Source organism: Methylobacter sp., assembly GCF_030680395.1.
Classification (GTDB): Bacteria; Pseudomonadota; Gammaproteobacteria; order Methylococcales; family Methylomonadaceae; genus Methylobacter_A.
This window is the reverse complement of record NZ_JAUXVR010000005.1, coordinates 1-114410: the sequence shown is the minus strand read 5'-3', so window position 1 is coordinate 114410 and position 114410 is coordinate 1. Positions and strand designations below refer to the sequence as shown.

Genomic DNA, 114410 nt, shown 5'->3' with positions numbered 1-114410 from the left:
ATCACATCATAGTAGTGTAAAGACGTTGCACTGCAACGTCTTTACCGCTGATTTATTTCAACGATAGCGTTTCAGCCCGGCCTATCATCTCAATGGACAGCTTGTCTTCCTTGCACAGCCAGCCTATGGCGCGCTGAACATCATTCCTGTTGATACCTGTTTCAGTGGTAACTTTATTGACACTGGACGGTCCGTTTTTATCCAGATAGTTCCAGATTACTCCCGCTGTATCGCCGATTGTATTAGACATGGTGGTCACCTTTAGCTTGGATTGTTGTGTTAAGAAATCTTGGTTTGATGCTCAGGCAGAACGATATTTAATTCCAGCGTCTCCTGAGTATCGTTTTGTTCAAAATTAACGGATATAGCATCTTGCTCTACGTTAACGTATTTTCGAATAACTTCCAGCAATTCTTTTTGTAATTGAGGAAGGTAAGAAGGCTGGTTTCTGGAGCTGCGCTCGTGAGCTACCAGAATTTGCAGTCTTTCCTTGGCCAGTGACGCCGAGCTGGCTTTAGATTTCTTAAAATAATCCAGTAAACTCATTATTTGCCTCCGAAAAGCTTCCCAAATAGGCCTTTCTTCTCATCAATGAATCGATGTGGTCTATCTTCGCCCAAATAGCGGGCAACAATATCCGCATAAGCTTGGCCCGCGTCACTTTTTTCGTCAAGAATAACAGGCGTGCCGGAATTCGACGCATTCAGTACTGATTTTGATTCCGGGATAACGCCCAGCAAATGCAGCGATAAAATTTCCTGTACATCGTCCACGCTTAACATTTCGCCTAATTTCACTCTGTCCGGCGAGTAGCGTGACAGCAGCAGGTATTCCCTGATAGGTTCTTCGTTTTGTTCGGCCCGACGTGATTTGCTTGATAAAATACCTAGCATACGATCAGAGTCCCTCACTGAAGAAACTTCCGGGTTGGTTACAATAAACGCATCATCAGCAAAATACATGGCTAGATGAGCGCCTTTTTCGATACCGGCAGGGGAATCGCAGACGATGTATTTAAAATCTTTTTTAAGCTCATCTAAAATTTTTCCTACACCTTCCTGACTTAGGGCATCTTTATCCCGGGTTTGCGAGGCAGGCAGAATATAAAGCAGATTGCAATTTTTATCGCGTATCAATGCCTGATTAAGAGTCGCCTCGCCGTTGATGACGTTGACAAAATCATAAACAACGCGGCGTTCGCAACCCATGATTAAATCCAGGTTACGCAACCCCACATCAAAATCAATGACTGCTGTTTTGTGACCTTTTTTTGCAAGCCCCATGGCTATAGCGGCGCTTGTGGTTGTTTTACCAACGCCGCCTTTACCCGATGTTACGACTATGATTCGTGCCACAAATTTTTCCTCCAAAGAGCAATATAAATTAAATATCTTTAATAACTAAAGTATGGTTTTGTAAATAGATCTGAACGGGCTGGTTGAGAACAGCGCCATTCAAATCTTCACTGATCTTGTAATTTCCGGCAATCGAAATAAGCTCGGCCTGTAAATCGGAACAGAAAATACGCGCTTCCGTGTTGCCTTGTACGCCTGCCAGAGCCCGGCCTCTCAGCGAGCCGTAGACATGAATATTGCCTTCGGCCAGGATTTCAGCCCCGGCACTGACCTGAGCTAAAATGATCAAATCGCCTGCAGCATAAATGCGTTGACCGGAACGGACAGGGTGGGTGATCAGTGTGTTGGTGGCTGCTATGACTTGTAGCTCGGTTGTTGCTTCAGGTTCAGGAGTTTGTTGTTTTTGTGTTCCGGAAGATACCGCAGTGCTATAACCGGAATGTATGGGGATTCCAAGTTCCAACGCCTGTTGATTCTGTTGGGCAGCGCCGCCGCGTATTCCTATCGGTAACAAGCCCAGCTTGCGGATGATGTTGATGAGTTCAGTAACATCAATGTCGAGATCGAGACTATTCAGTTCCTGTAAGTCAAACACCAGCGGCGAGTTTTTGAAAAACTCAGGTGCCAGATGGATTTTTTCTTGTAATTGTTGTTCGATAGTAATGACATCATTACTGGCTAAAACTAAAACAGGCACAGAAAAAGTGCTGCTTTTGAATTCCAGTGTCGGTGAGTGATGAGCGTTCTGTTGAGAGTCTGTTGACATCCGTTAAATCTGGTTAGTCAGGGATTGTATTGATTCTAACATTGCTGGTAAAAAAAATCATTTTTACAGTGTTGATAGACAATTTCTTCTATAGGTCGGAGCGCTTCTGAGATAAGCGTTCGACTAAAAATCTTCCGAGTAATTCTATCCCCAGGACATTTCAAGAAACCGAGATTTTATCTTAACGGCAGTAGATGGACTGATGGTGATTGTAAAGAATGCCTTGTAAATAGCCTTGGTTATCAAAACCATTTGTTTTATATGGTGTTTGTTGTTCCAGCGAAGCGGTCTTAGCTTGCAATCTTGGGCATTATCCTTTAACGTAGGAATACATCCGTAAAGGCTAGGGGTGCTTTCTTGTTTCCGTGTGTTATACACGGGGATGGGTAGGCTGAGAAAAACCCTTTGAACCTGACCCCGGTTAATACCGGCGTAGGAAAGCCATGACTTCCCTGCGCCTTATTGTTTTATTGTTGGAGATAAACATGAGCGCTGTCCTTAAAGAAGTTACGTCTACCGAATCCAGTAGCGTAAAGATTGATTCCTACCCTGCATCGGAAAAAATATATGTTCAAGGCAGCCGCCCCGACATACAGGTTCCCATGCGCAAAATTACTTTATCCGATACCCCTGTGAGTTTCGGCTCGGAAAAAGGTGCTGAAAAAAATCCGCCGCTTTATGTTTACGATACTTCAGGTGTTTATACCGATCCCAATGTCGAAGTCGACTTGAAGAAAGGTCTGAGGGCGATCCGTTCAGCCTGGATTACAGAGAGAAACGACACCGAAGAATTGTCCGGTCCCAGCTCGGAATTCGGTCGTCAACGCCTTGAAGATCCGGCTACCGCTGAGCTGCGCTTTGAGCATATCCGCAAGCCGCGTAGAGCCAAAGCGGGAAAAAACGTATCGCAAATGCATTATGCAAGACAGGGCATCATCACGCCGGAGATGGAGTACATCGCCATTCGTGAGAATCAGAAAATGGAAGAAATGCGCCATTTGTGGAAAGATCAGCATCCCGGCGATTCTTTCGGGGCATCGATTCCCGATACCATTACCCCTGAGTTCGTTCGCGATGAAGTAGCAAGAGGTCGGGCGATTATTCCGTGCAACATCAACCATCCTGAGCTGGAACCGATGATTATCGGCCGCAATTTCCTGGTTAAAATTAACGGCAATTTGGGCAACTCGGCGGTGACCTCATCTATCGATGAAGAAGTCGAGAAAATGCTTTGGGGTATTCGTTGGGGCGGCGACACCATCATGGATTTATCCACCGGTAAAAACATCCACGAAACCCGCGAGTGGATTTTACGCAACTCCCCCGTGCCTATCGGTACAGTGCCTATCTACCAAGCCTTGGAAAAAGTCAACGGCAAGGCCGAAGACCTGACTTGGGAAATCTTTCGCGACACTTTGATCGAGCAAGCCGAGCAGGGCGTGGATTACTTTACCATTCATGCCGGGGTGCGGTTGCACCATGTGCCGTTAACCGCAAAACGCATGACCGGGATCGTTTCGCGCGGCGGCTCCATCATGGCTAAATGGTGTCTGGCGCATCATACCGAAAGCTTTTTGTATACGCATTTTGAAGAAATCTGCGAAATCATGAAAGCCTATGATGTATCTTTCTCATTAGGTGACGGCCTGCGTCCGGGTTCAATCTATGACGCTAATGATGCCGCGCAATTCGGCGAACTGGAAACGCTGGGCGAACTGACTAAAATAGCTTGGAAACACGATATTCAAACCATGATAGAAGGTCCCGGTCATGTGCCGTTGCATATGATTAAAATCAATATGGACAAACAACTGGAAGAATGCGGGGAAGCGCCTTTCTATACCTTGGGTCCGCTGACGACCGACATCGCCCCCGGTTACGACCATATTACCTCGGCGATAGGCGCGGCCAATATCGGCTGGTACGGTTGCGCGATGCTTTGTTACGTGACCCAAAAAGAGCATTTGGGCTTGCCGAACAAGCAGGATGTCCGTGAAGGTATCGTGACTTACAAAATCGCCGCCCATGCCGCCGATCTGGCTAAAGGTCATCCCGGCGCACAGGCGCGCGATAACGCGATGTCCAAAGCGCGTTTTGAATTCCGCTGGGAAGATCAGTTCAATATCGGCCTTGATCCTGAAAAAGCCCGTGAATTTCATGATGAAACCTTGCCCAAAGATTCAGCCAAAGTCGCGCATTTTTGTTCCATGTGCGGCCCGCATTTCTGCTCGATGAAAATCAGCCAGGATGTGCGCGACTATGCGACAGCAAAAGGTATTGCCGAGGAAGAAGCTTTAAAACTGGGCATGGATGAAAAATCCAAGCAGTTTCTTGAAGAAGGCGCGGATATTTATCATAAGGTGTAGACGCAAAATTTAACAGCTATCACTACGAGGACACGAAGTTTTTATCTTCGTGCTCTTCGTGTCTCGGCAACTGCTCCTGCATAACTCACATGGAAGTGGGAAATGCGGATTTTGCACGACTGTATGGATACAGGAGGTAGAGTAATGCAGGAGCAATTACCGAGGAGCAAATATCTGTCCTTGCAGTCGTAAAGCGCCTACTGTTGGTGCTCTCTACCTCCTCCATCCGCGCAGTCATTCGTGGTAAATTAATCACTGGCATTAGTATGAGGGACGCATTGCGCGGCCTGCTTATAAAACAAGGAAAAACAATGAGCGCTTATCAACATATTTTACTGGCCGTAGATTATTCGGGGCATGGCGACGTGGTTGCGCGAAGGGCAAAAGATTTGGCCGAAAAATATCAAGCTAAATTGAGCATAATTCATGTGCTGGATAATATTCCCATGCCGGATACCGGTTATGGAGCAGTGGTTCCACTAGCTGAAGATTCAGGCTATGAGCTACTGGAAGCGGAGAAAGTCCGGTTAATGCAGATTGGCGATCAGCTAGGTGTTGCTCAGGCTGATCGTTGGATGATTTGGGGTACGCCCAAGCAGGAGATTGTCCAGTTTGCCGAGCGGGAGAATATTGATTTAATCGTTGTCGGCTCTCATGGACGACACGGCTTGTCGTTATTGTTGGGTTCAACGGCAAATAGTATCCTGCATTACGCCGGATGTGATGTGATGGCGATTCGATTGCTGAATGATTAGCTTTTTAAATGTTATAATTTTTAGTATGAGTTAGATTATTTAGGATGCAGTTGAGTGAGCCGGGGACTCGCCCTAAAGGGTACAAAAGCTTAACCTGACGTCTATTAAACACCGCAAAATACTTCAAGAAATATCATTCAAGGAATGTAGCATGTCAAACAATATCGCCTTCACGTCGAGCCTAAGGTCAAAATTAATCCTGATGGTAACCATTCCGGCTCTCGCCCTGCTTTATTTTGCCGGGTCGGGAGTTTCTGAGAGACTATCGCTTTCGAAAGAAATGGTTAAGCTGGAATCTCTGGTTGATGTTTCGGTTAAAATCGGCGCTTTGGTGCATGAAATGCAGAAAGAGCGCGGCATGAGCGCCTCTTTCATCGGCAGCAAGGGCGTTAAGTTTGCCGCCGAATTACCAGTGCAACGCGCAAAAACCGATAAAACGGTTGAGACGCTCCAAACGACACTTAAAAGCTTTGATGCCGGCAGCTACAGTGACCAATTAAACGCCCTGCTGAGTGCTGCTATGAACAATCTGGGCGAGCTTGGCACCCAGCGCAGCATCATTAATGCTCTTGGCATGGATGGAATACAATCGAGCGCTTATTACAGTAAAACCATCGGTTCCCTACTCGATTTTCCTGCCCAGGTTTCCACTCTTAGCAGTCACAGCGAAATTTCCCGTCTGGCCTCTTCGTATTCAAGTTTGCTCAAAGCTAAGGAGCGTGCCGGCATGGAGCGGGCTTTATTGGCGACGGTATTTGCCGTAGATCATTTTACGCCTGACACCTTGAACCGATTTCTAAAAATTTTTTCCGCTCAGGATGTTTATACCGATATGTTCTTTGCTTATGCTCTGGACAGCCAAAAGGAGTTTTACAAGGCTAAGGTATCGGGTTCTGCGGTCGACGAAGTTGCCAAAATAAAAAAAATCGCCATGGACAAAGGCATTGAACCTGGGTTAGGCATTGATCCTCTCTACTGGTTCAAAACGGTGACTGAAAAAATTGATCTGATCAAAGACGTCGAAAATAAACTCTCCGGCGATCTTCTCGATGCTTCGAGCAAATTCAAGAACAATGCCGAGCGGATGGCGATATTCTTTATCGTGCTGACTATCTTGTCTGTACTCATCACTGTTGTATTGACTGTTTTTATTAGCAAGGGGATTTTACGTTCGCTTAACTCGCTTCATCAGACCGCTAGCGCTATTGCAAATGGCGATTTGAGCTCCAGTATCGATCTTTCGCAAAAGGATGAGTTGGGGGAATTATTCCGCTCCATGAATATCATGCAGCAGCAATTGCTGGCACGTGCAACGAAAGATCACAAAGAGCATGACGAAGCCCTGCGTCTTAAAACTGCTCTGGACAGTATTACCGCTAACGTGATGGTGACTGATAATGAGCGTAACATTATTTATATAAATCCGGCGGTCATCGCTATGATGCAACACGCTGAGGCTGACCTGCGCAAGGTTTTGCCCAGGTTCGATTCCAGCAAATTATTAGGGGCAAATGTAGATACTTTTCACAAGAATCCTGAGTACCAGAAACAATTGCTTGCTAATTTAACCTCGACTTTTCGCAGTGAGCTTGTGATTGGAATGCGTACTTTTTATGTGATAGCCAATGCTATCAATAACGGGCAAGGGCAGAGAATCGGCTCGGTGGTGGAATGGAGGGATAGAACGGCTGAAGTGAGCATCGAACAGGAAGTCGCCAGAGTGGTCAGTGGTGCGGTGTTAGGCGATTTCAATCAACGCATTAGCGAAAGTGATAAAGAAGGCTTCTTTCTGCAATTGGCGGAGAGTGTTAATGAGCTGATGGAAACCAGTTCTACCAGCCTGAATGAAGTGGTACGAGTACTTGACGCACTGTCCCGTGGCGACCTGACTGAAACCATCACTAACGATTATTCGGGGACTTTCGGCCAGCTTAAAGATGACTCCAATTCTACAGTGGAAAAACTGAAAGAGATTGTTGGTCAAATTAAGGAGGCTTCCGAGATGATTAATACTGCGGCAAAAGAAATTGCCGCAGGTAACAATGACCTGTCGCACCGTACTGAAGAGCAGGCCGCCAGCCTGGAAGAAACCGCCGCCAGCATGGAAGAGTTGACCTCTACCGTACAGGCCAATAGCCAAAATGCCAAACATGCCAATCGGCTTGCCGTCGGCGCAACGGACATCGCCGGTAAGGGCGTTAAAGTGGTTGGTCAGGTTGTATCGACAATGGAAGGCATTAATGAATCTTCACGCAAGGTTGTAGATATCATCTCCGTGATCGACGGCATCGCTTTTCAAACCAATATCCTCGCGCTCAACGCTGCGGTGGAAGCTGCCCGTGCCGGTGAGCAAGGCCGGGGTTTTGCCGTGGTGGCGGTCGAGGTGCGCAATCTCGCGCAACGCGCTGCCGCCGCAGCAGCGGAAATTAAAGGTTTGATTGGCGATTCGGTGGAAAAAGTTGAAGACGGCACCAAGCTGGTTGCTCAAGCCGGCAAAACCATGGAAGAAATCGTTGGCGCCATCCGTGGTGTGACGGTCATCATGTCCGAGATCAGCGCTGCTTCTATGGAACAAACATCCGGCATTGAGCAGGTTAATCAGGCGATCGGTCAAATGGACGACGTGACCCAGCAGAATGCCGCGTTGGTGGAGCAAGCGGCAGCGGCAGCGGAATCGCTGGAAGAGCAAACGCAAAGCCTGGCGGTTACGGTGGCGCATTTTAAATTGGATGGCAGCTCAAGCAGTTTTACCGGATTTGTTAATGCTGAACCGGCAAACACGCGCAGTCAAACCGGCAGAAAAACCGCTCCTGCCAAGAAACAGTCTTATCAAAATACGCCCCTACCCAATAACGTCGGTATAGACCTGGATAAGGCGCTTGAGAAACATTCCGAGTGGAAGGTGAAGCTTCGTACTGCCATATCAAAACGCGAAGAAATGGATGCGGCAACGATTTCAAGAGATGATTGTTGTGATTTCGGTAAATGGCTGCACCAGGACGTTAAGTCTCACCTTGCTCATGAGCCGAGTTATGCAGATTGTGTGACCAAGCATGCGGCCTTTCATATCGAGGCCGGCAGAATAGCAAATATGATCAACGCAAAAAAATTCAACGAGGCGGAAACACTGCTGGGTAACGGATCCGCGTTCATTGCCGCGTCAACGGCAGTCGGGGTTGCAATTATGCGCTTGAAAAAAGATTTCAATGCTTTGGCAAGCGCTCCTGTTGCCAAGTCAAAACCTCAAACAATGACAGCAAGTGCTGATGAGTGGGAAGAGTTTTAATACATATGAGGGGGCGGCCAGTTGGCCGCCCCTTTTGCAGGATCTATTTTTTGTTTAAAGCTTGTTTTGCCTGATCCCATAAAACATCCAATTCGGCCAATTCGCAGTCTTTCAGATTCAGGCCGGACGCTTTAACCTGTTGTTCTATGTATTGAAAACGTCTGGAGAATTTTTTTGTACTTTCCTTGAGCGCGACTTCAGCATTGACGTTTAAATGACGGGCCAAATTAACCGCAACCAGCAATAAATCGCCGATTTCTTCCTGAATATGCGCCTGATCCCCGGATTGCCAGGCTTCTTTCACCTCGTCCAGTTCTTCCAGCACTTTATCGAAAACCGGCAATGCATCCGGCCAATCAAAGCCGTAATTTGCGGCGCGATCCTGTATTTTTTCGCACTCGATCAATGCCGGAAGATTGCGGGCTACGCCTGATAACACGCTGCCTTGCTCTTCTGTTTTGTTTTTTTTCTGGCGCTCGATTGCTTTTTCCTGTTCCCAGGCCTGATGACGTTCTTCATCGGTATTGAAGACGGCATCGGAGAAAACATGCGGATGCCTGCGGATCAATTTGTCGCAGATGCCTGCTGAAACCTGTTCAAAGTTAAACAGCCCTTGCTCCTCGGCGATCTGGGAATGAAATACTACCTGCAACAGCAAGTCGCCTAACTCCAAGCGCAAATCATCCAGGTCATTGCGTTCAATCGCATCGACGACTTCGTAGGCTTCTTCAATCAGGTAAGGAATCAAGCTGGTGAAGTCCTGTTTAACATCCCACGCACAGCCCTGTTCCGGGTGGCGCAGGCGCGACATGATGTCTAAAAGGTTTTGGGTGTGTTTTAGCATGAATAGATTGTTGTAATTGTTTCACCACGAAGACACGAAGATCACGAAGAAAAATATAAAACTTCGTGTCCTTCGTGTCTTCGTGTGAATAAAAAAGAATTAAAACGAAGAGCCGAAATTCTCGCGGTAGCGTTGCTTGAAGCTATCCATATCAAATGAATGATTCTGGGTGCCGTTATTTTCGATTTTAATGGCGCCCATTAATGAGGCAACTCTGCCGGTCACTTCCCAGTCCAATTCATTTATCAGGCCGTATAAAAGCCCTGCACGATAGGCGTCGCCGCAACCCGTTGGGTCAAGTATCGCTTTGGGTTTTGCAGCAGGAATGGTAATGCACTCGCCGTGGGTGTAAATTTGAGAACCCTGGCCGCCCAAAGTAATGATCAGCGCCTCAACCCGCTCAGCCATTTGTTCCAGTGACAGGCCGGTGCGTTCCTGCATTAACTCGGACTCATAGTCATTCAATGTCACCCAGGTGGCCTGATCGATAAACTTGAGCAGTTCTTCGCCATTAAACATCGGCATGCCCTGACCCGGATCGAAAATAAAAGGGATATCCAGTTCTGCGAACTGCTCGGCATGCAATTGCATACCTTCCTTGCCATCCGGTGATACGATGCCGATGCTGATTTTCCGGTCAGTCGGCACCGAATTTAAATGCGAAGAATTCATTGCGCCGGGATGGAATGCGGTAATTTGATTGGCCTCTTCATCGGTAGTGATATAGGCTTGGCCGGTATAGCTGTTGTCCAGAATCTGAATAAATTCGCTGGATAATTGGTTTTGAGCCATCCATTGGGCATACGGTTCAAAATCATGGCCGACTGTAGCCATAATTAACGGCTCTTCGCCTAATAATTTGAGATTGTAGGCGATGTTACCCGCACAACCGCCGTATTCACGGCGCATTACCGGCACCAGGAATGATACATTCAGTATATGGATTTTTTCCGGCAAAATGTGATGCTTAAATTTATCATGAAAAACCATGATGGTATCGTAAGCCATAGACCCGCATATTAATGCACTCATTGTGTTGTGTTCCTCTTTATTGCCAGGGATGGTGTGTGGATATGCCGCAAGACTGCCGGGAGCAGTTGCGGCTAAAGTAAAATTAATGCCCAGGTTACCGCAGCCCAAGCCAGTGACATCATAACAGCAGCGGAGCCAATATCTTTGGCGCGACCCGATAATTCATGATGCTCAAGCCCCACTCTATCGACTACAGCCTCAACCGCTGAATTTAATAATTCGACCAGCATGACTAAAACGATACTGCCGATCAACAGTAGTTTTTCGATATTGCTTTGCCCCAGCCAGATTGCCAGAGGGGTCGTTACCACAAACAGGATGACTTCCTGTCTGAATGCTTCTTCATGTGTCCAGGTTGCTTTAAAACCGGCAACAGAGAAGATGCAGGCATTCATCAGACGTTTAAAGCCTTTTGCATTTTGATTGGCCATTATTTGTTTACGATTATCTGTTATTGAAAAAGTAAATATTACACAGATATGTGTCAGTTTCGTTACAAGCAGGATAAATCCGGATTATTGCTCGATCATTTGCTGATAAGCATCCGCACTCATTAATGCATCCAGTTCAGACAGGTCATCCGCTTTTATACAAAACAGCCAAGCTCCATAAGCGTCATCATTGACCTGCTCGGGTTCATCTGCCAAGGCTTCGTTGACGGCGACTATTTCTCCGGAAACCGGGCTGAACAAATCGGATGCGGTTTTAACCGATTCGACTACGGCGCATTGCTCTTGCGCTGTTACTTTGCGGCCCAGCTCAGGAAGCTCAATATAAACCAAATCGCCTAATTCTTCCTGCGCAAAATCAGTTATACCGACACGAATGATATTATCGTCTTCCATTTGCACCCATTCGTGGGTTTTTGCGTACTTTAAGTTATCCGGTACATCGCTCATGATAATCTCCAAATATTATAGTTAGTTACTTTATTTTATCGGCAACTGCTCCATGCATTGCTCTACTTCCTGTATTCATACAGTCGAAGGATAACGTGCAATTTTTTAAAAACAACAAAAAAATGCATTTAAGAATGGAAATCTTATAACATGAACAAACCTATATACTCACTTTCCTGTCCACATGAATGCTCTTTTAATAGCCTGCTTTTTTATGCTCAGTGTCGCTCCCGTTATCGCGGATGATGACGATAAGCCGGTCGCCAACGCAGGGCAGGGAACTATTTTCCTGGCCGCTAAAGCCCAGTCGATATCGGGCTTGCAGACAATAACGCTTACCTCTATCAGCGATCATCCTGAATTCACGGCTTATGGAAAAGCGGTCAATATACAGCCGCTGATCGAGTTACGACACCGGTATTCGGTCGCGCTCACTGAGCGCAGCAGCGCTACGGCAAGGTTCAGGCAGGCTGAGCAGAACATCAAGCGCCAGCAAGACTTGTATAGTGACGGCGCGACATCAAAACGTAACTTGCAAGTTCAGCAAGCGCAATGGCAAACCGATAAAGCCCTGGTTGATGCCAGTGGCTTTCAAGGCAAGGCTATCATTGATGAAGCCCGGCTCAACTGGGGTAAAAAGCTGACTGAATGGGCGTTATCTACCGACTCCGAGCAGTTGAACGGTTTCTTATCCGGACAGAAAACGCTGTTGCAAATTACCTTACCGGTTAATAAACAGCTGGCCAACGAGATTCAGAGTATTTATGTCGAAGCATCGGGCAACCGCAGTGCGGCTACTAAAGCCGAGCTGATTTCAGCGGCTCCGCAAACAGATAACACCGCACAAGGCGAAAGCTATTTTTTCCAAACCGACGGTCGCCGCAACTGCTCCCGGCAGTCTTGCGGCGTACACACCATTCCTGGTGATAACCCTATCAGAACCGGCATGCGCGTTGCGGCGTGGATACCTGAACAAAGTGAAAACCGGTCCGGCGTAATTATCCCGAAGTCTGCTTTAGTTTGGTACATGGATCAGGCTTTTGTTTACATTAAAACCGATGCCGAACAATTTACTCGCCGCACTATAGATCAGTATTCGGCAACGAACGGCGGTTACTTTGTCGGCAGCGGCATCAATGCCGGTGAACAGCTGGTTGTCACCGGAGGGCAAATGCTGCTGTCGGAAGAATTCAGGGGGCAAATCCCGAATGAGGATGATTAACTGAAGCAAACGTTAATGCCATGGCGGTGTATCGCCGTTATAGGCAATAAAATCTTTAACCGTTGCATGGGTTTTGACACCGGCGGCGGTCTTCCTGGATGAAGAACTGACTTTGGCGGGTGAAGTTTTCGATCCAGGCGATTCCACAGTACCGGATTCAGCTTGCCATCGGGCAAAAAGGATAATGTCCTTATCTGCCGGGACAAACCATTTCTTTTGGATTGCATCCCACCTTGCTCCAAGCGCTTTTGCCTCATCCTTCTGGGCAAAAGGTACATTCAGATAAATTTTCGAGTCTGCCATTTTGTAATATAGGGGTGCGGGCTTGATGGGGTCAATTGCTGTATTATAAATCATTGTCAACGCAACAAGTCGCATTAAGTGCGGAGCATTAGCGCCGATTTTGCCGGTCATAAATGCGGCATTACAAACCAAGTCAAATTTTTTAAGTAAAAACGCAATGATCGAAGGCATCAAGAAAACACTCTGGGCCACAGCAGAACGAGGCGAGGTAGCAATAGGTGGTTGCTGTTTAGAAATAGGTGGTGCACAGCGGCAATGCTTAAAGTGTGACCACACTTGGAGAATTAAACATCGTCGCCAATTTGAAGGTACTGGCCCATGAGCTAACAACCGCCTTACACCATCACGCCACTGATATTGCAGCGGGCCGCAGAAATTGTCGAACTGTTAACCCGTTGGGAGGTGGCCGGTGATAACGCTCTGTCGCCGTAGTTGCGCCGTAACAATCGCATCCGTACCATTCAGGCCTCGCTGGCTATCGAAAATAACACCCTGAGCATCGAGCAAGTGACCGCCGTACTGGAAGGCAAGCAGGTTTTAGGCTTGCCGCGTGAAATCCAGGAGGTGCGCAACGCCTTTGCCGCTTATGAACAACTGCCGAATTGGCAAGCGTATTCCTGTGCCGATTTATTAACAGCACAAGGTTTATTGATGGCTGGACTGGTCGATGACGCGGGGTGCTTTCGCACCGGTGGCGTAGGTATCTACAATGCTCAGGACTTGATACACGTGGCCCCGCCCGCCAGTCGGGTTGCTGCGCTGATGGCTGATTTGTTATCCTGGCTGGCATCGGCTCCGGTACACCCGTTGATAGCCAGCTGCGTGTTCCATTACGAATTTGAGTTTATCCACCCGTTCGCCGATGGTAATGGCCGCATGGGTCGCTTATGGCAAACGCTGATATTGAGCCAGTGGCAACCGCTGTTGGCTTATTTGCCAGTTGAATCGGTCATCAGGGTTAGGCAAACGGCTTATTACCAAGCCTTGGCAGATGCAGACAGTCTGGCGGATTCAACGCCTTTCATCGAGTTTATGCTGCAAGCCTTGCTTGATGCGATGACAGACGTGCTGGTAAAAACGTCGGGGAAAAGGTCGGTAAAAACGTCGGGGAAAATTCTTGCGTTGATTCGAGAAAATACTTCAGTAACGATCCCGGAACTAGCGGTTTCGATTGGTGTAAGTGAGCGATCTATTGAACGTAACCTCAAAAAACTGCAAGTCGAACACCGTCTGTCACGTATCGGGCCAGCCAACGGTGGGCATTGGGAAGTAAACGGATAACCGAAGATCAACTGGAACAAGAAACCCTGAGCTGGCTGGCCGATGTCGGTTATACCTCTATCTATGGCCCGGACATTGCCGTAGACGGTAACACGCCCGAGCGCAGCAATTACATTCAGGTGGTTTTGGTCAAACGCTTGCGCAACGCCATTAATCAGCTTAATTCGCTTGTTCCTCTGATCGCTCGTGAAGATGCCTTACAGCAGGTTCTGAATCCGGATACGCCGGTGCTACTGGCGGCTGATCGACTTTGCAGATGCCGCTGCCAATGAATGGCTGGCGGTCAATCAGTTCTCGATCAAGGGCCCCAAACATACCCGCCGCCCCGACATTATCCTATTCGTCAACGGCCTGCCTGGTGCTGCTGGAGCTGAAGAACCCTGTCGACCTCACTGCTGATGTTTGGAAAGCCTACGACCAGATCGATACTTACAAAGAGCAAATCCCGGACGTATTCCAGTACAACAAAGTGTTGGTGATTTCGGACGACCGAAGCGCTGATGGGCTCGCTTTCTACCGACAAAGAGCGTTTTATGGCGTGGCGTACTATTGACGGTGTGGCACTTGATCCGCTCGGCCAGTTCAATGAGCTGGAAACGCTGGTGCGTGGTGTGTTGGCTCCGGCTTATCTGCTGGATTTTCTGCGCTTTTTTGTGCTGTTTGAAGATGACGGCACAATGGTCAAGAAAATCGCCCATGAACTGGCGGAAAAATTACGCAAAAGCGCCAGCAGCGTGGATTGGGCTGTGCGTGAAGGTGTCCGTTTCAACCTAAGATTGATGGTGAAGGGGATATTGCGCAAATACAAATACCCGCCCACCAAACGGGAAGAGGCCATTCAACTGGGGTGCTGGAGCAGGCGGAGAGTGTGGGCTTAGCTTTAAGTTTATAGGCTGATGAGGGTGTATCTACCTCCCTGGAACCCATGAGCGTCATGCTCTGTCATCCCGGTGTACCGAATGAATATGACTAAGTCAGGATGAGCGTGAGCAAGCAGGTTGGTGTATCTCTTGCTCACGCGATTGCAATTAACTTTTTCCAGGCAACATGCCGACCGAGCCGGGCTTGATGCGTTTGCAGGTAACGACTACATCTTCCAGATGGCACTGGCTTTTACCTTGATTAGCGCCAGTGCAGGGGGTGCAGGCAGCCTTGCCTTCATCCTTCACTTTTTCGACATGCCAGCCGTAACCTTGCGACTGACAAAATGTTTTGCTGTATCGGGTGATGTTGTAGGGTTTTGACGCGGTCGCCATGGCTTCTGATTCTACTTCACACCCCGCCGAGGGCAGCGTGTTAGCCATGAGGTCCCGGTATATATATTCTGCCGCGAACGTTGTTCCGGAAAACAAAGTTAACGCCGCCCAAAGGCATATCAAATTAAGTTTCATATTTTCTCCTGATGATTATTTTAAGTGGTGCATGATCACGCTAAGGTTGACAAAGCGGCGGCTTACCCATAGGCAAGTGCGCGAACCCATCAAAGCCCGATGTGGCATAACGCCTTGGCATGAGCATAATGGCCGTTCAGTTCAATACACGGATATTCATGAGGGCCGTCTCCTCTTCCAACTGCTGTTTGATGGGTGCAAATTTTTCATTCTCGCTTTGTTTGACCATTGCAATGACGATCAATAAAGTAATTATTGTGCCGCTAACGTACAGCCAGAATTTGTCTTTTATTTGTACTTCTTCTATTTGGGCTTCTTTGCTCATTTTTTTATACCTCTTGTTGGTTTAAATCATCAATGGATGCGCCAAGGTTGATATGAAAATTATGGCTTCATCAATGTTGGGGTTGCTTTCTCCTGATAAACTACTTCACCTTGACATTTTTGAGCGATCGGCAATTTCGACCGCCAGGTTGTGATGCATGTCGGCAGTCGTGCGACGCTTAAAATATTCTCTTTTTGTGATAGTAGCGGATCAATACTATAAAAGAAGCTTGAGAAAGCTGTCAACTAAATATCGATTCGATACGATATATGCATATCAAACTGTTTAGCCTTCTTTAAACCTAAAGTAACAGGCTCAGCGCTAAGGCTGTATCCAGAACTGCATCCTGAAGCAAATTCTGCGATAATAAGCCTAAGTTTTCCGCCTATAAAGTGCCGGACTGATGTCGGCATAACTATTTATTCAACAACGCATCTATGAACGAAAAAACAACATTTAAACCTTGTGACCTGGTTATCTTTGGCGCTTTGGGTGATTTATCCCGCCGCAAGTTGCTTATTTCCCTGTATCGACTTGAAAAAGCCAATTTGATCGAAGTCGATACCCGCATCATCGGCATAGATCAACACGAGAGCGATAGTTCAGGATTTGTCGGGACTATTCATAACAGTTTGCAAGAGTTTTTAAATGAGACCCTTGATGAACAAATATGGGCGCGGTTTTCGGCACGGTTTTCCTACCTGAAAATAGATTTAACTCAACTGGATCAATACCAGCTGTTGAATACCGCCATTAACGGGCAATCCAGGGTTATGGTGAATTATTTTGCCGTCGCTCCTTTCTTGTTTACCAATATTTGTCAGGGACTGGCCAAGTGCGGGGTTTTGAATGAAGAATCGCGCATGGTGATGGAAAAGCCGATAGGCCACGATCTTAAATCGTCAAAAGAAATTAACGATGCCGTTGCCGAGGTGTTCAGCGAAAAACAGGTCTATCGTATCGATCATTATCTGGGCAAGGAAACAGTACTTAATTTATTGGCGTTGCGTTTTGCCAATTCCATTTTTACTACCAACTGGAATCACAACACCATCGATCATATTCAGATTACCGTCGCTGAAGAAGTTGGTATTGAAGGGCGCTGGGATTATTTCGATAAAACCGGCCAGCTGCGTGACATGCTGCAAAATCACCTGTTGCAGATTCTGACCTTTGTGGCGATGGAACCGCCGGTCAATCTGGAGGCACACAGTATACACAATGAGAAAATAAAGGTTCTTTCTTCGCTACGGCCCATTACTAGAGAAAATGTCGCACAAAAAACCGTTCGTGGGTTGTACACGGCGGGAGAGCTCAAGGGTAAGCAGGTGCCGGGCTATCTTGAAGAAGAAGGCGCTAATACTGAGAGCACTACGGAAAGCTTTGTCGCCGTGAAAGTGGCTATTGATAACTGGCGCTGGGCCGGCGTGCCGTTTTACTTACGCACCGGAAAACGCATGAAATATAAACGTACTGAAATCGTCGTTAATTTCAAGCAACTGCCGCACAATATCTTTAAGGAAAGCTTCGAGGATCTGCCGTCGAATAAGCTCATCATTCATTTGCAGCCGAATGAAGGCGTGGAAATTCAGGTGCTCAACAAAATACCGGGCATTGACGAAAACATTAAGCTGCAAAAAACCAAGTTGGATTTGAGTTTTTCCGACACCTTTAAAAACAGCAAGATTTTCGGCGGGTATGAGAAATTGGTGCTTGAAGCGATGCGCGGCAATCCCACGCTGTTTCTGAGCCGCGAGGAAATCGAACAAGCCTGGACCTGGATCGATTCGATACAGGATGCCTGGGCGCATACCAATGCCGCGCCAAAACCGTACCCGGCCGGTACCTGGGGGCCTGCTGAGGCGGACGAATTAATTGCCAGGGACGAAAGAGCTTGGGAAGAATAATGTAGAGGCAATCCCTTGTGGTTGCCGCTGATAGGGTATAGGCCAAAAGGGCAGGCACAAGGCCGGCCCCTACGATGCGCATCAATTAACTGAAAAGGAACAACTATGCATACTGTATTAGAAAAAGTGACTAACGAAATTATTGAACGCAGCCGCGAAACCCGCTCAGCCTATCTGGCGCGAGTTGATGCGGCAGCGAAGAAAGAGCCGCACCGCGGCGAGCTGGCTTGCGGCAATTTGGCCCATGCGTTTGCCGCTTGCGGAGCCGGTGAAAAAAGCGATTTAACCGGACATAAAAAAGCCAACATCGCCATTATCTCTTCTTATAACGATATGTTGTCGGCGCATGAACCGTACAAAGATGCGCCGTCGTTGATCAAGGCCGCCATTAAGGAAGCCGGCGGCGTTGCCCAATTCGCCGGCGGCGTACCGGCTATGTGCGATGGGGTCACGCAAGGCCGCCCCGGCATGGAGCTGTCGTTGTTCAGTCGCGATGTGATTGCGATGGCGACGGCCGTGGGCTTAAGTCACAACATGTTTGACGGCGCGCTGTACTTGGGCGTCTGCGACAAGATTGTGCCGGGATTGTTGATCGGCGCGTTGAGTTTCGGTCATTTGCCCGCCGTGTTCGTACCGGCCGGACCGATGCCCAGCGGTTTGCCCAATAAGGAAAAAGTGCGTATCCGCCAGCTTTACGCCGAGGGTAAAATCGGCCGTAAAGAACTGCTGGAGTCCGAGTCTGCGTCCTATCACAGTGCCGGTACCTGTACGTTCTACGGCACCGCCAACAGTAACCAGATGATGGTTGAGATTATGGGGCTGCATCTGCCGGGCAGTTCATTTATCAATCCTTACACGCCATTGCGCGATGAACTGACTAAAGCCGCAGCCAGACAGGTTTTAAAGTTTACTGCGCTGGGCAATGATTTCCGTCCGATTGGACATGCGATCGATGAAAAAGCGATTGTGAACGCCATTGTCGGCTTATTGGCAACGGGCGGATCCACCAATCACACGATTCATCTGGTCGCCATTGCGCGTGCAGCGGGTATCATTATCAATTGGGATGATTTTGATAAGCTGTCCAGAGCGGTACCGTTGTTAACTCGTATTTATCCGAACGGTCAAGCGGACATCAATCACTTCCAGGCCGCCGGCGGCATGGGCGTATTGATTGCCGAACTGTTAAAAAACGGTCTTTTGCATGAGGATATTCTGACAATAGCAGACGAGCGCGGCATGAGTCATTATCATCAGGAGCCCAAGCTGGTTGACGGTAAGTTAATCTGGGAACCTTGCCCTGAAGCTTCTTTGGACGCGGACGTTATCAGTACTGTCGCCAAGCCTTTTGCAGCCGGTGGCGGCTTGCATGTGATGCACGGCAATTTGGGACGCGGCGTATCCAAAGTTTCTGCGGTAGCGGAAAAACACCAGATCGTTGAGGCGCCTGCGATGGTCTTTGACGATCAGGACGATGTGGTTGCGGCCTTCAGACGCGGCGAAATGGAGAAAGATGTTATTGTGGTGCTCCGCTTCCAGGGGCCGAAATCCAACGGTATGCCTGAATTGCACAAATTGACGCCGCCTCTGGGTGTATTGCAGGATAAAGGCTTTAAGGTCGCGCTGGTGACGGATGGACGGATGTCCGGCGCTTCGGGTAAAGTACCCTCAGCTATCCACATGTGTCCTGAATGTGAAGAGGGCGGGCCGTTGGCGAAAGTGCGCACCGGTGACATTATTCACTTGAACACCCAAACCGGCGAGGTCAATGTGCAGGTAGATACGGATGAATTTAATGCCCGCATTCCGGCAGCAAATAGCGCCAAGGGCCATCATTTCGGCATGGGCCGCGAATTGTTCGGCGCTTTCCGTCTGGGTGCGTCTTCTGCTGAAACTGGCGCTACCAACCTGTTTGTCGCCGACTAATAACTATAAAAAAATTGGTAAAAACTAATGATTAAAAATAATTGGAAAATTCAACCTGATGAAGTTTTAAACGCCGGTCCGGTAATGCCTGTAATGGTCATCCAGAACTTGGAAGACGCCGTTCCATTGGCGCAGGCCTTGGTCGCAGGCGGCATTAAAGTGTTGGAAATTACACTGCGTACTCCCATCGCACTTGATGCGATCAGACTTATCAGCCAGGAAGTTAAAGACGCCATTGTCGGTGCAGGCACTATTACTACGCCCGAGCAATTAAAAGCGGCGGAAGATGCCGGCGCTGTTTTCGCCATTAGTCCCGGATTAACACCGAAGCTTTTAGCGGCTGCCAAGACTGGAAATATAGCATTGATTCCAGGTATATCAACGCTGTCGGAGCTGATGTTGGGCATGGAGTATGGGTTGGATCATTTCAAGTTCTTTCCGGCCGAAGCGGCAGGCGGCATACCGATGCTGAAATCTATTGCAGGGCCTATTCCCAATGTGACTTTTTGCCCGACCGGCGGCATTTCTCCGGAAAACTACAACAGTTATTTACAGTTAAGCAATGTTGCCTGCGTTGGCGGATCATGGTTGGTGCCTGCGGATGTGATAAAATCAAAAAACTGGGCTAGAGTGACTGAACTGGCAAAACAAACTATAGATAGAGTGATTTCGGTTTAATAGCGCATTTATGTTGTCACTGATATGACTGCGTGGATGCAGGAGCAATTGCCGAGAATGAAAGATTTTTCGGAATTTGTTATTGTATAAGCAAATATCACACTCAATTGGCCGGCTAAACTGTGAACTTCGCAATTTAGCCGGCCTTCTGATGACGCTACAGCCCCTGTTTCAAAACTGAGAAAAACCATGACTAAATTGCGCAGTGTTACCTTAAATGAGAAAACTCAGTCTTTATGTGAGTTGCCTATTTTATCTGGAACTACGGGCCCCGATGTAATAGATATCCAATCACTGTATCAACAGACCGGCATGTTTACCTATGATCCCGGATTTACTTCCACGGCTAGTTGCAGTTCATCGATAACGTATATCGATGGTGAAAAAGGGATATTGCTTTATCGCGGTTATCCTATTGAACAACTTGCAGAACATTGTACTTTTTTGGAGGTTTGCTATCTGTTGCTGAATGGCGAATTGCCTAACACTGATGAAATGCAGCAGTTCGAAAGCACCATAACCATGCACACGATGGTGCATGATCAACTGACCAATTTTTTTAAAGGATTTCGTCGAGATGCTCACCCGATGGCCATTATGGTCGCTGTCGTTGGTGCGTTGTCAGCGTTCTATCATGATGCGCTGGACATTAAATCTAAAAAGGATCGTGATCTGAGCGCTATCCGCCTGATTGCCAAAGTACCGACCATTGTGGCAATGTGTCATAAATACAGTACCGGCTTGCCGTTTATGTATCCGCAAAACAAGCTGAGTTACGTTGAAAATTTTATGCGGATGATGCTTGGTACGCCGTGTGACGACTTCGAGCCTAATCCGGTATTGGTCAAAGCACTGGACAGAATCTTGATCCTGCATGCCGATCATGAACAAAATGCATCGACATCGACAGTGCGTTTAGCGGGCTCCAGCGGCGCTAACCCTTATGCCTGCATTACTGCCGGGATCGCCTGCCTTTGGGGGGCTGCTCATGGCGGCGCCAATGAAGCTGTTCTCAACATGCTTGAGGAGATTGGCGATGTCTCGAATATCAATAAGTTTATCAACAAGGCCAAGGATAAAAGCGATCCGTTCAGGCTGATGGGCTTCGGCCATCGGGTTTATAAAAATTACGATCCGCGCGCCAAATTAATGCGCGAAACCTGTCATGAAGTGCTCACCGAGCTTGGCCTGCATGACGACAAGATATTTAAACTGGCGCTGGAGCTGGAGCGCATTGCTCTTGAGGACGAGTATTTCATCGAGAAAAGACTTTACCCGAACGTCGATTATTATTCGGGCATCGTGTTGCACGCATTAGGCATTCCCAGCAACATGTTTACCGCCATGTTCGCAATGGGTCGAACCGTGGGCTGGATTGCCAATTGGGATGAAATGATAGCGGATCCGGATCAAAAGATAGGGCGGCCAAGGCAGCTTTATACCGGCACAACAAGACGCGATGTACCGCAGCATATTAAAAAGGGTTAGATCGTCCGCAAGATCAGAGCTGATTAGGGCTCAAGTCCCGGTAAAGGCAGTCTTTGCCGGGCGGTTGCAAAGAATGAATTTATCAAGCATGACTGTTCGTCATATAAAAATTGCATTCATAAACGCCGAAATATGTTCGATTTCTTCAACGCAAAGTCTATGTTCCATCAGGTAATCATGCCATTCAATATTGTAGTCCAGTGACTTTAGTTTATCGAATGCGGCCTTACCGGATTCAACCGCTACGATAGGGTCAATGATGCCGTGGGCCATAAATATCGGCGTATTGTTGTTGGCGGCTGAACGCTCGGTTTTTAATTGATTGATGGTTGGTAAATAAGTCGACAATGCGACAATTCCGGCCAGTTTGTGTGGGTGCCTTAGTCCTGCATGAAGTGCGATTACCCCCCCTTGAGAAAACCCTGCCAATAAAATATTTGTCGATGGAATACCCTTGTCAAGTTCCTGTAAAATCAGAGGTTCAATCAAGCCGGCTGATTGATAGATGCCGTCAATATCGACTTTGCGTTCCAGCGACATATCTAAAATATCGTACCAAGAGCGCATGGACATTCCACCATTGATGGTAACAGCCTGAACAGGGGCATTGGGAAAGATAAAATGGATATTCGCTTCTGCGGTTAAATGCAGTTCGGGAATAAGACTTTCAAAATCATGACCATCCGCGCCTAATCCATGCAGCCATATCACAGAATATTTATGCGCTGCTTCAGGTTGTATTTCGATAGTGCTAAGTTGTCCGGAATTCATAAATTCTCCAAGATAAATAAAAATTGCAGGTAGCTTAACTTAATGCCAGGGATTACCGTCAAATTTTGGTAAATTAGGGTTCATATAGTCCCATGGTTGGGCATCCGTCACCCAGATGTCTTTTTGCGGATGAAAAATACCGGGATCATCAAGCGTTGCGGCGGCGACCGGCCTTATGTCGATAAAGGCGCTGTTCCTGCCAAACAGGGAGGTTCCGCATTCGGGGCAAAAAGCGCGGTAAACCGTGTGGCCGCTTGCCGCAATGGTTGGGTATTCTTTATAGTTTCCGGTTATGGCGAGGGCTGAGGTTGGAACGAACATGCCTGCAAAATAGGGTGCTCCAATAGCTTTTTGACAGGTTCGGCAATGGCAGTTGAAGCCGCCGATGGGTTGGGCTGAGATTTCATATCTGACTGCGCCGCAAAGGCAACCGCCGGTAATGGGAAGTTTCATTTTTTCTCCTTTGACTACATGGGCAGTAATTACTCCTGTATTCCTTATCTCCTGCACCTTCCACGGGAATGTGGCGAGTGCAGTAGCAATTACCGAGCATGTTTGTCGGTAAATCTTAGTACAATAGCGCAGACATGCCTAAACTCTGTTTAACACCACTAAAACATAAACAATGTTGGATGATCTTATTTTAATAGCTTTATTGCTGAGCGCATACCTATACTGGTTTAACGGGCAGCAGGCGAAAGAAGTTGCGCTTAGGGCTGTCAGGGCGAATTGCCTGGATCTGGACGTCCAGATGCTGGATGAGTATGTCGCTTTAAACAGCATCCGGTTGAAAAGAGATCACGCCGGAAAAGTACGGGTGCGACGGGTATTTTTATTTGAATTTTCTTCAACCGGAAATGAACGTTATAACGGCGTTTGCATTATGTTGGGACGAGGAGTCGAATCCATTCAGATGGAGCCGTACCGGTTTGATGGTTGAATGGACAGATGTGTTGCATAACGCCATCAGTAGTATGCGCTTTAGGCGATGCAGGAGCAGCGTAGCGGTGTGCCGAAAAATGCTGAAGAAATGATTTTTGTGGAGGATTAAATGAATAAATGTTCAGTATGTGGTCATGAACGTAATGACCGCGATATGAAATGTCCTGAATGCGGCAGTTATTATTCAAAAATTGCCGAGATTATTGCCGAGCAGGAAGCGCAGGAGGAAATGCAAACATTTCGTGGGCAATGCAAAAGAATCCTTAACTCGGATGATATTAAGCATGAACTGCTGGCCGAATTGAGGCTGATAAGGTCGAGGTTGACTAAGAGAGGAATGTTCGCGCTTTTTGTAATTTTTGTCTTTGTGTTTGCTTTAGTCGTTTCTGTCTTGTAGTCCTGTGGGATGGGCATGCTGTTTATGTTCGACATTCCCATTTTTCATGGGGGGGGTTTGATTCGTCCATAACCAGTTCGTCATCCGATGCCGGGCAACGAAAAGCAGTTGCCCGGTGACTCGGAGTCTTTATCTTGTGATGTATCAGACGAAAGCGGTTTTTGTGTGCGTGTCCTTCAATTTTTGCTGTCGCGCTGTATCTATCCGCCTGGTCGTTCTTATCAGAGTTCCAGGCATAAAGGATAAATGGCTGGAACAAATTTTACTTATTTTTCCAATAGATCGAGTTTACCTTCTTTACCATTCCACTCATCAGCATCAGGTAAGGGTGGTTTTACATCCGTAATAACAGGCCATTGTTTAGCTAGTTCTGCATTTAATGCGATAAAATTTTCTTGTCCTTCCGGCAATTCATCTTCTGCAAAAATTGCGTTGGCAGGGCATTCAGGTTCGCATAGCGTGCAATCTATACACTCATCTGGATCAATAACCAGAAAGTTAGGGCCTTCACGAAAGCAATCTACAGGGCATACATCTACACAATCAGTAAATTTGCATTTAATACAGTTTTCGGTGACTACAAAAGTCATAATTATTACCACGAAAGTTAGTTTTTTAATTTAGGGCGTTATTCTAGCAGAAAGCATTACATGATTGAATCTTGAGTTTGTTAAAGGTGTCATTTAGCAGGATCGGATACGATTGCGGATATAAAGCTTACCTTGCGCTTGCCGAATTAAATACAGACAAAAATATGCTTTTTTCGCCGTTGATTTTCCGTTTTTGAGTATTTTGTAAGGCGAGTCTTGCTTCCGCTTTTAGCTGATTATCAGCATAAAGCTGTTCAGCACGGACTGGAGCAGCGGCTGCTTTTTCCAAATAAATGGCCGCATCGTTAAATTTATTATGTAACAACAGAAATTCGCCGTAAAAATAATTGGCATCAATGCCGTCAGGATTGATTTTAAGTGCGGTTTCCAGCATTTGCTTGGCGGCATCGTCATCGCCAAATGAGATAGGCCATTTGGGTGCCCTGTAATAAAGCGTGCCTAAAGTCACATAGGCTGCCCCGCCCATGGTTTTCGGGTTGATTTTAATGACTTTGATCAGTAAATCACGCGCCTCATGAATGGCGCCAAGCGCAGAAAAAGCATCTTGTTGATCGGCATAAGTCGCTTTCAACACGGCCTGCCAGAAAACGGGTTCGGCGGCGTTCGGGTATTGTCGGGCTAAGTTGGTGATTCTATCGAGCAGTTGAGCATAAGCAGGCCCTTGCTTGCTTTTGGGCGTGCTGTAGTAAATAGAAGCCCATTCAGCTTCAATGTTTTTTAAAGAGTCTTCAAGGTTCTCTGCAAAACATTGAATCGATAGTAGCAATAAAACAACAAAAACTAATTTTTTCATGTGGAAAATATAAAACAAAACTCATTATATTTCAATATATCTATGAAATATATAGTCTTAATGCCATTCTGAATACGGATGGATTGCGAGATTGTTGTTGTAATAACGCAAATCGTCGGTAACTTCCAAGCCTAACCAGAGCGGTTTTGAAAAAGATTGTCCTGTTTCGTTTAATTCAATTTCAGCAACTATCAATCCCTGATTGTCACCTTCAAACTCATCTATTTCCCAAAGATTGGCGTCATCAGTAACGAAATGACGGATTTTTTCGATTAATGGCTTTCTGCAAAGATTATCCAATATCTCGTTTGCATCAGTCATCGGAATTTCATATTCGTATTCATGCCGGTGAGTACCGATAGTCGCAGTTTTTATATTCAACCACGCATGGTCATTACTGATTCGCACTCTGATTGAGCTGGTTGCCTGAGAGCTTAAATAGCCTTGCCGATATTTTACCGAACGGCTAACGTGTTTGCGCCAGTCATCGTTGGCGAGCAAAAATTTATGTTCTATTTCTATAGCCATGATTAGATTTCCTTATAGTGGCTGCCGATAGGGCAGGTTTAGTCTTTTTTGGTATACGTGTATGAAAAATTGCCCAGCGGTAACGATAGCCGCAAGAGGAGCGTTAGTTTTGTGTGCTAAGTCAATTGAAGGAAAGAGAACTATAAAATTACTTTGTAATGCAAGAATATTCAAGAGGCGGGTGTGACCGCACTGCAAAACCGAACTTAAGTATTTTTTAGATGAGCTCGATAGACGCCGGTCCTGTTTTGACCGGTAACCTGGGCTATTTGAAGTATAAATATATAGTTTCGTACGATTTGTAGCCGGGCGTATCTTGTCGTCCCGGGCAATGTTTCTACAGGTCCAGGTAGGCGATCACCCGGTTAATGAAAGAAAGTATCGTCCTCACTATCGCTTTCCAGCGACACTGATTGTCCGGGAATCCTCTTTTCTTCCATTGCCCATTCTCCCAGGTCAGTCAATTTACAACGTTCGGAGCAGAATGGTTTGGATTGCTGTTCAGGAACCCAAGGCACAGAACATCCGCAGTTGGGACATTTTACAATGAGCGGTTTGTTGGATGACGACATTAGAAAAGGCAGCAGGTTAAGGAAAAAGGAATGTCATCAGGGCTTTGTGTCGGACGTTTGTTGTCGGAAGATGGCGCCATGAACCGGATGGTGCAACGGTGTTTGCCGCCGCTGATTTCTGCAAAGCAGTGTATGGATTTGTCCAGGCTTATTTTAAGCAGTTGGTGAGGTTGGTTGGTGTCCAGCAAAAATTGAAAGAAGCCTGCTTCAGCAACCTCTTGAGTAGGCGAGCTGCAATTACGAATAAAATTAAGAATCAGGTCAATTGCAATACGAATGTCGGCAAAGGGCTTGCTCCAGTGTTCCAGGTCTTTTAGCCGGGTGGCTTCATCCTGTTCCAGCCAATAATGAAATTCAGGCAAATCGAAGGAGCAGGTACCACCAGGGATGGAACTGCGTTGAGCTATGCTCTGGAATAGGTCGCTTTCCATGACACGGGTACCGATCTTGCCGTTAGTGGCATAGAGTTTTTTACTGGTTTCATTTAATTGGTTAAGTAGTTCTTCCAGTTTTTGGGTATCGACGCTCTGATTATGGGCAATTTTATTTAGCACCTTGGCATGGCGATCCAGCTCTTTCAGTATTTCTGATTTCAGATCATTGCGTCTGAAAATTGTCATGATATCGAGCAGCACATTAATAGCGGCGCGTTTATCGGCAACGGTCTCTCCCGTTAAAAAATGACTGAATTGTTGGAAAAGCTGTTCTAACCGTATGAAAACCCGGATGCGTTCATTGAGTGGAAATTCATAGGTAATAGTGGTGTTCACAGACAAGTTAATCCCGGCAAGCGCTTAATGAAAGATATAAATTGTGCAGTTTTTTTACCTGTTCTGCAAGTCTATAATCAGCCGTTGAGTTATCAATGAAGTCATCGGCTTTTGCTTTTCTGTATGCACGCGATACTTGATTGTCAATTATGGATTGTATTCGTTCAGTGGTCAGGTTATCCCGGATTTTAACCCGTTCAATCTGTGTTTCAACAGGACAGTCGATAACCAGTATCCGGTCGACAAGATGAGTCATGCCAGTTTCGAATAATAATGGAATACTTATGATGCAGTAAGGAGCGTTCAGCTGTTCAAGTTCTGCTTGTATCGCTTTATAGATTAAGGGATGAAGTATCGATTCAAGTTTCTGTTTCTGCTTGGGGTCGGAAAAAACTATTTCTCTGAGAGTTTGTCTATTTAACGAGCCGTCCGGGTTAAGAATGGCCGTGCCAAACTCCTGTTGTATTTGAGCCAGTGCAGGTTGTCCTTTTTCGACCAGCCGATGGGCTATTTCATCAGCATCAAGCACCGGGATATTTAAGTCAGCGAAAATCCTGGCAACAGTCGATTTGCCGCAGCCTATGCCGCCGGTTAATCCGACTTTCAACATGCCTTATAGGCCTACGGAGGTTAAATAGAGTTGGTTGAGGTCATTGCCCCATAATAATGCGATCCATCCCGCGGCAGCTAGATAGGGACCGAAAGGGATAGGGACGTTATGATCGTGTTTGACAAAAATGATCATGCTTACGCCAATAACCGCACCAACCAGCGATGATAATAAAATAATAATCGGTAGGTATTGCCAGCCGAGCCAGGCACCGAATAAAGCCAGCAATTTGAAGTCGCCATAGCCCATGCCTTCTTTGCCTGTTGCCAGTTTAAACAGATGAAAGATAGCCCAAAGAGCAATATAGCCGGCGACTGCGCCGATGATGCTGGCGTGAGCATCGGCAAATACATTAAACAGGCTTAGACACATCCCCAGCCAAAGTAAGGGAAGGGTGATGGAGTCAGGTAGTAACTGATGGTCAATATCAATAAAAATTAACGCAATCAGCGACCAGGTCAGTATCAGAGCAAAAACAGCTTGAGGTGTGTAGCCAAAATGCCAAGCCACTATGATTGAGGCCAGTGCGGTGAAAGCTTCTACTATCGGATAACGCATTGAAATGCGACAGTTGCATTTTGCACATTTACCTCTTAAAAAAAGGTAGCTGATGACTGGAATGTTCTGGTAAGGCTTGATGGGCGTATTGCAGCCGGGACAGCGGGATAAAGGGAAAACTAGGTTGAAGGGTTCCTCGGCAACCGCTGCTGTATTCATGTCGTTGCCGGACTGCACAGGTTCCGGCTCGATTTGCAGATACTCCAGGCATTCCCTACGCCATCCTCGTTGCATCATGATCGGTAATCTGTAGATAACAACATTGAGAAAACTGCCGACAAGCAAGCCGATAACACCGGCCAGAGCCGAAAATAGGACAGGTATATTTAAAATCATACTAAGCTGTTGCATCTGTTTTTTGATGAAGTGAGCGCTCCATGGCGGGAGCGTTGATGAATACGGTATTTGAGAGTAATTATTCCTGCATAAGCAGTCGTGTCTAACCAGTAGCGTACAACGTTACTTAATAGCTGCACCCATTTTAAATATCGGTAAATACATTGCGACAATCAGGCCGCCGACCAAAATGCCTAAAACAACCATGATGAAGGGTTCCATTAAACTGCTCAAATTATCGACAAGATTATCGACTTCCTCATCAAAAAAATCGGCAACTTTTAACAGCATAGAGTCCATAGAGCCTGATTCCTCTCCGATAGCCACCATCTGTATCACCATATTGGGCCAAAGATTTGCCTGCTGCATGGCAAATTGAAGCCGTTGGCCGGTTGCCACCTCATCGCGCATTTTTAAAACGGCTTCGGCGTAGACAATATTGCCGCAGGCTCCGGAAACTGACTCCAGTGCCTCTACCAAAGGTACCCCGGCTGCCGACATGGTTGCCAAGGTTCTGGCAAATCGTGCGATTGCAGACTTATGTAAAATCAGGCCGACTACCGGTATTTTTAGCAGGGTTTTATCAAGGAAGTGATTGAATTTCTTTGAGCGTTTTTTAAAATAGCCAAATGTGTAAACGATGCCGACAACAATGCCGACAACAATATACCACCATGCCTGCATCCACTCAGACATGGCGACAACCATTTTAGTGAAAGCCGGCAGGTCGGCGCCGAAGCTTTTGAACATGTCGGAAAATACCGGTACCACAAATATCAAGAGGATGGTGGTGACGATGAAGGCGACGACTATTACCGCGATCGGATAGGTCAGAGCCTTTTTGATCTTTTTCTTCATCGACTCGGTTTTTTCTTTATAGGTGGCGATTTTATCCAGCAGTGTTTCTAATACCCCTGCCTGTTCACCGGCTTCAACCAAGTTACAAGTTAATTCATCAAAATACAGCGGTCTTTTGTTAAGCGCTTGGGCTAAGGTGTCGCCGCCTTCAATATCAGTTTTGATGCCCATGAGCAGAGCCTCCATGCTTGGATTATCGTGGCCTTTGCCGACAATATCGAATGACTGAACCAACGGTACGCCCGCTTTAAGCATGGTGGCTAATTGCCTGGAAAAAACGGCTATGTCGCCCGGCGTGATAGCCTGGATTTTTTGAGTGAATAGCGGCTTGGGTTTTTTCTTGAATTTAATAACGCGATATCCCTGCCGCCGCAGTTCAGTTTTTGCAATGATTTCGCTTTTTGCAGAGATGATTCCTCCGGCTTTCTTTTTATTTTTATCGGTTCCCGCCCAGACGAAATCTATTTGTTCAGTTTGCTCTGCCATATTTATTCCTTGGTGATGCGATCAATTTCTTCCAAGCTGGTCATGCCCATCCGCACTTTGTTTAACCCTGACCTGCGTAAATCATTAAAACCTTCGGCCAGAGCGCACTCTGCCAGCTGATCGGTATTCCCCCCGTTTAGTATCAGTGAGCGCATTTTGTCAGTGAGCGTCAGGACTTGATAAACACCGACTCGACCCTTGTAACCATTGGTACAGTACTCGCAGCCTACCGCACTGAATATTTTAAGGTCGTGCAACTCTTCTTGTTTAAAACCGGCAGCAAGGAGGACTTTATCGGGAAAGTCGGCGGGGACTTTGCAATGTTCACATAGCCGTCGGCCTAAACGTTGCGCCATAATTAAATTGACCGCTGCAACGATATTGAAGGCGGGGATGCCCATTTGCAGGAGGCGGTTTAAGGTTTGCGGCGCATCGTTAGTATGTAAGGTCGATAGCACCAAATGGCCTGTTTGTGCGGCTTTGACGGCGATTTCGGCGGTTTCCAAATCACGAATCTCACCCACCATGATAATGTCAGGATCTTGCCGCAAAAAGGCGCGTAAAGCACTGGCGAAGGTCAGGCCGGCTTTGGGATTCATGTTGACCTGATTGATGCCCTCTACGGTAATTTCCACAGGGTCTTCGGCCGTGGAAATGTTGCGCTCCATGGTGTTGAGGATGTTTAGCCCCGTGTAGAGCGTAACCGTTTTACCGCTACCTGTTGGTCCCGTTACCAGCACTAAGCCGTAGGGTTTGTTAATAGCCTCAAGAAATATTCGTTGCTGTTCAGGCTCAAAACCCAGTTTTTCGATACCCAGCTGAGCACTGGTAGGGTCCAAAATACGCATTACGACCTTTTCACCGAACAAGGTAGGGCAGGTGTTTACCCGAAAATCAATCGCACGGTTTTTGGATAAGGTCATTTTGATACGGCCGTCTTGCGGAACCCTGCGTTCAGCAATATCCATTTTAGACATGACCTTGATGCGGGAGACAAGTCTGCCAGCGATGCTGGCGGGTGGCGTGGCAACCTGACGGAGTATGCCATCCGATCTATAGCGGATACGGAAGATTTTTTCGTAGGGCTCCATGTGTATATCGGAGACCCCTTGCTTTATGGAGTCCAGCAGTATTTTGTTGACGTAACGAACAATGGGGGCGTCATCAATATCCGAGTTAATATCGGCTTTAGTGGTATCTTCTTCGCCGCCGGTGATTTCCAGGTTGTCCAGATCCTCATCAAGCATATCAGTCATTGATGTATCGGCGGCCTCTAAGGAGGCTTCAATGGCTTTGATAAGTTTGTCTTCTTCAACCAGAATGGCTTCGGGGTTAAGGCGGCTGTGAAACTTGATGTCATCCAGAGCGCGAAAGTCGGTCGGGTCTGATACCGCGACAAACAGTGTTTTGCCTCTGGCGAACAGGGGCAGCGCATGGCATTTTCGGATGAGCTTTTCACTGACCAGATTGATAGGGAGTCTACGGAAGTCAATTGCATCCAGGTCAAAAAAAGGCATGCCAAATTCTTGTGAGGCTTGAGATGCCAAGACTTTGCTGCTAATCAGTTTATTGGTAACAAGATAGTGGATTAACGGGACTTGTTTTTTTTGTGCTTCCTGGCTATGAATTTGCGCATCACTCTCAGTTAGCAAGCCTTTTTCAATCAAGCACCGTGTAAGGCCACTAAATTGTAAATTCGTTGATGCGGTATTCATAGGATGATTACTTTGTCAGTTGTTTAAATAAATATAGATTAAAAAGGTACAAGGTACAAGGCTAAAGGGGCCGCTTACCTTTACCTTGCGCCTTTTGTCGGTCTTTCTTACAGTGCCCGTATTTTACGTTGCTGTTCTTCGAGCTTGTTAAGCATTGAACGTAAATCAGCCAGTTTGGCTTTTTCTTTATCAATAACTTCGTGAGGCGCTTTATCGACAAATGCCGGGTTATTTAATTTGCCTTCGACTCTGGGCAGGTCGTTATTGACTTTTTGTATCTCTTTTTCCAGTCGTATCAGTTCCGCTTCCTTGTCGATTAAGCCCGCCATTGGAATCAGGATTTGCATCTCGCCAACCAGCGCCATTGCTGATTCCGGTGCAACTTCAGTACTGTTTAACCAGATTATCGATTCCAGCTTAGCCATTTTTCGTAAATAAATCAGGTTGTTGTCCAGGCTTTGTTGGTCAGTATACGAGCCGTTTTGCAGTAACACCGGCAGCGGTTTGCCCGGAGAAATATTCATTTCGCCGCGAATACGGCGTACACCCAGGATAAAGTTCATTACCCAGTTGGTTTCGGCGATGGCTTTACTATCGATTCGCGCTTCATCTGCTACCGGATAAGGCTGCAACATGATGGTATTTGCCTGCGCCGCGCCAGCTCCCGGCTGGCCTGCGGCATACACACCATCCCCAGCGATAATACCGGCTAGAGGTGCAACGCGTTGCCAGATCTCTTCGGTAATAACCGGCATGATCGGATGCGCCAAACGTAAAATCGACTCCAGAACTGTCAGCAGGGTTTTGCGCGTACCGCGTTGCAATGCCTTATCACTCGATTGCAGGGATATTTTTGCCAGCTCCAGATACCAATCGCAGTATTCATTCCAGGTGAATTCGTAAATGGCTTGCGCCGCCAGGTCAAAACGGTAATTATCAATGGCGGTCGAGGTCACAGCCGTTACCTGATGCAGACGGGACGTAATCCAGCGATCCACTTGGCTGTATTTACAAGGTGCGTCGGATAAACCGTTATCCTGTTCCTCTGTATTCATCAGCACGAAACGCGCCGCGTTCCATAGTTTGTTGCAGAAATTGCGGTAACCTTCGGTGCGGGCAAGGTCAAAGCGGATATCGCGACCGGTGGACGCTAATGAAGCAAAGGTAAAACGCAAGGCATCGGTGCCGTAAGACTGAATGCCGTCCGGGAAATGTTTGCGCGTATCCTGCTCGATTTTCTTTGCCAAATGCGGCTGCATCATGCCGGAAATACGTTTTGCAACCAAAGCTTCCAGTTCTATGCCGTCGATGATATCAATCGGGTCGAGCACATTGCCTTTGGATTTGGACATCTTTTGTCCTTCCGCATCGCGGACCAAGCCGTGGATGTAGACTTCCTTAAACGGCACGGCGCCCTGGAATTTCAGTCCCATCATAATCATCCTCGCCACCCAGAAGAAAATGATGTCAAAGCCGGTCACCAGTACGCTGGTCGGATAATGCTTGGCCAGTTCGTCAGTGTTTTCCGGCCAACCCAGTGTGGAAAAAGGCCATAAGGCGGAAGAAAACCAGGTATCCAGCACATCTTCATCCTGCTTAAGCGCATAGCCGGCGGGCAGGTTGTGTTTTTCCCGGATGTCCTGCTCAGAGCTCCCGACGTAAATATTGCCCAGCTCGTCATACCAGGCCGGGATGCGGTGACCCCACCAGATTTGCCGTGAGATACACCAGTCCTGAATATTGCGCATCCAGTCGAAATAAGTGTTTTTCCAGTTGTCGGGGACAAACTTGATGTCGCCGTTTTCAACAGCGGCAATCGCAGGTTCCGCCAACGGCGCGACCTTGACATACCACTGGTCGGTCAACAGCGGTTCGATAACGCTGTTGGTGCGGTCGCCGCGCGGCACCATCAACTTGTGATCGGCGATTTTTTCCAATAAACCTTGCGCATCGAGATCGGCGACAATCTGTTTGCGCGCTTCAAAGCGGTCAAGGCCTTGATATTGAACGGGGACTAACTCATCGGTACAGATGCTCGCGTCGACGGTTAAAATATTAATCAAGCCGCCATGCGGCAAATCCTGAATAACCGAAGTATGGCGGTGGCGCGTCCAGACTTCGTAATCGTTAAAATCATGGGCTGGCGTGATTTTGACGCAGCCCGTACCGAATTCAGGATCGACATACTCATCGGCAATAATCGGAATGCGGCGGCCCGTTAGCGGCAGTTCCACAAATTCACCGAGCAAATGTTTATAGCGCTCATCGTTGGGATGAATCGCGACTGCGGCATCGCCCAGCATGGTTTCAGGACGGGTAGTTGCAACAATCAAATGCCCATGGCCGTTCGACAGCGGATAACGCAAATGCCACATGGAACCGTTTTCTTCTTCCGACAATACTTCCAGATCGGAAACAGCGGTATGCAGCACAGGATCCCAATTGACCAAGCGCTTGCCGCGATAAATCAGGCCCTCTTCATATAAGCGTATGAACACTTCCTGCACCGCATCGGACATGCCGTCATCCATCGTGAAGCGCTCCTTTTTCCAGTCCAGCGAAGAGCCCATGCGCCGCAACTGGCGGGTAATCGTGCCGCCGGATTCTTCCTTCCATTCCCAGATTTTTTCGATAAATTTTTCCCGGCCATAATCATGACGGGTTTTTCCTTCCGCATTGCACAAACGTTCTACCACCATTTGCGTGGCAATACCCGCATGATCGGTGCCCGGCTGCCACAAGGTGCTGTAGCCTTTCATCCTGTGGTAGCGGGTAAGCGCATCCATGATGGTGTCCTGAAACGCATGGCCCATGTGCAAGCTGCCGGTAACATTGGGCGGCGGAATCATGATGCAATAGGATTCACCCTCCGACTTGGCCGCAAAATAGCCTTTTTCTTCCCAGGTTTGATACCAGCGTTGTTCAATTGAATGCGGGGCGTATGTTTTTTCCATGGATGGGCTCTATTTTTGTAAAAGATTATCGTTTGTTGGTAGGGGAGGCTAAAAGGCGTACATTAACAATCGCATAAATGATGCGTCGATTCCTAAAATAACTCGCTATGCGAACCTGTCCTGACTAAAATCAATTTATCGTCTGGCAGATGATAAATAAGTAACCAGTCTGGTTTTATGTGGCATTCCTTATAAGTTTGCCAATGACCCGTTAAATCATGCGCTTGATTTTTCACGGGAAGCGGTTTATTAGAAGCCAAGGACTCAACAACCGCTAACAAATCATCGATTTTATAGCGACCGGAATGCTTTATTTTCTTTAAGTCCTGTTTGAACTGGGAAGTTTGTACAACTTCTCTCACGCATCGCTCCATTGCTTTTTCAGGTCATCCAAACTGACCGCTTCATATTCACCACGTTCTGCGGCTTGCATTGCTTTTATGGTGGTTTCGTTGGGTGTTTTTTCCAAGTTGAGTTGCTTGAATTTTAAAAACTCTACGAATTGCAAAACCTCTTGAGCTAAAGGTTCTGGAAGCGCTTTTACATCTTGATAAACTTTTTCTGCTGTGTTCATTTTGTATACCTCAAGGTGTTCTAGTGGTGTTTGCCGGAAACGCCGGTTCTCGCAGCCGCTCGAACCGGCTTATTCCGGCCTACAAAGCTTATAAATATATTGTATCGTTTCCACGGCAACCGTGGGAGTGATAACTTCGATAATTAAAAAGCAATAAACAGTTCTTGCCGAGCTGGGGCTCGGCGTTCCCAAGTTGGGTGAATTATAACTTTATATCGCCATAATCTTTAACCGGCGCTCGAAAAGTGGCATTGGTTTGTTGATAATCTCCCGGCGTTTCCTTGACTTCGTAGCGTATGTCACCGCCAATTTCGGCGTGTATGCCCAAGGCCGCAAAATGTTTAACCGCACATAGGATTTTACTGCGCTCGTGTTCGGTGAGTGCTTTATCGTCGTTGATGTCATTGGTGCTTTTGGTCTCGATGACAAAATACAGTTCTTTATCGCCAGGGATGGTGTGTATGCCGCTAGCTCGTAAGGAACGAGCGCGGCCATCGGCATCGCTGTTTTTAAGGCTGCGCTGTTTTACCACTAATCCAAAATCCGGTCGGTAGTATTCGCCAATGGGCGTGGGTATTTTGTAGAACTCAGGCAGTTTCAGCAGGCAGACGACTTTCGGGTCGTTGTCGGCATTATGGGCAAATTCATGTTCCGGCCGGGAATCCGCATCGCAAATGGCATAATCGTAAATGCCTTTGTTGGGCGTTGGTTCAACCGGCGAGTAGGTATGAATTACCTCTTTGAACAGTTCCAATGGAAAGCTGTCGCCAGTTTCATGATAACTGAGGGTGCGCAGCATTTCCGCCAGTTCAATGCGTTTGAGCGCTTTACTGGCTTGTTGGATAAATAGCGGCGGATTGCGCAGTATTTGGGCTTTGTTGTCCAACGCCTTGATGATCCTGAATACCATGCTGTAGCTGAGCGAGGTGTTTTCGCTGATTTGTTCGACAATATCCGCCGCCGAGTAACTGGCTTTAAGCTGGGCGATTTCCCGACCGATTTCCTCGCCTTTGCCTTGGATGTCTTGCAGCTCCTTGATGCGGGTCAGGCGTATTTCGGCTTCGTAAGAGGCTATTTTTATTTTGCCCAGTTCCTGTATGCCGCGGTTGATGATTTCCGCTTCATCAAAGCTAACCGTGTATTGGGTTTTTCTTGCCAAGGTCTTCCAGAAGTTGCGGAAACTGTCGCTGTTAAACCGCGTTTCATGCCGGGTCAGTTTGTTTTGCTTCTTGTTGCCTTTGCTGTTTTTACGCAGGGGCGGTTTTTTGCCGTCTATGCCGAATTCGTCCGCCAATTGCGCCTGATATTGCAAGGCGAAGGTTTCGTAAGTTTCATTGGGGATCAGGGTTAGCACATTGATCTCATCGTCGGCGTCGTCGCTGGCCGGATCGTAAATGCGCTGGCCTTGCTGGTTAACGCAGATACGCAGGCCCCGGCCTATTTCCTGGCGTTTTTTGATTTCGCTGTAGGTCTGGTTAAGCGTGGCAATGTTGAAAATGTTGGGGTTGTCCCAGCCGACGCCCAGCGCGGAATGCGAGAAGATGAATTCGACCGGATTGTCCAGCGACAACAGTTGTTGCTTGTCTTTGAGGATCAAATCGTAGATTTCCCGGTTCTTGAGCATGGCGCTTTCGTTGTCGGTAAATTCGCCCTTGCCGGTACGCGCAAAATAATAGCCTTGTACGGCTGTAATTTGTTCGGGACTGGCTTGCTTGCCGGTGCGCTCCTGGTGGACGCGCTGATATTCTTCGGCAAACAGTTGTTTTATCAGCGGCTCGGCACCGATGTAATTATCGACTTTGTCGATAAAAATAAGCGCCAGGCATTTGATGCCGCGCGGGCTGAGTTTTTGCTGTTTGTTAAAATGGCTGTCAATTAGCCAGTACAGTTGTTGACGGAATATGCCGCTTATGTCGCCCTGGCGCTGGTTTTGTTCTATTTCTACGCCGTTGCTGAAATGGATTTTCCAGTTTTTATCCCGCAAGCCCTTGTAGATGCGCTCTACGGTAAAGTCCTGGTAGCTGATGTTGTTGGTTATCGCGCCCAAATTATCGCCGACTTTAAGCCATTTGCTGGGTTTAAGCGTAAAGCCCGTTTTGAGGTTATGCCAGAGGCTGAGTTTGGCTTTTGGGTCTTGCCCTGCTTGCGCCTGAATCTCCTGCAACTCTATTTTCAGCAGGGCTTCGTCGTTGATTTCCGCAACCGAGAGCACTTCTATTTTCTTCACCAGACCTTCGGCGTAAGCATCGTAAGGCGTCAGCCGATAAAGCCGGTTGATGATGCGTTTGTGGGTGGCCGAATAGCGAAACACAAAAAGAGGCGTCAAAGTGTTCAGGCGTTTTTGCGCCAAGTCGGTGTCCATGCCTTCTTGCGGTTCGTCCATGATAATGATGGGGCGGGTTTGTCCCAGGGCTTCAAGATAGCTAAAACCGCCGATGCTGTCATCCCGGCCCGGTTGATTGAGTATGCGGTCTTCTGCGGTGAAGGCCTGAACGGTGGTCAGCATGATTTACGGCTGATCGTCGTTGATAAAGTGTTTGAGTTGATTCAGGCGCTTGCTGTCGTATTCGAACCAGTGGATGTTATGCTGATAATGGTCTTTAAGTTGCCCGGCAAAACTTTCCAGCGTGTTGATGATGCCTTCTTTTACCGCGATGGATGGCACGAGGATGATGAACTTGGTGTAACCGTATTCTTTATAAAGTTCGTACAAGGTGCGGATATAAACCAGTGTTTTTCCGGTACCGGTTTCCATTTCGATGCAGATTTGTGGCTCTTCGCTTAAGGTGGCCTCGTTTTCTGCAAGGGCGTTTTGTTGCAGGATGCTAATTTTATTTTTGTGCAGCAGCTCCGGGCTGAGCAGACACTGGTTCGGGGCGATGTCGATGACATTGGATTGGGATAGCAGCGTACGCTCAGAGACATTCCTGCTTTGGCCTTTGAAAAGCTGAACCGCGCTTTGTATGGCATTGTTTTGATAAAGCAGGTCTTCAAGCTGAAGTTGCATTGTATTCCTTGTTTTGCGCTAAATGTTGAAAAGGCGGGCTTTACTGCCAATCTTTATGCGTAGTAACCGTCATGCCTGACTGTTGGTATTGGCGATAACGGTTTCTACCTGCTTCTTTGGTAGTCTCGCTATTATCCAGTATTTCGAGAATACGCTCGGTTTGCGATCCTACGGCAGGATAGCGTGAAGACAGATTGAACAGGACTTTTTGCCAGTGTTCAGGCGCATTCAGGGAGCCGATTAAAATGACTTTTTCAAGCTCGGGCAGTTCGCCCGTGTATATCTGGTGCGGAATAAAACTGCCTGGCCTGAAGGTCCAGAGCAGGTCGTCTATAATCTGGCTTTGTTCGGCAGAATCGGTCAGCACATAACAAAAACTGCCGCTACGATAGGCTTTCTCGATCAGTTTGCAGGCGAAAAAATACCTGTCCTGTAACGATTCCGACGGCAGTATGTAAAAGCTGACTTCAGCCACTTATATTCTGTGAAGGTTGCGCCCGGTTAATTAGATATTGGCTTAATAGCGGCACGGGGCGGCCGGTCGCGCCTTTGGTTGGGCCGGTGCGCCAAGCCGTGGCGGCAATGTCCAGATGCGCCCAGCGGAATTTTTCGGCAAATCGTGCCAAGAAGCAGGCTGCGGTAATGGTGCCGCCATCTTTGCCCCCGACATTGGCCATGTCGGCGAAATTGGATTTAAGTTGTTCCTGGTATTCTTCCCAGAGCGGTAAACGCCAGATGCTGTCGTTGGCGGTCTCGCCAGCCGCTGTCAGTTCATTGCACAAAGTATCGTCGTTGCCGAGCAGGCCGCTGGCTACACGGCCTAAAGCGACTCCGCACGCACCGGTCAGCGTGGCAATATCTATCACTACCTCGGGGTTGTAGTGTTCCGCATAGGTTAAGGTGTCGCAGAGCAGCAGGCGGCCTTCGGCGTCGGTATTTAAGATTTCAATGGTTTTGCCTGACATGCTGGTCACAATATCGCCCGGCTTATTGGCGTCACCATCGGGCAGGTTTTCCGACGAAGGAATCAGGCCGATAATATTCAGCGGCAGCTGCATTTGCGCTACGGCAAGCAATGTTCCCAGAACAGTCGCGCCGCCGCACATGTCGTATTTCATTTCATCCATGCCGGGCGCCTGTTTTAATGAAATGCCGCCCGCGTCAAAGGTGAGCCCCTTGCCGATCAGCACGATAGGCCTGGCGTTTTTCTCGCCACCTTGATAATCCAGAGTGATTAATTTTGCGGGTTGACGGCTGCCGCGCGAGACGGACAGAAAGGCGCCCATGCCCAGTGCCGTCATGTCGGATTCTTCCAGTATTTTAACGGTTAGGCCTGCGTATTTTTTGCCCAGTTCAATTGCCTGTTCGGCAAGATAGGCCGGTGTGCAGATATTACCGGGTAAATCGCCAAGATATTTGGTCAAATTCATGCCTTCGGCAACAGCCTTGCCTTGCAATAAGCCGGAGTGCGCTAAAGCACGTTCGTTTTCCGTAGCAGCAATGGAAATTTTTTCAATCTTGCTTTCTGTTTCTTTATCGGACTTTGTGTGGGTAAATTGATACGCGGCATCGTTAAAAACTTCGATAATTTGTTGAGATTTCCATTGCCGGTCGCGGTCTGTAACATCGCATTCCGCCAGGCAGCAGACGACCGATTTTATTTGCGGCTTTTTCAGGCTATTGATGGCAGCCAGCAAGGCTTTTTTATAGTCCTTGCCGGATAAAGGCTTGTTCTCACCCAATCCAACCAGCAAAATACGCTCAATCTTGCTGTCTGGAATGGCGTTTATTAACACGGTTTCGCCATTTTTTCCGCTCAGGTCGCCGCGGTTGACGATGTTGCTTATAAGTCCATGGGTACTGTTGTTAAGCGCAATTGCCGACGGACTGAGTTGGCGGTCTTGATAAACGCCGACAATAATACAATCACATTGCAGTTCTTCTAATGGCGCGGTTTCTATTGAATAGTCCATAACTTAACTCGGTTATTTGTTGAATAGAGCATTATCTTGAACCTGTTGTAGGGATCGGCTCAAGATGGGCCGTTTAATTGCGATTATACAACACAAATATTGATTTTTGATTGAGGATAGACGACTGGCGGTAAATTGGCTTAAAGCCTCTTGGTGTATCAAGCCTTTTTTGGGAGGGCGTAATACATCTTCTGTTTGTGTGTTATGGTCTATTGAATTTGGTTTACACTTAATCCAAACAAGTCAAGTGCACGATGAGCTTATGAGGAATATACGGCGGGTCAGGCTTTATAAGACCATTTATGTCGCATTAGATTTCATCAGGAGAACTAATGCGCGCCTCGATTATTTTAATTTTGCTATTTGTTGCAATATCGAATACCTGCATTGCAAGCGATGCTGACAATCAAGCTGAATCGTTCGCAAATATCTATGTGTCACTCTGCATGAAGAACCTTTCTGACTTAGAAGGACTTCGGGTGAAGTTGAAAAACATGCCAAAGCTTCCGCCAGAGAAAACTGTTCAGTTCTTGTCGGGGAGTCCGGGTGATGCATGGCCGGTCCATGACAAATATGGGGCTTTCGTTCTTGCTCTACCTAACAACAAGAATATTTGTATGGTTTACGCGCGGAGAGCCGATACAGGAAAAGCCGAAAAAATGTTTATTGGGCTCGTTGGCAGTCCCCTCGCTCCGTTTGTCTCGAGGCTAGCAAAAGACGAGCGCGCACAAACAGGGGGCAACGGTCCAACTCATACCATTTCTTACGAATGGTCAGTTCCAAACGCAGCAAGAAAGATGCTGTTTACGCTCACGACTGCTAATTCCGATAATGCACAACTTCAAGCACTGGGCTCGGCTGCAATCATTGGCAATTAAAATCTATCCTATCCTTTCACTGAACCCGTGCAAGAAGCTATGCAGCCCAGTAGCAATATGCGCCGGAGACCCCCCGTTTTCTCTGCCGCTCAAACAGGTTTATTCCAGGCTACAGCCGATCCTCAAGCCTTACCGGTTCTCCACTTCGCCCAGACCAACTCATGCCTAGGCAGTGCCGCGGTATCAAGGTCGGCGACATAATTTTCCGGCATACCAATCAATATGTTGTTATTTGATTTTTGATGGGAGCTGTAATTTTTTAAGATATGTGAAATGCTTGGCTCAATCACAATGAGCTACTTCCAATAGCGCTGTTTCTATAAAATAGTTCATAATTTACAGGCTCAAGGTAGAAGTCGATACGCTTTCGGCTTTTCACCTTTTACTTTCGTTGTATAACAATACTCGTTTTTTGATGGGGGAGACACGCTTGGAAGCGAATTGGACTAAAGGCTATAAAATGGGGCGGCGTAAGTTAATTACGGTCCTGGACAAAATGGTTGCTTTGGATTTGTTAAGGACATTGTTGGCGGTTTGGTCGGTGATTGTCGTTATTATCGTCAGCCGACAGTTTATCAGGATTCTTGACAAGGCTGTTGAAGGACAGGTGTCCAATCAAACCTTGCTAACTGTTCTGGGTTTGAAAACGATCATTGCCAGCGCCGCGTTTTTGCCGGCCGCCTTGTTTATGGCGGTGTTGATGGTCTTGGGCAGAATGTACAGGGATCAGGAAATGTCGGCAGTGGCTTCAGCAGGAGGTGGGGCCGGGACAGTTTATCGAGCTATATTTCTGCTGGTTTTTTCTGTAAGCATTTTGGCTGCCGGCTTGTCATTTTACGTCTCACCCTGGGCGGAAGCCATGATGGAGGAACTGATGCATCAGGATAAGGAATCGGCTGATCTTAGAGGTATTGCCGCCGGAAAATTTAGTGAATACAGTCAAGGGGATTTGGTTTTTTATGTGGAAAAGATTGATGACGATAAAACCATGCACCAGGTTTTTGTACAGCACAGGCAGGGAGACCGCTTGGCGATTATTAATGCCGAAGTAGGCAGGATGAGGGATTTGCCTGACGGGCGCTATATTGTTTTGGAGAATGGTGAGCGTATACAGGGGCAACCTGGAACCGTAACTTATGTACTTGAACGGTTCGCCGAATACGCAGTGAGAATGGAGACCAAAGAATCAGCCGCAAATTTCGGAAAGGAGTCGATCGCCAGCGATGCTTTGGCGAGTTCCGGTGAAATAACCGATATTGCCGAATTGCAGCGTCGGTTTTCTATACCCATGGGGATCGTGTTACTTAGTTTTATTGCCGTGCCTTTGGCGCAAATGTCGCCTCGAGGGGGTGTTTACGGGAATATGCTGGTCGGCTTTTTAATTTATTTTAGCTATGGAAATTTTATCCGTGTCAGCCAGAGCTGGGTAATGAACCAAACTATTCCGGCGTGGCTGGGCGTGTTTGGGGTCAATACACTCTTGTTGTTGATAGGCGGGATTTTATTGGCAAGATTATACGGATGGCAATGGCTGGTTATGAAAGTCAGGGAAAAGGTGGGCAAGTGAATGTATTAACAGGCTACATAGTCAGGGAAATATTAAAGGGGTCTTTGGTTGCCGCTTTATTATTACTGACCTTATTTAATTTGTTTACCTTCAGCGATCAGCTAAAGGATCTCGGCAAAGGGCACTACGGCTTAACAGAGATCTTTTATTATCTTGCGCTGACGTCGCCTTCCGTTTTTTATGAATTGATGCCGGCATCCGCCTTATTAGGCAGTCTGTTTATATTGGGTGCGATGGGTAATAACCGCGAACTTATTGCCATGCGAGCTGCAGGCTTATCCATTTTGGGGATCATCAGGGCGGTTATGCTGGCAGGTATGATTTTAGTCATGATCTCAATATTGGTCGGTGAATTTGTCGCGCCGGTAGCCGAACGGGCGGCGCAGATGGTTAAGGTCAACGCCGTGGACGAAGGCCGGGTTGTCATGAACGTCAAATACGGACTCTGGCTGCGTGAAGGCAAAAAATTCATCAATGTACGAAAAATTCAGGATGACGGAAATCTGGGGGACATCAGTATTTATGAACTGGATGACCAGCGTCGTTTGCGTTATTCAACCCATGCAGAGAAAGCTGTTTTTCAAGGCAACCAGCAGTGGAAATTAGAGGGCATCAAGCAATCAAGTATTTCAACAGAGCAGATGACCGCAAGTGCCCAAAATGAGCAGGTATGGCAATCAACCGTTGCGCCCGATTTATTGGAGATTGTTGTGGTCAACTCGCATGATTTATCCATGTATGATCTGGCGATGTATGTCGACTTTTTAAAAGATAATCATCAAAAATCGCACGAGTTTGAACTGGCTTTTTGGGGGCGCGTGGTAAATCCTTTGGTTGTTTTGGTTATGTTGCTGGTGTCTGCGCCCTTTGTTATTGGTGTTAAACGCGGTATTAACGTCGGCGCAAGGATGATGATAGGCGTCGTCATCGGCATGGGATTTAATATTATCGATAAAATTGTCGGCCATATCGGGTTGATTTACGATCTTAATCCGCCGCTGATGGCAGTTACGCCCAGTTTGACTGTATTAGCCCTGGCGCTATTTGCGTTGAGTCGGGTGCAGGCATAACGCTATGTAAATAATCTTTAAAATCAGTAAGTAAATGTACAGGCGGGAGTTAAAGTGGCAATTAGAAAGTTTAATGATAAATACCCGGCAATCGGCAAGTCGGTGTTTATAGATGACAGCGCTGTGGTGATCGGCGACGTTACTTTGGGCGATGATGTTTCCATATGGCCTACGACGGTGCTCAGAGGCGATGTTGAAAGTATTACTGTTGGCGGCGGCACCAATATACAAGATGGTTCCGTGTTGCATGTAACTCATGCCGGCAAGTACACGGCTCAAGGCCATCCGTTAATTATAGGCAAAGGCGTTACTATAGGGCATAGAGCGGTGGTGCATGCCTGCACAGTGGGCGACTATTGTCTGATAGGGATAGGCGCGATTATTATGGATGGGGCTGTTCTTGAAGATTATGTGATGCTGGGTGCCGGGGCGCTGGTTCCGCCGGGGAAAAAGCTGGAAAGCGGTTATCTTTATGTGGGGGCACCTGCCAAACAGGTCCGGCCTTTAACGGAATCCGACAAGGAGTTTCTGGAATATTCGTCCAAGCAGTATATTCAGTTGAAAAATAAGTATTTGAAGGTGAAGGAGTAAAGGCTAAAGGCGAAAAATTTGACGGCTCCTTAAATCTCAATACAAGCTATTTTTGCCCTTTGCCCTTTGCCCTTTGCCCTTTGCCTTTCAAGCTTGCCGCTCTGAATTCAACAGTTCAATAACAGGCCGGGTTTTGGGCCGAACGCCACGCCAGGTAAAAAAAGCTTCCGCTGCCTGCTCAACCAACATACCCAGTCCATCCAGGCTCTTTGCCGCATGATTTTCCAGTCCCCAGCGCACAAAAGCCGTCGGTTCGTTACCGTAGGCGAGGTCGTAACAGTTGCCGCCTGCCGCCAGTAAACCGGGCGGTAGCGGCGGTAACTGACCGCTCAAACTGGCTGATGTCGCGTTTAAAATCAAATCGAATTGCCGGTTTTCCAAGCCATCAAAGCCGCAGCCGGTGATAGCTCCTTTGTCGTGAAATTCAGCGGCCAGCTTGACGGCCTTATCAACGGTGCGGTTGGCGATAACAAGGGTTTGCGGGGCTTGCTCAAGAATAGGCGCTATGATGCCCCGACTGGCGCCACCGGCGCCCAGAATCAGTATGCGGATGCCTGTTAAGGTGATGGCATGGTTGGTGACCAAGTCTGTTACCAGACCTATGCCGTCGGTGTTATCGCCTAATATAGAGCCGTCCGCCTGAAATGCGAGCGTGTTGACTGCCTTGCTCAGTTGGGCGCGTTCGGTTCTACAGTCAGCGTAGTTCCAGGCGAGCTCTTTCAGAGGTACGGTGCAATTTAAGCCTTTGCCGCCTCCAGCAAAAAACATCGCAACGGTTGTTTGGAACTGTTCGGCAGGTACTTCCACCGCAGTATATTCAAGCGTTTGTCCGGTTTGTTCGGCAAAAAGCCGATGAATGCGCGGCGATTTGCTGTGCTTGATAGGATGGCCAAATACGGCATAGCGGTCGATTAAGGTCATAATTGTGCTTTTCTCTCCGTCCATAATTCCCATGCAATGGTCACTGCAACAATCAAAAGGGCAATGCCCAGTTCTATCCAGAGAAAATGCGGTGTATAGACCGACACCACAGCGGCAACCCCCAGGAATAGACCAACCAGGCTAAAGCGCCAGCCTACGCGCAGGCCGTCAAGTATGGTTGAAAGCGATAGAATCAGCAGGATAATAAGGCCGGCATCTTCTTCGGGTATCCGTCCGGACTGGTGGATTAAAAACACCCCGCCAACCACCAGTAACGATGTGGCCCAGTGTATCGATTGCTCACGAAAGATAATCTTGAAATCATCACTGCGGTGCTTCGATTGCAGCCAGCCGATAACCATTGCAAACAGGCAAAATACAAAAACCAAAATGAGCCAATAACCATAGCCGTCGGCAGGGGAAAAATCCATGATGCCGATACCGACTAGCGACAGGATCAGCAGTAAAACCAAAATGGCTTCCTCAATGTGAAATCTTCTTTTTTCGGCGATTAGAATATCTTCTGACATAAAACAGGCCTCACTTTAGGTTGTTAGATTAAGGATTATTTAAAATGTTCGCATTAATCCTGCAACCACTGGGCTACAGATTTGGCGTAATAGGTCAGGATAGCATCGCTACCGGCACGTTTGAAAGCCAGCAGAGATTCCAGCACGACTTGTTTTTCATCCAGCCAGCCGTTCATGGCGGCGGCTTTGAGCATCGCGTATTCGCCGCTGACCTGATAGGCGAACGTTGGTACGCCGTATTGGTCTTTTACCCGGCGGATAATGTCCAGGTAGGGCATGCCGGGCTTGACCATGACCATATCCGCGCCTTCTTGTAAATCCAGCTGTATTTCGCGCATGGCTTCGTCGGAATTGGCAGGATCCATTTGATAACTGTATTTGTTGCCTTTGCCCAGCATTCCGGCGGAACCCACGGCATCCCTGAACGGGCCGTAAAAGCTGGAGGCATATTTGGCGGAATAAGCCAATATCAGCGTGTTGGTATGGTTTTGAGCTTCCAGCGCCTGCCTTATCGCGCCGATACGACCGTCCATCATGTCCGACGGCGCCACAATATCGGCTCCGGCTTCGGCATGAGACAGCGCCTGCCGGGTCAATACCTTGATGGTTTCGTCATTCATCACGTAGCCGTCCGGATTGACCAGTCCATCCTGTCCGTGAGTAGTAAAGGGGTCCAGTGCGACATCGGTAATAATACCTAATTCGGGAATGGCTTTTTTTAAAGCTCTTACGCTACGTTGAATCAGCCCTTCAGGATTATAGGCCTCGGCCGCATGTTCCGATTTTTTATCGGCGGAAGTCACCGGAAACAGTGCAATGGCTGGGATGCCGAGATTATAAAGTTGATGCGCTTCTTCAAGCAGCAAATCCAGTGAGAGTCTTTCTATGCCGGGCATGGATGAGATGGATTCTCGTTGATTTGAGCCTTCAGTGACAAACATCGGATAAATCAGATCATCAACAGATAAGCGGTTTTCGCGCATTAAACGACGCGAAAAGTCGTTATAACGCATTCTTCTCATGCGTGTTTGAGGAAAATTGATGTTATTATGTGTCATCTTATCCTTAGCTCTAAGGGTTTGTAAAAATCTTAAATCTTTGTAGGGACATTGCAGTGCAACATCTCTGTTCTAAATACAGATTTAAGTACAGAGGATTTATTGTATCAGTGAATACAATTCTGATATTTGAAGAGTGAATGCATCCGTCAGTTTGATTTTAGAGGGTTTTATGAAAGCTAAGCAAGTTACAATGTTCGGTTTATTTGCTGTATTACTCAGTTTGATGCCTGTCGCTAAGGGTGTCGCGGCTGATTTGTTGCCTCCACAACAGGCGATACAAGTCGCTTCTGCAAAATTACAGGAAAAGCTGCAGGATAAATCTTTTACCAAAGATTTTGCCAAGATCACACAATTCGTTAATGAAGTCATTTATCCGCATACTGATTTCGACAGAATTTCAGAACTGGTTTTGGGAAAAATCTGGAAAACAGCAACTATTGATGAACGTGAGCGTTTTAAACATGAATTCCAAACGCTGTTAGTAAGAACCTATTCCCGCGCTTTTGTGGAATTTAACGACTGGTCGGTCCGTTTTCTGCCTCTTGAAATGGGCAGCGATGAGAAAAAAGTTATTGTAAAAACCGAAGTTTTGCAACCCGGCATACAGCCTATCGGCGTTAACTACCGGATGCTGCTAAGTGGCGGCGAATGGAAAGCCTACGACATTATGATTGAAGGCGTAAGTTTAGTGACCAACTATCGCAGCACTTTCACCAGTGAAGTTCAAACCAAAGGTTCATTAAACGCGGTTATTGAAGGACTGGTTAAGCGTAATGCTGAAGCGCTAGCGGCAAAGTCTGCAGCGAATTCCTGAAACATTGCGAAAAACGCTACGCCAAGCTTATCCCTGTAGGGGCGACTTTAGTCGCCCAGAGCGAATAAAACTCCCCCTACAGCTACGGCCCGTTCCACCCCGCTCAATTTTTATTTCCTAATCCATGAATTCCCCGAAAGACTCCATTTATGCCAGCCCCATTGGCGAAGTCGGTGCTTTTAAATTTGACGAAACAGTAGCCAGCGTCTTTCCGGACATGATTCAACGGTCTGTTCCCGGTTATAGCGCAATTATTTCTGCGATAGGTCTTTTGGCCGGGCGTTTTGCCCGTGAGCATAGCGTCTGTTACGATCTGGGTTGCTCTCTGGGAGCTGCGACCTTATCGATGCGTCACCAGATTGCAGCTGAAAATTGCCGCATTGTTGCCGTTGATAATTCCGAGGCAATGGTGGCGCGCTTTCAGGAAACGTTAAAAAAAGATCAGGCACCGGTTGCAGTCGATGTGCTGTGCGCTGACATTCGTGAGGTTGCGATTGAAAATGCCTCTGTGGTAGTTTTAAATTTTACCCTTCAGTTTATCCCGCTTGAAGACCGATCCGATTTTTTGCAAAAAATCTATCAGGGACTTTTGCCCGGCGGCATTTTAATCCTGTCGGAAAAACTCAAATTCGATGACGAACGGCAACAGGAACTGCAAATAGAAATGCATCATGCCTTTAAAAAAGCGCAAGGCTACAGCGACCTGGAAATCAGCCAAAAACGCACAGCGTTGGAAAATGTGCTGATTCCTGAAACCTTTGTCCAGCATCAAAACCGTTTGCGGCAAGTTGGTTTCAGCAGCGCGGAAGTCTGGTTCCAATACTTCAACTTTGCCTCCATCATTGCCTTGAAATGATTGATTATCAACCCTTATATGATGCGCTGATTGAAGCAAAAGCCGATGCCTGGGCAAAGATATTGCCGCAACAGCTTGAACGGGGCTTTGATCAAGCCAAACATGGCGATTTAGCGCAGTGGCAGGCGCTGGTCGATAGCGTGCCGGAACTGCCCGTCGCATACCGAGCGCTTGATGCCGATGCGGTGCAAATAGGCTGTTCCGATGATTTGATCGACGACAGCATGGATACAATAGAGCATTGTCAGGGCGAATTGATTCGCCCTGGGCGACTAAAGTCGGCTCTACACAGCCAATTAAAAGCACTCCATCCCTGGCGTAAAGGCCCCTACAACTTGTTCGGCATCAACATAGATACCGAATGGCGTTCAGACTGGAAGTGGAACCGCCTAAAAGACCATATCGCGCCGTTAGAGTATCGCCTGGTATTGGATGTAGGTTGCGGCAACGGTTATCATTGCTGGCGTATGCTGGGCGCAGGTGCAAAAACAGTGGTCGGCATCGACCCCATGCTGCTCAATGTAATGCAGTTTCAGCTGGTCAGGAAATTGTACGGCGAAGCTCCGGTTTACGTCTTGCCAATGGGCATTGAAGACATGCCCATTGGCCTCAAGGCATTCGACACGGTATTTTCGATGGGCGTACTGTATCATCGCCGTTCGCCTATCGATCACCTGATGGAGTTAAGAGACTGCCTGAAACCCGGCGGCGAACTGGTGCTGGAAACCCTGGTTATCGACGGCGGCCTGGGTCAGGTTTTGTTGCCCGAAGACCGTTACGCCAGAATGCGCAACGTCTGGTTTCTGCCCAGCTGCGACACCTTGATCAGCTGGTTAAAGCGGTGCGGCTTTAAAAATATCCGGCTGGTCGATGTCACCGTAACCAGTATTGAAGAACAGCGCACTACGGAATGGATGACTTTTAATTCGCTGAAAGATTTTTTGGATGCGGAAAATCCGCAACTGACCTGCGAAGGCTTGCCGGCTCCGAAACGGGCTGTTGTTATTGCGAATGTGGTTTAGGCCGAAATAAAACCATCCAAGCCTGTCCTGAGCTGGTCGAAAGACGTTAGAGTGAGGTGGTAATTCCGGCGAGTCCGGGTGGTGCTACAGAGTTGGAGTACTGCCTTGCAAGCACCAAAAGTAGGCGCTTTAGGCGAAGCTTGCACTCTTGTTAAATCTCGATGAACATGCCCTCTTAGCCCAGCTAAAAAACTTCCAAGACCTCCGGCAAGAAAAACTCACTCACCAGCATTTGCCGGTGCGCAATTGCATAAACGGTTCTTCTGCCCCAGATCGGCTGGTCGATATGGCCTTCAGCAATCGCAGGCTGGGTCCAGATCGGCGGATCAATAAAAGTAACATCCATTTCTATGCGTTCCAGTTTTGGATAGGAAAAAATCACTTCTCCGAGTGGACGACTGCCGAGATGAGCCAAGTTGCTTTTAGCCGCTTTGATGGTTCTTGTCGGGATGATGGTTCTCGCTAAAATCAGCGGCTTGCCGTCGGCATGCAGCAAAACCTCACGAATCAGGCTGTATTTGTTTTCGTGTAATTTAAGCAGTCTGCGCTCGGTTAAAAACGGCGTATTCCATTGCTGTAGCAGGATTTTAACGCCAATCGCATCACCGTAATAATCACGCAGACGCTGGGTCAGCGATCCTGGTTCATAGGTCCATGACTGGACATTTTTCGGCAGGGTATGACGGATGCCGGACCGGTTTTCCAGCCATAAGGGTTCCCGCTTGAATAAAAAGCTTTTGCTTGCCAACTTAAATTAAACCTCGGAATATTCGGTCGATGCGCCCAGCCAACGGTCACACAAGGGTTGTATGGCTTGGGGCGAGTGGGTGAAAAAGGTGTCGCCAATCTGTTGAACGACAGCCAGCAAATCGGAATCCCTGGCCAAATCGGCAATTTTAAAATGCATTTGTCCGGTCTGCCGGGTACCCATGACTTCGCCGGGGCCGCGCAACTCAAGATCTTTTTCGGCAATGACAAAACCGTCGTTGCTGTCCCGTAAAACTCCCAGACGATGACGGGCGGTATCGGACAAAGGTGCTTGATACATCAGCAGGCAATAACTGTCGTCATTGCCGCGACCGACCCGTCCGCGCAATTGATGCAGTTGGGATAGTCCGAGACGCTCCGGGTTTTCGATGATCATTAATCCGGCATTGGGCACATCGACACCGACTTCAATGACGGTTGTGGCGACCAGCAAATCAATTTGGTGATTTTTAAAGGCCTGCATAACGGCGTCTTTTTCGGCTGACTTCATGCGCCCGTGTATTAGCGCAACGCGTACGTTCGGCAAGGCTTGGGTTAATGTTTCTGCGGTTTTTTCCGCCGCTTCGCATTGCAAAACTTCCGATTCTTCAATCAGCGTACAGACCCAATAGACCTGTTTTTTTTTGTCGACCCAGCCGTTAATCCGGTCGATCACATCGGCGCGTCGCTCGGCGGGAATCACGCTGGTGACGACCGGTTTTCTACCCGGCGGCAGTTCGTCGATGATGGATATATCCAGGTCGGAATATTGCAGCATAGCCAGGGTACGCGGAATCGGCGTGGCGGTCATTACTAACTGGTGCGGCCTGATGCCGCCCTGTTGGCCTTTTTCCCTGAGCGCCAGTCGCTGATGTACGCCGAAGCGGTGTTGCTCATCAATAATAATCAGGCCGAGTCGATGGAAGTTCACAGCGTCCTGAAATAATGCATGGGTGCCGATGATAATACCCGCGCTGCCGTCCTCCAGCGCTTGTAAAACGGCTTTCCTGGCATTGCCTTTGAGTTGTCCGGTTAAGTATGTTACTTGGGTTTCAAAGCCGTCAAACCAGACGTCGAAGTTGCGCTTATGTTGTTCGGCCAGCAACTCGGTCGGAGCCATCACCGCAACCTGATAACCTGCCGTTAAGGCTAGTAACGCCGCGTAGGCGGAGACGATGGTTTTACCTGAGCCGACATCGCCTTGAACCAGTCGCATCATCGGATGTTGCAAGCGGCAATCGGCTTCGATTTCCGCAATCACTCGTTGCTGCGCGCCGGTCAGTTTAAACGGCAGGGAGCGGATGAAATGTTCTGCGGCAACTTTGCCGGTCGCAGTTTCTAAGAACGAGGGTGCCTGCCATGCTTTGGTTTTATTGCGGGTTATTCTCAGGCTTAAATAATGCGTAAGCAGTTCTTCAAAGGCCAGCCGTTTTAATGCGGGTACGCTGCCGTTTTGCAAAGCTTCAATCGACACCGATTCGTCCGGCGCATGAAGGGTCCGGATTGCATCTGCCAGGGCAGGGTAACGGTATTGCTTTAAGATCGATTCGGGTATCCAGTCGGTCAGCAACTCGGGTTCATGGCTGCAAAGCTCTAAAGCCTGTTTGACCGCTTTGCGTACGACATTCTGGCTAAGCCCTTCGGTCAGTGGATAAACGGGGGTCAAGCGCGTTTCCGTTATGCAGTCGTCGGGATTGGCGATGACCTTGTATTCAGGATGAACCATTTCCAGTCCGGCAAAACCGTAGCGAACTTCGGCAAAACAACTGATTGATGTGCCGGGTTTCAGCGCATTGTGCTGGCTGGCGGAAAAGTGGAAGAACTTCAGGCTGATAAAGCCGGTGCCGTCGCTGATTCGGCAGATCAAACTTTTTCGGCCTCGGGGTAAAATATCGATAAACTCAACCTTGCCGCTGATCAGTACCGTCATGCCGGGCTTTAACGAGCATATCGGATAAACACGGGTGCGGTCTTCGTAACGCAGAGGCAGGTGAAAAATCAAGTCCTGAAGTGTGCAAAGGCCGAGTTTTTGCAGGCGGTTTGCGGTTTGAGCGCCTATCCCTGTCAAAATGCCGACCGGTTGGTTCAGGGTATTCATTAGCGGAGGTACGTTAGTGCGTAATCAACAAGCCGGATATTCCTGAGGCTTTAAAATCATAATCGCATCCATTTCTACATCGGCGGCTTTAGGCAAAGCGGCAACGCCGATAGCGGCGCGTGCGGGGTAGGGTTCCTGAAAATAATACCCCATGATTTCGTTAACTAACGGGAAGTGCGCCAGATCGGTCAAAAAAACATTCAACTTGACGATGTCCGAAAAATCACCGCCCGCCGCTTCTGCAACCGCTTGCAAGTTGTCGAATACCTGGGTGATTTGTGCGCCTATATCGCCTTCAATTATGGTCATGGTTTCAGGCACCAAAGGAATTTGTCCTGAAAGATAAACCGTGCGATCCACCCTGACCGCTTGCGAGTAGGTGCCGATGGCTTGCGGCGCTTTATCGGACTGGATAATTTGTTTGGTCATTTTTGATCCTTTATGCTTTAACGCGAGTAATTTTTAACACTATCGATAACTCTTTCAAGCGACGCATGATTTTGGCTAAATGCACCCGGTCTTTGACGGTTAAGGTGATTAAATCGACGCTAATACGGTCATCCTGATCGACGACGGTGACATTTTCAATGTTGGAATTCAGTTCGGAAATAGTCGAGGCGATGGTCGCCAGCGAGCCGCGTTGATTGAGTATTTCTATGCGGATTTCAACCGGAAAATCGCCGGCTGCATCCGCACTCCATTCTACATCCAGCCAGTTGGTCTGTTTTTTTCTGACCACACTGCTGTTGCGGCATTCGTGATGATGCACGACGATGCCTTTGCCGGGGTTGAAATAGCCGATAATCGAATCGCCGGGAATCGGCCTGCAACATTTTGCCAAGGTGATAACCATGCCTTCCGTGCCTTTTATGACCAGCGGCTTCTTTTGCGATTGGTCGCCGTCATCCAGTTTGATAGTGGCATTAATATCGTCCTGAGCGATGCGCTTGGCGACCAAAAACGGCATTTTATTGCCCAGTCCGATGTCTTCAAGCAATTCATCCAGCGATTGTTTGGACATAACCTGAAGCAAGGCTTGTATTTTTTCCTTGTCGATATTTTCCAGATGCAGATGCATGGACAGCAGTTCTTTTTCCAGTAAACGGCGACCCAGATTAATCGCTTCCTGCTGTTTAAAATGTTTTAGATAGTTGCGAATGCCGGAGCGGGCTTTGGCGGTAATGACATAATTGAGCCAAAGCGGGTTGGGCCGGGCCCATGATGCGGTAATGACTTCAACGGTGACGCCGTTTTCCAGCTTGGTTTGCAGCGGTACCAGTTGTTTGTCGATTCTGGCGGAGACACAGGCATTACCGACGTCGGTATGTACGGCGTAGGCAAAATCGATAATGGTTGCGCCGCGAGGCAGTTTAATAATGGCGCCCTGTGGAGTAAATACGAATACTTCCTGCGGAAACAGATCCACTTTCAGGTTATCGATGAATTCCAGCGAATCACCGGCAGATTTTTGGATTTCCAGCAAATCCCTCAGCCACTCGTTAGCGCGATCCTGGAATTTTTCGATTTTATCGTCATCGGATTTATACAGCCAGTGCGCGGCAATGCCCGATTCCGACATGCGGTGCATTTCATGCGTTCTGATCTGAACCTCAATAGGCACGCCGTAGGGCCCCATTAAGATGGAGTGCAGGGATTGGTAGCCATTGGCTTTGGGTAAGGCGATGTAATCTTTGAAACGTCCGGGAATCGGCTTATACAGGTTATGCATAACGCCTAAAACGCGGTAACAGGTATCAACATCATCGCAAAAAATCCTGAATGCATAGACATCAAAAACGTCGGCCAGGGAAATCTTTTTATTGAGCATTTTTTTATAAATGCTGTAAAGATTTTTCTCCCGTCCAGCCACGTCGCAGTCTATACCGGCCTGTTCCAAACGGTTTTTTATCGTATTTTCTATGATGTCGACAATTTTACGGCGGTTGCCCCGCGCTTTTTTTACGGCATTATTTAACACCGCATGGCGCATTGGGTACATTGCTTCAAAACTCAGCGCTTCGAGTTTTTGCCGGATATTATTCATGCCTAAACGATTGGCGATCGGGGCGTAAATATCCAGGGTTTCACGGGCGATGCGCCGCTTTTTTGCAGCCGGCATAACGCCGAGAGTCTGCATGTTGTGCAGTCGGTCGGCCAGTTTGACGATGATGACGCGTAAATCCTTGGCCATGGCCAGAAACATTTTGCGGACATTTTCCGCTTGCGTTTCTGCATGTGATTTACTGTCGATTTTGCTTAATTTGGTAACCCCGTCAACCAGTTCTGCGACTTCCGTGCCGAACTGTTCGGCCAGCTCTTTTTTACTGACCGGGGTATCTTCTATAACATCATGCAGTATTGCGGCCATGATGCCGTTGGCGTCCATGCGCATTTCAGCAAGACTGATGGCGACAGAGACAGGGTGGCAAATATAGGCTTCGCCGCTTTTACGAAATTGACCTTCATGAGCATCCGCACCGACTTCATAAGCACGGACACATTGGTCGATTTGGGCTTGATCCAGATAGCCGGACAAGGTCGTGCATAAACGCCGGATCAGTTTGTCCTGAGGGCGTTCCAGTTCGATCGTGTCGGCTATTTCCAGCATAGGCTCTACGGATTAAAACATCGGGTTATGGTGATCATGCGCTTCACCGACACGATGCAGGAGATTGACGTTTTCAGGCGTAACATGACCTGCCGCAATTTCGCGTAACGCAACAACCGTATCCTTGTCTTTACCGCGCGGCACAAATTCAGTTGCACCGTGGCTGAGTTGGCGCGCTCTGGTGCTGGCTAACAAAACCAGTTTGAAGCGATTTTCAACATTTTCTAAACAATCTTCGATAGTGACTCTGGCCATTTTTAATCCTGATGTAGTGGGTTAAAGGCGAAAAGCTCAGGACAAAAGGTTTTTTTGCCTTTCGCCCTGAGCCTTGTGCCTATTGTTTTGATTTTAACACAGAAACGGCAGGAAGTTCTTTACCTTCAAGAAATTCAAGGAAGGCGCCGCCGCCGGTTGATGTGTAAGACACCTCATCGTTAATGCCGTATTTGTCGATAGCCGCCAAGGTATCGCCGCCGCCTGCAATCGAGAAAGCGTGGCTTTCGGCAATTGCCATGGCAAGAGATTTTGTACCATTGCCGAACTGGTCGAATTCAAATACACCGACCGGGCCGTTCCAGACGATAGTGCCGGCGGTTTTTAACATCTCGGCGTACTGTTTTGCGGTATCCGGGCCTATATCCATAATCATGTCATCGGCTTCGACATCGGCCACTTTTTTAACGGTAGCGACGGCGGTTTCTGAAAATTCCTTGGCGCAAACCACGTCAACAGGGATGGGAATGTCGGAACCGTTGCTTTTAGCTGCGGCAATCAGTCGTCTGGCCTCATCAAGCAGATCGGCTTCATAGAGCGATTTGCCGACTGGGAACCCTGCGGCTGCAATAAAGGTGTTGGCAATGCCGCCGCCGACGATTAACTGGTCGACTTTTTCCGATAGGGATTTTAATACTGTTAATTTGGTGGATACTTTGGAACCGCCGACAATGGCAACCAGAGGTTTGGCTGGTGTTTCCAGAGCTTTGCCGAGCGCGTCCAGTTCGCTGGACAATAACGGACCCGCGCAAGCAATCGGTGCAAATTTAGCCACGCTATGGGTTGAGGACTGCGCTCTGTGTGCGGTGCCGAAAGCATCCATCACAAATACGTCGCAAAGAGCCGCCATTTTCTTGCCCAGCGTATCGTCGTTTTTGCCTTCACCAGCATTAAAACGCACGTTTTCGCAAAGCACGACTTCGCCCGGTTCTATAGTGATGCCGTCGATCCAGTCTTTTTCCAGTCTGACCGGCTTGCCCAGCAAGCTGGATAAGCGTTCGGCGACCGGTTTCAGTGAAGATTCTTCATCATATTGGCCTTCAACAGGACGACCCAGATGCGACATCAACATGACCGCAGCACCTGCTGCCAAGGCTTTTTCAATAGTCGGCACGCTGGCCTGGATGCGAATGTCGCTGGTCACTTTGCCGTCTTTTACCGGTACATTCAGATCCTGACGGATTAACACCCGTTTGCCCGACAAATCCAGATCTACCATTCTCTTAATTGACATATTACGCTCTCACTGTGTTGGTTGTTTTTTCAACGTTTAATAAAACGTTGGGTTTGGTTAATCTTGTTTCCATTTGATGGAGCAACCGATACTGTTGGTTTGCTCCTTGGGGCCGTGACCGGTTTCTGCAACCAGTTTCATCGCCTCGAATAATTCCCGTTTAGTACCTTCCGGTGCGGTTTCCTTGCGACTGGCATCCAGACGTCCCCGATATTGCAGTTCATAGTCGGCATTATAGCCAAAAAAGTCCGGTGTACAGATAGCGCCGTAAGCCTTGGCGACCTGCTGGGTTTCATCAAGCAAATAAGGAAAGCTGAAACCCAATTGATCGGATAGCTTTTTCATGTTGTCGAATGAATCGGCGGGGTATTCAACGGTATCGTTGGACATGATCGCTACCGATTCGATGCCCAACGCTTTAAGTTCCTGCGTATCTCTGACAATGCGGTCTTGCACGGCTTTGACGTACGGACAATGATTGCAGATAAACATCACCAACAGGCCTTTCTTACCCATGCACTGTTGTAGAGACCACGTGCGCCCGTCAATGCCGGGTAATTCAAAATCGATCGCTTTCTTGCCTAAATCACAGATCGGCGTTTCCAGTGTTACCATTTTTGCACCTCAACTTTGTATGAAAAAACGCAGGAAGTATTCACCACGATAGGCGTGGGCCGGAATAAGACCATCCAAGCGCGTAGCGCGAGGTGGCGTTTCCGGCTTGCCGGATGGTGATTGCCGGAAAAGCTTCCGCTCCTGCTCACGCCCCTTACCTACATCCATGTAGGCAACGCTGATTCTCGCTCCCGCTCGAACCGGCTTATTCCGGCCTACAGAATTTAATTATTGAAACAACACCGCCGCACTGATGACCATCGCACTGATCAACATAGCCCAGACCGTTCTGCGGTGATTGTTGTCCATTTGTTGGCGCAGCAGCATTAATTCCCTGTTCTGCATTTCTGCATGCTGCTTTGCGTGAGCGGCATTGTCCAGCGCTTTATAAATCAAAGAAGGGATTTCGGGAAATTGTTCGGCAAAGTCAGGAAACTGTTTGATGAGTTTGTCGATTTTGGCTTTAGGGCCGATGCGCTCATGAAACCATTTTTCAAGAAAAGGCTTGGCGGTTTGCCATAAATCCAGGTCAGGGTAAAGCTGTCGCCCCAAGCCTTCGATGTTAAGCAGGGTTTTTTGCAGTAAGACCAGTTGCGGTTGGACGTGCATATCGAAACGACGCGCCGTCTGGAATAAACGCAGCAACAATTGGCCGAATGAAATGTCCTTAAGCGGTTTTTCAAAAATCGGCTCGCAAACGCTACGTATCGCGGATTCAAACTCTTCTATCCGGGTCGATTCGGAAACCCAGCCCGATTCAACATGCATTTCGGCTACTTTACGATAGTCGCGATTGAAAAAAGCCAGAAAGTTTTCCGCCAGGTAATGCTGGTCGGACAATGACAGGGTGCCGACGATACCAAAATCGACAGCGATATACTTGGCCGGCAGATCGACGAAAATATTGCCGGGATGCATGTCGGCATGGAAAAAATTATCCCTGAACACTTGGGTGAAAAAGATTTCCACGCCGCGCTCGGCGAGTAATTTAAAATCCGCGCCGCCTTCTCTAAGCTGGTCGATGTTACCTACCGGTATGCCGTGAATCCTTTCCATGACCAGAACTTTCCGGCGCGTTAGCGACCAGTGAATCTCCGGAATGTAGATGACGTCGGAGTTTTTGAAGTTGTGGCGCAATTTGGCGGCATTGGCGGCTTCCCTGACCAAATCGAGTTCATCCAGCGTGGTTCTTTCAAATTCGGCAACAACATCCATAGGGCGCAGTCTTCTTGCGTCAGCCCAGAAGCGCTCGGCAAAACGGGCCAGTTCATAGAGCAGTCCTATGTCTGAGCGTATGCGGCTTTCTATATCGGGACGCAGTACTTTAACGACAACGCTTTCGCCGCTGTGCAAGACGGCGGTATGAACTTGTGCGACTGACGCCGAGGCCAGCGGTTCGGCATCAAACTCGGCAAACGCGTCGCTGATAGACATGCCCAGTTCTTTTTCGATAATGCTGCGCGCAAGTTCGTTGGCAAAAGGCGGAACCCGGTCCTGTAGTTTGATCAGTTCATCGGCGATGTCATCGGGCAACAGATCTCTTCGGGTAGACAAGGCCTGGCCGAACTTGACATAAATCGGCCCCAAATCTTCAAGTGCGCGCCGGATTCTGACGCCGCGGGAGTCTGATGAGTTTCTAAGCCAGAAGTTGGGAGAGAAAACCGCTAAATAGCGGACAGGTCGGAATAAATGGGTTTTTAAAACGATTTCGTCCAGGCCGTGAAAGACCAGAACCCAGTTAATATGGATTAGACGCAATAATAATTTAGGGCGGATCACGAGTTACCTTTGTTTGTAGAGTGGGTACTGCTTTTTTGCGTCCAACAGCTGGTCTCACCACGAAGACACGAAGTTCACGAAGAAAAAACTAAGGTAAAAACTTCGTGTTCTTCGTGGTGAATAATTAAGATTTATTTTGCAACGTACTTTTCAGGCGATCAATCCGGCTTTGCAATCGGTCAAAATCGGTGCGCAATTCATCAACCTGGGCATAATGAATATCCACTTCAGGCGCTGACGGCAAGTCGCGGGTTTCTTCCTGCAAAAACTCTGCGGCATTCAGCCTGAAGGTTTCAAGCGAATCTTTACCCCAGCTTTGGCCGGCGCGGAAAAAACCGGCCACCTTATGCGCGATTATATCGCCGGTGAACTGCGACAGTTTTTCTTCCAGATCAATGTCCAGCTTGGCGAACAGTTCCTGGAACTTGCGGCCGGTTTGCATATCGCCTTCAATCTTTACCTCGCCCGAGAAAACAGAACGCATCGGCGTTGAACTGAGTCCCATTAAGCCCAGCGCCCAAATCGAGCCGGTCAGGCGGGTGTCGGGCGGGTTGGGGAACTGATCCAGGCACTGAATGGAATCGGTCGTCGGGCACAGGTAAATGGTTTCATCAAACGGCTGAACGGTAACGGCAATGACTTTACCGGCCAGCGGCGTTAAAAAATAGCCGCTGTCCTGATCCAAGGCAAGATATTGATTGAGCGTAGCTTCCAGTGCGCCAATCAGCAAGGGTTTGATGGACATGCTAGATTTTATAACCTCTATGGACGGCAACGATGCCTTGCGTCATGTTGAAGTATTCACAGCGCTCGAGACCTGCGTTTTCCATCATTTTTTTCAGCTCATCCTGTTTGGGATGCATGCGGATTGATTCGGCAAGATAACGATAGCTGTCTTCATCTTTGGCGACAATTTTGCCTATCTTGGGCAGCAGCTTGAATGAATAAAAATCGTAGACTTTTTCGGTGATTTTATCGACTGGATGCGAAAATTCCAGCACGATAACGCGACCGCCTGGTTTGAGAACGCGGTGCATGGAGCGCAACGCGGCACCTTTGTCGGTGACGTTACGCAGACCGAAAGCAATACAAACGCAATCGAAAGTATTGTCTTCAAAGGGCAGGCATTCGGCATTGACTTGCGCATAGCGGATATTGCCGACCAAGCCTCTGTCGATCAGCCGATCGCGTCCGGTACGCAGCATCTCGGAATTAATGTCGGCCAGGACGATTTGGCCTTCCGCGCCGACGCGCTTTTCGAACAGTGTGGTTAAATCGCCGGTGCCGCCGGCCAGATCGAGCACTTGCTCGCCTTTGCGCACATTGCTAAGTTGCACGGCAACGCGTTTCCAGATACGGTGAATGCCCAGCGACATCAGGTCATTCATGACGTCGTATTGTCCGGCGACGGAATCAAATACGCCGCGTACCAGATTGACCTTGTCTTCTGTGGCTACTTGTTTGAATCCGAAATGGGTAGTGTTAGTGGTCATTGTTGTACCTGTATGTCATTAAATACCGTTACCCTGCCGGAGCATGGCAACGATGAAGTTAGTTTTGCAGCGGTTCTTTGCGTTTATGTCCGGCCGCTTCCAGATTATGGAGATAATTAGCCCATAAAGCCTGATATTCGGCGCCCAATTTATATAACAAATCCCAGGTATAAATGCCGCTGTCATGGCCGTCGCTGAATACCAGGGCTATTGCATAATTACCTATCGGCTTGATTTCTTTAATGGTGACATCTTCCTTGCCGACCTGTAGAACTTCCTGTCCGGGCGCGTGACCTACCGCTTCTGCCGAAGGCGTGTAGACGCGCAAATATTCACTCGGCAACTGAAAAACGCTACCGTCATCAAAGCTGATTTCAACAATGTTGGAAACCTGATGCAGCTTGATTTCAGTCGGGTGGGTATTGGCAGGTTTTGCAGTTATGCGCATGTAGGTTCGTAGCTCTAAATGTTATGGAAAAAATCGATAAATTTCTTTTCTGTGCAAGAATCGAACAAGCACAATGGTATTTTCTTCTAATACAAAACCTAATCGATAAGCCCCAACTTGAATGCGATAAAAATTTTGATAACCTTTCAGTTTTTTGATGCCTGTTAAGTTCGAAAGATTAGAAGCCTGTTCCATTGTGCAAATAACGGTAGCAATTTTTCCCCTGCAATCTTTATGTACGGTTTTTAAATCCTTAACAAAGCTGGCCTTTATCTCAATCCGCATATAAAACTTTATCAAGCTCTTCTCTAGAGGCGGATTCGCTTAAAAGCCCTTTTTCTATCGCCTTACCAAATGCAAAATCTTCATCGTTTTCTGTATCGGCAATTGAAATAATAATATCCTTATCTTTAAACATGAGTTTGACCGATTCCAAAAAATTGGCATCAAGGTCATTGGTGTTTAACTTATAATTAACGTGCATAGTGATACCCTCTTTGTAATGCTCGGCTTTCATATAGTAAGCACAGCGTATCCTACACAATTCTGTGCTTACAACACACCTTCTTCCAACTGTTCCAAATAAATAAATTCGGGCGCTTTAACGGCTGCTTGTTTTCTTATTTCAACCAATTTTTCCGATTCAAAGAATGCTTTGGCGTTGGAAATTGATGACCATTTGGAAAAGTGGACGATTTTATTAGGATTGTTATCCAATTTTAAAACCTGAAAGCTCAGTTCACCTGCGCTTTTTCTAATTAGCGCAGCATCGTCAAATATTTTTTTCCACGCGTCATAGTCCTCGACTTCGTGAATGATTAGTACGTATTCCATTTTTGTATCAAAAAGCCTTAATTACAAAATATAACGACTCAAATCCTCGTCTTCAACAAACTCGACTAAGTGATCATTGACATAAGCGGCATCGATAACAATGTTGTTGCCAATCAGGTCAGGGGCGTTATAAGAAATATCCTCTAGCAAACGTTCCAGAACCGTATGCAACCTTCTGGCGCCAATATTTTCGGTGGTTTCGTTCACCTGCCAGCCGAGCTCGGCAATACGCTTGATGCCATCTTCAGAAAACGACAGGGATACGCCCTCGGTACCCAGTAACGCGGTATATTGCTCGGTTAACGAAGCATCCGGCTCGGTCAGGATACGCACAAAATCATCGGCTGAAAGCGCATCCAGCTCAACACGAATAGGAAATCGGCCTTGCAGTTCGGGGATCAGATCCGACGGCTTGGTCAAATGGAACGCACCCGATGCGATAAACAAGATATGGTCGGTTTTGATCGATCCGTATTTAGTGCTGACGGTAGTGCCTTCAACCAACGGCAACAAATCCCGTTGTACGCCCTCGCGGGAGACCTCACCGCCGCCTCCGCCCAGTTCGGAACGTTTGCAGATTTTGTCGATTTCGTCCAGAAACACGATACCGTTCTGCTCTACAGATTCGACCGCGCGTAACCGGATGTCATCTTCATTAACCAGTTTGGACGCTTCTTCATCCTGTAAAACTTTCAAGGCTTTGTCGATTTTCATTTTTCTGGAGCGGGTTTTGCCCGAACCCAGGTTTTGAAACATACCTTGCAATTGGCTGGTCATTTCTTCCATACCGGGAGGCGCCATAATTTCAACGCCCACCGGTGAAAGATGCACGTCGATTTCTATTTCTTTGTCATTCAAATCACCCTCGCGTAATTTCTTGCGCATTTTTTGGCGGGTCGATTCTTCCGTGTCGGAAAGCATGCCGCCATTCGCTCTGGGCAGTAGAATATCCAGAATCCGGTCTTCGGCAGCATCGAAAGCCTTGTTTTCGACTTTGTCCATTTCGATCGTGCGCGTCATTTTGACCGCAGTATCGACTAAGTCGCGAATAATGGAATCGACATCACGGCCGACGTAACCGACTTCGGTGAATTTAGTGGCTTCAATTTTAATAAAAGGCGCATTAGCCAGACGCGCAAGACGGCGGGCAATTTCAGTCTTACCAACGCCGGTAGGGCCGATCATTAAAATATTTTTAGGGGTGATTTCTTCGCGCAGGACAGGGTCGACCTGTTGGCGGCGCCAGCGGTCACGTAGCGCGATGGCGACAGAACGCTTGGCATTGGCTTGGCCGACAATATGTTTGTCGAGCTCGCTTACGATTTCTTTGGGGGTCATTTGAGTCATCTGTTTACTCGTTAGGTTCGGCGTCGAGTTCTTCAATACGCAAATTGTGATTGGTATAAATACAAATATCGGCAGCTATATTTAAAGACCGTTCGACAATTTCGCGGGCGCTAAGATCGGTGTTTTCCAGTAATGCACGCGCGGCAGCTTGGGCAAAAGCGCCGCCGGAGCCTATCGCCATCAAGTCGAATTCAGGTTCGATCACATCGCCGGTGCCGGAAATAATCAGCGATGTTCTCGCATCGGCAATAGTCAGCAATGCTTCCAGTTTGCGTAAAGCGCGGTCGGTTCGCCAGTCTTTAGCCATTTCCACGGCGGCACGGGTTAAATTGCCGCGGTGTTTTTCCAGCTTGCCTTCAAAATGCTCAAATAAAGTGAACGCATCCGCCGTTGCACCGGCAAAACCGGCGATGACTTTATCGTGGTATAAACGGCGCACCTTGCGGGCATTGCCTTTCATTACCGTGTTGCCTAAAGTGACCTGACCATCACCGCCGATCACAACTTTGTCGCCCCGGCGAACAGAAAGTATCGTTGTTCCTCTAAAACTCACTTTAAATATCCCAAAATTACCAAATAGATAAGTTTAATTTTACATGGTCTGAATTTAAATGTGCGAAAAAATGAGCGCAGAGTCGCATTAGTGTGCTGGATACGGTTTAGCGAAGATTCAGAAAAATATGCTACGCTGAGCAAAATAGTCAGAAAAGGGCACTCTAATGGACGCACTGGATCAAATATCAACAACCCTGGCATTAACAATGGGCCTGGCGTGGGCCAGCGGCATTAATCTGTATGCGACGTTGTTTACTTTGGGTTACCTTGCCAATACCGGCAACATCGATTTACCGCCGGATTTGCAAATAGTCGCCAACCCGATGGTCATGAGCGCGGCCGGCCTCATGTATTTTATTGAATTTTTTGCCGATAAGATGCCGGGCGTAGATACCGGCTGGGATGCGATACATACCTTTATCCGTATTCCGGCAGGAGCCATGCTCGCGGCCGGGGCGATCGGCGACTTAAATCCTGCCGTTGAATTGGCCGCAGCTATCATGGGCGGCGGTCTGGCGGCAGGGTCGCATGCGACCAAAGCCGGAACGCGGGTGTTGATCAACACCTCGCCGGAACCGTTTAGCAACTGGATTGCATCAATCAGCGAGGATGTCGTCGTGATAACCGGCGTCTGGGCATGCATCAATCATCCGATACTGTTTTTAATAGCATTGGCGGGTTTTATCCTGCTGATGATCTGGCTGTTGCCGCGGATATGGATGGGCGTGAAAAAGGTTTTCGGTTTTATTATTAACCTGTTTCAGAACGAAAACACCCCGACCGGCCAAAATCCGCCCCAATAAAAAACATTATTTATTGACTGTCGGCACATAATCGAGTCTAATGGCGCTCTTTTGTAGTTCCGCCCAGGTAGCTCAGTCGGTAGAGCAGAGGACTGAAAATCCTCGTGTCGACGGTTCGATTCCGCCCCTGGGCACCACTGCAAAAATCAGTAACATCTCAAAATGCCCAGGTAGCTCAGTCGGTAGAGCAGAGGACTGAAAATCCTCGTGTCGACGGTTCGATTCCGCCCCTGGGCACCATGAATTCCAAAGGCTCCGATCTGATCGGGGTCTTTTTTATTTGTGCTTCCGGTTCTCCGCTAAACGCCCATTCTTTCCGTAAAACGGCAATGTAGCTCTCATCCACTATTGGAAGTGATTCGGCGAGACTTAATTGTTCATTTTTCATCAAGTTAGATTTTACGGTCACCAACATCGCAACTTTTCGGTTCATTTCTGATCTGTAATAAATATTTTTGGCAGGGCTATGTTGACCGGCTATTTTCGGCCATTCTGCGACACCCAAGCGATCGAGAAATCCTAGATGGGAAAGGCAGGTTTCGATAGGGCAAACACATATAAATATTTAGCATTTAAAATCAAAGGGATAAACATACAAAAAGCCATAATTATTTGCTATTTCAGCGTAGCTAATTGATTTTACGACGGTTTAAAAAGTCAAATGCGTTTACCTTGGACAACATCCCGTCATCAAGTTCGTCCAGTTGTTTTTCGGTCAGTTCGAGGGTAATCATGGGCATTCAGTACGTTAATCGCCCGCTCTTTTTACAATATTTTCGCCAAATGTAGAACCGAAAAATCCACCGTTTAAAGAAATAGGGTAATATCGATGACTAAGAAGAAAAATAACTTGGGAGTAAACATGACGGCAGCAGAACAACCGCTTAAGTCGTCCCACCGGCAATACCTTGCCACTTTGCAACGTCAACTTTATGACGCCAATTAAACCAAAATATAATATATTCGACAATATACTGATTGTTATTGATATTTTGAAAAATGGCACATCCTTCGCTTTAGTTATTGCAACGTAATAGTTCCAATCACGAGGAAGCGTCCATGAACCATAAATCAGCAAACCTAGCGATTATCAGCAATAACACTTTTGAAGCGACAAAAGCGGTTAATCTTCATCATTATGACATCAGCAGCGCCTTACAAACGACTTTGGAATTTAATGAACTGATCATGATTTTCAGCAGCAAAATCGCAAATAAGATTCCTCATAGCGCCTTTGTTTATACAAATGCAGAATTTGGACTGGAAGTAAAAAGCGGGGTTTTTACACGGCATTCCTGCAACTACGCACTTAAAGTTGAGCAGCAACAGTTGGGTGAATTGAAACTGATGCGCAACCATAGATTCAGCGATACGGATCTCCAGTTACTGGAAACTCTACTTTGCTGTTTAATTTATCCCTTGAAAAATGCGACTTTATTTCATCAAGCTTTAAAGATGGCTTACACCGATCCGTTGACCCAAACCCATAACAGAGCTGCGTTTAATGATTCCATTAAACGGGAAATGAGCCTGGCTACACGGAATACCAAAAAATTATCACTGATTTTCTTTGACATCGACCATTTCAAAACCATCAATGATACATACGGCCACGAGTGCGGCGACACCACTCTGGCTTTTGGTGCCAAATGGATTAAAGAAAACCTAAGAGATAGCGATATTATTTTCCGTTACGGAGGGGAAGAATTCGTGATTTTATTAAGCGACACGGACACCAACGGCGCAGAATTGCTGGCAGAACGAATTCGCGCCTCGATTGAGAACCATACAATAGCTTATGGCATGGAAACCATCAAGATCACTGCGAGCATGGGCGTCAGCACCTTACGTGACAATGATACGATCGAGTCGTTCATTCTGCGCGCGGATAAAGCCATGTATGTAGCCAAAAACAAAGGCAGAAACCAAGTTGTCGTGGCCAAATAAATTAACGGCAGATGTCGGATTACACCAAGCTCTTGCGCCTTCAGAGCAATCCGACCCGCGCCGTTAACGTTTCCCGGACTTATGCGCCTTGAATTCAGGCTTGGCGGCAATGGCCGGCTTTTCACCTGCCATACCGGCAAATTCAAACAGCAAGTCCAGTTCTTTATCGGTCAATTCATAAAACGTGCGGGCTTTCAACCGTTCCGGCAATACCACAGGCCCATAGCGCACCCGCATTAAACGGCTGACGATAACTTCCTGCGATTCCCATAAACGCCTTACCAGCCTGTTGCGGCCTTCGGCAACGATAACGTTGTACCATTTATTAGCACCTTCACCACCGAAAAACTTAATGTCGTCAAACTTGGCTTTACCGTCCTCAAGCTCTACACCCTGTTTGAGTTTTGCGATGGTGGCTTCTGAAACCTCTCCCAAAATACGCACCGCATATTCACGCTCCACTTGCGTTGACGGATGCATTAATCGATTAGCCAGCTCACCATTATTGGTAACCAATAATAATCCTGAGGTATTGATGTCCAGGCGGCCAACAGCTATCCAGCGGCTGATAGCCAACTTCGGCAATTGCGTAAACACCACCGGACGACCTTCCGGATCGCGACGCGTAACGACTTCGCCGACAGGTTTGTGATAAAGCAGCACTCGGGTAGGCTGTTCGACAAATTTTTCCCAATGAACAATCCGATCATTAATCAGCAGATGATCGCCGTTTTTCAATCGGTCGCCCAAGTCAACAGGCTTACCGTTAATCTTCAACCGCCCTTCATTGATCCAGCGTTCAATTTCCCGCCTGGAACCAACGCCGCCGCGCGCCAGCACTTTTTGGATACGTTCTCCGTCAACCGACGAATTAGCATCCTCCCCTCGTTGCCTCCCCTTTTGCAAAGGGGAGGATTGCTGCGGAGGATTATTCGGTTGTTGTGCTGAGCCTTGCGACGGTTTTAGCGGTCTGCCCGATAGTTTCGGTGATCTGCTCGGCTGTTTCGCTGAACTGCTCGACGGTTGTTTTGGCGATCTGTTCGGTTGTTTCTTGCTCTTCACTCTTTACCTGCATGGGTTGTTGCGTAGTATCTAACGACAAGTCAAGCTCTTGAATCTCTTGCAATGTCGGCAGTTCATTTAATGACGTAATATTAAAATAATCCAGAAATTGTTTGGTCGTACCGTATAAAGCCGGTCTGCCCGGCACCTCTTTGTGCGCCACCACCCGAATCCACTCACGCTCAAGCAGTGTATGAATAATGCTGGAACTGACGCCGACGCCGCGAATATCCTCAATATCTCCGCGTGTTGCCGGTTGACGGTAGGCAATAATGGCCAGCGTCTCCAATAATGCACGCGAATATTTTGGCGGCTTTTCTTCAAACAATCGTGATACCCAGCGCGACAACTCCTTCCTGACCTGAAACCGATAACCGCTGGCCACCTGTTTTAATTCAACAGGCCTGAGTCTGTAATCCTCCTTGATCGCCTCACAAGCTGCCTGTATTTCCTGTAGGTCCGGCTGTTCAATTTCAGGAAAAACCTGTTGTACCTGCTTACAGGTCATGGGACGATTTGCAGCAAATAAAATTGCTTCAACTACACGTTTAATTTCCACATTAATTTCACGTTGTTCAGTTACGGGAGGTGACGGCTCAGCTATCGGTGGCGGCGGTTCTGACGCGTATTTCGGCAAAGGGTTCTGACTGGATAATGTCGATGAGTCGTTCTTTGCTGAGTTCGAGGATTGCCAGAAACGAGACAACGACTCCGTGTCGACCTTCTTTTCGGATAAATAACTGCGAGAAAAGGAGACTATCCGCTCCTTTAAGGTTTTCCAAAATGGTTGACATGCGTTCACGGACAGATAAGGGCTCTTTGGTAATTTGATGATGGCTGAGCTGCTCAACTCTTTTAAGTACATCCTGAAATGCCAACAGCATTTCTTTTAGCTGGATATCAGGCAAGTTTTGTTCGGAATTCTTTAGCGTCGAAACATCAACGCCGACTTCAAATATATCACGTTCAATTCTAGGCAACTGATCAATTTCTTCAGCCGCATTTTTAATCAGCTCATATTCTTGCAGTCTGCGAATCAAGGTTGCTCTCGGATCTTCCTCATCGTCTTCAACATCAGACTGTCTGGGCAACAGCATTCTCGACTTGATTTCCGCCAACAATGCGGCCATTACCAGGTACTCCGCTGCCAACTCCAGATTCAACACCCCCATTATCTGGATATAGGCGATATATTGATGGGTAATCTGCGCTATCGGTATGTTAACAATATCCAGATTCTGCCTGCGTATCAAATACAGCAATAAATCCAGCGGTCCTTCAAAGGTGTCCAGCAGCACTTCCAGGGCATCCGGCGGGATATAAAGATCGTCCGGCAATTTGTCAAACGGTGCGCCGTTAACCATCGCGAACGACTGCATGGCCGCACCTGCTCCCGGCAGTCTTGCGGCATTTCCTCCATCCATGGAGGTCAGATCAGGAGGTAGAGCAACGCATGGAGCAGTTGCCGACGACTGCATAGCCACGACCGGCGACTGCTCTAGAGCTTCAGCCGTGTTTTGATTCATATTTTCGTTCATGCCCTAGCTTCACGAATACGGAAAGGAAGCTGGAATTTGAAAACCCGTGCAAAAATCAACCTATAGCCCGGCAATTGAAAAAAACACTTTCTGCGCAACAAACATCGGATAAGCCAAAATCGAACCCAAAGTATTAGTGTATAACAGCACCAATAAAATAATAAATCCGAAGCGTTCCAGACGGTTATATTGCCACGCCCAATAACTAGGCAGAATGCCTGTCAAAATGCGGCTGCCGTCCAACGGCGGAATAGGCAATAAATTAATCAATGCCAATACCAGATTAATTGAAATACCGGCAATCCCGGTATAAATCAACGGCAATGAGATGGCTTCGGTTTGCGCGCCTATCGTCACCCCTAACCGGACTATTAACGCCCAACCGATAGCCATCAAGAAGTTAGCAACAGGACCGGCCAAAGCGACCATTGCCATATCACGCCTTGGATTTTTAAAATTCCGTGCATCGACAGGAACGGGCTTTGCCCAGCCAAAAATAAAACCCGTGCCCGTCATTAGCAATATTCCCGGAAGAATAATGGTTCCAATCAAATCAATATGTTTAATCGGATTTAAGGTTAACCGGCCCAATGCCGAGGCGGTATTATCACCATATTTTTTCGCCATCCAGCCATGGGCCACTTCATGCACGGTAATCGCAAAAACTACCGGCAATATCCAGACCACTATACGCTGCAAAAGTGTCAATTCATCCATCATGCCTGCATCCTCACCCAACCAACATCGGAGCAAGACCCTTGCCCTGCCTGACGATCTCCACACCGCTACTGGAAAATTCGATAATAGTCGTTTGCTCAAACTCAATAATACCGGCGTCAATTATCAGATCCAGCTCATATTCAAGTTTATTCCTGATCTCATAAGGATCGGTCAATGCCTCATCCTCTCCCGGCAGCATCAAGGTAGAACTGAACAAGGGTTCACCCAATTCCTGAACCAACAATTGTGCGACAGGATGGTTGGGAACCCGTATTCCTACCGTTTTTTTCTTGGGATGCTGTAACCGGCGAGGCACTTCGCGCGTAGCTTCCAAAATAAAGGTAAAGGCTCCCGGCGTTAAAGCCTTAATCAGTCGATAAGCATCATTGCTGATTTTGGTGAACATTGACACCTGGGTTAAATCTTTGCACACCAAGGTAAAATTGTGTTTATCGTCCAATTGCCTGATACGACGGATTTTATCCAGCGCTTGCTTATCGCCTATCTGGCAGGCAATCGCATAAGATGAATCGGTCGGATAAACGATAACGCCACCTTTACGGATTATTTCCACCGCACGATGTATCAAGCGCAGCTGCGGACTCTCCGGGTGTATTTCAAAAAATTGAGCCATTTATGAGTGCTTAAGTAAATTAGTATATAAAACAATTATACCGTACATCCACATCAGCTTGCAGTTGAAAACCGTGTAGATGTCAAACAGCATCAAAATCTTGCTCTAAAAAAGAGCACGCATTATTTCGTTGAGCAAAGATGATGCGCTTACCAAATCCAGCGAGGCATTCAACCGTATTGCCCTGTACAAACTCGATCGATAAGGCTTTTTTAAAAACATGTTCTAGACATTCAAAGTGACTGTAAAAAGTCATATTGACGAATAGATGATATGCCTAAACACTACCCATTGCAGAACAAGCATGTCGATTGATGAGGGCGGCATCGGAGCTGCAACGATTTCATTATCGAGACTGCGACCGGTATTTCAACAGCTTGCGCGGTTGCGGTATAAAGACCTTTGGATCGATATATTGGTCCGCGCAGCTGCCGGAACCAAATCAAGGCACTTGATAACAAGCTATACTGAGCCTGAAGTTGTATATTAAATGCAGATCGTAAACCGGTTTTCTCGCCGTACTATTCAATTTTTTGTTGTGAAGAAAAGTGATTTTGTAGGCGACATCACAGCCTGTGAGGCTTTCATATTAATAAGTAAAGTATTCCGCCAAAAGGACTTCCATGCCTGAACAAACTAATCCTTATGATCCAATTCTTCCTGTTTCGGAAGATCCTTCTTCTGTGGCGGTTTGGCTGACCAGTGCCGATCAAACCTTTTTGTTTCAACGGCAGACGGATGATCTTCGCTTTGCCGACAACGCCAATGATTTCCCTGCGCTAACCGTTGATACCGAGCGGAAGTATCAGGTCATCGAAGGCTTCGGGTTTTCCTTGACCGGCGGCAGCGCCATGTTGATCAGCCGCTTGCCTGCCCCTGACAGGAGCGCATTGTTGCGGGAATTGTTCTTGCCGGATGGGGACGGCATCGGCATCAGTTTTTTGCGTCTGAGCATCGGTGCGTCGGACCTGAGCGAGCGCTGTTTTTCCTATGACGACAGGCCGGACGGACAACCGGATCCCGAGCTGATCCATTTCGACATCGAGGCCGGGGACCTTGAAGTCACTCCCCTGTTACGGGAAATTTTGGCTATCAACCCCGGGATCAAGATCATGGCCACGGCGTGGTCGGCGCCGACTTGGATGAAAACCAACCAAAGTTTCTGCGGCGGCAAACTCAGACCGGATTGCTACGCTGTTTACGCTGCTTACTTGATCAAATACCTGCAAGCCATGCGGGGGAGAGGCATCACCGTTCACGCCATCACCCCGCAGAACGAACCCTTGAATCAAAAAAACGAACCCAGCATGATCATGGAAGCGAGCGAGCAGGCCGAGTTCATCAAAAATCATCTGGGACCGGCTTTGCAGTCAGCCGGATTGGCCGATGTGGAACTGTTTTGTTGGGACCATAATTGCGATGTCCCGGAGTATCCTTTGGAAATCTTCGCCGATGCCGACGCGCGTCGTTATCTGACCGGATCGGCCTGGCATCTGTACGGGGGCGACATTTCGGCCCTTTCCGAAGTGCATCAGCTTTACCCGGAAATGAAACTGTATTTTACCGAGCAGTGGGTAGGTTCGGATGGTCAGTTCGGAGGGGATTTAATGTGGCACGTGAAAAATGTCCTGATTGGTTCCCTACGCAACTGGAGCAGGGTAGTGCTTGAATGGAACCTGGCCTCCGACCCGTTTTGCTGTCCCCATACGCCCGGCGGTGAGGCCAGTTGCGTCGGCGCTTTGACCCTAGGCGAAGAGGTTACCCGTAACGTCGCCTATTATGTGATCGCCCATGCCTCGAAATTCGTACGCCCCGGTTCGGTAAGGATTTATTCCGATCAACAAGCATCCTTGCCGAATGTGGCTTTTTTGACGCCCGCGGGCGACATCGTGCTGATTGTGCTTAATGATGGAGCTGAACCCCGATCCTTTACTATCCAATTTCAAGGAAAAAATGCAGCAGCCACACTGCCGCCAAACGCAGTGGCTACTTATGTTTGGAGGACAGCGTAAAAGTTTCTATGGGCCTAAAAACCTCAATTTACCCACGCTGTTATTAAGTTAAGCGATGTAGGAGCGGGCCATGCCCGCGATGAGGGGCTTAATACTAGTCACTCCAGCGTGGGAACAATAAAATAAATATCAACTTCCCGGAGGCACGATGCGCACATTAACACTCACAATTGCATTATCTTTTTCGCTGTCCATTCCCATTGCACATGCCGAAGAGATGGCATTCCTGCTCAACTCCACGCCGACAGAAAGAGCGGCATCACAAACTCGCTTCATGAAAACAAAACTCAACCTCTCTCAGGATGAGATTACCAAGGTTCAGGAAATCAATCAGGAATATGCTGAAAAAGTAGAACCCGTATTAAAAAGCTCAAGCATCGGTTTCCTTAAAATGCGTGACATCAAAGCCATTTTGGAACAGAAAGATGATACCTTGCGTAGCGTACTGACACCGGAACAGTTTGAGACATACACAAATGCCAAAGATGAATTGAAGCAAGCCTTGCAACAGGACCTGAAGCATTGATAACCGCTATTACTGTAGGGCGCTCTGTGCATGCCATTGAGTCGCTAGATATACGCATATCAGAAGTCTTATAGGCTACGCTACATGGTTTCGTTGACAGTGGCAGCCCATTCAGCCGACAGCAAGCCAAGGCGGACGTAAGTATGGAACGAAGAATACGGCCAGTCGGCAACGCATTGACTCAATCCGTGTTTTACCGGATTCCAGTGGATATAATAGACATGCCTTTGAAGATCAGTGTCATCGCGGATCGTATGTTCCCAAACCTGTCCTGAGCCTGTCGAAGGAAGCCTGTCGAAGGAATCGCCGCTGCCAAAGCCGATATTCACCACGTTTGTCGCGAGTTAACGGCATTCCCGATAGTCACAGTTCGTGTGTAAAGTTGGATTTTATCGCCCGCCAGCGTCCCGAGTATAATCGGCATCGCCATCAGGCAACGTCCAAACAGCATGCAAGTGATCCGGCAGAATAACAATGGCGTCGATGGTGAAAGGCCGTTCCGCCAGCACCGTGCGGAATGCGTTTCGCAGCAGCCCGACGTGTCGTACCAGCGCATCGGAAGAACGATCCCGCAACGTCACCGTAAAGAAATACGTCCCTCCAGCAACCCGGTTCCGCCGATATAACACCATGTCGCACTATCAAAAGTTTGAAAAATTACGTAGGGCGGTTTCGCTTTAGCAAACCGCCAATCAACGCACAATATCCAATACAATCGAACATAAAAAATCCCCGCTTGGAAAATCCGAGCAAGGATCAACTTAGATCATCCCGATCATGGCGGATTGCTGGCGCGAATCCGCCTTACAGCGTTTGGGGTAACGACGAGCGCTCCAGCGTGGGAACGATAAATGTTTTTATACATCACCTTTAAATGCATCTAACAATTTTTTCGGATCTAACTTTAGTGGCCCCAGTTTAATTTCACCTAGGCTTATTGCGCCTCCAAATATTTCAATGTCTTTAGCATTCTTCATGCTTTGAATCAAAAGTATCTTTTCCTCTTTTTCATGAAGGTTTTCTTTTAAAGAGGCAATAGATAATTCCTTCATTTCTATAACAGCGTCTTTCATTTGAATCTGGTTCTTAAAGTTTTCAACTTGGCTAAAAAGCATTTGAAGAAGATATTTATCTTCAACTGAGGCTGACACCGCTTGTGCAGGTGAGTACTCGATATATGGCAACGATAGGTACTGATAGAATAATTGTTCTATTTTAATTAAAAGTTCTGGAGCTTCCTTTGGCGAAACAATTAACGATGTTTGATGTCTATTATTTTCAGCCGATACATCAGCATCTATCCCCAAATTAAGAAGAAACTCTCCAAACCAGACCAAATATTGAGTACAAATAGACTCGTATTCTTTGGGAAAATTAAATACTTTCACGAATATATTTTCTGAACCGGCTCTTGCAAGTTTCACTACCAATGATTGATATTCTTTCTTTGCCGCATGAATTACTTCATCAATTCTATGCAAGACTATCCCATCAAGTACAAAGAAAATAATATCAAAATATGCCCAACCGTCGTCCTTATTTATTTCGGTTTTAAACCCAATATCAGACATTTCATTCTTGTAGCTCTCCAAAAACTCCTGAATAGTAAATGGGTGATTCCATTCTTCCCAAGAAAACGTAATAGAAAGTTTGACTTGTACAGATCCATTTTCTTTTTTAAAGTCAATCCAATTCGCATTAGGAAATATTTCCGATTCAAATTCAGAAAAATAGCCTAATCCTTTTGGAATATCGCTTGCTAGTGAACTACATATTTTTAAGGAAAGCTCCTTATCTATATCCTCAGAGTAATACTTCAAATCTGAGTCACCCAAGCTTTGGCTGGGTATAGAAAGTAACTCTTTGCCATCCTGCTCAATCTTTAGGTGCTCGTTTTTCTCAATGAATTTAATGGTCACGCTTTTTCCTCAAGCTAATATTGGGCAACATCTTTTCGTTGCCCAACATTTAAGCATACATAAGCCGACGCCCCTTAGGTTCAGGAATCGGGTCGCCGAATTCTTTTGCCGTATCCAGCCAAAGCCCAATAGCCTCATTTACATTCGCCAGCGCTTCTTCTTGGGAGTTGCTATGCGCCATGCAGCCGGGAAGTTCCGGGACTTCGGCGATAAAAGCGTTATCTTCCTGGCTCCAATATAAAATGGTCTCGTATTTGTATGTCATATTTCATCCGCTAAATGGTACTTAATGATTATGAATCTGACTTGCCGAACCTGATATGGCTTCCGCGTATCCGCTCATCAAAGCCTAGACGAATCAATAAGCCCCGAAGATCATCGAATGGAATATCCGCATCTGAGAAGTCCCACGAAGAATTTTGTCGATTAATTTGGCGTATTTTTCCGTCGGAAAATACTAACTTAAAAAGCTAGGGTACACAAACAGCAGCCCTCTTAACATCTATCATTTTGTAATAGCGCGTCATACCGGCAGGGACTGCCGGTATCCAGAATACATGGATGTGTTCGGAACTTTGCCATCCCTGGCTTCTGGATTCCGGCAATCCCTGCCGGAATGACGTTTGATTACAACTGTTGGGTATTAAGTAACACATCCACCCGGCGGAATTGGCCTTGGCGTAGCGCTTCAGCGGTTTGGCCCTCCCAATGCTCACCTTCCACGGTTTGCATAACACCATCCCGCCCATGTAACAGATAGCGGCAGGGCTTTACGGCGGCGTCGCCGAAGGTGTCTTGGCGCTCGGGGTTGATATAGACCAACAAGGTTGCCCCCAATAAAGCGCAGGCTGCGCTGCCTTCTGGCAATGTTTCTTCAAAACCGAAGGGATTGGCGCATTGCTCGTCCGTTGAGAAGAATGTCTTCGACAAGACGGGCGCGGGTCTGAATAGCAACCTCCCTTCCTCGAACACAAAGGGACTAGCCCCCAGGAAAAGATGAGTCCAAAGATGCAAAAATTCTACCGTGGAACCCGAAAGACGAGCTACGCAGCCCCGTCCGTGTTGCCGCGGATCGATAGCGAAACCGCTGCTGACCAGGAAGCTGGAGTTTTCAACCGGGTTGCGTCCGTATTCCATCGGATCGCGAAAAGCCACCATCAGCTGTTCAATTTGGCCGTAAAACTCCTCGATTAACCCGGCCCGAACCATTTCCAGCACGAACTTGTAATGCATGTGCAGGAAGATGGAACCGTTTTCCAGCCAGCCGTAGTTGAAAACCCCGATCCGCCCCAAGTCCAGCGCATTTTCCCCCAATGGTTCATTGACGCGGTACATGCCCAACTTTTGGTCGAAGAGTTCGGAGTTGCGCGCCGCGTCGTAAAGCCGCCGGACTTCCGCCGGTTCGGCGATGCGCAGGGCATGGACGAAGCCTTCTAGAAACAGCGGTATCGGTTTTTGCTTGAAGCGGGTAACAGCGGCCTTGCCGTCCGCGATTTCCTGGTACTGCTCGGCTTCATAGGAAAAATAGGTGACGATACCTTCCGGCGTCCGGGCTTTGTCGATCGCAGCATCCAGATAGTTTGAAACCGTCGCCAGGAAGTTTTGCACTGTTGCAACAGGAAGGACTTGTTCGGCACCGTCAAAGCCCATGAACACCTTTTTCCGATAGGTTTCCTTTTGGGCTCCGCTTTCCTGCCAGAATAAATCGGGTGTCAGGTTGGGACGATTTAACAGCGCTTTCAATCCGGCTATAAAATCCGCCAGTTCAGCCGGCAGGGGAATGTTTCCATCGACATCGGCGAGTATTTTCAAGGTAAAGTCCACCAGCCGCTTGAGTTCGATGGTTTCATTGACCGAGGACCCGAAAATGCCGGGCAGGCCGTTCAAGGCATCGCACCAGCCTGGGCGGTCCGCCTCCATTTCTATGCCGACGCCGAACGGGTCCAGGGTGGACAGCTTGTTGGCGACCAGGGTGAGGATTTTTCCGAGCAGCGTGGTGTAGACGATCTCGCCGTGACCACCTTGCGAACGGGCTTGGTGACGGCGACGGGTACGGGAGTTTATCAGGGATTCCTTCTCGGGGCTGCCTTGCACCGCGCCGTATTGGCGAACGCCGTTGGGCGTCACCACGTATTTTTGGCGGCGCGGAACGACAAAATGGGTGGAATCAAAGAAGGTGTAGGTCTTTTCCCGGAACAAGCCGGGCAATCGATCCGGGAAAATCGCCGCGTAACTGATCAGCAAGTCCACCAAATAAGTCCAGTGATCCGACCAATAGCCCCGGTCGAATTCGGCATCTTCCACTTCCTGCGCTTGCGCCAAAATTTCCTTGATGATCGGTTCCGGGTTTTCGGCGCTTTGTAGCACTTGCCATAATTCCGCATATTTAAACTCACGGGACAGCAGTTGTTCCAGACCTGCAAACCGGGCGAAATGATGCGAAAGGGTTAGTGGAGCGTCCACGACAAAACGCGAGTTCCGCAACGAACAGGGATTGTAGCCGTCAGGCTGAACCAGATTGAAGAAATAGCGGATGTTTTTGGCATCCAGCGCAGGATCGAAGAACACGTCCATCCGGCGGTTTTGCAGCACGTCGCGAAAATCGCCGTTGCCTTCGGAAAACGGCGTATCCTGCAACAGAAAATCGTTGTAATCCCGTTCCAGATCGCCGTGTTTGCGGCCGAACAAATATAATTGCGCACCGCCCGGCACTTCTCTGGGAAAGCCGCCGCGCAAACCGTTGTCCAGATAACATTGCCGGGCATGGGCATCGAACAGCGGCTTGGCCGTCGCGGTAAATATTCGTTGCGTGATGCCTTCAACCAGTTGGCGATTCACCTCTCGCTTGGTTTCAAAGTAATCTTTTTTGTCCGCTTCCGCTATGAATTGCTCAAACACCGACTGAGATTCGGCGTGGCCGTAAAAGCCGTAAAAGATTTGGCTTTGTCCCGGCTGGAGTTCGACGGCCAACGCCTGGAAAGCCGCCGGCGTTTGGTTGCCCGCCACTTGATTAGCGAAATCCAGACTATCACTGGCAAAAAACCGTTCCGGTCTGGAAAAATCTCCCGCCAAGCCGAAAATCCTCTCCGCGTCCACCAGTACGCGGGTGCGTCCGCCATTCAAAAAACCGGCGAAAAAATTGCATGCAATAACCGGCTCCACTTGTGGGCTATCGCTGGGCCATACTTTCAGCCGGTAAAAAGGCAAGTTTTCCGTCACCCCCTCGACCCGCATGAAAGCTTCCGAGGTTCGGCTCATGAATTTCACAACCCATTGATTGAGAGCATAAGGAAGCACTTGCGGCAAGCCGTCGACGATCTCTATTTTTTTAGTCTGCCCGGAGGTATTGACGATCTCGACACGCCGCAGCAAACCGGCCACCGGAGCTTCGGGCAACGTGAACATATCGGCGCGAATGCTGAATCCCAGGTGCGGATTAATCTCTTCCACACCGACTTCATGAGGCGTGACGTAAAGGCGTTGCTTGACCTCCGGCCCCGCCCCCCGCTGGAAAGGCTCGTGTGTCAGGGATTGATCGCCATCGGCAATCTTCAGGAAAGTCCTAAAACCCCGGGATGGCGTCAGTTGATAAGCTTTGTCGGCAGGAAAAAACTCTAAAAAAGCTCCGTCTTTGTTGCGTACCCCAAAACTGGCTACGGCCTGGCCCCGGTTGACATAAAATACCCAAGTCGGGCGACCCAGGGTACCGGCGATACCGGGCAAAAAACTGGCGAAAGGAGCAAGGTCGTTGTACTGATCAATGACGAAGCGATTATCACCATTTAGGGAATAGTAATTTTGATTCACGGGGTTGCACCACTTGAGTTGGATATTGAGTCGGCAGTTTTAAGCGTAAAGCAACGCCTAAATTTAGGTTAAAATTTAAGATGATTTATTTGCTTGGGCTAAACGTGATCAACCCGTTTCAAAGCGAATATGCAAACTTTGACGGTCTTGAAATTCCAACTGTTTTCTGAAAAAACCGAAAATCTGACTGTTTAAAGTATATCTATTGAAAGCTTTATCCGCTGCAAAGTACACTCGTTTTATTTTATGCGAAAAAAGTGCATATTGGTCCTTTCCACCTTATTTTTAATAAACGCTTGCCGGCAAATCCAACTGGAAAAGCCGAGGCTTACTTATAGTGATCGACGATTTACTTACAGTCTATTAACGTTCTGGGACTATTGGCCGCGCGCCCATGGTTTTCAGCTTACACGCTTGCCGGATTTGGACTTGGCGTATGCTCCATAATATCGGACGTAGCGGAAAATAGAGCATGTGCAGCCAGGAGGGGAGTTTGAGCAGCCGATAATCACTGGCGTTCGGGTAAAAAATCGTTGCAAAATACCATAATAGGATATTTATTTTACGTGTTCCTAATATATGGTTTACCCACGCATCCGTATGAGTTTGCTGCTCCATCCACAAATCAGGATCCTGTTGAAATGTACAAATTGCCCTCCAGCTGGATGGACTAATGCTGAATCCGAATCCGCTTTTAATTGCCGGGCTCAAGTCTAAGCCACAATATTGCTGAGCCATCAACAGTCCCTGCTGTACTGCCAACCCGGCACCTAACTGGTCAGCGCGTTGCCAGAGCTGTGACCAGTCCAAGTCATGCGTATCCAATAAATTAGGCAGGTCGAAAAGCCATTTCAAGCGTCCCCATTTATGTTTGGCGCCGTGTAAGCACAGGTAAATAAGCAAGTCTTCATTATTCAAACCAAGTATACCGAGATTTGACTTTTTCGATAATGTCGAGGATCGCCAGTCGTCAATCGGAAATTCAAATGGGCTATGCATGGCTCTCCAGTGTAACTCCATATGCGGGAACCTTTTTCTGATCAAAGTCCAATCATGGTGACTTCGCAGCAAAATCTTTCTATTTAATGCAGAAAAAATTTCAGGTTGATCAAGGCTCCATCCCTGTGCTTTTAATATTGTTATCGCTTCTCCAAGTTGCTCCGGATCGACCAGAATATCGATATCGCCGACATGCCGGACGGCCAGATCGCCATAAGCGCGGGCGGCAACATCGAGCCCTTTCATTACAATTAAGCGAAGGCCTTGACCGGCACGCAGCAATTCGTGCGTCGCTTGCAATGCTTGCAATGCGCGATACCTATTGCGTTTATGCTGCTCAGCCAGTTTGTCCAGCAACTCGGCCGAAAACGTGCCGACCGGATGGCAGCGTAAATTGCAGTGCAGCAATGGCGAAATCTTGTGCCTGATACCAAGCTCCAGCACCTTGGCCGTATCCAGCCCGACGGCAGCCAATTCCTGCTGACGCAGAAAATGTGCCTCGCTCGGTTTGGGGCGGCAGCAGGTGAGCACCAGCTCAAATTCAGGCCCTTGCTCAGCAGGATCCAACGGGCATTCAAAGATACGATGGTAATGGGAAATCATGAACAGAATTCAGGTAAATTGGACATTCCAATAGCAGTATAACATCCCGGGATGCCCGACAGCTCGGCTATGTCCGGGCAGCGCATGTTGCAAGTTGCTATTTATTAAGCTTATGATGTGACGCCCCAAAGCACAGTTGAATGATTTCATGTCTTATTGTAACCCACCGTATCAGATCGATGTTGCCTGTCTATTTGCAACGCCTGCCCCTATGTCTAATATTTAGACTGATGCGCATAGTCGTTAAATATAAGTATCTACACAACCTTTCTGCATTATCGATGCAGAAAGGTTGTGTAGATACTTATGCCTCAAGGGAGAAGGGGCCGGTATGAAACATTTTTCCATTTCCCAAGCTGCCATTCCCTTTTTTCATCTGTTAGCTAACGAACCGCATCGACCGATGTTGCTGGTTTTTAGCTGCATGTTGCTGGGCAGTTTGAGCGAGGGTTTCGGGATCACGCTCCTGGTGCCCCTGCTTGAGTTATTGCAAGATAGCGTCACGCCAACTACAGGCATAGCTACGCAGTTCGGCCGTTTTTTTGAATGGACGGGCATACCTTATCAGAGCGTTAGTGTGCTGCTGCTTTTCCTGTTCTTGCAGGCGCTGAGAATCGTTTTACAGAGCAGTCGTGAAGTGATATCCAACCGTTTTCAGTTCGATCTGGTCGACCGGCTGCGCAAACGTTGCTTCATGGCGGTACTGCGTAGCGAATGGTATTGGCTGTCGCAACGCAATAACGCGGAGTACGCCAATTTATTGCTGACCGACATCAACCGCGTTGGCGTCGGAGTCAATTTTTTCTTACAGCTATGCAGCGGATCGGCATTAATGCTGGCTTATTCGCTGGCGGCATTGTGGCTGTCCTGGCCGATCGCGCTGCTAGTGCTGGCGTTGGGACTGATATTCGTCCTGGCCGAAAACGGTTTGCGGCGCGAGGCTTTATTGCTGGGCAACCATATCGGCCAGACCTCGCACAGCTTGCATAGCGTCGTACAGGAAAGCTTGACAGGCATGAAATTAGCCAAAATCCTTGGCAATGAAGAACGCCACTTATATAAATTCCAGCAATCGATGCAGGCATTCCGGCTGCACCAGTTGGATTTCCAGCGCAGCTCCAGCCGTTCAAGGGCCAGAATGCAGTTGGGCAGCGTGGTTATTCTGGTTGTCCTGCTCTACGTCGGCATTGCAGTCTGGCGCTTGCCGATAGCCGAGCTGGCTACCTTGATTTTTGTTTTTGCCCGGCTGATGCCGTTAGGCTCGCAACTGCAACAACAACTGCACCATTGGCTGCATACCTTGCCGGCATTAACAACCGCCAACCGCTTGCTGGCCGAATGCCGTAGTGCTGCCGAACCGGCTGGCGACGTGTCCCTGCCACCTTTGTGCCTGCAACACGATTTAACATTGAACTTGGTGAGTTTTATCTATCCCGGCCGAGAACACCATGCTTTGAGCGAAATCAACCTTCGCCTTCCTGCCAAATCGACAACCGCCATTATCGGCGCATCCGGGGCCGGTAAAAGTACGCTGGCTGACGTGTTGATGGGACTGCTGCGGCCGGATACGGGCAGCATCTGCATCGACGGGAAAATACTGGATGACGCTGAACGATTGCGTTGGCGGCGATCGGTCGCGTATGTGCCGCAGGAAACTATTCTGTTTAACGACTCGATCAGGGCAAACCTGCTTTGGGCCATGCCTCACGCTACAGATGACGAGCACTGGCAAGCGCTGGATAAAGCAGCCGCCGATTTTGTGCGCCAGCTGCCTCATGGCCTGGATACCATCGTTGGAGATCAAGGGCTGCGCCTTTCCGGCGGCGAACGCCAGCGTATCGCACTGGCCCGAGCTTTACTGGGAAAACCGTCGCTGCTGATTCTGGATGAAGCGACCAGCGCGCTGGACATGGACAATGAAGAACGCATCCGCCAGGCCATCGTTAATCTGCACGGCGACCTGACAGTTGTCGCAATCGGGCATCGGATGGCGACTTTGCAGCATGCCGACCAAGTGTTGGTGATGGAGGCCGGAAATATTGTTGTACAAGGTAGCTGGAGTGATGTGCAGGAAAGTCATTATGCGCATAGCCTATTTGCGGCATAGCGTCGCCGGGATAGCCGCGATGATGGAGAGTCTTATCTTAATGTGCGGCTTGGCGGCGATATTCGCTTACCATCGTCTCAACGGCGAAATTTACAATTACCGGGAGCTGCGCGAGCGCCTGCAAACAAGAGGTCATCAGTTTTGTTCCGATTCGGATACCGGCATTTTGCTCTACGCCCGGCGCGAATTGACAGTTTTGTTCATAAAAAATGAATGGTAACCGCTTAACCCGAAATGCCATCATGGCGGTTGCTCAAGTGGTAGTCTCCGGGGGCGTTCTGTTCCTGTTGTACCGCTACTTGTTGAGGACGATCGGATCCGAACAGGTGGGTATCTGGGCTATTGTGTTGGCTACTGTATCGGCTTCAAGAATCAGCGAGATGGGGTTTACCGGAAGCGCTGTGAAATACACGGCTAAATACATCGCGCGTGGCGACAAAAATAAAGCCTCGGAAGTTATCCAGACAACAGCCGTTACCATCGGTGTTGTTTTGGCTTGCGTTCTTGCGGGGGGCTATCCGCTTATTACATGGATGATGGGCAAATTAATTCCGCTTCAGCATATTTCGGATGCGCTCGCAATTCTCCCCTATGCGTTGGTGTCGGTGTGGATTGGGACAGTTGCCAGTGTGTTTCTTTCCGGCCTGGACGGCTGTCAACGCATCGATTTGCGTGTGCTGGTGTCGATGTTGGCGACTGTGCTTCTTTGGCTGCTTACGTTGATATTTGTTCCAGCGCATGGATTAGTCGGCTTGGCTTGGGCGCAGATCGGGCAGGGGCTGTTGATGTTGTTCGGGAGCTGGGTATTACTTAGGCGTGAGCTTCCTTCATTGCCGGTAGTGGTTTGTACTTGGCGTTTATCACTCTTTGAGGAGATGTTCCGGTACGGATTTAATTTCCAGCTTATTTCTATTTTTGGCATGTTGGTTGATCCTACAACCAAGATGCTGATGACGAAATTCGGCGGATTGTCCACGGTCGCTTACTATGAGATGGCAAATCGGATGGTCACGCAGTTCCGCTCGCTGTTGGTTTCTGCCAATCAGGTGATGGTTCCGCACATCGCCAATCTTCACGAAAATGCACCCGAAGAAATTTCTAAAATATACTTGGATTCTTACCGGGTCATATTTTTTCTCTCACTGCCGCTCTATGCCGGTGTAGCGGCCGTTGCACCATTAGCCAGCGAGCTCTGGATCGGGCATTATGAGCAGAGTTTCGTTATTTATGCCGCTCTTATATCCATGGCATATTGGTTCAATACGCTTAGTGGGCCCGCTTACTTCATTAACCTAGGCACGGGCTTATTGCGTTGGAATACGTTGGAATACGTTGTTATGGCTCCTTTGAATCTTGCGTTAGGCTATTTTTTGGGGGCCTTTTTAGGCGGCGAGGGCGTTGCCTTTGGATACCTGTTGGCATTGGTGATCGGCAGCGGTTTTGTCATTTTTGGCTATCATCGTGATTATCACATACCGCTAGTAGAACTATTACCGCGCGAAAGTAGGCAATTATGCGTTGCCTGTTGCATTGGCTTGATGGCAGGATGGGCTTCATTCTACTTATTAAAGCTGGAGGGGGGGGCTGTTGCAAAAGCAGGGCTGAGCTTGATTATGTGTATCGCTGCTATAGCCCCCTCGGTTTGGATGCATCCTTTGAGCAAGGTAATCGGCTGTCGGCTTACGGTTGCGTTCCGTTTCTAAATTCAGAAGAGAGATATGTTTCGATTTTTACAACACTATGCTCATGCGATAGATCTGCGCTTCAGTTTGATTTGCGAGTTAGAACGCGCTGTTCGCTCGGGAAAAACCATTCCAAAGCGAATCATACCCCGGGTTCTGAAATGCCCGCACAGCTATGACGACAAAATTCTCTTGTTAAGACTGCTTGATCCCCGCGAGAATAATCTGTTGATAGATGTCGGTGGAAATACAGGGTACTGGTGCGAGTCTTTTTTGGAGTTCTTTCCCAACACCCGTGTTGTTGCATTCGAACCTTTGCGGCAAGAATTCGAGGAGTACAAGCAGCGTTTCCAGAAAACCGATAACGTTGAAGTCCATAACGTCGGCTTGTCAAATAAAAAAGAACAGGTGGAGATTCACGTTGCCGAACGTTCTGCGCATTCATCGTTATATGATTACGTAGCGACACAGCCCGCATTGCAAGTTAAGGTTGAAGGAACTCAAAACGCCTATCTCGATACATTGGACAGTTTCGGGCTTGGAACGAGACCGGCCACCAGAAAATTCTTGAAAATTGACGTTCAAGGCCATGAGTTGAGTGTGCTTCACGGCGCGGTTAGTACTTTGCCGGACATTGATGTTTTGCTCGTCGAATGTTCTTTTCTGGCGGAATACGAGAATATTTCTCCATCATTTGCGCATGTGGCCGGGTTTTTGACTGACTTTGATCTTTATCCCGTTATGTTCAGGAATTACGGAGTGTCATTGGGTCCCCATGCTTGGGAGCGAGACGTGATTTTTTGCAAGAAATCGTTACTTAACAATATTTGGAGCTGGTAATGGAATTGCTTAGCGTATGCGGTCATACATTTGTAAAAGAGTTTTTAGGCGCAACCCCGTCAGTTGTCGATTGTGGCGCAAATTATGGCGCATTTTCAACTTGTCTGGCTAAAGAACACTTGGCTACAGTCTATGGTTTTGAGCCTGACCCACGGCTTTTTCCAATGTTGCCTGAACTGGAAAATGTGACTTTTTTTAATTCGGCTGTCTCCGGTTCAGGGGCAAACCTGATTCTGAATTTGGGCGAAGAAAAGTGCAGTTCCGCCTACTTTTCCGAGGAGGCCGGGCAAACCGCCGTGACAGTCAAGTCCACGAAACTGAATGATTTTTGTAGTAAAAAAAAATTAAACAAAATTGACCTGTTAAAACTCGACATCGAGGGGGCGGAAATAGAGGTGCTGGAAAAACTGCCGCCTGAGTTTCTTGCCACGGTAGGACAAATAACCGTTGAATTCCATGACTTCCTGGATAAGGCTGAAGTGCCGCGAATTCAGGATGTTGTGCGGAGAATACAGGAGTATGGATTTTATTTTGTAAAGCTCTCTCACTATGACTATTCGGATTGCCTTTTCATTAACACCAAAGTTCACGCTGTGAATTCGGCTGTTAAAATCGATCTTCTTTTTAAGAAATATTACATTGGTGTTAAAAGAATATTAAAGCGCCATAGCAAGACTGATAAATTAGACAGCGGGAAGCGTCGGTAATGATCAGTCCGCTAAAGTGTGTCGTTCTAGGAGGCGGAGGCTTCATCGGCTCTCATGTTGTTGACGCCTTAGTCGGGCAAGGCCACAGCGTTCGGGTGTTCGAGCGGCAGAATGTTAATACTCGAAATATTGCGCATGTATTGGGCCGCATTGAGCTAATGCATGGGGATTTCTTAAACGAAAATGATCTATGTCGGGCCCTGGCCGGGATGGATGTTGTTGTTCATCTGGTAACTACGACGTTGCCCAAGTCATCAAATGACAATGTGGTCTACGATATTGAGACCAATGTCATAGGAACCATAAGGCTGCTGAACCTCGTCAAACAGGTTGGGATACGTAAGATCATCTTCGCCTCATCAGGCGGCACAGTATACGGCGCACCGCAATTTCAGCCTATCGCCGAGACGCATCCGACGACCCCAATCTGCTCGCATGGAATTGCCAAGTTAACGACTGAAAAATATTTGCACCTCTACCATCACCTTTATGGCTTAGATTACACCGTCCTGCGTTTCGCCAATCCGTATGGCAGCAGGCAAGACCCGATGTCCGGCCAAGGCGCTGTAACTGTCTTCTTATGGCAAATTCTGAAAGGGGAACCCATATCAATTTGGGGCGATGGCACAGTTGCAAGGGATTACTTTTACATTAGCGATCTGGTTTCAGCGGTATTGGCTGCGATTGAAAAAGATACGCCCTTGAGAATCTATAATATTGGCAGCGGAGTTCCACATACCTTGAATGAGCTGTTAAGCGTCATACAAACGATAACCGGCAGGACACCGATTGTCCGGTATTCGGCTGCGCGCAAGCTGGATGTGCCTTTCAATTCTCTCGATATTTCCCGAGCCCGGAGAGAGCTCTTATGGCAGCCGCAGGTTCCTCTTAAAGAGGGTTTAGTTAAAACATGGGAATGGCTGCAACAACGTAAGGCCGGTTAAAATAGTGTTATGATTATTGTATCAAACGGACATCATAAATTTATCACCGGCATGGCGGCGGCCGAGGCCTATAAGAATAATGTGTTGGCAGGATTTATTACGGCCGGTTACCCAACACCAAAACTTAGGCGATTGATTATAGGGTTAAAATTGGACAGGTATGCGCCGATTAAACGGTTATTACAACGCCAGGAAAACCTGCCGGATGTCTTTGTCCACTCTTTATGGCTCTCAGAGTTAATTTATGGCATTACCCGTATTATTGCCAGACGAGTGCCGCATTTTGAGGCCGACTATGGCTTCCAATTCTATGCATGGCAGGCCGAGTCTATTGTCCGCAATTTACCGGGCAGGATTTATCACTATCGTTCCGGATATGGTCGCGATTCTGTGCAAATTGCCAAACAAAAAGGCATGGTTGCTCTTTGCGATCACTCGATTGCACACCCGGCAGCATTGGAGTACCTCATTTTAAATGGCGGGAAACTGCCGCCGCTCGGGCAGGATGGACCTATCAACAGGTTGTGGCGTAACATTCTCAAAGATACGGACCAAGCAGATTATCTGCTTGTGAATTCGGATTTCGTTAAAGAAACTTTTATTCATTTTGGCTACGATGCAAGCCGGATTTTAGTTCTGTATACCGGTATCGATGATCGATTCTTGTCTTTGATTCCGCCGCGCTCTTATCCATCTTTCACAGGGCGACCCATCAGGCTTTTGTTCGCAGGCGATATGGGAGCCAGGAAAGGAGGACGAATTTTATTGGAAGCACTTATGCGCATCCGTGATTTGTCTTGGCAATTTGAGGCGATTGGTTCCATCGATCCGAGCTTGCGAAATGATTTCCCTGATTTTTTTACAGATGAACGTGTTACGGTGACCGGCCATTTGCCATGGGATGAACTTGCTGAGCATATGAATATGGCTGATATTTTTGTGTTTCCATCATTAGCGGAAGGATCGGCACGGATTGTTTTTATGGCTATGGCGTGCGGATGCTACGTGATTACCACGCCAAACAGCGGTTCCGTTGTTCAGGATGAAATACATGGAAAAATTGTCGCGCCGGGCGATGTGGATGCGTTGGAAGCTGCGCTTAGAGAAAGCTTTCTGAACCAGGATATGATTCCTGCTGTCGGGCGCAGGAACGCGAATTTGATTAAATCACGCTATACACAGAGTCATTATGGAAATGGTTTAATGACGATCTACAAGATGCTTATGGAGCCTCCAGCATATCTTGCTTCTGTAGAGAAAGAAGCACACAGTAAAAAAATTGAATTATGAATCCAGAAAAATTGACTGAACCTTTTGTTACACCGGCGGTTTGGAAGCAGTCGGGAACCCGGTCTTCACGCTCAGACTTCTTTGGGAATGCTTTCGCATGCGTCATTCCAATGCTGATGTTCGTAGAAATGGATCTCGTTGGCCGCTTGTTTCTGTCCGAGATTCTGCTTCTATGCATGTTACCGTTTTTGTTGTGGACACGTGGGCGTTTATTGCTGGCTCCTTTGCCGAGGAAACTTATGTTGCTCGGGGGGGCATGGCTGTTGGCCCAGATGGTGACTGATGTTATTAGGGACGCGCCACTTGAGGATTGGAGCAGGGGATGGTCGAAGATTGCTTTTCTGCTGTTGAATTTTTCGGCTATTTATTTATATCTCAATGGAAAAGAAAAGCGGTTCTTCTGGTTTGCAGTAGGAATCGCTTTAGGGCAAATACTGGCTTATTTTCTTAATCCTAATGTTTTTGTAGAAAACTACCCTTGGAAATTCGGGTATGGTATGGCAATCACGTTTCTTGTCGTGCTGGTTTCGCAAATCAAGGTTCTCGAAAAAAAGAAATTATTCCAATCTTTTATCATTCTGGGTATGGGAATATTAAATTTTTATTTGGATTTCCGCTCGCTTGGATTGGTTTGTTTGCTGACAGGAGGGTTTTTATTGGTTAGGAAATCGAATGGATTTGATTTCAGAAAACTGAAACGGAGTGAGGTCGCGATGCTGATTTTATTGGGCGGGGTTGCACTTTATGGCATTACCGCACTTTACGGTTATACCGTGAATGCAGGCTGGTTCGGTGAGGAGGTGCGCGATAAGTATCTGCTGCAATCCTCTGGAGATATGGGAATTATGGTGGGGGGGCGTTCTGAAATTCTGGCATCGGGTCAAGCGGTGATCGATTCCCCGATCATCGGTCATGGCTCATGGGCGAAGGATCAGAAATATGCTGATATTATGGCGTACGGCCTACTCCAGCATGGATATCAGTTTCAAGGGATGAGCGAAAGCGATTTGATCCCATCCCATTCGTACATGATGGGAGCTTGGGTGGAAGCGGGTTTTGTCGGAGCGATTTTCTGGTTTTGGGGGCTAATGCTCATCGTGCGCACTCTGATTGCGACGTATGGCGCAAATTCAAGCTTGGTACCGCTGATAGCATTTGTAGCGTTTAACTTGCTGTGGAATATTCTGTTCTCGCCTTTCGGGGCTGAAGGTCGTTTGTACGCGGCGTACGATTTATCTCTGATGATATTTGCCTTGACCCTATCGATACGTTCAATAAAAACAAAGAGATTAGTGTGAAGATTTCAATCGTTACCATCTCATACAATCAGGTTCAGTTTCTGGAGCGGGCGATTTGTTCAATCATTCAGCAGGATTACGATGACTTGGAATATATCGTGGTTGATCCGGGATCGACCGATGGAAGCCGCGACATTATCGAGCGCAATCGAGCTAAAATGGCCAAAGTCATATATGAACCGGATCGTGGGCCGGCGGATGGTTTGAACAAGGGCTTTTCGCATGCGAGCGGAGACATTCTCGGCTTTATCAATGCAGACGATGCACTTCTTCCGGGGGCGTTAAGGAAGGTTGCGGACTATTTCGAAAGAAATCCGCAAGCTGACGTAGTCTGCGGCAGCGGATTTAAAGTAGATGCCGTTGATAGGGTAATTAAAAGGATGATGCCTACCCGGTTTTCAAAAAGATTGTTCATTTACGGGGCTGTGACGCTTTTTCAGCAGGGTGTCTTTTTCAGGAAAAGTGCTTTTGTGGAGACGAGAGGCTTCAATAAAGATAATCGGACTTGCTGGGATGGGGAATTGCTGCTCGACATGGCGATTAATGGTCGAAAATTTGGCGTTCTTTACGAGGATGTCGCCACTTTCAGGATTCATGAGACATCAATCAGCGGTTCCGGGCGGTTGGTCGAGTTATACAGAAATGATTGCAATCGTCTGTTCATGAAGGCGATGAGGCGTGAAATGAATGTACTGGATAGACTGCTGATACCTATCTATCGGCTGGAGAAATGGCTTATAAATCCGCAAGCGACCTTGGCGCGCATCATCTGGGCAGTAGGTGGAGGAAAGTGAGAATCGCTGTATTGTGGACCGGATTGTCAGGCTACCTGAATGCCTGTCTCAAATCGTTGGCCGCAACCGAAGGGGTCGAGTTGTTTGTGGTGAATATGTATTCTGTAAAGGAGGCGCCTTTTGCGGAAGCTATTTTTTCCTGGATAGAAAACCGTTATCAGTGGGCGGATGAGGTTGATATCGGTGAATTGATTCCCCGTCTTGAGCAGTTTCAGCCTGATGTGATTCTTTGCGCCAACTGGCATAAAAAAGGGTACCGAAAGACCCTGAAACACTTCAAGGGACGATCCGTCCGAATATTTACTTCGGACAGGCCTTGGTTGGGAACGCCCAAGCAATGGTTGGGCGTTATTACATCGCGGTTATATCTTCACCCGATTTGCGAAGCCATTTTTGTTGCTGGAGAGAGGCAGGCGATTTTTGCACGAAAAATGGGCTTTAAACAACAGAATATATTACGAGGCCTATTAAGTTGCGATCACGAAAAATTTTCAGCAATTTATTACGAACGGAAAAAGTTATTATCAGAGCCGCGCACATTTGTTTATGTTGGCAGGTTTTCTCCTGAAAAAGGGCTGGATGTTTTAGTTCAGGCGTATGGGCTATACCGAAGCATGTGTGCCGATCCTTGGCCGCTGAAATGTTATGGCGACGGGCCATTGAGCGGTCTGCTGGAAGATGTGAATGGCATAGAGCGAAAGGGTTTTTGTCAGCCTGACGATTTACCCAATCAGTTTATGGAGGCGAACTGCCTGATTTTGCCAAGCACTTATGACGGATGGGCTATCGTAGTCCATGAGGCCGCTGCTGCGGGGATGGGCCTGATTGTTTCCGATGCAGTGGGGGCTTCCGTTCATCTTGTTCAGGATGGCTATAACGGCTATATCGTCGAAACCGGGGATGTCGATGAGCTGGCGCAGGCCATGCTGTGCTATGCCTCGTTGAGCCGCAATGAACGGAAGAAAATGGGTGAAAACGGCTATCGGATGTCTTTGCAGTTTACGCCGGAACAGTGGACGAACACGTTGGTATGGAAGTCGAAGTTGATGTTGGCAACGCTGAGGGGAAATGATTGATGGCAATATTGAATACGCTGCGCTTTATTCCGGATCATTCCCTGAATGCCAATCGAAAATTGGTCTCGCTGATGCGCTGCACCGAAATTTAAACGGGATAACAATGGACGAAAGACTCAATCGAATAGCTACTCTGGCATATGATACGGAAGCCGGCATCAAATATGTCGATGGTGCGCCGCATGTTAAGTGCGGCATATTGAGAAAGTTTTACGGCTTGGTTGGGCAGGTTTTCGACAATGCTAAAAAGCACACGCAGACTTCCACGGTCTTGGATTTTGGCGTTGGCGAAATGTTGGAAGTGCGGTGTGAAGATTTCAGCGGCATTATCGTTAACCAAGGTAGTTTGTTTCAGCCCATAGGCTTTATATTGAGTATGAAAAATACTTTTGCCGTCATTGCTAAAAAACGCTCGATCTGAACTCAGGTTCTTCTTCACAAACATGATCAAGTTTACGTCATGAAAATCCTTCACATTACTCCCGCATGTTATCCTGCCACTTATTGGGGAGGGCCGATATTTACCGTATATGCGCTGAATAATGCGTTGGCCGAGATGTCCGGGGTAACACTGAGAGTGTTAACCACTGACACCGCAGGCCCAAAATTGTCACAACGACTGGATCATTCACAGCTTATTGACCTTTACCCGAATCAAGAGGTTATTATGGTGCCCCGAATAGCAGGGATATCCGTATCGATTGAGATGCTATGGCAGTTGCCGTCCTTGGTACGTTGGGCAGATGTAATTCATCTGACGGCTATTTATTCGTTTCCCACTATACCGACATTGTTAATTTGCCGGGTGCTTCGTAAGCCAGTTGTTTGGTCACCTCATGGCGCGGTACAGGATGCATACGAGTGGACTGGGTCTAAGCGAAAGGGATTAAAGCGCGCTTGGGAAATTTTGTGCAATATTTTGATTGCTCCGGGAAGAGTTGTAACGCATGTGATATCCGAGCGCGAGCGTATCCCAACACAAGCCAGGATACCCAAGGCCAACGCAGTGATTGTCCCGAATGGAATAAATCTACCCAATGTTATTGCTGAAAAAAGCTGGATGCCGGAGGGCAAGTTAAGGCTGTTATACTTGGGACGTTTGTCGCCGAAAAAAGGGATAGAGAATCTGCTTCATGCAATGGCGCTACTTAATGACCAAACCGTTGTGCTGTCTGTTTATGGGGTAGGGGATGCTGTTTACGATGAAAGCCTGCTTGATTTGGCGGATAAGCTTGGATTGCTAAATAAAAATGTGTTTTTTATCGGACATGTGGATGGAGATAAAAAAGATCAGGCTTTTTATCATTCAGATGTTTGTATAGTGCCATCCTACACGGAATGTTTTTGTATGGTGGTTGCTGAAGCACTGATCCATGGGGTGCCGGTTATTGCCAGTCAGGGTACGCCATGGGCAGAAATTGAGGGCAAACGTTGTGGCCTTTGGGTCAATAATAGCCCGGATTCTTTGGCGTTTGCGATAGCAAGAGTTCGAACCATGGATTTGCTGAAAATGGGGGAACGCGGCAGAGATTGGATGATGCATGAATTCTCGTGGAATATTCACGCTAAGAAAATGATGGAGATATACAAGTCTCTTGTTTTGTACTGAAATGGAAACTGTATGGCTAACGAAGTTGATGTAGTGGCTGATTACGGATGGCAAGACGCCGAACCTAAATATTCGCAACTATATTTAGCAAAACCAATTCTCAATATCCTTAACAAATTGAATGCCCGGCGAATACTCGATTTGGGGTGCGGTAATGGCGCGATGAGCCATTATTTGCATAGGCATGGATTTAATGTAGTTGGTTGCGATTCCGACCAGAGAGGCATAGAGCTGGCGACATCCGGTAACTCAGGTGCAGTATTCAAGCAAGCTGGTGTTTATGATATGCCGAGGGTATTAGCTCAGAAAGATTTCGACGTGGTGATCTCGACTGAGGTTATAGAACACTTGTTTTTGCCGGCAGCTCTTCCAGCTTTTGCCCGCGCGGTGCTAAAACCTGGAGGGCATTTGATTATCTCGACGCCTTACCACGGCTATTTAAAAAATGTGCTGATCTGCCTGGCGGGAAAGTGGGATAGTCACCATACCTCTTTGTGGGATGGAGGCCATATCAAATTCTGGTCATACCGCTCATTGTCAAAATTGCTTGAAACAAATGGTTTTGACGTTGTTGGATTCAAGGGTGCCGGTCGAGTCTATGGTTTATGGAAGAGCATGATAGTAACCGCAAAGTTGCGTGATTGAAGCGGTAACGAATTGCTATGAATAATATAAGTTATGTGGAAATGCCTAGTCTGACAGTCATCATTTTGACTTTTAACGAAGAACTGCACATAGAGCGCTGCCTGCATAGTGTTTTCCAAGTTAGCAAACAAGTTTTTCTGGTAGATTCTTTTTCTACGGATAGTACTGTTGAAAATGCAGAAAAATTAGGTGTAAAGGTCTGGCAGCATGAATTTAAAAATCATGCAAATCAGCTTGCCTGGGCTTTGGAAAATCTGCCGGTTGATACCGAATGGGTGATGCGGGTGGATGCGGATGAAGTGATTTCACCCATTTTGGCCGAGGAAATACGAGAAAAACTGTCTTTGGCTTGTGCAGAAACCGGCGGTTATCTTGTTTACCGGCTTGTTTGCTTTAATGGAAAGGTAATTCGTTACGGAGGCGTTTCTCATTGGGTGCTGAGGATCTGGCGCAAAGGCACCGCGAAGGTGGAACCGCGCTGGATGGATGAACACATGGTACTCAATAGCGGAGGCATGAAGCGTCTTGGCGGAAAATATTTTGACAACAATTTGAACAATATTACCTGGTGGACTAATAAGCATAATAATTATTCAACCCGCGAAGCAATTGATCTGCTGAACAAGAAATATGGATTTCTATCGGCTTCTTCAGGCAACTACATCCTTACCCGCCAAACTCACTACACACGATGGCTAAAGGAGAATTTGTATTTGCGTTTGCCGCTAGGAGTGCGGGCATTTATGCTTTTCATCTTTAGGATGACTTTCCGCCTTGGTATCCTGGATGGAATAGATGGGGTCATTTTTCATTTTTTACAGGGATTTTGGTATCGCTTCCTGGTGGATATAAAGGTACGGGAAGTGGAACACAGAATGCGCGCAGAAGGAATTGATTGTGTTGAAGCTATTCAGCGTGAATTCGGAATTAACCCATTGCTATGAGACTTCAAACGTTCCTGAACAGGCTGGATAAACTGAGTCAAACCATACTCTCCAAGCGCTTGTTCTTAGCCTTGCTTCGTCAGCGAGTACTCGCCGGCGCCGAACATCGATATGTTTTATCGCGCGATCTGAAAATGGTGGTTGATATCGGCGCCAACCGAGGCCAGTTTGCCTTGGCTGCTCGCCGATGGGCTCCCCAGGCACAAATCGTATCGTTTGAGCCGCTGGCTGTTCCTGTCGCTGTTTTTCGCCGCGTTTTTTCCGGTGATGACCAAGTGATTCTACATCAGGCTGCGATCGGGCCGGAATCCATGAGGCGGAAAATGCATGTTTCCGCCAAAGACGATTCGTCATCGTTGTTACCCATTTCTTCGCTTCAGACAACTATGTTTCCAGGCACAGAGGAGACTGCGACCATTGAGGTGCGCACAGCGCCGCTTGATGAATTTGTGAGCGCAGATGATTTGCAAATGCCTGCCATGCTGAAGCTTGATGTCCAAGGTTTCGAATTCGATGCGCTTAGAGGCTGCGAGTCATTACTTGAGCGTTTTGATCGGGTATATTGCGAGTGTTCTTTCGTTGAGCTTTATTCAGGTCAAAAATTGGCATGGGAAGTTATCGACTGGCTTTCAGCCAGGGGCTTCCGTCTCATTGGGGTATTTAATTTCGTTTACGATCATCAAGGACAAGCCGTACAGGCGGACTTTCTGTTCAGTTATATGACCAACGCTTAGGAGTAAATGGTTACAATGAAGATACTGATCCACAGCATTAATTTCTCTCCTGACCTGGTAGGGATTGGTAAATATTCCGCAGAAATGGCGGAGTGGTTGGTTGCACAAGGGCATGAGGTCCGGGTAGTGACGGCTCCGCCTTACTATCCGCAGTGGCAAATAAGTGATGGCTATGCGAATAGGTGGCATAAGGACAGAAGGCGGCAACCCAGGGAAAAGAAGGGGCTGACGGTGTATCGCTGTCCGTTATGGGTTCCAGCCGAACCTTCCGGCCCGAAACGTTTGCTTCATTTAGCCAGTTTTATGCTGTCCAGCTTTCCGGTCATGCTTCGTCAAATTTTCTGGCGGTCCGACGTGGTGCTGGTTGTCAAGCCTGCATTATTCTGTGTGCCGCAAGCGTGGTTGGTGGCGCGATTGTCTGGCGCGAAAGCGTGGCTACATATCCAGGATTTTGAAATTGATGCCGCTTTTGGCCTTGGCATGTTGCCTGCCGGCGGGTTGCAACGATGGCTGCTTGTTGCCGAACGGTTGTTGATCCGTCGCTTTGACCGGGTTTCTACGATTTCTTTCAAGATGCTGGAGAGGTTGGGTAGCAAAGGAGTGGAATCTAACAGGACTTTTTTTTTCCCGAATTGGGTGGACTTGGGTGAAATTCATCCTTTGGCGACAGAGAGTGAGTTTAGAGACAGATTGGGCATATTGCCCAACCATGTCGTTGCTTTGTATTCAGGCAACATGGGTGAAAAGCAAGGCCTGGAAATTGTTTTGGAAGCGGCTGCCCTGCTTCAGAAAGATTCCGATATTCGGTTTGTTTTATGTGGCGATGGTACCTCCAGATTACGTTTGCAGAAAAAATATACAGGTTTGGCAAATGTTGTTTGGCTACCGTTACAGCCATTGGAGGTGCTTAACGAATTGCTGAATCTGGCTGATATGCATTTGCTGCCGCAACGTGGCGATGTTGCAGATATGGTTATGCCTTCCAAGCTGCTGGGAATGTTGGCGAGCGGCCGTCCTGTATTAACCAATGCTCATGCCGATACGCAAGTGGGCGGAGTCGTATCTCAATGCGGCATCGTCTCTTTTTCAGATGATCCCCATGCACTTTCAGTTGTGTTAACCTCATTGGCAAGTGATCCGGATAAGCGAAAAAAGCTGGGAATGGTAGGGAGGCGAATTGCAGAAAAGCAATTTTCGAAGGAGGTTGTATTGAGAAAGTTTGAGCAAGAATTAAAAGAACTTTGCCATGACTAAGGATTTTTTGCGTCCATATTCATCCGGAATTTCTTTCCTGCAGCGCTTGCTGGATGCCTTCCTGATTTTTTTTGTTTACTGGGTGGGATTTGTTCTGCATGACGGAGAATGGGATACCAGGCGAATTTTGGTATCGGTGTTGGCAGCCGTCTTTTTTGCGCTTTTCGCCGAGATGAAAGGACTTTATAACTCTTGGCGCATCAATTCGCTGGTTGATGAGGTTCGTGTATTACTGACTATCTGGCTGATAGTGGTTTTTATACTGCTGATGCTGGCATTTGCGACCAAAACATCGGAAGTATTTTCCCGGCTGGTCGTGTTTACATGGATCATTGCCGCTCCGGTTGCATTGGTGATTGTCAGGCTGGCTGTGCGCGGGATACTACGATATGTTCGCCGGCACGGCACAAATATTCGTACGGTTGCTGTGGTTGGGCACAATCCGGTTGGACATCGGCTTATTAAACATTTTGATTCGATGCCATGGTCCGGTTTAGTGGTCAATGGGATTTTCGATAACCATCAAAGTGAAGAGTTGTCAGTGACTGTCGGAAACTCGACATATTCCTTGGGGTCAATAGATGATCTGGTTCAGAAGGCGCGTACCGGCGCAGTTGATTCTGTGTATGTTGCGTTACCGCTTCAAAGCGAGCAGCTCATTGAAGAATTGATCAACCAGTTTGCGGACACTACGGTATCGGTCTATGTGGTGCCGGATCTTTTCATTTCAGAATTGATGCATTCGCGTTGGGTTAATTTCGGCGGGGTAGCGCTGGTGAGTGTATATGAGACTCCGTTTTATGGCCTATATGGATGGGCAAAGCAGATGGAAGATTTCATCTTAGGCTATTTAATTTTACTGTTGATTTCTCCTCTTATGGTTGCGATTGCGCTTGCCATTAAAGCAACGTCGTCCGGTCCGGTATTATTCAAGCAGAGACGTTACGGGCTGAACGGCACGGTTGTGGAGGTATGGAAGTTTCGTTCCATGACCGTGTGCGAGGATGACGAAAACGTTCCGCAGGCGAAAAAAGGCGATATACGCATTACACTGTTGGGAGCATTTTTGCGGCGGACATCTCTGGATGAGTTACCTCAATTTATTAATGTGTTACAAGGTTCGATGTCGGTGGTAGGTCCGCGTCCGCATGCATTGGTACACAGCGAACAGTATCGCAAGTTGATTAAGGGCTATATGTTACGGCACAAGGTTAAGCCGGGCATTACCGGATGGGCTCAGGTAAACGGTTGGCGGGGAGAAACGGATACGCTGGAAAAGATGCAAAAACGTGTCGAGTATGACTTGGAATACATCCAAAATTGGTCTTTATGGTTCGACCTGAAAATCATCACTCTGACTGTGTTGCGCGGATTTACCGGCAAAAACGCCTATTAGTTCATGCTCAGCGTCTGTCTCGGGCTGAATGTTAGTTGTTCCGGAGAGTCGCTCTCGACTCGAACAGCGCCTCTTCTTCAAACTCTTCGCGTCGGTAAAGCTTGCCCAACGGCAGCCCCCATTAGCAATGCGTAAGTAAAAGCCACAGCAGGTATTTGTAAGCTGAAATCCACCAAGGCATGCGCGCCGACTAACAGGCTTGCAGAAAAACCAATAGCCGGATAAATCCAATGCTTGCGCCGAATCCAAACGCCTCGAAGACATATTAAAGCGGTTAGAGAAATGGCTGCAAATAAGGCAGAGGCTTGAAACAAGCCCAATTCAAACATGTTTTCCAAATACGTATTGTGTGCTTTATCGTAATAACCAGAGATGGTTTCATCGCGATATAGCCTGAAGCTTTTTTCAAAACTGCCATAACCCACACCCAACCAGCGATTTTCAACATTCGCTTTTGATAAAATGTCATAAACCAACCAACGATCCTGATTTTCTGACAAGATCATGTCAAGACGCTCAAGTAATTGATCGCCGCTTTGACTCGACACGCCCCAGGAAATCACGCTAATACTTACCAATAACAGTATCACTGCGGCATTATTTTTAATTTTACGACTCAATAGCAAGACGATAAGAAACGCAACTACAGCCAAAGCGGTACTCAAAAATCCACCGCGAGACAAACTCAAACATAACGCTGTCATAATAATAATGATCAGCAATAGTGGGAACCAGCCTCGAACAAACACACGCTCAAAAAAATACTGCCTACCATAATGATTTTTAATGCCATATTGAAAACTGGATTGAATTTTTTCAAATAGCAGCGGAAAGCCGGCCAGCAGCGTTAAGCCTGCATAAGTGGCATAGGAATTACGATTAACAAACGTACTGGTCAAGGACTCCCGATAAGTCCACTTTTCAAACCATAATATCGTATTAAAATGGCCAAAATAGATAATCAAGCCATAAACAGCATAGATCAACCCTGCATAAGCAATACCTTTAAAGGTGAGCGCCGCCTGTTCACTGTCACGGTTAAATTGTAAGCTGATAAAAAATACCAATAAATAACTCCCCAGCTTCATTAGCGCGGTCCCTGTTTCTTGCGGCGCAAGGCTGATATGCGCCTCGATAGGTTCCGGCAGCTGTTCGCCGGCTAATTGCCAAAAAGGATGCATCCAGCTGTCCGGGGCAAAACTGGAAAGCTGCAACAAACTCCAGGCGATGGGGATACAGATCAGATAAAGCGAATACCTGACGGCTTTTAGACTAACGCGCATATCCGCTCGACCTGATAATACCGTCACACAGGCAGTTAGACCGAATAATGCCAGCAGAATCGCGTATAAACTCCATGCCCACGCACGGTTAGCGCCAAAGGGAATAGGCGCCAGCAAGATTGCATATAAAAATATTTTGAACATAGGAATTAATGAATAAAACAACTGAATATCTTTACCTGTCAGTGCAGACGCTAACCATGCTCTGAACGGTCAAGTCTTCGTTTTTCGGGTAGGGTGCGAGACGGTAAAAATATTAATAATCTGGAGCGCAAGCCTAGGTTTGCACTCTGGTACTTAATTTATTAATCAACAGCTTATAACTAATAAACAGATTTTTTAAGGTGACTTTACAATACTTTAACAGTCTCGTACGCACAGCGTACCCCACTATGGAATTGCAAAAACAAAAACATGCCTACCTGAAGTATAACGTCACGAAATAGGATAGTCACTCTTGCTTTGTGACATATGCCGGAACACTTCAAATATTGAATCATGATACTGCTTAAGCAGGGCGTAGGAATCGATCGGTTTTCAATAAAGCAATCAGCAGTTACAATGAAAGCACGCCCACCAAACGACTTGCTCCATGAACATCAACAATACAGATTTGAACATCCGCCCTGAAGTCGAGCAGGATACGGCCTTTGTCGAAAGACTTTATCGTTCAACGAGAGAAGATTTGTTACAGTTCGGTTTGGCTGAAGCACTCATCGATAACCTGATCCAAATGCAGCTCCAAGCGCAGCAAACCGGCTACCGCATGCAATTTCCTGATGCCGACTATTCAATCGTTGAAAAAAAAGGTGAAGCCATAGGTTACTTGGTCATAGATAAGGGCGATGAAGCCATCAGACTGGTTTACATCGCTTTTTTACCGCACGAACGCAATCGGGGGCATGGCCGCCGCTTGATTCAAGCGTTGCAAACCGAAGCGTCAGGCGCGAACAAACCGATCAAGCTCTCGGTAGACCCGCAGAATATGCAGGCCAAGCATCTTTATCTGTCCTCGGGGTTTCAAGTTAAAAATAACGATGGCGCTAACTTGGAGATGGTCTGGCTTGGTCAAGCAAAGGATTAATCAAATGTCTCTCCCGGATAGCCGGACATTCACTCCCGCGACGATTTTTTCGACACTTGTTCGTAAAGTGCGGGGTTTCGCGCACAGACCGTGGTTTGAGAAAGTATGGTTTCTTCCCGTCTGGTTATTGCTGGGGATAAGCCGTTTCGTTATCCTGACAATTCCATTCAGGCATTTAGCGCTCCGGCTTGGAGCGCATGAGGGAATTGCCCCTTGGGTGCCGCTCGTCGATGCCCGCGCTGAAGCCAGAGCCTTATCCATTTCAAGAGTAGTGCGGATGGCGGCAAATTACACGCCCTGGAAATCGAACTGTTTTCCTCAAGCTATAACAGCAAGGATTTTGCTCGGGCTTTACGGCGTTCCGTACAGCTTGTTCTTCGGTGTCAATCGCAATGCCGAAGATGTAACGCTGGCTGCGCATGCCTGGGTGGCTGCCGGCCGAGTGCGAGTCACGGGAGGCATGAGCTTCAATCAATTTACCGTGGTGGGCTGTTTCGTCTCCGCCCGTTTGTTAACCATGAGCCGGCAGTTTTCGGAATAAGTCATGCGCATGGATTTGAAGCAAACTCACAGCCACACATACTTTAAACGGTCAGGTTTTCGGTTTATTACCGTGAAAGTTGCAAACTTGTAAAAACTGAAAACGTGAACACCCAGAGCATATCCAGACCGATCTAAAAAACAAAGCAATCAAGCTTATTCCGATTCAATAGGACAATTATTGCACTGCTGCGCTGAGCGGGTCGGATTGGTAAGGTTACCGACAATGTACTCTGCTTGCGCACAAGCCCGTTTACCCTGTAGCCGGCTTGTAATCCAATACACGAATGTATCGAACGGATTTATTCATTCTTTAGGGGCCGATATAGAGCGGCATAAACAGCATGCCCGACCTGACTGCTATTAAGTTAAGAAAAATCTCCCTCTCCTCGCGGAAGAGGGTTCTGTTTTGACTTTTACGGCAACCTCCTGAGAATGAGAAGATAATGTGCCGAAATTTGATGTGCGATGGAAAGCAAATCCCCAAATGACCCAACAATAAGGCCGTGAACTATGTGCAGAATAAATCCCAGAGTCGATTTTGCCTTCAAGAAGCTGTTTGGCAGCGAAGAAAAAAAAGACCTTTTAATCTCGCTCATCAACGCCATTGTTTCAAAAGAAGAGCAAGTCGTCGAAATCGAATTAAGAAATCCCTACAATCTCGCCGCTTATCAAGCCGGCAAGATGCCGGTACTCGACATTAAAGCCAAAGGCGAAAACGGACGTTGGTTCAACGTCGAAATGCAGATCAGCGAAGATTATCACTTCGATAAACGCGCCATTTACTACTGGGCAAAACTCGTCACCGAACAGCTCAGCGAAGGCATGATGTTCAAGGAGCTCAAAAAGACCATCAGCATCAATATCCTGGATTTCAATTTCATACCCGACAATCAAGAACTGCATAATCTCTATAAGATCATTAATGTCGCAACCGGCAAAGACGATAAGTTGCACGACATTTTCGAGCTCCATTACATCGAGTTGAAAAAATTTACCAAATCGTATCAGCAAATCAGCAGCGCGTTGGATAGATGGGTCACTTTTTTAACCAAGGTGGACAAGTTGGGCAAAAATCATGTGCCCAAAGAACTCGTCGAAGACTGGGCGATTGTTAAAGCGATCGAAGCGGTAGACCGCATGTTTGAGGAGGACGAGCGTTTAATTTATGAAGTGCGCATGCAAGCTTTGGCTGAAGTGGGAAGCAAGATTGCTTCGGCGGAAGAGAGAGGCATGGAGCGGGGTATAGCCCAGGGCATGGATAAAGCCGCGAGAGCCATAGCGCTCAATTTGCTGAAAGCAGGCACTGCTATCGACATCATTACTCAAGCGACAGGCTTGTCCAAATCCGAGATTGAACAATTTATGCTATAAAGCTTATTCCCATAACCTGTCCTTCCGGCGCATTCGAACACTCTCGCTTTGCGATCAATTGTTGATATCGTCGCCCCAATCCTCAGCCCGTAGCAATTAATGACTAAAAATACTCCCCAAAGTCGCCCATTCCGGTTAAGTCGAACTCTGCATCAACGTTGGCCGCTATTTGCAAAATTTTATAATCTAAGCAAACGAGGCTTTCCTTTCATGCTACCTAGCGGACAGGGAAGCAACATGCGGCAATTGCGCGCACTTGGACGCATGGAAGAATACGCGCATTTATCCCGCATCAAACGTTATATCATGCGTTCCATCATGACTTTCAGCTGGCCGATAGGCGCTTTAATTGATACGATTTTTCATTTCACCCACTTGGAGCGCCCGCAAAACTTATTCATCTCCTTAGCCCGTGTCGGCCATATGTATGCCTTGGCGTTGACTGAAAACGTAATGCCCATTCAATATATAGTCTATCGACTTTACGAACCGAATCGCCGCGCCTGGGCCAAAGACTACCTTTATTGGAGTGAAAATAATATCCTGCGAATTTTGAATGATCGCAACGGCGCCGACAACAATGACGTACAAGATAAAGGCCACTTTGCGGTGATCTGCAAACGGTATGATTTACCATACATTCCAACGCTAGCTATTTACCAAAATGGCCGACAAACCACACCTGATGAACGATTTATACCGGATAAAGATTGCATCTGGGTAAAAGATATCACCGGCAGCCAGAGAAGCGGCGCAAACCAATGGCGGTTACGAGAAAACCTGTATCATGATAATCAAGGAAAAACACAAACTCCTGAAGAATTAGCAAAATCATGGCTGTTACGAGACTGCTTGGTTCAACCTGTATTAAGCAACCATCCTCAATTAAACTGTTTATCCGATGGCAGCTTAGTCGATTTCCGGATTATTACCGGAATTGAATCCAACGGACAAGTGCATGTGATTACCCACTTAATGACGCTGCCCTGGGGGGGCTTTGCCAATCGGTCATTTTCCATACTATGCAAATTAGATGAAGAGGGCCGCGTCATATGCGCATTTACGCCTAAAAGAGAACCTGTTGAACGGCACCCGGAAACGCACGCGCTAATCGCCGAAGTGACCATTCCTTTTTGGCCGGAAACACTCGGACTCGTCAAGCGTGCGCATCAACAAGCCTTTTCCCGATTTGTTTTTTTAGGTTGGGATGTTGCCATTACGCCTGATGGACCTGTATTGATTGAAACTAACTCGGGCCCTGATTTTTTTCACCATCAACTGATTGACGATGTCCCGTTAGGTCATACCCTATTCCCCAAAATTGTCTCCCAATATATCGAAATTAAAGGCTAATTCATGCGCTTAATCTGCGGCTTTTATCATCTTAACGGCCGGGCTGCCGAAAAAAGCCGGCTTGACCTTATGGTTCAATCCATGATTGAACCGGGCCTCACCCCACAAATTGCACATATAATCGAAGATTCGCTTGCTCTGGCTATTCTTGACTTTGCCAGCCCAAAAGCCATTGAAATCGTCAAAAGTGAAAATGGTCTTTTATTAGCCGCGGATTGCAGACTTGATGAGCCGGATAAGTTAGCTGCGGCGCTTAATGTTTCGGCTCAACAGGATGATTTATTGCTGCATGCTTTACAGCAATGGGGAACGGAGGGCTTAAACAAAATCCTGGGGGATTTTGCCTTTGCCGCCTGGAATCCGCAAACCCGCTCTCTGCTCTGCGCCCGTGACGCCATGGGCATACGTCCGCTTTTCACGACACAAAAAGAGAACGTTGATTTTGCCTTTGCCTCATTACCACGGGCCTTACATGCCGGAGGCTTTGCATTACGTCAACTCGATGAAAGCTATCTTGCCGATGAATTGTTAGGGACTTTTGCCAGACCGGAACGCTCTTTGTTTCGAGACATTTCAAGACTGCCGCCGGCGCATTTTTTACAGGTCTCGGCACAATCCATACGTTCCGAAGCTTATTGGAAACTTGATTTTTCCAATGCCGGCAAAAGCCGTCATACCCCAGAAACAGCAGCTAGCGCCCTTGCCGAAACCTTTACCGAGGCCGTGCGTTGCCGTTTACCCATCGCAGGTTCGGTTGCAGCCCATCTTAGCGGCGGATTGGATTCCTCGGCGATCACTATTCTGGCCGCTCGGCTTTTACGGGAAAAGAAACAGCCTTTATTGGCTTATTCTTTCCTATCAACGCTTCAGGATGAGGAAGACGAACGTCCTTTTGTCGAAGCGGTGTTAAAACAAGAAACGGATTTGATTTGGAAGCCAATTACACTGACCGATTTCAATGCATTGCTCATGCCTAACATGGATTGCGATCAATTGTTCCCCCATGATTTGACAGAGCCCGACATACGGGTTTGTGCCGATGCGGCACGCAACGGCGCCTCCATGCTGCTATCAGGGTGGGGTGGAGACGAAGGCGCAACCTTCAATGGCCGCGGCGCTTTGGCTGAAGCCTTGCTCAATGGTCGTTGGTATTATTTATTAAAAGAATACCAAGCGCTAACTAAAACACGCCATTGGTCGTTCCTTCATATAACCCAAGGCGAATTACTCAACTATCTGCTTTCCGACGATTTAAAATTTTGGCTACGCCGCTTTTTTAGAAAAAACCATCAATCGATTACGAATGTCGTTCCGGAACTTTTACGGCCTGAATTTATGCAAAAAAGCTTCGGACTTGGAATAGGAATAGGCTCAAATGCAACATTAAATCGATTCGAGTTATTAAATAGTCCACATTTAAGCAGACGAGCCGAACGCTGGGCATTAATGGCGGCAAGATATGGTTTGGCCGTTAGTTTCCCCATGCTCGATAGACGCGTTATCGAACTTTCTTTATCCTTGCCTAGCCATCTATTTTTACGCGGCGGCTTTAAGAGACGGGTTTTCCGCGACGCGATGGCTCATGTGCTGCCCGAAGAAATCCGCTGGCGCCATAATAAACTTACGCCTTTTCCCGAAGTTCCGGGCTTGCCGGCCCAACAACGCCAATCCATTTTGGCTTGGCTGGACGAACTCCATCATCATCCGAATATCTCAAACCTTTTTGATTTAAAAGCCATCGAGAAATTGCTTCGTTCCGATCATACAGCTAGCGAATCGTTAGCATTATTGCGTATTTTTCGTGCCGCCCGTTATATTCAACAACATTACTAACCGATGTTACGCAAAGCCGGTTTTCTGTCCGGTCGCTCGTCGTTATACACAAGTCTGTTCAAGACCGTCATTTAGGCATGAAAGCTGAAACGGCGGCCCTGGATGTAGGCCGGAATAAGTCCGCCCGGCGTCAGCAAGGGCGGATGTTGCCTACATGGATGTAGGTAAGGAGCGTGAGCAGGAGCGGAAGCTTTTCCGGCAATCGGAGCGCCGGAAACACCAGTCCTGCGCTTAACGCGCGGACAGGCTTATTCCGGCCTACGTCGAGATGTGTATAACGACGAGAGCTGGAGCTTGGGAACCAGCGTTTAAATTTAGTGGCAGCGACGCCGGAGCGTGGGAACGATAGCTGGGACAGTATTTATTGTCACTTCCCTAAGTAGTTGCCGAGGAGCAAATATCTGCCCGTGCAGTCGTCACCCCAACCCTCTCCAGCAGGAGAGGGAGCCAGGATGACCTGTAACTCATTGTATTTATAATGCAAAAAGCTATATAGATACTTATGCCCTATTAAGTCAACAGCCCTCTTGCCCTTAAGGCATGGACAAAGTTTTCTACTTCAAGTCGGCAGGTTTCGGCGGAAATATCGTATTCTTCCAGTAATCTCGCTACGAGTTCATCGAAAGCCATGGGGTTTTCCAATAACTCCCAAATACGCGCGCCGACTGAATTCAGGCTGTAATAACTGCCTTTTTCTATGTTCATCATCAATAATTCATCATCGAGCGCCGCACTCAATAAATCATCGGCGCGCTTTAATTTTTGCTCAAACATAAGACCTCAATCTAAATAACCATACCGTACCATCATATCATGGTGTTTTTGTTCGATTAAGCGTTGTTGCTGTAATGTTAAAACTTCTTTCCAGGCGCCTGCTTTGCCGGAGCGAAAATAAGGTTGAGTTGATTGAACAGGTCTATTGCTAAATCCATATTGCTTTTCCTGGCGCTGCAATTCGCTAAATTCAGCGTGTCGAATCGCTTGTTCCAATGCAGTTTGGGAGCCTTTAATTCCAAGCCATTCGGCGACATTTTGTAAGATAGGAATAGGTTCACGGTATAAATCTTCATAACGTATCAGTATGACAGGAACATCTTGTTGCTCGGTCCAGCTTGCAACATGATGGCTCCAATCGCCAATCATTTGATGTACTTGCGGCTGATAGCGCTTTTTTTGCAGGCAAAGAAATTGTTTGGGATTATTCAACACCGTGATCGCTTCATCGACTGAAACACCTGAGTGATAAGCAAACGAAACCGCCACGTCGCGCGGATCGCGCAGCATATAAAAAGCGATTCTGGTCGGCGCTTTTCCCGATAAAGGCTGTCCGTTTGCAAGGATTTGATAAGCATCGTGCAGCCAAAAATATACATTGCCGGTTTCTTCCTGCGCCATGGCTTCGGTCACGCTGGGGCGCAATTCATCGATCTCATCTTGCAATAACAGGCTTGAATCGATCAGGCTGATGCGCTCAAAATTATGCCGCGAATGAGGTGTTCGCCAAATCAAATCCAAACGATTGAAATCGTATTTTGAAGCGGTGATCAGATTGGCGATAAGCAAACGCATCCATACACTGCCTGATTTTGGATAAGAAGCCAGCCAAACGATGGAACCCGTCATTAACCCAACTCTTCGATGGTTTGCTGCGCCAGTTTAACCACGGCATCCAGTTGGTTGATCTCCTGGGGACGCGTCAACATGAAAACGTCCACGTGTTTTAATAATTGCGCGATTTGTTGAAATAAATCGGCATCTCTGCCCATTTTGCTCGCTAAATTGGGGCGGAAAACTTCATTGCGCAATAGCGCCGCAGCATCGGCGACACGCAGCCGTTTGATTTCCGGTAGCTGATCTCTCACCTCGGCTCGTTTAAGCAAGATGATGGTTTTAAGCGTAATAGAATCGGTGACGATGCCCGATACCGGGGCGATATGGTATTTTTCAATGCAATCGCGCACCGGCTCGCCCTTGCGTTCATTCAAGCCAAGCAGATGTATCGCATCCTGCCATAAACGATGCTGACGGCTATCGGCCAGGACGCTTGGCTTTTGCTGTTTATCTAATCGAATCAAGGCCATGTCATCGGCGATGAAACGGTAACCTGCAAAGCATAATGCGGCGCACAGGGTGGATTTGCCAATGCCTGTGTTTCCGCATAAGGCGACGGCTTTATTTTCATGGCTGACAACCGAGGCATGCAACACGCATTCGCCGCGCTGATGCAGCAATGCGCCAAATGCGGTACTCAGCAAGAACGGCACGATTGCAGCGTCATCTACACTAGGGCGGGGTTCTACGATAATTTCAGAACCCTGAGAAACGTAAAACCTGGCGATTCTGGGAATTTGCAGCAAGAAAGTATCTTTTGTAAGCGCCCAGTTAACTCCGGTGGCGCTTGCTTCAGGCAAGCTTTCCGGCACTTTGCCCTTGAATATACAGACCTGAGGTTTCGAAGCGATGGTCGGACTTGACGTCACTCCGGATAATTCTATCTCCGAGGCGACGCTCAAGCCCGAGATCAAATAAGCATGCTGTTTAATCAAAGCTTTAATCAAGAACCAGTACCAGTAAAAGCATCCTCAGCTCCACAAGCCGTATTTTTACACCCCTGAGTCACATCCATGATCTGCTGATCGCATATCTCAGGTGTAACCCACGGCTTCTTGTAGGCAGTTTTTTCTTGAATAGTTTCAGTTTTTAACATGATTTTCATTATGAGGAAATAGGATATACGCCATCGTAATTGATGCAATAGACCATGGTCAAATAAGGTTGTCTATTCTCATGGCCTTGAGAGCCGCCGGCATTATAACCTATGCTGTTGGGATGCAAAGGCGTGTCGGCCGATATCCCTGCCGCCGGTTTAACATAAGAATTTATTGTATTTGCAGCAGTCCGACCGGTGACTTGCATACAACGTGACAGCCAGGAGCTGCCGACGGTTGGTTTTGCCGTCATATTAGACGTACCTGTGGAAGGTGGAATAATTTCTTCTACTATGGCATGGTTGTGGGCAGGCAATTGATTGATCGATGTTAATGCCACGTGGACGGCGCCAAGCTTTTCACCCTTGGTGATATCTTGAAGTCCAGGCCCTTGGCCTATGCCTATCACGGTTCTACCCTGAAGATTGGGCAAACCAAAAGTCGCTCTTCCATCGCCACCATAGGTCGTGCCTAAAAGGGAGTATAAGGCTTGATAGCTAGCGATGCTTTGCAAGCTGCCATCGCAAGCAAACCAGCCCTGTGGAATATAAGAATATGGGAAAGCGCGAACTTCGCCTATGAATGCATCCATGATTATCTCCTATGCTTGAGTTGGAAAAGAGCCATTGGTGGCGATGATGTAATACAAGCCCATGCCGGGCATGATGTTCGCGTGCGACAGGCCGGCACCGGCATTGCCAACCGTGGTTGGGGCTGGATTCACTTGGGTTGCCGTACCTCCGGTAACGGTCGCATTGAGATAAGTAACATTTTGTCCCGTGACATTGGCGAAGGTGACATTGCTTGCCACGGTTGGACTGGTTGCATCCACACCTGCGGTATTTAAATTATGCGTATGCGCGGGCATCGTCGCAGCCGTTAAGGCGACGGATTCAGTACCGCCTTTTTCACCTAAGGTTCTCTTGGTGAGCTGCGTTGCGCCCGCAACACCCTGCCCATTCCCCATGGGTAAACGGCTTCTTAAATCAGGCAGCGCAAAGCTATTCACTCCATCGCCACCGTAAGTCGTGCCAAGCAATGCAAACAAGGCTTGAAATTGAGACACTGGAAGCAATGAGCCGTCGCATTTTCTCCAGCCTTGGGGCGCGTTCCCGCTCACCAGGCCTGCCATGGCGCGTATTTCACCTACATAATAATCTGACATAATCTTTTCCTAATTCTTAGGTTTAGTTGCGGGCAGGATAAATGCCAACAGTAGCGATGCAGTAATTGATGGCCAAGAATGGCTGTACATTACTATGCCCTTGCCCGCCGCCTGTCGCCTCCAGACTGCCTGGGTTCAAGGGCACTACAGTGCCCGGTGCGGCATATAGGTTTTGCGATTGAGGTACTGGAGTACTAGTCCCCCAAGAGGAGATATAATTAGCGTTGGGATTTCCGGTATTGCCCGCAGCCGTACTGCCCATTAAATAATGATTATGAGCCGGTATTTGCGCCGAAGTTAAAGCGACCGTTTCAGCACCGCCTGCATTGCCATAACTATAGGTATATATTTGACCGTCTGTATCGGTATATCTACCATAGCCTACGATGACTCTGCCTCTTAAATCGGGCAGAGCAAAAGTCTTTTGCCCATCGCCGCCAAATTCATTACGAATCAATGAAAAAAGCGCCGTATATTGTTGAACCTGAAGTATTTGGCCTTCGCAGGGTAGCCAGTCTTGAGGCACCAAGCCAAAAGCAAAAGCCCTGATTTCGCCTAAAAAATAATCACTCATTATCGCTTCCTATGGTTGAGATATAACCTTAAACTTCGTTCTGAAACGAACGAGCTGCTTGCGCAGCAGGTGGGACGTTAACAAATTATTGTTAAAAAAACAAGAAGAAGCCTTGTCTAATGACACATGAGCCTGAGCGAGGCGAAAGCCCCAAGCCAAGAAAATGGCGAATTAAGACGCTGCCCGAATAAATTTTCTGTCAGTCTTGGGAAGAATCGATGAAAATACATTATAAAAAAGGCTTACTCGATGATTCATAAAACCAGATACTTGAAATTACCCTTCTTTTTCGATGCCTGCGGCTTAAATAAGGACCTGAAAAAAATAAGGAAAACAGAATGGATCGAACATTTCAATGCCGCTGCCTATGAAAACGCATGGAATTGTGTCCCGCTACGCTCTTTGAATGGAAGGCAGGAGCACATTCTTTCCTTATCTGATATGCATTACGAGGATACGGACATCCTCAGGCGTTGCCCTTATTTTCAGGGAGTCATCGATACGTTCGAGTGCGAAAAAACTTCGGTTCGGTTGATGGCTCTGGGGGCGGGAAGCCGCATTAAAATGCATACGGATAAGGGAACCTCATTCGAAGACGGCATGGCGCGGCTGCATGTTCCAATCATCACTACACCGGATATTTGCTTCACAATCGAAGATGAAGAGGTTCACTTTTCCGCCGGCAATACTTGGTATTTGAATGCCAATTGCCTGCATGGCGTAAACAACGAAAGTAAAAATCCAAGAATCCACCTGATGCTGGATTGCATCGTCAATCCTTGGCTAGAAAAGGTTTTTCTGGACGCCGGTTTTGTACCGGACGCTCCGCCCAAATACGGCGATGCTTCGATTAACGATAACAACGTGGGGGCGATTATCTCGAGCTTAATCGCCATGAATAATGAGCCTGCAAAACAGATGGCCGCAAGATTGATTGCCATTCAAAATCAGTAACAACCTCATGAATGAAAACTTTTCCGCCAACGAGCGCTCATTGCTTCGCGGTCAGGATGTGCCGTTTGAACAATTGGCATCCCTGTCGGGCTGGTATCCGGTTGTAGCCAGGAATGATAAACTGTGGTGGCGCTTCTTCGGCGAAAAACGCTTCAGCGAACCTTTTTTTTACGATAGTGTCTCCAGTCTCAATCAGGATAAAAGGCTCTGCGTACAAACGTCTTTCAATGCACTGAATGCATTCGAGAACTCGATGGCGCCAACGGCTTTCATTTTCCATACCTCTCGTTGCGGTTCGACGCTGCTGTCGCAATTGTTCGCCTCCCTGTCCAACTGCGTCGTAATGTCGGAACCGCCGATTATCGATTCCTATCTAAGCCTCTACCATGCCCAACCTGAACAAAGCGTCGCGAAAAAAACATTGCAGCAATTGGTTTGTGCATTAGGACAAAGACGTTTCGCGGAAGAACACCATTTTTTCATTAAACTCGATAGCTGGCATATAAAAAGCCTCCCGCTGTTTCGCAAGGCTTTTCCCGGTACGCCTTTTATTTTTATGTACCGAAAACCGGAAGAGGTATTGGCGTCCCATCAACGGCAAAGAGGGCCGCAAATGGTGCCGGGCCTGGTAGATACTGCTATGCTGGACTTGGATTCCGAGCCACTGGAGCCGGGTGAGTTGGACAAATATTCCGTGAAAGTGCTGAGGCATTTTTTCAAGGCAGCTTGCGATCAGGCGGATGAGTTGATTTTGCTGAACTACAACCAGTTGCCGCAAATTGTTTGGACCGACCTGCTGGATTTGTTTTCAATAGCGCCCTCTCCGGCAGAATTGGAGGCCATGAAAAACCGCTCCGGTTCGCATTCGAAAAATGCGGCAAAATTCACCGGCGATCCGGAACCAGCGGCGCATGACGCAAACATTGAATTATGCGCAACGGTCTATCCTTATTACGAGAAGCTGGAGCAGTTGCGCTTGAATCACACCTCCAACCTTGTAAATCGGCAAACGCGGTGAAATCCATTAAGACATCGGCCAAATCCTCCAATCGCGCCAACGGCTCTTTTAGGATTAAGCCGTTTTATACCGTAGTTCCGGATGATTTCCAAACTGGTAATAGAATTGCAATTCATCCCCTTCCTTAATCTCTCCGCGAAGGCGCTTCGGCATAGTCAGACTGCAATCGTAATCATCCAAACAGGTTTCGCCGTAAACGGTGATCTTGGTCAATAGATGCGGCCGGTAGCGCGTCTCCAGGGGTAATGGAATTTTTACTTTGCCCGCGGGAAGACGGTCACCGTCGATTTCTTCCCAGCGCTTTATATTGGCGGCATCCAGTTCGAATATTTTTCCGAGGTAAATCCTGTCCCGTTCAGGCTCAGGAAATTCGCCGACAAAATCCGCCGGCATAAAAACATGCTCTTTTGCCCCGTTTAACAAACAGGCTTCTACGCTGACCTGCTGGGGTATCATTTTTGCTTCCGGAGCCTGAGAAAGCAGGTTTCGGGCTATTGAGACTTGCGGTTCGTTATGCAGAGCGACGGACATAGTTTCGCTGACGATGATGTCCGGCTTTTTATCCGTCGGGATCCGGTATGTGGTGGCGTCGACGCAAAGGCATTCTTCCACATGACCGGAAAGACCCAGTGATTGGATCAGTTTCATTGCGTCGTCGAGACACTGCTGATGGATGTCCAATAGCGTAAAAACGACCTGCTCTTTTGAAAACACCGTCATCAGCGGCACTGCCAGCAAGGCATAGGGGCCGCAACCGGCATAAAGCACGCGAACCGGCCGGTCAGGATTGATAGCCTCCCGGATTGCATCTCCGTGTCCCCGGATGAATGCAGTCGTCCTGAATAATTCTCTTATGCACATGGCTGCTGTAGTCGGCGAAATGGCAAGGCCGCTATCCAAGCGGGTTTCTCCCGCACCGATTCCTCCGTCGGGATCGATTTGAAAATTCGTCCATGTCTCGAACAAGTCCCTCAAGGCGTGAGCTTCTGGGAGCAGGTCTTTGGGTTGTTTTTCAGGATTCAAAATTGCCTGAACAATATTTTTGAGTTCGTCCAGACTGTTTTTCATAGTGTTATCTCCAGTAGCGCTATCTTTAAAATATTCAAGGCCGCGACAGAAGCCCCGTTTTGAGCCGGTTTTGACCACGTATTAGCGACTACTTGCGAACCGATCGAAACTATTGCCGCCGGCAACGCGAACTCTATCCGCAGCCTCCCAAGCGTGGGCCTTGGTTCCTGATCACGCGCCAAACCTGCCGGGACGATACAAGCAAGACCTTCCAGGTTTTTAAAACCTGGAAGGTCTAGGGTAGCTGGCCTGGTTAAACTTGAGGAACATCAATGAAAACCGTATCTTATAAAAATCGGCACGCTAATTCTTCAAAAACAGCGCATGTCAATTTTCCCGATGCATACGCCCCGGTATCCAAACCGATACGGTTATGGCGAATTTCCGGTTCATCGGTGATTGAATGCCCATGCACGATCACTCTGCCGTGAAACACATCGCTATTTAAAAACTCTTCGCGAATCCACAGAATATCTTCGGGACGTTGGCGATGCAGTTTAATTTTAGGCCTGATACCGGCATGCACGAAAAAGTATCCGCCTATTTCGTAATTAAGGACTAAACGTTCAAAAAAAGCTAAATGCGCAGCAGGCATTTTTTCTTTAAATTCGGCCCGTAATCGCTCTAAATCTTTTGTAGTAGGTATACCCTTAACGGTAACGCCGTAACTTGCCAAGGTCGGTAACCCTCCAAACCTAAACCACTCATGGGCAATTGAAGGATCTTTATTATTTAAAAATTCCAACAACACTTGCTCATGATTACCCAATAAAAACACTGTCTTAAATTCAGGAAAATTATTTTCTGATAAGCAATCGATAACTTGCTTGGAATGTAGGCCTCGGTCGATGTAATCGCCCAGGTAAACCAGGATCTTGATGCCATCAAAAGCCGCTGCATCACTGGCGATCTTTTGATGCACTTCCTGCAGCAGATCTAAACGACCATGTATATCTCCAATACAATAGAGTCTATGGTTTTGTGGCAAGCCGACCGGTTGAGGTTCACTTTGCTTGCGATTAAGGATTTTTTTGAATATAGCTTTCAAGGTCAACAGAGAATTTTTTCCAGTCGTCGGGGGAGTTGGCTAACGCCTCTTCAACAAGAGATTTAGTTTCTAAGTGCAGCGCGACGAATTTAACGAGTTGTTCAGGCTGAAAAGTCCAGGTAACAGGGATCTGGTTTTGCCATAACCGCTGCATTTCTTCGTTAAACTCATTATAGTAATAATAACTAAATGATAGGCGGGGTATTAATAAGTCAGGTTCGACGCGTCCGGCGTAAAAAGACAGTCGTAAGGCATTAATGATTTGAAGTGTGGGCGTCTGAAGCCTTTTATCGACCGTTGCCAATCGGAACCATGCATAAGGGTCGACTGGCGATAATTTTAAGCCTTGAATAACCGATTGTTGGGCCTGTTTAAGCAGCTCTTGTTCTTTTGCAAGCGGCTGTGACGGCGACGCATTGAATAGCGCTAAATAAAAAAAGGCCAGTGTTTGCCAGTATTCAGGGTCTTGATACCAAGACAGGGCTTGTGTTAAATGGGCAATACTTTTTTGATAAACTTCTACAGGAAGTTTTGTCTCTGTTTGTTTAAACGCGGCTTCCGGATAAAGGGCGTATAAGCTTGCTATAAACCGTGGAACCGCCAACATCAGTAGCCCACAACAAACAACTACCCCAAAACCGGCAATAATCCTTTCATGACTCAAGGCATTGGTTTTTAGCATGACCGTTGTTAGCTGGTGTAATACTGGCTATAGCGACCATAATGATAATAATAGCCGGAATCGCCATAGCCATAGCGGCCGTATTGTTGCAAGTTAACTTTCTGCAAGACAATTCCGGCAATATTCATATGACCGTCTTTACTTAATAAGTGCAGCGCACTGTGCACGACTTTTTTCGGCGTTAAATCCCAATGCAATACAAAAATGGTTTTATCA

119 protein-coding genes, 2 tRNA genes, 1 pseudogene and 1 riboswitch are annotated in these 114410 nt (G+C 47.6%); of the genes and pseudogenes, 51 read left to right on the top strand and 71 right to left on the bottom strand.

Annotation, left to right across the window (positions count from 1 at the left end):
* Positions 1–52: 52 nt before the first annotated feature.
* Genes Q8L79_RS01105 through minC form a run of 4 tightly spaced genes read right to left on the bottom strand, consistent with a single transcriptional unit; the run spans position 53 to position 2121 of the window.
* Positions 53–250, bottom strand: coding sequence for a winged helix-turn-helix domain-containing protein (locus Q8L79_RS01105; RefSeq protein WP_305267241.1), 198 nt, complete (start codon positions 248–250; stop codon positions 53–55).
* Positions 251–279: 29 nt separating this feature from the next.
* Complete coding sequence (gene minE, locus Q8L79_RS01100) at positions 280–546, bottom strand: cell division topological specificity factor MinE (protein ID WP_006891874.1); 267 nt, start codon at positions 544–546, stop codon at positions 280–282.
* Positions 546–1355, bottom strand: coding sequence for a septum site-determining protein MinD (gene minD / locus Q8L79_RS01095; RefSeq protein WP_305267234.1), 810 nt, complete (start codon positions 1353–1355; stop codon positions 546–548). Before minD ends, minE begins: the two co-directional genes overlap by 1 nt.
* 28 nt (positions 1356–1383) lie before the next feature.
* The gene (gene minC, locus Q8L79_RS01090; RefSeq protein ID WP_305267233.1) at positions 1384–2121 is read right to left on the bottom strand and encodes a septum site-determining protein MinC; all 738 of its coding nucleotides are present in this window, start codon (positions 2119–2121) and stop codon (positions 1384–1386) included.
* A 335-nt stretch (positions 2122–2456) separates the two neighbouring features.
* A riboswitch (TPP riboswitch) is annotated at positions 2457–2577 on the top strand.
* A gap of 29 nt (positions 2578–2606) precedes the next feature.
* On the opposite strand from minC, the gene thiC reads away from it, so the two are divergent.
* From thiC to Q8L79_RS01075, 3 genes are all read left to right on the top strand, one after another.
* Positions 2607–4487 carry a phosphomethylpyrimidine synthase ThiC gene (gene thiC, locus Q8L79_RS01085; RefSeq protein WP_305267231.1) on the top strand — a complete coding sequence of 627 codons (1881 nt, stop codon included), beginning with the start codon at positions 2607–2609 and terminating at the stop codon, positions 4485–4487.
* A 311-nt stretch (positions 4488–4798) separates the two neighbouring features.
* Positions 4799–5242 carry a universal stress protein gene (locus tag Q8L79_RS01080; RefSeq protein WP_305267229.1) on the top strand — a complete coding sequence of 148 codons (444 nt, stop codon included), beginning with the start codon at positions 4799–4801 and terminating at the stop codon, positions 5240–5242.
* A gap of 151 nt (positions 5243–5393) precedes the next feature.
* Positions 5394–8528 (top strand): nitrate- and nitrite sensing domain-containing protein, encoded by a 3135-nt coding sequence (locus Q8L79_RS01075; RefSeq protein ID WP_305267227.1) that lies wholly within the window; start codon positions 5394–5396, stop codon positions 8526–8528.
* A gap of 43 nt (positions 8529–8571) precedes the next feature.
* Here Q8L79_RS01075 and mazG read toward each other — a convergent pair whose 3' ends face one another.
* From mazG to gcvH, 4 genes are all read right to left on the bottom strand, one after another.
* Positions 8572–9372 carry a nucleoside triphosphate pyrophosphohydrolase gene (gene mazG, locus Q8L79_RS01070; RefSeq protein ID WP_305267225.1) on the bottom strand — a complete coding sequence of 267 codons (801 nt, stop codon included), beginning with the start codon at positions 9370–9372 and terminating at the stop codon, positions 8572–8574.
* Positions 9373–9471: 99 nt separating this feature from the next.
* The gene (locus tag Q8L79_RS01065) at positions 9472–10404 is read right to left on the bottom strand and encodes a carbohydrate kinase family protein (protein WP_305267224.1); all 933 of its coding nucleotides are present in this window, start codon (positions 10402–10404) and stop codon (positions 9472–9474) included.
* Between the two features lie 71 nt (positions 10405–10475).
* Positions 10476–10835: a diacylglycerol kinase gene (locus Q8L79_RS01060; RefSeq protein WP_305267223.1), complete on the bottom strand. Its 360-nt coding sequence runs from the start codon at positions 10833–10835 to the stop codon at positions 10476–10478.
* Between the two features lie 84 nt (positions 10836–10919).
* Positions 10920–11303 carry a glycine cleavage system protein GcvH gene (gene gcvH / locus Q8L79_RS01055; protein WP_305267222.1) on the bottom strand — a complete coding sequence of 128 codons (384 nt, stop codon included), beginning with the start codon at positions 11301–11303 and terminating at the stop codon, positions 10920–10922.
* A 184-nt stretch (positions 11304–11487) separates the two neighbouring features.
* Here gcvH and Q8L79_RS01050 point away from each other — a divergent pair, with 184 nt between their 5' ends.
* Positions 11488–12525 carry an efflux RND transporter periplasmic adaptor subunit gene (locus tag Q8L79_RS01050; RefSeq protein ID WP_305267221.1) on the top strand — a complete coding sequence of 346 codons (1038 nt, stop codon included), beginning with the start codon at positions 11488–11490 and terminating at the stop codon, positions 12523–12525.
* A 12-nt stretch (positions 12526–12537) separates the two neighbouring features.
* On the opposite strand, the gene Q8L79_RS01045 is transcribed toward Q8L79_RS01050, so the two are convergent.
* Positions 12538–12939: a DUF5710 domain-containing protein gene (locus tag Q8L79_RS01045; protein WP_305267220.1), complete on the bottom strand. Its 402-nt coding sequence runs from the start codon at positions 12937–12939 to the stop codon at positions 12538–12540.
* Positions 12940–13260: 321 nt separating this feature from the next.
* Between Q8L79_RS01045 and Q8L79_RS01040 the strand changes: the two genes are divergently transcribed.
* The 4 genes and pseudogenes from Q8L79_RS01040 to Q8L79_RS01020 all read left to right on the top strand — a co-directional run bounded on the left by Q8L79_RS01040 (position 13261) and on the right by Q8L79_RS01020 (position 14987).
* Positions 13261–14109 carry a Fic family protein gene (locus Q8L79_RS01040; RefSeq protein ID WP_305267219.1) on the top strand — a complete coding sequence of 283 codons (849 nt, stop codon included), beginning with the start codon at positions 13261–13263 and terminating at the stop codon, positions 14107–14109.
* Positions 14091–14381 (top strand): type I restriction endonuclease, encoded by a 291-nt coding sequence (locus tag Q8L79_RS01035; protein WP_305267218.1) that lies wholly within the window; start codon positions 14091–14093, stop codon positions 14379–14381. Before Q8L79_RS01040 ends, Q8L79_RS01035 begins: the two co-directional genes overlap by 19 nt.
* Positions 14323–14662: pseudogene (locus tag Q8L79_RS20090) on the top strand (type I restriction endonuclease). Before Q8L79_RS01035 ends, Q8L79_RS20090 begins: the two are co-directional and overlap by 59 nt.
* Positions 14643–14987: a type I restriction enzyme endonuclease domain-containing protein gene (locus Q8L79_RS01020; protein ID WP_305267217.1), complete on the top strand. Its 345-nt coding sequence runs from the start codon at positions 14643–14645 to the stop codon at positions 14985–14987. The pseudogene Q8L79_RS20090 and the gene Q8L79_RS01020 overlap by 20 nt, the downstream one beginning before the upstream one ends.
* 150 nt (positions 14988–15137) lie before the next feature.
* On the opposite strand, the gene Q8L79_RS01015 is transcribed toward Q8L79_RS01020, so the two are convergent.
* Positions 15138–15500 carry a hypothetical protein gene (locus tag Q8L79_RS01015; protein ID WP_305267215.1) on the bottom strand — a complete coding sequence of 121 codons (363 nt, stop codon included), beginning with the start codon at positions 15498–15500 and terminating at the stop codon, positions 15138–15140.
* Between the two features lie 136 nt (positions 15501–15636).
* Positions 15637–15825, bottom strand: coding sequence for a hypothetical protein (locus tag Q8L79_RS01010; protein WP_305267213.1), 189 nt, complete (start codon positions 15823–15825; stop codon positions 15637–15639).
* Between the two features lie 437 nt (positions 15826–16262).
* Between Q8L79_RS01010 and zwf the strand changes: the two genes are divergently transcribed.
* The 4 genes from zwf (at position 16263) to gltA (ending at position 21824) form a co-directional block, all read left to right on the top strand.
* A complete protein-coding gene (gene zwf, locus Q8L79_RS01005) occupies positions 16263–17732 on the top strand; it encodes a glucose-6-phosphate dehydrogenase (protein ID WP_305267211.1) in 1470 nt (489 codons plus the stop codon).
* A gap of 105 nt (positions 17733–17837) precedes the next feature.
* Positions 17838–19658, top strand: coding sequence for a phosphogluconate dehydratase (gene edd, locus Q8L79_RS01000; RefSeq protein ID WP_305267210.1), 1821 nt, complete (start codon positions 17838–17840; stop codon positions 19656–19658).
* 27 nt (positions 19659–19685) lie between these two features.
* Positions 19686–20336: a bifunctional 4-hydroxy-2-oxoglutarate aldolase/2-dehydro-3-deoxy-phosphogluconate aldolase gene (locus Q8L79_RS00995; RefSeq protein WP_305267209.1), complete on the top strand. Its 651-nt coding sequence runs from the start codon at positions 19686–19688 to the stop codon at positions 20334–20336.
* 189 nt (positions 20337–20525) lie between these two features.
* Complete coding sequence (gene gltA, locus Q8L79_RS00990) at positions 20526–21824, top strand: citrate synthase (RefSeq protein ID WP_305267208.1); 1299 nt, start codon at positions 20526–20528, stop codon at positions 21822–21824.
* Positions 21825–21923: 99 nt separating this feature from the next.
* Here gltA and Q8L79_RS00985 read toward each other — a convergent pair whose 3' ends face one another.
* Both Q8L79_RS00985 and Q8L79_RS00980 read right to left on the bottom strand, forming a co-directional pair.
* Positions 21924–22595: an alpha/beta hydrolase gene (locus Q8L79_RS00985; RefSeq protein ID WP_305267206.1), complete on the bottom strand. Its 672-nt coding sequence runs from the start codon at positions 22593–22595 to the stop codon at positions 21924–21926.
* A gap of 39 nt (positions 22596–22634) precedes the next feature.
* A complete protein-coding gene (locus tag Q8L79_RS00980; protein ID WP_305267205.1) occupies positions 22635–23048 on the bottom strand; it encodes a GFA family protein in 414 nt (137 codons plus the stop codon).
* 172 nt (positions 23049–23220) lie between these two features.
* Between Q8L79_RS00980 and Q8L79_RS00975 the strand changes: the two genes are divergently transcribed.
* Together Q8L79_RS00975 and Q8L79_RS00970 are read left to right on the top strand one after the other, a co-directional pair.
* Positions 23221–23535: a DUF3301 domain-containing protein gene (locus Q8L79_RS00975; RefSeq protein ID WP_305267203.1), complete on the top strand. Its 315-nt coding sequence runs from the start codon at positions 23221–23223 to the stop codon at positions 23533–23535.
* 111 nt (positions 23536–23646) lie between these two features.
* Positions 23647–23934, top strand: coding sequence for a hypothetical protein (locus tag Q8L79_RS00970; RefSeq protein WP_305267202.1), 288 nt, complete (start codon positions 23647–23649; stop codon positions 23932–23934).
* A 266-nt stretch (positions 23935–24200) separates the two neighbouring features.
* On the opposite strand, the gene fdxA is transcribed toward Q8L79_RS00970, so the two are convergent.
* The 16 genes from fdxA to Q8L79_RS00890 form a co-directional block, all read right to left on the bottom strand.
* Positions 24201–24524 (bottom strand): ferredoxin FdxA, encoded by a 324-nt coding sequence (gene fdxA, locus Q8L79_RS00965; RefSeq protein WP_305267201.1) that lies wholly within the window; start codon positions 24522–24524, stop codon positions 24201–24203.
* Between the two features lie 127 nt (positions 24525–24651).
* On the bottom strand, positions 24652–25338 hold the full coding sequence (locus tag Q8L79_RS00960; RefSeq protein WP_305267199.1) for a hypothetical protein: 687 nt from the start codon (positions 25336–25338) through the stop codon (positions 24652–24654).
* Between the two features lie 57 nt (positions 25339–25395).
* Positions 25396–25866: a CYTH domain-containing protein gene (locus Q8L79_RS00955; RefSeq protein WP_305267197.1), complete on the bottom strand. Its 471-nt coding sequence runs from the start codon at positions 25864–25866 to the stop codon at positions 25396–25398.
* Positions 25867–26231: 365 nt separating this feature from the next.
* Entirely contained in the window at positions 26232–26438 is a 207-nt protein-coding gene (locus Q8L79_RS00950; protein ID WP_305267195.1) for a DNA gyrase inhibitor YacG, read from the bottom strand.
* The gene (zapD, locus tag Q8L79_RS00945; protein ID WP_305267193.1) at positions 26438–27208 is read right to left on the bottom strand and encodes a cell division protein ZapD; all 771 of its coding nucleotides are present in this window, start codon (positions 27206–27208) and stop codon (positions 26438–26440) included. The genes Q8L79_RS00950 and zapD overlap by 1 nt, the downstream gene beginning before the upstream one ends.
* A 7-nt stretch (positions 27209–27215) precedes the next feature.
* Positions 27216–27818, bottom strand: coding sequence for a dephospho-CoA kinase (coaE, locus tag Q8L79_RS00940; protein WP_305267191.1), 603 nt, complete (start codon positions 27816–27818; stop codon positions 27216–27218).
* Between the two features lie 3 nt (positions 27819–27821).
* The gene (locus tag Q8L79_RS00935) at positions 27822–28712 is read right to left on the bottom strand and encodes an A24 family peptidase (protein ID WP_370869847.1); all 891 of its coding nucleotides are present in this window, start codon (positions 28710–28712) and stop codon (positions 27822–27824) included.
* Between the two features lie 123 nt (positions 28713–28835).
* Positions 28836–30056 carry a type II secretion system F family protein gene (locus Q8L79_RS00930; protein WP_305267188.1) on the bottom strand — a complete coding sequence of 407 codons (1221 nt, stop codon included), beginning with the start codon at positions 30054–30056 and terminating at the stop codon, positions 28836–28838.
* Positions 30057–30058: 2 nt separating this feature from the next.
* A complete protein-coding gene (gene pilB / locus Q8L79_RS00925) occupies positions 30059–31771 on the bottom strand; it encodes a type IV-A pilus assembly ATPase PilB (protein WP_305267186.1) in 1713 nt (570 codons plus the stop codon).
* A 107-nt stretch (positions 31772–31878) separates the two neighbouring features.
* Entirely contained in the window at positions 31879–34725 is a 2847-nt protein-coding gene (locus tag Q8L79_RS00920) for a valine--tRNA ligase (RefSeq protein WP_305267185.1), read from the bottom strand.
* Positions 34726–34817: 92 nt separating this feature from the next.
* Positions 34818–35099 (bottom strand): type II toxin-antitoxin system YafQ family toxin, encoded by a 282-nt coding sequence (locus Q8L79_RS00915; RefSeq protein WP_370869846.1) that lies wholly within the window; start codon positions 35097–35099, stop codon positions 34818–34820.
* Positions 35084–35299: a DUF2281 domain-containing protein gene (locus Q8L79_RS00910; RefSeq protein ID WP_305267182.1), complete on the bottom strand. Its 216-nt coding sequence runs from the start codon at positions 35297–35299 to the stop codon at positions 35084–35086. Before Q8L79_RS00910 ends, Q8L79_RS00915 begins: the two co-directional genes overlap by 16 nt.
* 202 nt (positions 35300–35501) lie before the next feature.
* Positions 35502–37805, bottom strand: a complete 2304-nt coding sequence (locus tag Q8L79_RS00905; RefSeq protein WP_305267181.1) for a hypothetical protein — start codon at positions 37803–37805, stop codon at positions 35502–35504.
* A 3-nt stretch (positions 37806–37808) separates the two neighbouring features.
* Positions 37809–38306 (bottom strand): DEAD/DEAH box helicase family protein, encoded by a 498-nt coding sequence (locus tag Q8L79_RS00900; RefSeq protein ID WP_305267180.1) that lies wholly within the window; start codon positions 38304–38306, stop codon positions 37809–37811.
* 40 nt (positions 38307–38346) lie between these two features.
* A complete protein-coding gene (locus tag Q8L79_RS00895; RefSeq protein WP_305267178.1) occupies positions 38347–38781 on the bottom strand; it encodes a DNA polymerase III subunit chi in 435 nt (144 codons plus the stop codon).
* Positions 38774–40279 carry a leucyl aminopeptidase gene (locus Q8L79_RS00890; protein WP_305267176.1) on the bottom strand — a complete coding sequence of 502 codons (1506 nt, stop codon included), beginning with the start codon at positions 40277–40279 and terminating at the stop codon, positions 38774–38776. The genes Q8L79_RS00895 and Q8L79_RS00890 overlap by 8 nt, the downstream gene beginning before the upstream one ends.
* Before the next feature lie 332 nt (positions 40280–40611).
* Here Q8L79_RS00890 and Q8L79_RS00885 point away from each other — a divergent pair, with 332 nt between their 5' ends.
* From Q8L79_RS00885 to Q8L79_RS00870, 4 genes are all read left to right on the top strand, one after another.
* A complete protein-coding gene (locus tag Q8L79_RS00885) occupies positions 40612–41157 on the top strand; it encodes a hypothetical protein (RefSeq protein ID WP_305267174.1) in 546 nt (181 codons plus the stop codon).
* Between the two features lie 496 nt (positions 41158–41653).
* Positions 41654–42724, top strand: a complete 1071-nt coding sequence (gene lptF, locus Q8L79_RS00880; RefSeq protein WP_370869850.1) for an LPS export ABC transporter permease LptF — start codon at positions 41654–41656, stop codon at positions 42722–42724.
* The gene (gene lptG / locus Q8L79_RS00875) at positions 42721–43794 is read left to right on the top strand and encodes an LPS export ABC transporter permease LptG (protein WP_305267172.1); all 1074 of its coding nucleotides are present in this window, start codon (positions 42721–42723) and stop codon (positions 43792–43794) included. The genes lptF and lptG overlap by 4 nt, the downstream gene beginning before the upstream one ends.
* A 54-nt stretch (positions 43795–43848) precedes the next feature.
* The gene (locus Q8L79_RS00870) at positions 43849–44385 is read left to right on the top strand and encodes a gamma carbonic anhydrase family protein (RefSeq protein ID WP_305267171.1); all 537 of its coding nucleotides are present in this window, start codon (positions 43849–43851) and stop codon (positions 44383–44385) included.
* An 87-nt stretch (positions 44386–44472) separates the two neighbouring features.
* On the opposite strand, the gene aroE is transcribed toward Q8L79_RS00870, so the two are convergent.
* The 3 genes from aroE to hemB are packed head-to-tail and all read right to left on the bottom strand — an operon-like array spanning position 44473 to position 46894.
* The gene (aroE, locus tag Q8L79_RS00865) at positions 44473–45306 is read right to left on the bottom strand and encodes a shikimate dehydrogenase (protein ID WP_305267170.1); all 834 of its coding nucleotides are present in this window, start codon (positions 45304–45306) and stop codon (positions 44473–44475) included.
* Positions 45303–45836: a hypothetical protein gene (locus tag Q8L79_RS00860; protein WP_305267168.1), complete on the bottom strand. Its 534-nt coding sequence runs from the start codon at positions 45834–45836 to the stop codon at positions 45303–45305. Before Q8L79_RS00860 ends, aroE begins: the two co-directional genes overlap by 4 nt.
* A 53-nt stretch (positions 45837–45889) precedes the next feature.
* Complete coding sequence (gene hemB / locus Q8L79_RS00855; protein WP_305267166.1) at positions 45890–46894, bottom strand: porphobilinogen synthase; 1005 nt, start codon at positions 46892–46894, stop codon at positions 45890–45892.
* Between the two features lie 172 nt (positions 46895–47066).
* Between hemB and Q8L79_RS00850 the strand changes: the two genes are divergently transcribed.
* The 3 genes from Q8L79_RS00850 to cmoB all read left to right on the top strand — a co-directional run bounded on the left by Q8L79_RS00850 (position 47067) and on the right by cmoB (position 49589).
* Complete coding sequence (locus Q8L79_RS00850) at positions 47067–47711, top strand: phospholipid-binding protein MlaC (protein ID WP_305267165.1); 645 nt, start codon at positions 47067–47069, stop codon at positions 47709–47711.
* 124 nt (positions 47712–47835) lie between these two features.
* Positions 47836–48567 (top strand): carboxy-S-adenosyl-L-methionine synthase CmoA, encoded by a 732-nt coding sequence (gene cmoA, locus Q8L79_RS00845; protein WP_305267163.1) that lies wholly within the window; start codon positions 47836–47838, stop codon positions 48565–48567.
* Positions 48564–49589, top strand: coding sequence for a tRNA 5-methoxyuridine(34)/uridine 5-oxyacetic acid(34) synthase CmoB (gene cmoB, locus Q8L79_RS00840; protein WP_305267161.1), 1026 nt, complete (start codon positions 48564–48566; stop codon positions 49587–49589). Before cmoA ends, cmoB begins: the two co-directional genes overlap by 4 nt.
* 184 nt (positions 49590–49773) lie before the next feature.
* Here cmoB and Q8L79_RS00835 read toward each other — a convergent pair whose 3' ends face one another.
* From Q8L79_RS00835 to hslV, 16 genes are all read right to left on the bottom strand, one after another.
* Positions 49774–50337, bottom strand: a complete 564-nt coding sequence (locus Q8L79_RS00835) for a chorismate lyase (protein ID WP_305267159.1) — start codon at positions 50335–50337, stop codon at positions 49774–49776.
* A 6-nt stretch (positions 50338–50343) separates the two neighbouring features.
* Positions 50344–52434 carry an ATP-dependent DNA helicase RecG gene (recG, locus tag Q8L79_RS00830; protein ID WP_305267157.1) on the bottom strand — a complete coding sequence of 697 codons (2091 nt, stop codon included), beginning with the start codon at positions 52432–52434 and terminating at the stop codon, positions 50344–50346.
* A gap of 24 nt (positions 52435–52458) precedes the next feature.
* Positions 52459–52863, bottom strand: a complete 405-nt coding sequence (locus Q8L79_RS00825; protein WP_305267155.1) for a RidA family protein — start codon at positions 52861–52863, stop codon at positions 52459–52461.
* Between the two features lie 10 nt (positions 52864–52873).
* Positions 52874–55042, bottom strand: a complete 2169-nt coding sequence (locus Q8L79_RS00820) for a bifunctional (p)ppGpp synthetase/guanosine-3',5'-bis(diphosphate) 3'-pyrophosphohydrolase (RefSeq protein WP_305267153.1) — start codon at positions 55040–55042, stop codon at positions 52874–52876.
* Between the two features lie 12 nt (positions 55043–55054).
* Complete coding sequence (gene rpoZ / locus Q8L79_RS00815; RefSeq protein WP_305267151.1) at positions 55055–55297, bottom strand: DNA-directed RNA polymerase subunit omega; 243 nt, start codon at positions 55295–55297, stop codon at positions 55055–55057.
* Positions 55298–55376: 79 nt separating this feature from the next.
* Positions 55377–56549 carry a phosphoglycerate kinase gene (locus Q8L79_RS00810; RefSeq protein WP_305267149.1) on the bottom strand — a complete coding sequence of 391 codons (1173 nt, stop codon included), beginning with the start codon at positions 56547–56549 and terminating at the stop codon, positions 55377–55379.
* Between the two features lie 57 nt (positions 56550–56606).
* Complete coding sequence (locus Q8L79_RS00805; RefSeq protein WP_305267147.1) at positions 56607–57164, bottom strand: thioredoxin family protein; 558 nt, start codon at positions 57162–57164, stop codon at positions 56607–56609.
* Positions 57165–57392: 228 nt separating this feature from the next.
* A complete protein-coding gene (gene ubiB / locus Q8L79_RS00800; protein WP_305267145.1) occupies positions 57393–58943 on the bottom strand; it encodes a ubiquinone biosynthesis regulatory protein kinase UbiB in 1551 nt (516 codons plus the stop codon).
* Between the two features lie 124 nt (positions 58944–59067).
* Positions 59068–59688 carry an SCP2 domain-containing protein gene (locus tag Q8L79_RS00795; RefSeq protein WP_305267143.1) on the bottom strand — a complete coding sequence of 207 codons (621 nt, stop codon included), beginning with the start codon at positions 59686–59688 and terminating at the stop codon, positions 59068–59070.
* 1 nt (position 59689) lies between these two features.
* Positions 59690–60436, bottom strand: coding sequence for a bifunctional demethylmenaquinone methyltransferase/2-methoxy-6-polyprenyl-1,4-benzoquinol methylase UbiE (gene ubiE / locus Q8L79_RS00790; RefSeq protein ID WP_305267141.1), 747 nt, complete (start codon positions 60434–60436; stop codon positions 59690–59692).
* Between the two features lie 58 nt (positions 60437–60494).
* On the bottom strand, positions 60495–60884 hold the full coding sequence (locus Q8L79_RS00785) for a DUF971 domain-containing protein (RefSeq protein ID WP_305267140.1): 390 nt from the start codon (positions 60882–60884) through the stop codon (positions 60495–60497).
* Positions 60885–60905: 21 nt separating this feature from the next.
* Positions 60906–61169 (bottom strand): type II toxin-antitoxin system RelE/ParE family toxin, encoded by a 264-nt coding sequence (locus Q8L79_RS00780; RefSeq protein WP_305267139.1) that lies wholly within the window; start codon positions 61167–61169, stop codon positions 60906–60908.
* A complete protein-coding gene (locus Q8L79_RS00775) occupies positions 61159–61401 on the bottom strand; it encodes a hypothetical protein (protein WP_305267138.1) in 243 nt (80 codons plus the stop codon). Before Q8L79_RS00775 ends, Q8L79_RS00780 begins: the two co-directional genes overlap by 11 nt.
* A gap of 35 nt (positions 61402–61436) precedes the next feature.
* Positions 61437–61718 carry an antibiotic biosynthesis monooxygenase gene (locus tag Q8L79_RS00770; protein WP_305267136.1) on the bottom strand — a complete coding sequence of 94 codons (282 nt, stop codon included), beginning with the start codon at positions 61716–61718 and terminating at the stop codon, positions 61437–61439.
* A 21-nt stretch (positions 61719–61739) separates the two neighbouring features.
* A complete protein-coding gene (gene hslU / locus Q8L79_RS00765; RefSeq protein WP_305267134.1) occupies positions 61740–63065 on the bottom strand; it encodes an ATP-dependent protease ATPase subunit HslU in 1326 nt (441 codons plus the stop codon).
* 4 nt (positions 63066–63069) lie between these two features.
* Positions 63070–63618 (bottom strand): ATP-dependent protease subunit HslV, encoded by a 549-nt coding sequence (hslV, locus tag Q8L79_RS00760; protein WP_104427209.1) that lies wholly within the window; start codon positions 63616–63618, stop codon positions 63070–63072.
* Between the two features lie 166 nt (positions 63619–63784).
* Between hslV and Q8L79_RS00755 the strand changes: the two genes are divergently transcribed.
* From Q8L79_RS00755 to Q8L79_RS00740, 4 genes are all read left to right on the top strand, one after another.
* A complete protein-coding gene (locus tag Q8L79_RS00755) occupies positions 63785–64423 on the top strand; it encodes a DUF4126 domain-containing protein (protein WP_305267133.1) in 639 nt (212 codons plus the stop codon).
* Positions 64424–64484: 61 nt separating this feature from the next.
* A tRNA-Phe gene (locus tag Q8L79_RS00750) sits at positions 64485–64560 on the top strand.
* Positions 64561–64587: 27 nt separating this feature from the next.
* A tRNA-Phe gene (locus Q8L79_RS00745) sits at positions 64588–64663 on the top strand.
* Positions 64664–65482: 819 nt separating this feature from the next.
* A complete protein-coding gene (locus Q8L79_RS00740) occupies positions 65483–66370 on the top strand; it encodes a GGDEF domain-containing protein (RefSeq protein WP_305267131.1) in 888 nt (295 codons plus the stop codon).
* A 63-nt stretch (positions 66371–66433) separates the two neighbouring features.
* Here the strand turns inward: Q8L79_RS00740 and rluB are convergent, their stop codons facing one another.
* The 5 genes from rluB to Q8L79_RS00715 all read right to left on the bottom strand — a co-directional run bounded on the left by rluB (position 66434) and on the right by Q8L79_RS00715 (position 70324).
* Positions 66434–67276: a 23S rRNA pseudouridine(2605) synthase RluB gene (gene rluB / locus Q8L79_RS00735; protein WP_305267129.1), complete on the bottom strand. Its 843-nt coding sequence runs from the start codon at positions 67274–67276 to the stop codon at positions 66434–66436.
* Positions 67277–67298: 22 nt separating this feature from the next.
* A complete protein-coding gene (gene scpB, locus Q8L79_RS00730; protein ID WP_370869845.1) occupies positions 67299–67940 on the bottom strand; it encodes an SMC-Scp complex subunit ScpB in 642 nt (213 codons plus the stop codon).
* 88 nt (positions 67941–68028) lie between these two features.
* Positions 68029–68856 (bottom strand): ScpA family protein, encoded by an 828-nt coding sequence (locus tag Q8L79_RS00725; protein WP_370869849.1) that lies wholly within the window; start codon positions 68854–68856, stop codon positions 68029–68031.
* A gap of 174 nt (positions 68857–69030) precedes the next feature.
* Positions 69031–69690, bottom strand: a complete 660-nt coding sequence (locus tag Q8L79_RS00720; protein ID WP_305267127.1) for a site-2 protease family protein — start codon at positions 69688–69690, stop codon at positions 69031–69033.
* Between the two features lie 10 nt (positions 69691–69700).
* Positions 69701–70324 carry an L-threonylcarbamoyladenylate synthase gene (locus tag Q8L79_RS00715; RefSeq protein ID WP_305267125.1) on the bottom strand — a complete coding sequence of 208 codons (624 nt, stop codon included), beginning with the start codon at positions 70322–70324 and terminating at the stop codon, positions 69701–69703.
* Between the two features lie 623 nt (positions 70325–70947).
* Here Q8L79_RS00715 and Q8L79_RS00710 point away from each other — a divergent pair.
* Positions 70948–72336 (top strand): glycoside hydrolase family 30 beta sandwich domain-containing protein, encoded by a 1389-nt coding sequence (locus Q8L79_RS00710; protein WP_305267123.1) that lies wholly within the window; start codon positions 70948–70950, stop codon positions 72334–72336.
* Between the two features lie 148 nt (positions 72337–72484).
* A complete protein-coding gene (locus Q8L79_RS00705; protein WP_305267122.1) occupies positions 72485–72862 on the top strand; it encodes a hypothetical protein in 378 nt (125 codons plus the stop codon).
* Positions 72863–72942: 80 nt separating this feature from the next.
* Here the strand turns inward: Q8L79_RS00705 and Q8L79_RS20085 are convergent, their stop codons facing one another.
* The 6 genes from Q8L79_RS20085 to Q8L79_RS00680 all read right to left on the bottom strand — a co-directional run bounded on the left by Q8L79_RS20085 (position 72943) and on the right by Q8L79_RS00680 (position 80190).
* The gene (locus tag Q8L79_RS20085; protein ID WP_370869843.1) at positions 72943–73191 is read right to left on the bottom strand and encodes a hypothetical protein; all 249 of its coding nucleotides are present in this window, start codon (positions 73189–73191) and stop codon (positions 72943–72945) included.
* A gap of 60 nt (positions 73192–73251) precedes the next feature.
* On the bottom strand, positions 73252–73437 hold the full coding sequence (locus Q8L79_RS20080) for a hypothetical protein (RefSeq protein WP_370869842.1): 186 nt from the start codon (positions 73435–73437) through the stop codon (positions 73252–73254).
* 282 nt (positions 73438–73719) lie between these two features.
* On the bottom strand, positions 73720–74781 hold the full coding sequence (locus Q8L79_RS00695; protein ID WP_305267120.1) for a hypothetical protein: 1062 nt from the start codon (positions 74779–74781) through the stop codon (positions 73720–73722).
* Positions 74782–74830: 49 nt separating this feature from the next.
* Positions 74831–75046: a type II toxin-antitoxin system HicB family antitoxin gene (locus Q8L79_RS00690; RefSeq protein WP_305267118.1), complete on the bottom strand. Its 216-nt coding sequence runs from the start codon at positions 75044–75046 to the stop codon at positions 74831–74833.
* 362 nt (positions 75047–75408) lie between these two features.
* A complete protein-coding gene (locus Q8L79_RS00685) occupies positions 75409–78588 on the bottom strand; it encodes a hypothetical protein (protein WP_305267117.1) in 3180 nt (1059 codons plus the stop codon).
* 363 nt (positions 78589–78951) lie between these two features.
* A complete protein-coding gene (locus Q8L79_RS00680; RefSeq protein ID WP_305267116.1) occupies positions 78952–80190 on the bottom strand; it encodes a nucleotidyltransferase family protein in 1239 nt (412 codons plus the stop codon).
* A gap of 331 nt (positions 80191–80521) precedes the next feature.
* Here Q8L79_RS00680 and Q8L79_RS00675 point away from each other — a divergent pair, with 331 nt between their 5' ends.
* Genes Q8L79_RS00675 through Q8L79_RS00595 form a run of 17 tightly spaced genes read left to right on the top strand, consistent with a single transcriptional unit; the run spans position 80522 to position 97510 of the window.
* Positions 80522–82297 (top strand): ABC transporter ATP-binding protein, encoded by a 1776-nt coding sequence (locus tag Q8L79_RS00675; RefSeq protein WP_305267115.1) that lies wholly within the window; start codon positions 80522–80524, stop codon positions 82295–82297.
* Positions 82272–82517, top strand: coding sequence for a hypothetical protein (locus tag Q8L79_RS00670; protein WP_305267114.1), 246 nt, complete (start codon positions 82272–82274; stop codon positions 82515–82517). The genes Q8L79_RS00675 and Q8L79_RS00670 overlap by 26 nt, the downstream gene beginning before the upstream one ends.
* A complete protein-coding gene (locus Q8L79_RS00665) occupies positions 82507–84000 on the top strand; it encodes an oligosaccharide flippase family protein (RefSeq protein WP_305267113.1) in 1494 nt (497 codons plus the stop codon). The genes Q8L79_RS00670 and Q8L79_RS00665 overlap by 11 nt, the downstream gene beginning before the upstream one ends.
* Positions 84001–84015: 15 nt before the next feature.
* Entirely contained in the window at positions 84016–84819 is an 804-nt protein-coding gene (locus Q8L79_RS00660) for an FkbM family methyltransferase (RefSeq protein WP_305267112.1), read from the top strand.
* Positions 84819–85526, top strand: a complete 708-nt coding sequence (locus tag Q8L79_RS00655; protein WP_305267111.1) for an FkbM family methyltransferase — start codon at positions 84819–84821, stop codon at positions 85524–85526. Before Q8L79_RS00660 ends, Q8L79_RS00655 begins: the two co-directional genes overlap by 1 nt.
* Positions 85526–86470 (top strand): NAD-dependent epimerase/dehydratase family protein, encoded by a 945-nt coding sequence (locus Q8L79_RS00650; RefSeq protein WP_305267109.1) that lies wholly within the window; start codon positions 85526–85528, stop codon positions 86468–86470. The genes Q8L79_RS00655 and Q8L79_RS00650 overlap by 1 nt, the downstream gene beginning before the upstream one ends.
* Positions 86471–86479: 9 nt before the next feature.
* Positions 86480–87760, top strand: coding sequence for a glycosyltransferase family 4 protein (locus Q8L79_RS00645; protein WP_305267108.1), 1281 nt, complete (start codon positions 86480–86482; stop codon positions 87758–87760).
* On the top strand, positions 87757–89058 hold the full coding sequence (locus Q8L79_RS00640; RefSeq protein WP_305267107.1) for a hypothetical protein: 1302 nt from the start codon (positions 87757–87759) through the stop codon (positions 89056–89058). The genes Q8L79_RS00645 and Q8L79_RS00640 overlap by 4 nt, the downstream gene beginning before the upstream one ends.
* On the top strand, positions 89055–89852 hold the full coding sequence (locus Q8L79_RS00635) for a glycosyltransferase family 2 protein (protein ID WP_305267106.1): 798 nt from the start codon (positions 89055–89057) through the stop codon (positions 89850–89852). Before Q8L79_RS00640 ends, Q8L79_RS00635 begins: the two co-directional genes overlap by 4 nt.
* Positions 89849–90928 carry a glycosyltransferase family 4 protein gene (locus Q8L79_RS00630; RefSeq protein ID WP_305267104.1) on the top strand — a complete coding sequence of 360 codons (1080 nt, stop codon included), beginning with the start codon at positions 89849–89851 and terminating at the stop codon, positions 90926–90928. The genes Q8L79_RS00635 and Q8L79_RS00630 overlap by 4 nt, the downstream gene beginning before the upstream one ends.
* Entirely contained in the window at positions 90921–91349 is a 429-nt protein-coding gene (locus tag Q8L79_RS00625; RefSeq protein WP_305267103.1) for a hypothetical protein, read from the top strand. The genes Q8L79_RS00630 and Q8L79_RS00625 overlap by 8 nt, the downstream gene beginning before the upstream one ends.
* A gap of 39 nt (positions 91350–91388) precedes the next feature.
* On the top strand, positions 91389–92537 hold the full coding sequence (locus Q8L79_RS00620) for a glycosyltransferase family 4 protein (protein WP_305267102.1): 1149 nt from the start codon (positions 91389–91391) through the stop codon (positions 92535–92537).
* Positions 92538–92549: 12 nt separating this feature from the next.
* Positions 92550–93182, top strand: a complete 633-nt coding sequence (locus Q8L79_RS00615; RefSeq protein WP_305267101.1) for a bifunctional 2-polyprenyl-6-hydroxyphenol methylase/3-demethylubiquinol 3-O-methyltransferase UbiG — start codon at positions 92550–92552, stop codon at positions 93180–93182.
* A 17-nt stretch (positions 93183–93199) separates the two neighbouring features.
* Positions 93200–94126 (top strand): glycosyltransferase family 2 protein, encoded by a 927-nt coding sequence (locus Q8L79_RS00610; protein ID WP_305267100.1) that lies wholly within the window; start codon positions 93200–93202, stop codon positions 94124–94126.
* Positions 94123–94860 carry an FkbM family methyltransferase gene (locus Q8L79_RS00605; RefSeq protein WP_305267099.1) on the top strand — a complete coding sequence of 246 codons (738 nt, stop codon included), beginning with the start codon at positions 94123–94125 and terminating at the stop codon, positions 94858–94860. Before Q8L79_RS00610 ends, Q8L79_RS00605 begins: the two co-directional genes overlap by 4 nt.
* 15 nt (positions 94861–94875) lie before the next feature.
* Entirely contained in the window at positions 94876–96114 is a 1239-nt protein-coding gene (locus tag Q8L79_RS00600) for a glycosyltransferase WbuB (RefSeq protein WP_305267098.1), read from the top strand.
* Positions 96107–97510 (top strand): undecaprenyl-phosphate glucose phosphotransferase, encoded by a 1404-nt coding sequence (locus tag Q8L79_RS00595; RefSeq protein WP_305267097.1) that lies wholly within the window; start codon positions 96107–96109, stop codon positions 97508–97510. The genes Q8L79_RS00600 and Q8L79_RS00595 overlap by 8 nt, the downstream gene beginning before the upstream one ends.
* Before the next feature lie 77 nt (positions 97511–97587).
* On the opposite strand, the gene Q8L79_RS00590 is transcribed toward Q8L79_RS00595, so the two are convergent.
* Entirely contained in the window at positions 97588–98577 is a 990-nt protein-coding gene (locus tag Q8L79_RS00590) for an O-antigen ligase (protein ID WP_305267095.1), read from the bottom strand.
* Positions 98578–99385: 808 nt separating this feature from the next.
* Here Q8L79_RS00590 and Q8L79_RS00585 point away from each other — a divergent pair.
* The 5 genes from Q8L79_RS00585 to Q8L79_RS00565 all read left to right on the top strand — a co-directional run bounded on the left by Q8L79_RS00585 (position 99386) and on the right by Q8L79_RS00565 (position 104977).
* Positions 99386–99877 carry a GNAT family N-acetyltransferase gene (locus tag Q8L79_RS00585; protein WP_305267093.1) on the top strand — a complete coding sequence of 164 codons (492 nt, stop codon included), beginning with the start codon at positions 99386–99388 and terminating at the stop codon, positions 99875–99877.
* 4 nt (positions 99878–99881) lie between these two features.
* The gene (locus Q8L79_RS00580) at positions 99882–100418 is read left to right on the top strand and encodes a lasso peptide biosynthesis B2 protein (protein WP_305267091.1); all 537 of its coding nucleotides are present in this window, start codon (positions 99882–99884) and stop codon (positions 100416–100418) included.
* Between the two features lie 512 nt (positions 100419–100930).
* Positions 100931–101791, top strand: coding sequence for an Rpn family recombination-promoting nuclease/putative transposase (locus Q8L79_RS00575; protein ID WP_305267089.1), 861 nt, complete (start codon positions 100931–100933; stop codon positions 101789–101791).
* A 237-nt stretch (positions 101792–102028) separates the two neighbouring features.
* The gene (locus tag Q8L79_RS00570) at positions 102029–103144 is read left to right on the top strand and encodes a sugar-transfer associated ATP-grasp domain-containing protein (protein ID WP_305267088.1); all 1116 of its coding nucleotides are present in this window, start codon (positions 102029–102031) and stop codon (positions 103142–103144) included.
* A 3-nt stretch (positions 103145–103147) separates the two neighbouring features.
* Entirely contained in the window at positions 103148–104977 is a 1830-nt protein-coding gene (locus Q8L79_RS00565; protein ID WP_305267086.1) for an asparagine synthase-related protein, read from the top strand.
* Positions 104978–105487: 510 nt separating this feature from the next.
* Here Q8L79_RS00565 and Q8L79_RS00560 read toward each other — a convergent pair.
* The 7 genes from Q8L79_RS00560 to Q8L79_RS00530 are packed head-to-tail and all read right to left on the bottom strand — an operon-like array spanning position 105488 to position 109424.
* Positions 105488–105751: a PqqD family peptide modification chaperone gene (locus Q8L79_RS00560; RefSeq protein ID WP_305267084.1), complete on the bottom strand. Its 264-nt coding sequence runs from the start codon at positions 105749–105751 to the stop codon at positions 105488–105490.
* Positions 105752–105757: 6 nt separating this feature from the next.
* The gene (locus Q8L79_RS00555; protein WP_305267083.1) at positions 105758–106600 is read right to left on the bottom strand and encodes a sulfotransferase domain-containing protein; all 843 of its coding nucleotides are present in this window, start codon (positions 106598–106600) and stop codon (positions 105758–105760) included.
* A complete protein-coding gene (locus tag Q8L79_RS00550) occupies positions 106600–107535 on the bottom strand; it encodes a hypothetical protein (RefSeq protein ID WP_305267081.1) in 936 nt (311 codons plus the stop codon). Before Q8L79_RS00550 ends, Q8L79_RS00555 begins: the two co-directional genes overlap by 1 nt.
* Complete coding sequence (locus tag Q8L79_RS00545; protein WP_305267080.1) at positions 107532–107684, bottom strand: hypothetical protein; 153 nt, start codon at positions 107682–107684, stop codon at positions 107532–107534. Before Q8L79_RS00545 ends, Q8L79_RS00550 begins: the two co-directional genes overlap by 4 nt.
* Positions 107685–107692: 8 nt before the next feature.
* Entirely contained in the window at positions 107693–108277 is a 585-nt protein-coding gene (locus Q8L79_RS00540) for a phage tail protein (RefSeq protein WP_305267078.1), read from the bottom strand.
* 9 nt (positions 108278–108286) lie between these two features.
* Positions 108287–108850: a phage tail protein gene (locus Q8L79_RS00535; RefSeq protein WP_305267077.1), complete on the bottom strand. Its 564-nt coding sequence runs from the start codon at positions 108848–108850 to the stop codon at positions 108287–108289.
* 22 nt (positions 108851–108872) lie between these two features.
* A complete protein-coding gene (locus tag Q8L79_RS00530) occupies positions 108873–109424 on the bottom strand; it encodes a phage tail protein (RefSeq protein ID WP_305267075.1) in 552 nt (183 codons plus the stop codon).
* A gap of 249 nt (positions 109425–109673) precedes the next feature.
* On the opposite strand from Q8L79_RS00530, the gene Q8L79_RS00525 reads away from it, so the two are divergent.
* Positions 109674–110378, top strand: a complete 705-nt coding sequence (locus Q8L79_RS00525; protein ID WP_305267074.1) for an aspartyl/asparaginyl beta-hydroxylase domain-containing protein — start codon at positions 109674–109676, stop codon at positions 110376–110378.
* Between the two features lie 7 nt (positions 110379–110385).
* The gene (locus Q8L79_RS00520; RefSeq protein WP_305267073.1) at positions 110386–111396 is read left to right on the top strand and encodes a hypothetical protein; all 1011 of its coding nucleotides are present in this window, start codon (positions 110386–110388) and stop codon (positions 111394–111396) included.
* 54 nt (positions 111397–111450) lie between these two features.
* Here Q8L79_RS00520 and Q8L79_RS00515 read toward each other — a convergent pair whose 3' ends face one another.
* From Q8L79_RS00515 to Q8L79_RS00500, 4 genes are all read right to left on the bottom strand, one after another.
* A complete protein-coding gene (locus Q8L79_RS00515; RefSeq protein ID WP_305267072.1) occupies positions 111451–112464 on the bottom strand; it encodes a hypothetical protein in 1014 nt (337 codons plus the stop codon).
* A gap of 286 nt (positions 112465–112750) precedes the next feature.
* Complete coding sequence (locus tag Q8L79_RS00510) at positions 112751–113452, bottom strand: metallophosphoesterase (RefSeq protein ID WP_305267322.1); 702 nt, start codon at positions 113450–113452, stop codon at positions 112751–112753.
* Between the two features lie 31 nt (positions 113453–113483).
* Complete coding sequence (locus tag Q8L79_RS00505; protein ID WP_305267070.1) at positions 113484–114194, bottom strand: hypothetical protein; 711 nt, start codon at positions 114192–114194, stop codon at positions 113484–113486.
* A gap of 8 nt (positions 114195–114202) precedes the next feature.
* A partial coding sequence (locus Q8L79_RS00500) for a hypothetical protein (protein ID WP_305267068.1) occupies positions 114203–114410 on the bottom strand: 208 nt, incomplete at its 5' end.

Excerpts from the sequence above, each read along its gene's own strand:
- Q8L79_RS00670 (WP_305267114.1), top strand. The coding sequence starts at position 82,272 with ATGCGCATAGCCTATTTGCGGCATAGCGTCGCCGGGATAGCCGCGATG.
- Q8L79_RS00810 (WP_305267149.1), bottom strand. The coding sequence starts at position 56,549 with ATGTCAATTAAGAGAATGGTAGATCTGGATTTGTCGGGCAAACGGGTG.
- Q8L79_RS00910 (WP_305267182.1), bottom strand. The coding sequence starts at position 35,299 with ATGAACACAGCAGAAAAAGTTTATCAAGATGTAAAAGCGCTTCCAGAA.
- Q8L79_RS00720 (WP_305267127.1), bottom strand. The coding sequence starts at position 69,690 with ATGATGGATGAATTGACACTTTTGCAGCGTATAGTGGTCTGGATATTG.
- Q8L79_RS00625 (WP_305267103.1), top strand. The coding sequence starts at position 90,921 with ATGATTGATGGCAATATTGAATACGCTGCGCTTTATTCCGGATCATTC.
- Q8L79_RS01010 (WP_305267213.1), bottom strand. The coding sequence starts at position 15,825 with ATGAGCAAAGAAGCCCAAATAGAAGAAGTACAAATAAAAGACAAATTC.
- Q8L79_RS00525 (WP_305267074.1), top strand. The coding sequence starts at position 109,674 with ATGATTCATAAAACCAGATACTTGAAATTACCCTTCTTTTTCGATGCC.
- Q8L79_RS00805 (WP_305267147.1), bottom strand. The coding sequence starts at position 57,164 with ATGGTAACACTGGAAACGCCGATCTGTGATTTAGGCAAGAAAGCGATC.
- Q8L79_RS00985 (WP_305267206.1), bottom strand. The coding sequence starts at position 22,595 with ATGAATTCCGGACAACTTAGCACTATCGAAATACAACCTGAAGCAGCG.
- Q8L79_RS00715 (WP_305267125.1), bottom strand. The coding sequence starts at position 70,324 with ATGGCTCAATTTTTTGAAATACACCCGGAGAGTCCGCAGCTGCGCTTG.
- Q8L79_RS00645 (WP_305267108.1), top strand. The coding sequence starts at position 86,480 with ATGATTATTGTATCAAACGGACATCATAAATTTATCACCGGCATGGCG.
- Q8L79_RS00655 (WP_305267111.1), top strand. The coding sequence starts at position 84,819 with ATGGAATTGCTTAGCGTATGCGGTCATACATTTGTAAAAGAGTTTTTA.
- Q8L79_RS00560 (WP_305267084.1), bottom strand. The coding sequence starts at position 105,751 with ATGTTTGAGCAAAAATTAAAGCGCGCCGATGATTTATTGAGTGCGGCG.
- Q8L79_RS00710 (WP_305267123.1), top strand. The coding sequence starts at position 70,948 with ATGCCTGAACAAACTAATCCTTATGATCCAATTCTTCCTGTTTCGGAA.
- Q8L79_RS00785 (WP_305267140.1), bottom strand. The coding sequence starts at position 60,884 with ATGCGCATAACTGCAAAACCTGCCAATACCCACCCGACTGAAATCAAG.
- hemB (WP_305267166.1), bottom strand. The coding sequence starts at position 46,894 with ATGACACATAATAACATCAATTTTCCTCAAACACGCATGAGAAGAATG.
- Q8L79_RS00850 (WP_305267165.1), top strand. The coding sequence starts at position 47,067 with ATGAAAGCTAAGCAAGTTACAATGTTCGGTTTATTTGCTGTATTACTC.
- Q8L79_RS01105 (WP_305267241.1), bottom strand. The coding sequence starts at position 250 with ATGTCTAATACAATCGGCGATACAGCGGGAGTAATCTGGAACTATCTG.
- Q8L79_RS00595 (WP_305267097.1), top strand. The coding sequence starts at position 96,107 with ATGACTAAGGATTTTTTGCGTCCATATTCATCCGGAATTTCTTTCCTG.
- Q8L79_RS00640 (WP_305267107.1), top strand. The coding sequence starts at position 87,757 with ATGAATCCAGAAAAATTGACTGAACCTTTTGTTACACCGGCGGTTTGG.
- scpB (WP_370869845.1), bottom strand. The coding sequence starts at position 67,940 with ATGACCTGTAAGCAGGTACAACAGGTTTTTCCTGAAATTGAACAGCCG.
- Q8L79_RS01045 (WP_305267220.1), bottom strand. The coding sequence starts at position 12,939 with ATGACCGGCAAAATCGGCGCTAATGCTCCGCACTTAATGCGACTTGTT.
- Q8L79_RS00795 (WP_305267143.1), bottom strand. The coding sequence starts at position 59,688 with ATGTCCATCAAACCCTTGCTGATTGGCGCACTGGAAGCTACGCTCAAT.
- Q8L79_RS00545 (WP_305267080.1), bottom strand. The coding sequence starts at position 107,684 with ATGTTAAAAACTGAAACTATTCAAGAAAAAACTGCCTACAAGAAGCCG.
- Q8L79_RS00570 (WP_305267088.1), top strand. The coding sequence starts at position 102,029 with ATGCGGCAATTGCGCGCACTTGGACGCATGGAAGAATACGCGCATTTA.
- Q8L79_RS00975 (WP_305267203.1), top strand. The coding sequence starts at position 23,221 with ATGTTGGATGATCTTATTTTAATAGCTTTATTGCTGAGCGCATACCTA.
- Q8L79_RS01075 (WP_305267227.1), top strand. The coding sequence starts at position 5,394 with ATGTCAAACAATATCGCCTTCACGTCGAGCCTAAGGTCAAAATTAATC.
- Q8L79_RS00665 (WP_305267113.1), top strand. The coding sequence starts at position 82,507 with ATGAATGGTAACCGCTTAACCCGAAATGCCATCATGGCGGTTGCTCAA.
- Q8L79_RS00935 (WP_370869847.1), bottom strand. The coding sequence starts at position 28,712 with ATGATTTTAAATATACCTGTCCTATTTTCGGCTCTGGCCGGTGTTATC.
- Q8L79_RS01020 (WP_305267217.1), top strand. The coding sequence starts at position 14,643 with ATGGCGTGGCGTACTATTGACGGTGTGGCACTTGATCCGCTCGGCCAG.
- Q8L79_RS00755 (WP_305267133.1), top strand. The coding sequence starts at position 63,785 with ATGGACGCACTGGATCAAATATCAACAACCCTGGCATTAACAATGGGC.
- Q8L79_RS00540 (WP_305267078.1), bottom strand. The coding sequence starts at position 108,277 with ATGGATGCATTCATAGGCGAAGTTCGCGCTTTCCCATATTCTTATATT.
- Q8L79_RS00960 (WP_305267199.1), bottom strand. The coding sequence starts at position 25,338 with ATGAAAAAATTAGTTTTTGTTGTTTTATTGCTACTATCGATTCAATGT.
- gltA (WP_305267208.1), top strand. The coding sequence starts at position 20,526 with ATGACTAAATTGCGCAGTGTTACCTTAAATGAGAAAACTCAGTCTTTA.
- Q8L79_RS00615 (WP_305267101.1), top strand. The coding sequence starts at position 92,550 with ATGGCTAACGAAGTTGATGTAGTGGCTGATTACGGATGGCAAGACGCC.
- gcvH (WP_305267222.1), bottom strand. The coding sequence starts at position 11,303 with ATGAGCGATGTACCGGATAACTTAAAGTACGCAAAAACCCACGAATGG.
- Q8L79_RS00600 (WP_305267098.1), top strand. The coding sequence starts at position 94,876 with ATGAAGATACTGATCCACAGCATTAATTTCTCTCCTGACCTGGTAGGG.
- Q8L79_RS00610 (WP_305267100.1), top strand. The coding sequence starts at position 93,200 with ATGAATAATATAAGTTATGTGGAAATGCCTAGTCTGACAGTCATCATT.
- edd (WP_305267210.1), top strand. The coding sequence starts at position 17,838 with ATGCATACTGTATTAGAAAAAGTGACTAACGAAATTATTGAACGCAGC.
- Q8L79_RS00565 (WP_305267086.1), top strand. The coding sequence starts at position 103,148 with ATGCGCTTAATCTGCGGCTTTTATCATCTTAACGGCCGGGCTGCCGAA.
- Q8L79_RS01080 (WP_305267229.1), top strand. The coding sequence starts at position 4,799 with ATGAGCGCTTATCAACATATTTTACTGGCCGTAGATTATTCGGGGCAT.
- Q8L79_RS00775 (WP_305267138.1), bottom strand. The coding sequence starts at position 61,401 with ATGAAAGCCGAGCATTACAAAGAGGGTATCACTATGCACGTTAATTAT.
- Q8L79_RS00955 (WP_305267197.1), bottom strand. The coding sequence starts at position 25,866 with ATGGCTATAGAAATAGAACATAAATTTTTGCTCGCCAACGATGACTGG.
- Q8L79_RS00920 (WP_305267185.1), bottom strand. The coding sequence starts at position 34,725 with ATGGAAAAAACATACGCCCCGCATTCAATTGAACAACGCTGGTATCAA.
- Q8L79_RS00585 (WP_305267093.1), top strand. The coding sequence starts at position 99,386 with ATGAACATCAACAATACAGATTTGAACATCCGCCCTGAAGTCGAGCAG.
- fdxA (WP_305267201.1), bottom strand. The coding sequence starts at position 24,524 with ATGACTTTTGTAGTCACCGAAAACTGTATTAAATGCAAATTTACTGAT.
- Q8L79_RS00930 (WP_305267188.1), bottom strand. The coding sequence starts at position 30,056 with ATGGCAGAGCAAACTGAACAAATAGATTTCGTCTGGGCGGGAACCGAT.
- Q8L79_RS00915 (WP_370869846.1), bottom strand. The coding sequence starts at position 35,099 with ATGGAGCGATGCGTGAGAGAAGTTGTACAAACTTCCCAGTTCAAACAG.
- Q8L79_RS00530 (WP_305267075.1), bottom strand. The coding sequence starts at position 109,424 with ATGAGTGATTATTTTTTAGGCGAAATCAGGGCTTTTGCTTTTGGCTTG.
- thiC (WP_305267231.1), top strand. The coding sequence starts at position 2,607 with ATGAGCGCTGTCCTTAAAGAAGTTACGTCTACCGAATCCAGTAGCGTA.
- Q8L79_RS00885 (WP_305267174.1), top strand. The coding sequence starts at position 40,612 with ATGCGCGCCTCGATTATTTTAATTTTGCTATTTGTTGCAATATCGAAT.
- rpoZ (WP_305267151.1), bottom strand. The coding sequence starts at position 55,297 with ATGGCCAGAGTCACTATCGAAGATTGTTTAGAAAATGTTGAAAATCGC.
- Q8L79_RS01015 (WP_305267215.1), bottom strand. The coding sequence starts at position 15,500 with ATGAAACTTAATTTGATATGCCTTTGGGCGGCGTTAACTTTGTTTTCC.
- coaE (WP_305267191.1), bottom strand. The coding sequence starts at position 27,818 with ATGTTGAAAGTCGGATTAACCGGCGGCATAGGCTGCGGCAAATCGACT.
- cmoB (WP_305267161.1), top strand. The coding sequence starts at position 48,564 with ATGATTGATTATCAACCCTTATATGATGCGCTGATTGAAGCAAAAGCC.
- Q8L79_RS00535 (WP_305267077.1), bottom strand. The coding sequence starts at position 108,850 with ATGTCAGATTATTATGTAGGTGAAATACGCGCCATGGCAGGCCTGGTG.
- recG (WP_305267157.1), bottom strand. The coding sequence starts at position 52,434 with ATGAATACCCTGAACCAACCGGTCGGCATTTTGACAGGGATAGGCGCT.
- Q8L79_RS00505 (WP_305267070.1), bottom strand. The coding sequence starts at position 114,194 with ATGCTAAAAACCAATGCCTTGAGTCATGAAAGGATTATTGCCGGTTTT.
- Q8L79_RS00725 (WP_370869849.1), bottom strand. The coding sequence starts at position 68,856 with ATGGATGGAGGAAATGCCGCAAGACTGCCGGGAGCAGGTGCGGCCATG.
- minC (WP_305267233.1), bottom strand. The coding sequence starts at position 2,121 with ATGTCAACAGACTCTCAACAGAACGCTCATCACTCACCGACACTGGAA.
- Q8L79_RS00770 (WP_305267136.1), bottom strand. The coding sequence starts at position 61,718 with ATGGAATACGTACTAATCATTCACGAAGTCGAGGACTATGACGCGTGG.
- minE (WP_006891874.1), bottom strand. The coding sequence starts at position 546 with ATGAGTTTACTGGATTATTTTAAGAAATCTAAAGCCAGCTCGGCGTCA.
- Q8L79_RS00650 (WP_305267109.1), top strand. The coding sequence starts at position 85,526 with ATGATCAGTCCGCTAAAGTGTGTCGTTCTAGGAGGCGGAGGCTTCATC.
- Q8L79_RS01050 (WP_305267221.1), top strand. The coding sequence starts at position 11,488 with ATGAATGCTCTTTTAATAGCCTGCTTTTTTATGCTCAGTGTCGCTCCC.
- Q8L79_RS00890 (WP_305267176.1), bottom strand. The coding sequence starts at position 40,279 with ATGGACTATTCAATAGAAACCGCGCCATTAGAAGAACTGCAATGTGAT.
- ubiE (WP_305267141.1), bottom strand. The coding sequence starts at position 60,436 with ATGACCACTAACACTACCCATTTCGGATTCAAACAAGTAGCCACAGAA.
- Q8L79_RS00575 (WP_305267089.1), top strand. The coding sequence starts at position 100,931 with ATGTGCAGAATAAATCCCAGAGTCGATTTTGCCTTCAAGAAGCTGTTT.
- Q8L79_RS00705 (WP_305267122.1), top strand. The coding sequence starts at position 72,485 with ATGCGCACATTAACACTCACAATTGCATTATCTTTTTCGCTGTCCATT.
- Q8L79_RS00675 (WP_305267115.1), top strand. The coding sequence starts at position 80,522 with ATGAAACATTTTTCCATTTCCCAAGCTGCCATTCCCTTTTTTCATCTG.
- Q8L79_RS00740 (WP_305267131.1), top strand. The coding sequence starts at position 65,483 with ATGAACCATAAATCAGCAAACCTAGCGATTATCAGCAATAACACTTTT.
- Q8L79_RS00555 (WP_305267083.1), bottom strand. The coding sequence starts at position 106,600 with ATGACGGGTTCCATCGTTTGGCTGGCTTCTTATCCAAAATCAGGCAGT.
- Q8L79_RS00660 (WP_305267112.1), top strand. The coding sequence starts at position 84,016 with ATGTTTCGATTTTTACAACACTATGCTCATGCGATAGATCTGCGCTTC.
- aroE (WP_305267170.1), bottom strand. The coding sequence starts at position 45,306 with ATGACCTTAATCGACCGCTATGCCGTATTTGGCCATCCTATCAAGCAC.
- Q8L79_RS00605 (WP_305267099.1), top strand. The coding sequence starts at position 94,123 with ATGAGACTTCAAACGTTCCTGAACAGGCTGGATAAACTGAGTCAAACC.
- lptF (WP_370869850.1), top strand. The coding sequence starts at position 41,654 with ATGGTTGCTTTGGATTTGTTAAGGACATTGTTGGCGGTTTGGTCGGTG.
- Q8L79_RS00970 (WP_305267202.1), top strand. The coding sequence starts at position 23,647 with ATGAATAAATGTTCAGTATGTGGTCATGAACGTAATGACCGCGATATG.
- Q8L79_RS00515 (WP_305267072.1), bottom strand. The coding sequence starts at position 112,464 with ATGAAAAACAGTCTGGACGAACTCAAAAATATTGTTCAGGCAATTTTG.
- Q8L79_RS00820 (WP_305267153.1), bottom strand. The coding sequence starts at position 55,042 with ATGCTGGAAATAGCCGACACGATCGAACTGGAACGCCCTCAGGACAAA.
- Q8L79_RS01060 (WP_305267223.1), bottom strand. The coding sequence starts at position 10,835 with ATGGCCAATCAAAATGCAAAAGGCTTTAAACGTCTGATGAATGCCTGC.
- Q8L79_RS00905 (WP_305267181.1), bottom strand. The coding sequence starts at position 37,805 with ATGCTGACCACCGTTCAGGCCTTCACCGCAGAAGACCGCATACTCAAT.
- mazG (WP_305267225.1), bottom strand. The coding sequence starts at position 9,372 with ATGCTAAAACACACCCAAAACCTTTTAGACATCATGTCGCGCCTGCGC.
- Q8L79_RS01065 (WP_305267224.1), bottom strand. The coding sequence starts at position 10,404 with ATGAGTGCATTAATATGCGGGTCTATGGCTTACGATACCATCATGGTT.
- Q8L79_RS00780 (WP_305267139.1), bottom strand. The coding sequence starts at position 61,169 with ATGCGGATTGAGATAAAGGCCAGCTTTGTTAAGGATTTAAAAACCGTA.
- Q8L79_RS00680 (WP_305267116.1), bottom strand. The coding sequence starts at position 80,190 with ATGATTTCCCATTACCATCGTATCTTTGAATGCCCGTTGGATCCTGCT.
- zwf (WP_305267211.1), top strand. The coding sequence starts at position 16,263 with ATGAACGAAAAAACAACATTTAAACCTTGTGACCTGGTTATCTTTGGC.
- Q8L79_RS00580 (WP_305267091.1), top strand. The coding sequence starts at position 99,882 with ATGTCTCTCCCGGATAGCCGGACATTCACTCCCGCGACGATTTTTTCG.
- Q8L79_RS00950 (WP_305267195.1), bottom strand. The coding sequence starts at position 26,438 with ATGTCGTCATCCAACAAACCGCTCATTGTAAAATGTCCCAACTGCGGA.
- Q8L79_RS00900 (WP_305267180.1), bottom strand. The coding sequence starts at position 38,306 with ATGCAACTTCAGCTTGAAGACCTGCTTTATCAAAACAATGCCATACAA.
- Q8L79_RS00690 (WP_305267118.1), bottom strand. The coding sequence starts at position 75,046 with ATGACATACAAATACGAGACCATTTTATATTGGAGCCAGGAAGATAAC.
- Q8L79_RS00860 (WP_305267168.1), bottom strand. The coding sequence starts at position 45,836 with ATGTCAGAAGATATTCTAATCGCCGAAAAAAGAAGATTTCACATTGAG.
- Q8L79_RS00825 (WP_305267155.1), bottom strand. The coding sequence starts at position 52,863 with ATGACCAAACAAATTATCCAGTCCGATAAAGCGCCGCAAGCCATCGGC.
- hslU (WP_305267134.1), bottom strand. The coding sequence starts at position 63,065 with ATGACTCAAATGACCCCCAAAGAAATCGTAAGCGAGCTCGACAAACAT.
- Q8L79_RS00995 (WP_305267209.1), top strand. The coding sequence starts at position 19,686 with ATGATTAAAAATAATTGGAAAATTCAACCTGATGAAGTTTTAAACGCC.
- Q8L79_RS00520 (WP_305267073.1), top strand. The coding sequence starts at position 110,386 with ATGAATGAAAACTTTTCCGCCAACGAGCGCTCATTGCTTCGCGGTCAG.
- Q8L79_RS00980 (WP_305267205.1), bottom strand. The coding sequence starts at position 23,048 with ATGAAACTTCCCATTACCGGCGGTTGCCTTTGCGGCGCAGTCAGATAT.
- cmoA (WP_305267163.1), top strand. The coding sequence starts at position 47,836 with ATGAATTCCCCGAAAGACTCCATTTATGCCAGCCCCATTGGCGAAGTC.
- pilB (WP_305267186.1), bottom strand. The coding sequence starts at position 31,771 with ATGAATACCGCATCAACGAATTTACAATTTAGTGGCCTTACACGGTGC.
- Q8L79_RS00620 (WP_305267102.1), top strand. The coding sequence starts at position 91,389 with ATGAAAATCCTTCACATTACTCCCGCATGTTATCCTGCCACTTATTGG.